The 115343-nt window shown below is 31.5% G+C and carries 92 protein-coding genes and 1 tRNA gene (2 of these 93 only partly in view); 35 read left to right on the top strand and 58 right to left on the bottom strand.

Annotated elements, in window-relative coordinates; genetic code table 11:
- Nucleotides 1–1270, top strand: the 3' portion of a protein-coding gene (locus V9L05_RS05760) for a two-component regulator propeller domain-containing protein (RefSeq protein ID WP_338814737.1). 2720 nt of this gene lie to the left of the window's left edge; the window shows 1270 of its 3990 coding nt (coding positions 2721–3990); its start codon lies beyond the left edge, outside the window; its stop codon occupies nt 1268–1270.
- Between the two features lie 151 nt (nt 1271–1421).
- Here V9L05_RS05760 and V9L05_RS05755 read toward each other — a convergent pair whose 3' ends face one another.
- The 4 genes from V9L05_RS05755 to V9L05_RS05740 all read right to left on the bottom strand — a co-directional run bounded on the left by V9L05_RS05755 (nt 1422) and on the right by V9L05_RS05740 (nt 4256).
- Nucleotides 1422–1628, bottom strand: a complete 207-nt coding sequence (locus tag V9L05_RS05755) for a hypothetical protein (protein ID WP_338814736.1) — start codon at nt 1626–1628, stop codon at nt 1422–1424.
- Nucleotides 1629–2131: 503 nt separating this feature from the next.
- A complete protein-coding gene (locus V9L05_RS05750) occupies nt 2132–2674 on the bottom strand; it encodes a CbrC family protein (protein WP_338814735.1) in 543 nt (180 codons plus the stop codon).
- A gap of 163 nt (nt 2675–2837) precedes the next feature.
- Nucleotides 2838–3113, bottom strand: coding sequence for a septum formation initiator family protein (locus tag V9L05_RS05745; protein WP_338789861.1), 276 nt, complete (start codon nt 3111–3113; stop codon nt 2838–2840).
- A 39-nt stretch (nt 3114–3152) separates the two neighbouring features.
- Entirely contained in the window at nt 3153–4256 is a 1104-nt protein-coding gene (locus V9L05_RS05740; protein WP_338814734.1) for a DUF3137 domain-containing protein, read from the bottom strand.
- A gap of 777 nt (nt 4257–5033) precedes the next feature.
- Here V9L05_RS05740 and V9L05_RS05735 point away from each other — a divergent pair.
- Entirely contained in the window at nt 5034–6302 is a 1269-nt protein-coding gene (locus V9L05_RS05735) for a response regulator (RefSeq protein WP_338789863.1), read from the top strand.
- A 72-nt stretch (nt 6303–6374) separates the two neighbouring features.
- Here V9L05_RS05735 and V9L05_RS05730 read toward each other — a convergent pair whose 3' ends face one another.
- Nucleotides 6375–6908, bottom strand: coding sequence for a hypothetical protein (locus tag V9L05_RS05730; protein ID WP_338814733.1), 534 nt, complete (start codon nt 6906–6908; stop codon nt 6375–6377).
- Between the two features lie 121 nt (nt 6909–7029).
- On the opposite strand from V9L05_RS05730, the gene V9L05_RS05725 reads away from it, so the two are divergent.
- The 4 genes from V9L05_RS05725 to V9L05_RS05710 all read left to right on the top strand — a co-directional run bounded on the left by V9L05_RS05725 (nt 7030) and on the right by V9L05_RS05710 (nt 11133).
- Nucleotides 7030–7935: a hypothetical protein gene (locus tag V9L05_RS05725; protein WP_338814732.1), complete on the top strand. Its 906-nt coding sequence runs from the start codon at nt 7030–7032 to the stop codon at nt 7933–7935.
- A 231-nt stretch (nt 7936–8166) separates the two neighbouring features.
- Nucleotides 8167–8346, top strand: coding sequence for a hypothetical protein (locus V9L05_RS05720; protein ID WP_338814731.1), 180 nt, complete (start codon nt 8167–8169; stop codon nt 8344–8346).
- A gap of 226 nt (nt 8347–8572) precedes the next feature.
- Nucleotides 8573–10111: a YifB family Mg chelatase-like AAA ATPase gene (locus tag V9L05_RS05715; RefSeq protein WP_338814730.1), complete on the top strand. Its 1539-nt coding sequence runs from the start codon at nt 8573–8575 to the stop codon at nt 10109–10111.
- A gap of 380 nt (nt 10112–10491) precedes the next feature.
- Complete coding sequence (locus V9L05_RS05710; protein ID WP_338789868.1) at nt 10492–11133, top strand: lysozyme; 642 nt, start codon at nt 10492–10494, stop codon at nt 11131–11133.
- 162 nt (nt 11134–11295) lie between these two features.
- Here the strand turns inward: V9L05_RS05710 and V9L05_RS05705 are convergent, their stop codons facing one another.
- The 4 genes from V9L05_RS05705 to gldJ all read right to left on the bottom strand — a co-directional run bounded on the left by V9L05_RS05705 (nt 11296) and on the right by gldJ (nt 15495).
- Nucleotides 11296–11991, bottom strand: a complete 696-nt coding sequence (locus tag V9L05_RS05705; RefSeq protein WP_338814729.1) for a DUF2490 domain-containing protein — start codon at nt 11989–11991, stop codon at nt 11296–11298.
- Between the two features lie 4 nt (nt 11992–11995).
- Entirely contained in the window at nt 11996–12559 is a 564-nt protein-coding gene (locus tag V9L05_RS05700) for a hypothetical protein (RefSeq protein ID WP_338814728.1), read from the bottom strand.
- 10 nt (nt 12560–12569) lie between these two features.
- Nucleotides 12570–14018 carry a hypothetical protein gene (locus V9L05_RS05695; RefSeq protein ID WP_338814727.1) on the bottom strand — a complete coding sequence of 483 codons (1449 nt, stop codon included), beginning with the start codon at nt 14016–14018 and terminating at the stop codon, nt 12570–12572.
- A gap of 241 nt (nt 14019–14259) precedes the next feature.
- Entirely contained in the window at nt 14260–15495 is a 1236-nt protein-coding gene (gene gldJ, locus V9L05_RS05690; protein WP_338789872.1) for a gliding motility lipoprotein GldJ, read from the bottom strand.
- 582 nt (nt 15496–16077) lie between these two features.
- Here gldJ and V9L05_RS05685 point away from each other — a divergent pair.
- The gene (locus V9L05_RS05685) at nt 16078–17598 is read left to right on the top strand and encodes a TolC family protein (protein WP_338814726.1); all 1521 of its coding nucleotides are present in this window, start codon (nt 16078–16080) and stop codon (nt 17596–17598) included.
- Here the strand turns inward: V9L05_RS05685 and V9L05_RS05680 are convergent.
- Nucleotides 17595–18845: a hypothetical protein gene (locus tag V9L05_RS05680; RefSeq protein ID WP_338814725.1), complete on the bottom strand. Its 1251-nt coding sequence runs from the start codon at nt 18843–18845 to the stop codon at nt 17595–17597. The genes V9L05_RS05685 and V9L05_RS05680 overlap by 4 nt on opposite strands.
- Before the next feature lie 261 nt (nt 18846–19106).
- Between V9L05_RS05680 and V9L05_RS05675 the strand changes: the two genes are divergently transcribed.
- Nucleotides 19107–20006, top strand: coding sequence for a UbiA family prenyltransferase (locus tag V9L05_RS05675; RefSeq protein ID WP_338814723.1), 900 nt, complete (start codon nt 19107–19109; stop codon nt 20004–20006).
- Nucleotides 20007–20056: 50 nt separating this feature from the next.
- Here the strand turns inward: V9L05_RS05675 and V9L05_RS05670 are convergent, their stop codons facing one another.
- Complete coding sequence (locus tag V9L05_RS05670; RefSeq protein ID WP_338789878.1) at nt 20057–21055, bottom strand: App1 family protein; 999 nt, start codon at nt 21053–21055, stop codon at nt 20057–20059.
- 87 nt (nt 21056–21142) lie between these two features.
- Here V9L05_RS05670 and V9L05_RS05665 point away from each other — a divergent pair, with 87 nt between their 5' ends.
- The 4 genes from V9L05_RS05665 (at nt 21143) to V9L05_RS05650 (ending at nt 24543) form a co-directional block, all read left to right on the top strand.
- A complete protein-coding gene (locus V9L05_RS05665; RefSeq protein WP_338814722.1) occupies nt 21143–22060 on the top strand; it encodes a diacylglycerol kinase family protein in 918 nt (305 codons plus the stop codon).
- A gap of 380 nt (nt 22061–22440) precedes the next feature.
- Nucleotides 22441–23751: a sigma-54 dependent transcriptional regulator gene (locus V9L05_RS05660; RefSeq protein ID WP_338814721.1), complete on the top strand. Its 1311-nt coding sequence runs from the start codon at nt 22441–22443 to the stop codon at nt 23749–23751.
- Between the two features lie 151 nt (nt 23752–23902).
- Nucleotides 23903–24430 (top strand): LPS assembly lipoprotein LptE, encoded by a 528-nt coding sequence (lptE, locus tag V9L05_RS05655; protein ID WP_338814720.1) that lies wholly within the window; start codon nt 23903–23905, stop codon nt 24428–24430.
- 41 nt (nt 24431–24471) lie between these two features.
- Nucleotides 24472–24543 (top strand) — tRNA-Arg (locus tag V9L05_RS05650).
- A 78-nt stretch (nt 24544–24621) separates the two neighbouring features.
- On the opposite strand, the gene V9L05_RS05645 is transcribed toward V9L05_RS05650, so the two are convergent.
- Entirely contained in the window at nt 24622–25383 is a 762-nt protein-coding gene (locus V9L05_RS05645; RefSeq protein ID WP_338789882.1) for a glucose 1-dehydrogenase, read from the bottom strand.
- 486 nt (nt 25384–25869) lie between these two features.
- Between V9L05_RS05645 and V9L05_RS05640 the strand changes: the two genes are divergently transcribed.
- Nucleotides 25870–26301 carry a hypothetical protein gene (locus V9L05_RS05640; protein ID WP_338814719.1) on the top strand — a complete coding sequence of 144 codons (432 nt, stop codon included), beginning with the start codon at nt 25870–25872 and terminating at the stop codon, nt 26299–26301.
- A 77-nt stretch (nt 26302–26378) separates the two neighbouring features.
- Here the strand turns inward: V9L05_RS05640 and V9L05_RS05635 are convergent, their stop codons facing one another.
- From V9L05_RS05635 to V9L05_RS05595, 9 genes are all read right to left on the bottom strand, one after another.
- Nucleotides 26379–27590: a PepSY-associated TM helix domain-containing protein gene (locus V9L05_RS05635; RefSeq protein WP_338814718.1), complete on the bottom strand. Its 1212-nt coding sequence runs from the start codon at nt 27588–27590 to the stop codon at nt 26379–26381.
- Nucleotides 27591–27671: 81 nt separating this feature from the next.
- A complete protein-coding gene (locus V9L05_RS05630; protein WP_338814717.1) occupies nt 27672–30023 on the bottom strand; it encodes a TonB-dependent receptor in 2352 nt (783 codons plus the stop codon).
- Between the two features lie 332 nt (nt 30024–30355).
- Nucleotides 30356–30694 carry a hypothetical protein gene (locus V9L05_RS05625; RefSeq protein ID WP_338789886.1) on the bottom strand — a complete coding sequence of 113 codons (339 nt, stop codon included), beginning with the start codon at nt 30692–30694 and terminating at the stop codon, nt 30356–30358.
- A gap of 107 nt (nt 30695–30801) precedes the next feature.
- Complete coding sequence (locus tag V9L05_RS05620; protein ID WP_338814716.1) at nt 30802–33939, bottom strand: efflux RND transporter permease subunit; 3138 nt, start codon at nt 33937–33939, stop codon at nt 30802–30804.
- Nucleotides 33940–33990: 51 nt separating this feature from the next.
- A complete protein-coding gene (locus V9L05_RS05615; protein ID WP_338814715.1) occupies nt 33991–35142 on the bottom strand; it encodes an efflux RND transporter periplasmic adaptor subunit in 1152 nt (383 codons plus the stop codon).
- 75 nt (nt 35143–35217) lie between these two features.
- Nucleotides 35218–36633 carry a TolC family protein gene (locus V9L05_RS05610; protein ID WP_338814714.1) on the bottom strand — a complete coding sequence of 472 codons (1416 nt, stop codon included), beginning with the start codon at nt 36631–36633 and terminating at the stop codon, nt 35218–35220.
- A 185-nt stretch (nt 36634–36818) separates the two neighbouring features.
- Nucleotides 36819–37334, bottom strand: coding sequence for a hypothetical protein (locus tag V9L05_RS05605; protein WP_338814713.1), 516 nt, complete (start codon nt 37332–37334; stop codon nt 36819–36821).
- A gap of 925 nt (nt 37335–38259) precedes the next feature.
- Entirely contained in the window at nt 38260–39252 is a 993-nt protein-coding gene (locus V9L05_RS05600; RefSeq protein WP_338789891.1) for an SDR family oxidoreductase, read from the bottom strand.
- Nucleotides 39253–39302: 50 nt separating this feature from the next.
- Nucleotides 39303–39818 (bottom strand): GAF domain-containing protein, encoded by a 516-nt coding sequence (locus V9L05_RS05595; RefSeq protein WP_338814712.1) that lies wholly within the window; start codon nt 39816–39818, stop codon nt 39303–39305.
- A 303-nt stretch (nt 39819–40121) separates the two neighbouring features.
- On the opposite strand from V9L05_RS05595, the gene serA reads away from it, so the two are divergent.
- Together serA and V9L05_RS05585 are read left to right on the top strand one after the other, a co-directional pair.
- Entirely contained in the window at nt 40122–42035 is a 1914-nt protein-coding gene (serA, locus tag V9L05_RS05590; protein WP_338814711.1) for a phosphoglycerate dehydrogenase, read from the top strand.
- A 361-nt stretch (nt 42036–42396) separates the two neighbouring features.
- Complete coding sequence (locus tag V9L05_RS05585; protein WP_338814710.1) at nt 42397–42825, top strand: hypothetical protein; 429 nt, start codon at nt 42397–42399, stop codon at nt 42823–42825.
- A gap of 87 nt (nt 42826–42912) precedes the next feature.
- Here V9L05_RS05585 and V9L05_RS05580 read toward each other — a convergent pair whose 3' ends face one another.
- The 17 genes from V9L05_RS05580 to V9L05_RS05500 form a co-directional block, all read right to left on the bottom strand.
- Nucleotides 42913–45033 (bottom strand): catalase, encoded by a 2121-nt coding sequence (locus V9L05_RS05580; protein ID WP_338814709.1) that lies wholly within the window; start codon nt 45031–45033, stop codon nt 42913–42915.
- Nucleotides 45034–45271: 238 nt separating this feature from the next.
- On the bottom strand, nt 45272–45682 hold the full coding sequence (locus V9L05_RS05575) for an OsmC family protein (protein WP_338814708.1): 411 nt from the start codon (nt 45680–45682) through the stop codon (nt 45272–45274).
- Nucleotides 45683–45854: 172 nt separating this feature from the next.
- Nucleotides 45855–47642 carry a hypothetical protein gene (locus tag V9L05_RS05570; protein WP_338814707.1) on the bottom strand — a complete coding sequence of 596 codons (1788 nt, stop codon included), beginning with the start codon at nt 47640–47642 and terminating at the stop codon, nt 45855–45857.
- 270 nt (nt 47643–47912) lie between these two features.
- On the bottom strand, nt 47913–49205 hold the full coding sequence (locus tag V9L05_RS05565; protein WP_338814706.1) for an outer membrane protein transport protein: 1293 nt from the start codon (nt 49203–49205) through the stop codon (nt 47913–47915).
- A gap of 354 nt (nt 49206–49559) precedes the next feature.
- Nucleotides 49560–50909 (bottom strand): adenosylmethionine decarboxylase, encoded by a 1350-nt coding sequence (gene speD, locus V9L05_RS05560; protein WP_338814705.1) that lies wholly within the window; start codon nt 50907–50909, stop codon nt 49560–49562.
- A gap of 340 nt (nt 50910–51249) precedes the next feature.
- A complete protein-coding gene (gene aat, locus V9L05_RS05555; protein ID WP_338789902.1) occupies nt 51250–51963 on the bottom strand; it encodes a leucyl/phenylalanyl-tRNA--protein transferase in 714 nt (237 codons plus the stop codon).
- Nucleotides 51964–52152: 189 nt separating this feature from the next.
- Nucleotides 52153–52536 (bottom strand): DUF3037 domain-containing protein, encoded by a 384-nt coding sequence (locus V9L05_RS05550; RefSeq protein WP_338789904.1) that lies wholly within the window; start codon nt 52534–52536, stop codon nt 52153–52155.
- Nucleotides 52526–53305 (bottom strand): HipA family kinase, encoded by a 780-nt coding sequence (locus V9L05_RS05545; protein WP_338814703.1) that lies wholly within the window; start codon nt 53303–53305, stop codon nt 52526–52528. Before V9L05_RS05545 ends, V9L05_RS05550 begins: the two co-directional genes overlap by 11 nt.
- 130 nt (nt 53306–53435) lie before the next feature.
- Nucleotides 53436–54044 carry a cytochrome c oxidase subunit 3 gene (locus V9L05_RS05540; protein ID WP_338789906.1) on the bottom strand — a complete coding sequence of 203 codons (609 nt, stop codon included), beginning with the start codon at nt 54042–54044 and terminating at the stop codon, nt 53436–53438.
- A 120-nt stretch (nt 54045–54164) separates the two neighbouring features.
- Entirely contained in the window at nt 54165–55112 is a 948-nt protein-coding gene (gene cyoE, locus V9L05_RS05535) for a heme o synthase (protein ID WP_338814702.1), read from the bottom strand.
- A gap of 80 nt (nt 55113–55192) precedes the next feature.
- The gene (locus V9L05_RS05530; RefSeq protein ID WP_338814700.1) at nt 55193–56179 is read right to left on the bottom strand and encodes a COX15/CtaA family protein; all 987 of its coding nucleotides are present in this window, start codon (nt 56177–56179) and stop codon (nt 55193–55195) included.
- Nucleotides 56180–56379: 200 nt separating this feature from the next.
- Complete coding sequence (locus V9L05_RS05525; RefSeq protein ID WP_338814699.1) at nt 56380–58341, bottom strand: DUF3857 domain-containing protein; 1962 nt, start codon at nt 58339–58341, stop codon at nt 56380–56382.
- 199 nt (nt 58342–58540) lie between these two features.
- The gene (locus V9L05_RS05520) at nt 58541–59029 is read right to left on the bottom strand and encodes a DUF4494 domain-containing protein (protein ID WP_338814698.1); all 489 of its coding nucleotides are present in this window, start codon (nt 59027–59029) and stop codon (nt 58541–58543) included.
- A 333-nt stretch (nt 59030–59362) separates the two neighbouring features.
- Nucleotides 59363–59845, bottom strand: coding sequence for a hypothetical protein (locus tag V9L05_RS05515; protein WP_338789911.1), 483 nt, complete (start codon nt 59843–59845; stop codon nt 59363–59365).
- A gap of 54 nt (nt 59846–59899) precedes the next feature.
- Nucleotides 59900–60319 (bottom strand): hypothetical protein, encoded by a 420-nt coding sequence (locus tag V9L05_RS05510; protein ID WP_338814697.1) that lies wholly within the window; start codon nt 60317–60319, stop codon nt 59900–59902.
- Between the two features lie 29 nt (nt 60320–60348).
- On the bottom strand, nt 60349–61260 hold the full coding sequence (locus V9L05_RS05505) for a response regulator (protein ID WP_338814696.1): 912 nt from the start codon (nt 61258–61260) through the stop codon (nt 60349–60351).
- 227 nt (nt 61261–61487) lie between these two features.
- Nucleotides 61488–65009, bottom strand: coding sequence for a two-component regulator propeller domain-containing protein (locus V9L05_RS05500; protein ID WP_338814695.1), 3522 nt, complete (start codon nt 65007–65009; stop codon nt 61488–61490).
- A gap of 241 nt (nt 65010–65250) precedes the next feature.
- On the opposite strand from V9L05_RS05500, the gene V9L05_RS05495 reads away from it, so the two are divergent.
- Nucleotides 65251–67695, top strand: coding sequence for a TonB-dependent receptor (locus V9L05_RS05495; RefSeq protein ID WP_338814694.1), 2445 nt, complete (start codon nt 65251–65253; stop codon nt 67693–67695).
- A gap of 85 nt (nt 67696–67780) precedes the next feature.
- Here the strand turns inward: V9L05_RS05495 and coaBC are convergent, their stop codons facing one another.
- Together coaBC and V9L05_RS05485 are read right to left on the bottom strand one after the other, a co-directional pair.
- On the bottom strand, nt 67781–69172 hold the full coding sequence (coaBC, locus tag V9L05_RS05490; RefSeq protein ID WP_338814693.1) for a bifunctional phosphopantothenoylcysteine decarboxylase/phosphopantothenate--cysteine ligase CoaBC: 1392 nt from the start codon (nt 69170–69172) through the stop codon (nt 67781–67783).
- A gap of 139 nt (nt 69173–69311) precedes the next feature.
- Nucleotides 69312–69713, bottom strand: a complete 402-nt coding sequence (locus V9L05_RS05485) for a hypothetical protein (RefSeq protein ID WP_338814692.1) — start codon at nt 69711–69713, stop codon at nt 69312–69314.
- Between the two features lie 152 nt (nt 69714–69865).
- Here V9L05_RS05485 and V9L05_RS05480 point away from each other — a divergent pair, with 152 nt between their 5' ends.
- The 8 genes from V9L05_RS05480 to V9L05_RS05445 all read left to right on the top strand — a co-directional run bounded on the left by V9L05_RS05480 (nt 69866) and on the right by V9L05_RS05445 (nt 76115).
- Nucleotides 69866–70195, top strand: coding sequence for a hypothetical protein (locus V9L05_RS05480; RefSeq protein ID WP_338814691.1), 330 nt, complete (start codon nt 69866–69868; stop codon nt 70193–70195).
- 128 nt (nt 70196–70323) lie between these two features.
- Entirely contained in the window at nt 70324–70872 is a 549-nt protein-coding gene (locus V9L05_RS05475) for an EF-hand domain-containing protein (RefSeq protein ID WP_338814690.1), read from the top strand.
- Between the two features lie 84 nt (nt 70873–70956).
- Entirely contained in the window at nt 70957–71757 is an 801-nt protein-coding gene (locus tag V9L05_RS05470) for an alpha/beta hydrolase (protein ID WP_338814689.1), read from the top strand.
- A gap of 62 nt (nt 71758–71819) precedes the next feature.
- A complete protein-coding gene (locus tag V9L05_RS05465) occupies nt 71820–73142 on the top strand; it encodes a glycosyltransferase N-terminal domain-containing protein (RefSeq protein WP_338814688.1) in 1323 nt (440 codons plus the stop codon).
- A 127-nt stretch (nt 73143–73269) separates the two neighbouring features.
- Nucleotides 73270–73554 carry a DUF4834 family protein gene (locus tag V9L05_RS05460; protein WP_338814687.1) on the top strand — a complete coding sequence of 95 codons (285 nt, stop codon included), beginning with the start codon at nt 73270–73272 and terminating at the stop codon, nt 73552–73554.
- A gap of 244 nt (nt 73555–73798) precedes the next feature.
- Complete coding sequence (locus V9L05_RS05455; RefSeq protein ID WP_338814686.1) at nt 73799–74854, top strand: DUF4419 domain-containing protein; 1056 nt, start codon at nt 73799–73801, stop codon at nt 74852–74854.
- A 37-nt stretch (nt 74855–74891) separates the two neighbouring features.
- On the top strand, nt 74892–75554 hold the full coding sequence (locus tag V9L05_RS05450) for a fatty acid desaturase (protein WP_338814685.1): 663 nt from the start codon (nt 74892–74894) through the stop codon (nt 75552–75554).
- A gap of 129 nt (nt 75555–75683) precedes the next feature.
- Entirely contained in the window at nt 75684–76115 is a 432-nt protein-coding gene (locus V9L05_RS05445) for a hypothetical protein (protein ID WP_338789929.1), read from the top strand.
- Between the two features lie 20 nt (nt 76116–76135).
- Here the strand turns inward: V9L05_RS05445 and V9L05_RS05440 are convergent, their stop codons facing one another.
- Nucleotides 76136–77296, bottom strand: a complete 1161-nt coding sequence (locus tag V9L05_RS05440) for a DNA topoisomerase IB (protein WP_338814684.1) — start codon at nt 77294–77296, stop codon at nt 76136–76138.
- Between the two features lie 333 nt (nt 77297–77629).
- Here V9L05_RS05440 and V9L05_RS05435 point away from each other — a divergent pair, with 333 nt between their 5' ends.
- Entirely contained in the window at nt 77630–79216 is a 1587-nt protein-coding gene (locus tag V9L05_RS05435) for a S8/S53 family peptidase (RefSeq protein ID WP_338814682.1), read from the top strand.
- A gap of 165 nt (nt 79217–79381) precedes the next feature.
- Here the strand turns inward: V9L05_RS05435 and V9L05_RS05430 are convergent, their stop codons facing one another.
- The 7 genes from V9L05_RS05430 to V9L05_RS05400 form a co-directional block, all read right to left on the bottom strand.
- The gene (locus V9L05_RS05430; RefSeq protein WP_338814681.1) at nt 79382–79729 is read right to left on the bottom strand and encodes a hypothetical protein; all 348 of its coding nucleotides are present in this window, start codon (nt 79727–79729) and stop codon (nt 79382–79384) included.
- 9 nt (nt 79730–79738) lie between these two features.
- Nucleotides 79739–79951 (bottom strand): hypothetical protein, encoded by a 213-nt coding sequence (locus V9L05_RS05425; RefSeq protein WP_338814680.1) that lies wholly within the window; start codon nt 79949–79951, stop codon nt 79739–79741.
- Between the two features lie 185 nt (nt 79952–80136).
- Nucleotides 80137–81417 carry a hypothetical protein gene (locus V9L05_RS05420; RefSeq protein ID WP_338814679.1) on the bottom strand — a complete coding sequence of 427 codons (1281 nt, stop codon included), beginning with the start codon at nt 81415–81417 and terminating at the stop codon, nt 80137–80139.
- Nucleotides 81418–81427: 10 nt separating this feature from the next.
- Nucleotides 81428–83554 carry a penicillin-binding protein gene (locus V9L05_RS05415; RefSeq protein ID WP_338814678.1) on the bottom strand — a complete coding sequence of 709 codons (2127 nt, stop codon included), beginning with the start codon at nt 83552–83554 and terminating at the stop codon, nt 81428–81430.
- 118 nt (nt 83555–83672) lie between these two features.
- A complete protein-coding gene (locus V9L05_RS05410) occupies nt 83673–84044 on the bottom strand; it encodes an FtsL-like putative cell division protein (RefSeq protein ID WP_338789937.1) in 372 nt (123 codons plus the stop codon).
- Between the two features lie 109 nt (nt 84045–84153).
- Complete coding sequence (locus V9L05_RS05405) at nt 84154–84648, bottom strand: hypothetical protein (RefSeq protein ID WP_338814677.1); 495 nt, start codon at nt 84646–84648, stop codon at nt 84154–84156.
- A 68-nt stretch (nt 84649–84716) separates the two neighbouring features.
- Nucleotides 84717–87419, bottom strand: a complete 2703-nt coding sequence (locus V9L05_RS05400) for a M1 family metallopeptidase (protein WP_338814676.1) — start codon at nt 87417–87419, stop codon at nt 84717–84719.
- Nucleotides 87420–87901: 482 nt separating this feature from the next.
- Between V9L05_RS05400 and V9L05_RS05395 the strand changes: the two genes are divergently transcribed.
- Complete coding sequence (locus V9L05_RS05395) at nt 87902–88858, top strand: hypothetical protein (protein WP_338814675.1); 957 nt, start codon at nt 87902–87904, stop codon at nt 88856–88858.
- Nucleotides 88859–89087: 229 nt separating this feature from the next.
- Nucleotides 89088–89585 carry a hypothetical protein gene (locus V9L05_RS05390; RefSeq protein WP_338814674.1) on the top strand — a complete coding sequence of 166 codons (498 nt, stop codon included), beginning with the start codon at nt 89088–89090 and terminating at the stop codon, nt 89583–89585.
- Between the two features lie 57 nt (nt 89586–89642).
- On the opposite strand, the gene V9L05_RS05385 is transcribed toward V9L05_RS05390, so the two are convergent.
- Entirely contained in the window at nt 89643–90326 is a 684-nt protein-coding gene (locus tag V9L05_RS05385) for a DNA alkylation repair protein (protein ID WP_338814673.1), read from the bottom strand.
- Between the two features lie 297 nt (nt 90327–90623).
- Between V9L05_RS05385 and V9L05_RS05380 the strand changes: the two genes are divergently transcribed.
- Nucleotides 90624–90923 carry a hypothetical protein gene (locus tag V9L05_RS05380; RefSeq protein ID WP_338789942.1) on the top strand — a complete coding sequence of 100 codons (300 nt, stop codon included), beginning with the start codon at nt 90624–90626 and terminating at the stop codon, nt 90921–90923.
- Between the two features lie 56 nt (nt 90924–90979).
- Here V9L05_RS05380 and nspC read toward each other — a convergent pair whose 3' ends face one another.
- The 3 genes from nspC to recN form a co-directional block, all read right to left on the bottom strand.
- Nucleotides 90980–92149: a carboxynorspermidine decarboxylase gene (gene nspC / locus V9L05_RS05375; RefSeq protein ID WP_338789943.1), complete on the bottom strand. Its 1170-nt coding sequence runs from the start codon at nt 92147–92149 to the stop codon at nt 90980–90982.
- A gap of 96 nt (nt 92150–92245) precedes the next feature.
- The gene (locus V9L05_RS05370; RefSeq protein ID WP_338814672.1) at nt 92246–92482 is read right to left on the bottom strand and encodes a hypothetical protein; all 237 of its coding nucleotides are present in this window, start codon (nt 92480–92482) and stop codon (nt 92246–92248) included.
- Nucleotides 92483–92805: 323 nt separating this feature from the next.
- Complete coding sequence (gene recN, locus V9L05_RS05365; protein ID WP_338814671.1) at nt 92806–94461, bottom strand: DNA repair protein RecN; 1656 nt, start codon at nt 94459–94461, stop codon at nt 92806–92808.
- 220 nt (nt 94462–94681) lie between these two features.
- On the opposite strand from recN, the gene V9L05_RS05360 reads away from it, so the two are divergent.
- Nucleotides 94682–96394 carry an iron ABC transporter permease gene (locus V9L05_RS05360; RefSeq protein ID WP_338814670.1) on the top strand — a complete coding sequence of 571 codons (1713 nt, stop codon included), beginning with the start codon at nt 94682–94684 and terminating at the stop codon, nt 96392–96394.
- A 126-nt stretch (nt 96395–96520) separates the two neighbouring features.
- Here V9L05_RS05360 and V9L05_RS05355 read toward each other — a convergent pair whose 3' ends face one another.
- Together V9L05_RS05355 and V9L05_RS05350 are read right to left on the bottom strand one after the other, a co-directional pair.
- The gene (locus tag V9L05_RS05355) at nt 96521–100276 is read right to left on the bottom strand and encodes a proprotein convertase P-domain-containing protein (RefSeq protein ID WP_338814669.1); all 3756 of its coding nucleotides are present in this window, start codon (nt 100274–100276) and stop codon (nt 96521–96523) included.
- A 921-nt stretch (nt 100277–101197) separates the two neighbouring features.
- On the bottom strand, nt 101198–104545 hold the full coding sequence (locus V9L05_RS05350; protein WP_338814668.1) for a T9SS type A sorting domain-containing protein: 3348 nt from the start codon (nt 104543–104545) through the stop codon (nt 101198–101200).
- A gap of 446 nt (nt 104546–104991) precedes the next feature.
- Between V9L05_RS05350 and murQ the strand changes: the two genes are divergently transcribed.
- Nucleotides 104992–105798, top strand: a complete 807-nt coding sequence (gene murQ, locus V9L05_RS05345; protein WP_338814667.1) for an N-acetylmuramic acid 6-phosphate etherase — start codon at nt 104992–104994, stop codon at nt 105796–105798.
- Here the strand turns inward: murQ and V9L05_RS05340 are convergent.
- Both V9L05_RS05340 and fsa read right to left on the bottom strand, forming a co-directional pair.
- Entirely contained in the window at nt 105795–106568 is a 774-nt protein-coding gene (locus tag V9L05_RS05340; protein ID WP_338814666.1) for a shikimate dehydrogenase, read from the bottom strand. The genes murQ and V9L05_RS05340 overlap by 4 nt on opposite strands.
- 94 nt (nt 106569–106662) lie before the next feature.
- Entirely contained in the window at nt 106663–107319 is a 657-nt protein-coding gene (gene fsa, locus V9L05_RS05335; protein WP_338789953.1) for a fructose-6-phosphate aldolase, read from the bottom strand.
- Between the two features lie 268 nt (nt 107320–107587).
- Between fsa and V9L05_RS05330 the strand changes: the two genes are divergently transcribed.
- The 4 genes from V9L05_RS05330 (at nt 107588) to V9L05_RS05315 (ending at nt 111016) form a co-directional block, all read left to right on the top strand.
- Nucleotides 107588–108013 carry a transcriptional repressor gene (locus tag V9L05_RS05330; protein ID WP_338789954.1) on the top strand — a complete coding sequence of 142 codons (426 nt, stop codon included), beginning with the start codon at nt 107588–107590 and terminating at the stop codon, nt 108011–108013.
- A 275-nt stretch (nt 108014–108288) separates the two neighbouring features.
- A complete protein-coding gene (locus V9L05_RS05325) occupies nt 108289–109071 on the top strand; it encodes a hypothetical protein (RefSeq protein ID WP_338814665.1) in 783 nt (260 codons plus the stop codon).
- 228 nt (nt 109072–109299) lie between these two features.
- Nucleotides 109300–109605 (top strand): DUF4286 family protein, encoded by a 306-nt coding sequence (locus V9L05_RS05320; protein WP_338814664.1) that lies wholly within the window; start codon nt 109300–109302, stop codon nt 109603–109605.
- Nucleotides 109606–109741: 136 nt separating this feature from the next.
- Complete coding sequence (locus V9L05_RS05315) at nt 109742–111016, top strand: DUF1015 domain-containing protein (protein ID WP_338789957.1); 1275 nt, start codon at nt 109742–109744, stop codon at nt 111014–111016.
- Nucleotides 111017–111102: 86 nt separating this feature from the next.
- Here the strand turns inward: V9L05_RS05315 and V9L05_RS05310 are convergent, their stop codons facing one another.
- Entirely contained in the window at nt 111103–111822 is a 720-nt protein-coding gene (locus V9L05_RS05310) for a hypothetical protein (RefSeq protein ID WP_338814663.1), read from the bottom strand.
- Nucleotides 111823–112220: 398 nt separating this feature from the next.
- Here V9L05_RS05310 and V9L05_RS05305 point away from each other — a divergent pair, with 398 nt between their 5' ends.
- Nucleotides 112221–115223, top strand: coding sequence for a glycoside hydrolase family 3 N-terminal domain-containing protein (locus V9L05_RS05305; protein WP_338814662.1), 3003 nt, complete (start codon nt 112221–112223; stop codon nt 115221–115223).
- Nucleotide 115224: 1 nt separating this feature from the next.
- Here V9L05_RS05305 and V9L05_RS05300 read toward each other — a convergent pair whose 3' ends face one another.
- A protein-coding gene (locus tag V9L05_RS05300) for a potassium channel family protein (RefSeq protein WP_338814661.1) crosses the window boundary here: on the bottom strand, nt 115225–115343 show its final stretch. The gene runs 895 nt beyond the window's last position; only the last 119 of its 1014 coding nucleotides appear in the window; its start codon lies off the right edge, out of view; the stop codon is at nt 115225–115227.

The raw sequence follows: 115343 nt of genomic DNA, 5'->3' as shown, positions 1-115343 counted from the left end.
GCACCACAAAGAAATTATTCAATCTGTTTATGATAATATTCAAAAAGTAATGCCTGCTGATGCGTTTGGAGTGGCTCTCTTTGATGAGGATGCAAACTGTCTTACTGTTTCTGGTTTTATTGAAAATGGAAATGTACTACCTTTTCATATTTTAGATTTGAATGATAAGAGTGAGTTGGCTGTCAAATCGTTTAGTGAGCAGCGTGAGATTATAATTCATAACGTTCAACAAGAATATCTGAAATACATGGAAGAAAAGCCCCATCCAGATTTTGGGAAAACTACTTCTTCAGTTGTTTATTTGCCTTTAGTTTTGGCAGAGCGAAAAATTGGTGTCATAACAGCTCAGAGTTATAAAGAAAATGCCTTTGATTCAGAACACTTATCTATTCTTAGAAATCTAGCTACCTATATCGTAATTGCTTTAGATAACTCACAAGCCTATACAAAAATAGAAGCTCAAAAACATGAAATAGATGAAAATAGGATTTCTCTTGAATCAAAGAATAAAGATATTACAGATAGTATCAATTATGCAAAACGAATTCAACACGCACTTTTACCACCTTTATCTATACTAAAAGATGCTTTTGAAGCTTTTGTTTTATTTTTGCCTCGTGATATTGTAAGTGGCGATTTTTATTGGTTTACAGAGAAAGAAGGTAAAACTATCGTTGCTGCCATTGACTGTACAGGACATGGCGTTCCAGGGGCATTTATGTCTATTATTGCTGAAACACATTTAGACAGAATTATTAACGTGATGGGTATTATGAGTCCTGCTCTTATTTTGGAAGAGTTAGATAAAGCTGTCCGAAACACATTACGTCAGAATGAAACGCAAAGCCGTGATGGAATGGATATGTCAATCTGTGTAATTGATAAAAATAATAATGAAGTAGTTTTTGGAGGAGCAAAAAATCCATTGATTTATATTCAAAATGGAAATGTAGAACAAGTAAAAGGAGATATTAGAGGAATTGGAGGCTATTCAAGAAAATATTTAAAGAAAACCCCAACTTTTAATGAACATGTTATTAAAGTAAATGACCCAACTTCTTTTTATATATTTTCTGATGGTTATCAAGACCAGTTTGGAGGAAAACACGATGAGAAGTTTATGAAAAAACGTTTCCGTCAAGTTTTGAGAGATATTCATGCAGAAGACATGGATGCTCAAAGACAACTTTTAGAGCGTGGTTTTATACGATGGAAAGGACAAAGACAACAAATCGACGATGTCCTTGTGATTGGTTTTAAGATGGGATAAAAATAAAGTGAGAAGTTAGATTTTAGAAGTCAGAAGTGTCACATATGTGTTTTACGAAATACAAAGTGGGACGCTTAAATACCGTAGGTTCGTAGTGTGAAACTATGAACGAGTAGAGGGAGTCGTGTTACATTTTGTAAGAATACTTGTTCTAGCTTCTTTCAGGTATTGTTATAATTAGGTTTCCTGCATCGTCAAAGAATGAATTATTTATCAAAATAATTTTTTTATCTAATGAAAAGCTCTGTAATATTTCAACAAAATCTTTTGTGAATTTCTTTATCTGTTCACTAGGATTCGTTATACCTTTTTCCTGCATTTCTTTCCTTGTTGTATAAATATCAAGATAATGTTTCACGTCAAGATTCTTCCTGTGTCAGTTTACTTAGTTTTATTTAATTTTCTTTTCGCCATAAAAAGTGAGGTCATATAAATCATTGACACGGCTAAGATTGTCACTAGTTGAATTAGTCCGTGAGGAAACCTTTGAATATAACCGAATGAGAAATCAAAATATAGTGCTTTAACATTGAGAGCTAGTATTAGACTATACCAAAGTGCCATTAATAAGAATGGACTTATTGCATAAAATACTTTTTTCCTAAATTCTGTTTTAAACGATAATTTATTCACTTTAAGAATAGGAAGAGTAAAAATCCATGTCTTAGTCGAATAACCAATTATTGACCAAATTAGGACTGATATATAGCTTTTAGATTGAAAATCTAGCAAATTCAATGTTATAGTTATCAGAATCAGATTTAGGGTAATCCCTAAAAGATTCATGGATAGATATGGTCTGTTTCTAATCATTTTAATTAAGCCCACCTGACGTAAAACCCTTGTTAGTAGTAGTATTTTTTAGATAAAGTCTATGTGCAATCTATGTTGTTCGCACTTTACACACTGAAACAAATATGCTCCTAAATCGCTATCTTTTGTTAATCTTCTTGTTATATATTTCGTCGGAATGCCCGAATTTTCAATATCGTCTTTAAGTTCGTTCAAAAAAGGTTCAATAGATTGGCTGTCTGCATACCCAATAAACGCACAAGGTTCATTGCAATGTGTCAGCCAAACTTCTTGTTGCCAAGAAAAGTAGCTTGGTGTTTTATTTGTTATTTCTAGTAATAACTCTTTAGCTATTGTTGGTTCAGGGTCATTTGGGTCTGGTGACACTCCTTCAATTCCACAATAGTCATTAAAATCTCCTTTATACTTTTCTGCCGTCTGTCCGTTTACAATACACCACGGACAAATATAATCAGGTTTGTCAATGCTGTAAAATGAACTTACGTACTTTAAGCTTCTTTGTTCGTTGCAAATTGAACATACTCCGTCAACTTCCTTAAATATATCAAGGTCATATGCGTTTGGGCTGTATTTAAATTTTGGCAATTCCATATTTGTCTATTTAAAATTTTGATCTGTCAATATTACTACTAACATATTTATAAACGAACTACGTTCAATTTTTAAAAAAGAACTATTGTTATCTATTTCAAAGCAAAATATAGAAAGTGGAATTGAGTTATTCTAATTTCTAAAATCTAATTTCTAACTTTATTTATTCTACCACATAAACATCTTCACCTTCTTTTGTCATAAGGTATTTTTCTCTTGCAATTTCTTCTAGGCTTTTAGAATCGTTTATCTGTGCTTTTTTTGTTTCTAAAAGGTCAATTTGTTTGCTGTAATATTCTTTTTCGGCTTGTAGCTCTTCTAATGTTTGGCGCATACGGATTTGATTTAAGACATCATTTCCATCTAAGAAAAACATCCATAATACAAAAGCTACAAAAAACCAAAAGTAAAAATTATTGATACGTTGAAAAAAAGTCATAATCTAAATAGTAATTTATTTTTTAATTGAAATAATTTCTTACTCTCCTCTCATCATAGCTGCAATTTCTTCATCTGTTAGTTCTAAATCTTGTGAAGACATAAAACCTAAGCTACCCATTCCTCCCATACTTTCCATTCCACCCCCAAAACTTTCTCTTCCCATACTACCTAATGTTTCTCGTCTTTTCATGTTATTTAGGGAAGCACCAATGTTTACTAAAAAATCCATTTCTTTGAATATTTCATAAGGCTTTTCTGGATTGGTAATGTTTGCAAGATACGTATTAAACTCAAACATTGGTTTGTCGTAACGAATGGCAACGTACATTTTTCTACCTTTAAATGAAAAATAAATAGGTTCTTCGATAGTTTGAGCAATTTCGACAGCTTTATCCATGAAATCTTCACTAATCATTTTTTTAGCTTTTTTTCCATCTTTTGCATAAGCTGTAAAATAATCATTAAACTCTGGATGTTCTACATCTACAAATTCTCCGTGCTGTTCGTTTGCTTTTTTCGTTTCATATCCTAATCTTCCAAAACTTCCCTGTGAAGCATCAGGAATAATGACCATATCTGGAAAGCTTTTACTGAGTGTCGAAACCATAAAAATACCATCAAAAATTATGTGCCATTGACTAGAATCATTACCTTTTATATCTTCACTTTGCTCTTCCCAAGCAGCTTTTACTTCTGAAAATTGAACTTGTACACCATCTTGATTTGTTGTTACCAAATCATCGCCACCATAAAAATCAGGTTCACGCTTAAATAGCTCACTATCTACAAAATCGCTATAGGAAACAAAGCCATCAGAGTTATAATCTCCTCTAGGAGCTACAAATTCTATTAACTTAGAATTGACTGTTTTTTTGTAACGTAACTGAATATCTCTTCTATCTGCTAGTTTTCGTACTTGCCAAATTGCTCCTGCAATCAGAAAAACAGATAAAAGAATGACAACCCAAATAGCTAACAACTCCATAACAATCAAAACAAAGAGAACTATCAAAATAGCTGCAAGAGCTATCACAATCCCGAATTGAAGAATATTACGCCAAGAAAGTTCTTTTTTGAGGTCTTCTAAATGAGGAAGTAAATCTTCATCAAAAAGAGCTTTAAATTCTGCAAAACTACGCATGAAGTTAATTACGAATTAAAAATTACGAATTACGATTTTTCTACCAAAAAAAAATAATTCAGATAATAAAGGTTATCACGGGTATTTTTGTATAATAGTCTTTCAGATTGTTGAATTTGATAAAATACTGTTTTTGATGCTTGGTACGCCGTTTCAAAAGTTTCACAATGTTTTTTGTATGTTCAACTATCTAGAGTTGAACGAAATGCTTCCTCAGAAGTGTGATTCAAGCAAATAAATCACGCTTCTGAGGAAGCGAAACATTCAGTTATGAGCAACTGAATGCACAACAAAATATAACAAAAATTTTAAAACAGTATACTTAAACTGAAAGTCTGAACTACATTAATACAAACCGTGATAAGGTTTAATAAAAATCAAGTAAATAAAGAGATGCGACTTTAAATTTTAAATTGTTTTTTACAAATAGATAATCATATTATCTGTACTGTTTTTCAGTTCGTAATTTTTAATTCGTAATTCGTAATCGTTCTCTTGTTTCTAAATTTACTAAATAATAATTGAATTTAAGTGATTATTGTTCCCTTTTGCTCTATTTTATTTTTGGTTTTATGAAGTTTACCGAGCAATTTAATTGCTTTATCGAGAGTTTTGTTTTGTTTGTGTCCTAAGTTTTGAGTATGTTTAGGGTAAACTAATTTTTTGCATTAAATTTGCCTAAGTCTTACTATACTATTCATTAAAAAGATAAGATAAAAGACCATTTTTATAAATCTGTCTGAAGAAAATATACATCCTTATAAAATAAACTACCCTATGCCGACAATATTAATGGTTGTAGATGACGAACCAGATGTGCAGCTTTTGATGAAACAAAAATTCAGAAAGCAACTTCGCAATCATGAATATGAGTTTATTTTTGCTGCCAATGGTACTGAAGCCCTTGACAAACTAAAAGATAATCCGAATATTGATGTTATTTTATGCGATGTAAATATGCCTGAAATGGACGGAATTACGCTGCTTTCAAAAACAAAAGTAGTGAATCCAACTGTTCAGACAGTTATCGTTTCGGCGTATGGAGATATGAGAAATATCAGAAGAGCAATGAATAATGGTGCATTTGATTTTGTAACAAAGCCAATTAATTTTAATGATTTGGGTGCAACAATTGCAAAGACAATAAAACATGTACAACGCCTAAAAGAATCTATCACAGAAAAAGAACAATTACACCAAAAATTAGAACGATATAGTAGAGATTTGGAGCAGACAATAGAGGAAAGAACAAATGAAATTACAGTTCAGAAAGAAATTATTGAAGCTAAAAATCAAAGTATCACAGAGAGTATCAATTATGCCAAGCGAATTCAAGATGCTGCTCTGCCTCGTGTAGAAGAAATTAAAGAATCAATTCCAGATTCATTTATTTATTTCAAACCTCGTGATATTGTAAGTGGCGATTTTTATTGGTTTTTAAAGGAAGGAAACAAAATTGTCGTAACGGCTGCCGATTGTACAGGACATGGAGTGCCAGGTGCATTTATGTCATTAATTGGAAATGATTTATTGAATGAAATTGTAAGTGCTAGAGGAGTCATAGAATCAGATAAAATATTAAACGAACTGCACGATAGCGTTAGAAAAGCATTACGACAAGAAGAAAATAAAAGTCGTGATGGAATGGATTTGGCTCTTTGTGTGATTGATTTAGAAAACAAAAAACTACAATTTTCAGGAGCAAAAAATCCTTTAGTCTATTTCAAAAATGGAGAAATGACTTTAATAAAAGGAGATAAATATCCAATTGGAGGTGTTCAGTTTCAATTAGATAGAAATTACACTCGTCATGAAGTAGATTTGAGTGAACCTATCATGTTGTATCTTTTTTCTGATGGTTATCAAGACCAGTTTGGAGGAGAAAAGTCAGAAAAATTTATGAGCAAAAACTTTAGAGCTCTCTTGAAAGAAATTCATGAAAAACCAGTCGAAGAGCAAAAACAAATCTTAGATGAGGAGTTTAAGACATGGAAAGGTGATCGTTCTCAAATTGACGATATTTTGGTAATGGGAATGCGTTTTTAGAAAAAATAATACAAACAAAAAAGCTATCAAAATAGAATTGATAGCTTTTTTCATGAAGTAAATTTATCAAATTTAACACCCACATTCTCCTATAAAACTTTCTTTTACACTTTTTCCTTCTTGATTGGTTACTTTTAAAGTTCCTGTGTAAAGAAAAGTTTCATCTCCATTTTGGCTTTCTCTTTCTGTCTCTGTTTCTAGCGTATAGTTTTGTGTTGCATTTTCACTTTTATAGGTGTTTTTATAATGTGTTTCTGTAACCATTTCAGAATTTGTTTGTACAAATTTTACCAACACGCCATCAATTTTCACAAAAGCTATTTTTTCATAGTTGTCCATATAGCTATATTTTTTTCCTCCTTTAAAATCAGCTTCATTTTTTGAAAAATAACAAGAACAACCATCTATTTCTGGTGGGAAATCGGAAAAAGTATCAATACTGAAAGCAGGTTCTTCTACTATTTCTTCTTTAATAATTTCCTCTCTTAATATAGAGGTTTCGGTAGTGGAGTCTACATCAGAGGTGGTTGTCTCTTTTTTTGAGTTACAAGCTGTAAATAATAGTATAGAAAAACAGAATAAGATTTTTTTTAATAAAGTATTCATAGGTATAAATAGTAAAAGCAAAAATAATTTTCAATGATATAATAACAAGATAAGAATTTATCAAAACTAAAAGCAAAATAATCTGTTTTTATGTTTTCACAAAGGAATCAAATTATCAACTATGAACTCAATTAGTATTTTAGGCTGTGGATGGCTTGGATTAGAAACAGCTAAATTTTGTATAGAAAAAAAACAAAAAGTAAATGGATCAACTACCTCTACAGAAAAAATAGAAATTTTAGAAAAAGAAGGAATAAAACCATTTCATTTGGAGTTGAATGAAGAAAAAATAAAATCAGCTAATTCTAATGACTTTTTTCAAGATTTTTTCGAAACAGATATTTGTTTAATAAACATACCACCACCAAGAGAAAATAAAGAATTCTATAAAACTCAAATGGAATTTATCAAAAATCATTTGTTAGAAAATAAAAAAGTAACTAAAAAAGTGATTTTTATTAGTTCTACGTCTATTTATAAAGACTCTACTTTTCCATTGTCTGTGTCGACAATAGAAGAATCTTTTGAAAATGATGTGCAAAATGTAGAGGAGGCAAATCGGAAAGATATTTTTGAAGCTGAAAATGTGTTTATAGAAGCCAGTAAAAAAACAGATTTAGAAGTCGTTATTTTACGAGCAGGTGGACTTATGGGAGGTAAAAGAGTGGCAGGAAAGTATTTTGCAGGTAAAAAGGACTTAAATACAGGTCATATTCCTGTAAATTTCATACATAGAAAGGATTTGATAAACATTATTTCTCTAGTTGCTGAAAAAATAAGTGAAGATAGGCTTTTTAACGACACAAACACTAACAGTTTTGAGGTATTCAATGCAGTCTGTCCGATTCATCCAATTCGTAAAAAAGTCTATGAAAAGAATGCAATAGAGTATAATTTTGAATCTCCTACATTTTCAAATGATGAACAAATGATTGATTATAAGATAATTAACTCAAAAAAAATACAAGAAAAGTTAGGATATGAATTTATCTATCCCAATCCGTTATATTTTCCAGTAGAAAGTTAAATTAAAGTTTTTTTGATAAATAAACTATTTAAAAGGTACTTCAAAATGATAAAATCTATTGTTATATAAAAGTCCTGTTTTTCGATAAAAGTCATTTAAAAACTTAACTTTGTGTTAATCTATATTTATTCATTCCCTTAAAGTGAATAAATAAAAACTCATAAAATTGTGAAATGATTTATATTCATTATAAAGCCATCTTCCAAAACTACTCACTAGACTAATTTTTTTATGAAACTCAAAAAACTAATTCTTTTACAGCTAACTCTTTTCTTAGGTCTGGCAATCATGGTTGCTTGTGAACGTAACGAAGAATGTGCTTTAAGTGCTGCACCGAAAGTTAAAAAAGATTCAAAAAAAATAGAAGTTTCTCATTATTCAGTTACTTCCACTACTCCAATTATTAAATAGCATTCAAACGCTACTAATCAGTTATTTAATTCTATATCCCCTTTTTAGTTATTAAAGAAATTTGATTTTGTAGCGTTTTGATTTTACTACAGCCTTATTCCGATTCTGTATTTTTAGATACAAGTCAGAATAAGGTTTTTTTATGCAACTTCATGTGTAGTATTTATTTTATTGTAATATTTTTTTGCCTAATTTGAGGGTCAATTATAAATAAACCTAGAACAAAATGATAGCTAAAACTTTTGGAGCATCCGTAGTTGGTGTAGAAGCAAATATTATAACAATAGAAGTAAATGTAATCAAAGGAACAAAAATAGTAATTGTTGGTCTTGCTGATAGTGCTGTCAAGGAAAGCGAACAGCGTGTAGAATCTGCTGTTAAGCAATTAGGTTTTCGTATTCCTCGTCAGAAAGTAGTTGTTAATCTTGCGCCTGCTGATGTTAGAAAAGAAGGTTCGGCTTATGATTTGCCAATTGCGTTAGGTCTTTTAGTTGCTTCTGACCAAATTACTGCTCCTAACTTTGATAAATATATTGTGTTGGGAGAACTTGCTCTTGATGGAAAATTGCGTCCTATTCGTGGCGTTCTCTCTATTGCAATTGAAGCTAGAAAGCAGGGTTTCAAAGGATTTGTTTTGCCTAAAGAAAATGCAAAAGAGGCAGCTATCGTAAATAACCTAGATATTATTCCTGTCGAAACATTAGAAGAAGCCGTCGGTTTTTTTGAAGACGAACTAAATATAGAACCATTAAAAATAGATACAAGAGAAATTTTTGCTCAACAAAAGAATGAGTACGAAGCTGATTTTGCAGACGTACAAGGACAAGAGAATATAAAACGTGCTTTAGAAATTGCAGCAGCAGGAGGACATAACGTAATTATGATTGGACCACCAGGTGCAGGAAAAACAATGCTTGCCAAACGCTTATCTTCTATTTTACCTCCTCTTACTTTATATGAAGCCTTAGAAACAACCAAAATTCATTCTGTTTCTGGACATTTAGGAGAAAATGCTGCCTTAGTAGCTACTCGTCCCTACCGTTCGCCTCATCATACAATTAGTGATGTTGCTTTGGTGGGTGGTGGTGGAAATCCTCAACCAGGAGAAATTTCACTTGCTCATAATGGCGTTTTGTTTTTAGATGAATTGCCTGAGTACAAACGCAGCGTTTTGGAAGTATTGCGTCAGCCTTTAGAAGATAGAAAAGTTATTATCTCAAGAGCTAAAGTCTCTGTAGAATTTCCTTGTAACTTCATGCTTATTGCCAGTATGAATCCGTGTCCATGTGGATATTATAATCATCCAGAAAAAGAATGTGTCTGTGGAACAGGCATTGTGCATCGATATTTGAACAAAATTAGTGGTCCTTTATTAGATAGAATTGATTTACATGTGGAGGTAACACCTGTTTCTTTTGATGAAATGACTGCAAATAGAAAGTCCGAAAGTAGTGAAGAAATACGAAATCGTGTTATCAAGGCAAGAAAAGTACAAGAAGAACGCTTTAAAATGATAGATTCTGTACATTCAAATGCTATGATGCCCTCTCAAATGGTAAAAAAGATTTGTAAGATAGATGAAACTAGCAAAATTCTTTTAAAAAATGCAATGGAAAGATTAGGACTTTCAGCAAGAGCTTATGATAGGATTTTGAAAGTAGCTAGAACAATTGCAGACCTTCAAGAGAGTCAAAATATACAGACTGCACACATTGCAGAGGCGATTCAGTTCAGAAGTTTAGATAGAAGTGACTGGGTTTCCTAATTTATAAAGTAAGTTTATAGGTGTTTTATGATTGTATTAAGTAAAGATTAAATCTAAAAAAACAACTGACCGTTGGTCAGTGTTTAAACTGTACGTGTAAAATTCAAAAAAGTTTGCATAAAAAGGACTTTTTTTTGAGTAATTTTTTAGTGTGTATGTAAGAATAAAGTGAAGATTGCAGTTTCAGAATAAAGTATAAATTACATTGGTTATATAGAGACCAGATTCTGCAAAAAGGTTTAAATACAGAATTTATTTTGGTAAAAAGGCTATTTTACTTTAGTGTCAAAAAGACAATACCCTGAAAAACAATTAGTTAGAATTTGGATAAGTGAATGATAAGGTCTTACCTTTGCACTCTTTCACCATCAAATCTAAATATGAGATATGTCAAAATAGTTACTTTATCAATTTTTGTTTTATTCATTACATCGTTTAATTCGTCTTATAACTCACCAGTCCTTCAACCGACTACTAGTTTTGAAGAAGATGAAAATGAAGAAATCACAGAGGATGAGATAAGCACCCATTACACATGGGATAGTCTTGTTACTCGCATCAAAAGTAGAGAAGGACTAATGTTAGAGCCTTATAATTGTGCAGCAGGTTATCTTACCATCGGCTATGGTCATTTGATCACCGAAAAAGATAGCGTACTTTTAGGAGGCATTACCGAGCAGCAAGCAGATTCTTTATTACGTAAAGATTTGAATTACTCTAAAAAATGGGTAAAAAGAAATCTAAAACTTAAAGGAACAAAATTAATAGCAATTACTAATTTTTGCTTTGCTTTCGGAACTTCCAAACTTTATCGTAGTACGTTGTATAAAAAAATACAAAATAAGGAAAAGATAAACGAGGAAATTTTGCGTTGGGTCAATATTAATGGTTCGCCAAACTCCAACTTGCAAGAAGAGCGTGAATTTGAATTATGGCTATATACAGCTAATGATAAGAAAACAAATTCAAATCAAAGTTTGAGTCAGAATAATATTTTGAAATCTGAAAGTCAGATGAATTAAATAATTCAAACTCAAAAATGCTCCACTAAAAACACACATTACTTCCAAAACCTATTCACTTTTTCACTATCCCATTTGATAGTTTAAAATAGGTTCTAATAATTTTAAAAGCCATTTATCACAAAGTTAGATACTTTAGTATAGATGGCTTTTTTGTGCTTTTCAGTAACTCAAATAATAATTTACAACCCACCAAAAATTATTATTGAGTAATTTGTTGCCCAATGAACTAATGCGATAATCTATCCCTATTTCTAATTTGTTTTTGGTTTTAAGCACATATCCAAGAAAAGGAATTAATCTGATTTCATTACTCCACTTTTTATTTTGTAGAGAAATGAGATACTCATTATTTAGCTTAAAATAAAACTCTTTTGAGTTAAGTTTATTTCCTTTTAAAGGCTTATCAAAGCCAAATCTGTAACGCCACCTAAACTCTACTTTTTGATTGGGTCTAAAAGTTTGATCAGTAGAAAAACGGTGTGCTAGGCTTAATGAATTATATTTTTTTGATATAATAAATTGTTGAAATAAACGATTGTGCTGTTCATTATTTCTAAATCTACTCAAATAACCTAGCGAAAAAGAAGTATTCAAGCCAAGTTTTCTATTAACTAGAATAGAAATATCAGTTAAAGTATATTTAAATTCTTTTTGAAAAGAAATGGAGTCAGAAAAGTATCCATTATAAGCAGAAAAACGAGATTGTGTATTTAAACTAACTTTGTATTTTGGATTTATTTTTTTTGTTAGAGTAAAAGAAGGAAGAATTCCGATTTTATAAGTAGATTGAGCTAAGGTGAAATTAACAAAACTAAAAAACAGCATTAAGATTAAAAACTTATTTATTATTGTCATTTTTTTAGTATTCTAAATGATCAGTATTTCTAAAATCAAATTGTTGTTCTTTTTCAATCTCTCCCTTTTCTGAGAATAGGTATTCATAGAATAAACTTTGAGCATTTTTTTTGCCTTTTAATACAATCTCATATTTGATAATTAGATTTTCTGTATTTTTTTTTAGCTTAAGTAACTCGGTTGAGTTTCCACTATATTGAATCTGAATTTTTTTGATTTTAAATTTTTCAAAATCAGTAGTCATTTTTTTGCAAATAGCATTTTGGATAGATAAAGGTATTTGTTGCCATTTTATTACTACTTCTATATCTTCTATATTTCCCAAAGTATCAAACTCTATACTGTACTTTTTTCCTTTTGATTTTGTCTTAGCTTCATATGTTTTTTTGTTAAAATCTTGTTCGACAAACCATTTTATTTTTGAAGAAAAATATAAAGAATCTACAAATTTTTGAGCAGGCAAAGGAGCATTCTCTTTTTTTATTCGTTTCTCTATTTCTATTTTAGATTGTGAATAGGAATGAAAAGGTAATAGAAGTAAAATAATCAGAACTGCTTTTTTTGTCATATTAATATTTTTAAATTGCACTCACTGGTTTTTCTATTTTTTCAATAATAGGTTTCTGATTTTGAATACCTTGATGTTGATTAATAATTCTTTGCATACGTTTCTGACGATACCATGTATCAAATTGCTTATAAACATAAGCTGTTAATGACATTGCACCAAAGAAAATAGCGACTGTAGTATTAAAAAATAATAAACTAGTGATGATAATAAAAAGGAAGAACAAAACGCCCATATTTCTAAGAAAACTCATATACGAAATCACAGGTTTTACTTCTTTTATAAGGTCAGCAGCTTGTAAGACGAGTTGAGAAATTTTACGATTTAAGACTAATAAACGCTTATCTAACAGTGTATTATGAGGTGATTGTAGTTTAAGTATATAAACTTCCTCTTCTTTATCGTTGTAAGAACGGGCAAGACGTACAGTATTATCAATCTGTTCGGCTGTTTTACTGAATTTTAATCGTGCTGCAATTACCATCAAGAAAAACAAAGCACATAAAACAGTTTGAAACATTATCAGAACTAGTAAATGTTCTGGGTCAGTGCTAAAGATATGATATTCTTCAAGTCTTTTAAATTCAAAGACAATCAAATCAAGCATAAATTCAACAATATTATACCCAAAACGACGCATACTAACATAGTTAAGTCTATCAGTATCAGAGGCAATAATCGTTAGAAAACCTGAAAAAGTAAGCGCACCAAACATAACACTTTCCAAAATATAGGCTTCTACTCGGTTCATGAGATTTCTAACTTCCCCTTCTATTTCCAAAATTTCTGTATCATTTGTATCTATGGGATTGTTGTCTACTTCATTTATTCTACTAGCATGTAAATCAGCTTCTAAAAGTTCTGACAAATTTTCCTTTCTACGACTAGCAGCACTAATGAGAGCCTGTACAGGACGAAATTCTGAATCAGGTACACTAAAATGAGAAATAAAGTATATCCAAATACCATATATAAATAATGAAATTGCACCTACAAAACCAATTAAATTAGCTCTATATCCATCAAAAACTATTTCATCGAAGGAAGCTGAAATAACCATATAGGTAAACGTAACTACAAAAAAGAAACGTAAGAGCATAGAGAAAGAAGAGCCTACAATCTCATAATTCCGTCTTTTATAAAGCAGTTCCCAAAATTGTTTCCAGATAAGTTCAATAGAGTCTGGAATAGAATATTGTGAATCATTATTAACACGAAATACGTATTCCCTCCAAAAAACAAAGCCTAATGTAAAAGCAACAATTACTAATTGTAAAGAGAAAAAGAAAATAAGATGTGAGCCTTTTACACTTTCTCCAAAAAGTAAACGATAGCTACCCAAAGAAATCCAACGAAGCAGATAGTCAAAAGTCAAGACTTTAAGTGATAAATCAACAATATGAATTTTGTCTTCTTGTGTTTGATTATTTATCAAATTATGGGGAGTAGAGATGGGCATTTTTTATAAGAATAATATAGGACTAAAATTATAATCTATTTTTTATTATAGTCTAGCTACAAAGTAAATACCGAGAGTTAATAATCAAACCTATAACAGTATTTTTTTCGTCAAATGAATTAATTTACTAGATTAAATAAATTCATATTTAGATTAAGGTTAATCAATTCTACATAAACACACAAAAAAAGCCTTCTACTTTTAAAGTAAAAGGCTTTCAATTTTTTTGAAATTCTATATTTTAGTTATCGCTATCAGCACGAATCATTGCACAACGGAAACCGATGTGAGAAGTAGAAGAATCTTCTTCAATATAACGACGAGTACCTGGAGATAACCAGTAAGCTACATCTTTCCAAGAACCACCTTTATAAACACGTACGTGATTATTAATAAGTGTTTCAAAGTTGGCAAAATCATAATCCTCAGATTTGTCTAAGAAGTCATTACGACGAATAGGGTTTAAGTCTGCGTTTGGCTCTCCACCAAAATCTTCAAATGAACCTGGACGGTAAATATCCCAAACCCATTCGTTTACGTTTCCTGCCATGTTATAAAGACCAAAGTCGTTTGGTGGATACGAATAAATCCAAGTAGTAATCATTGCACCATCATTCAATGCACCTGCAATACCTGCATAATCACCACGACCACGTTTGAAGTTAGCCAAAAATTGTCCCATTTGCTTTCCATAAGGATTACGAAGTGAGTGACCATCCCAAGGATAAAGACGAGCATAATCTTGTGCTTCATCTAAATATTGTGTTCCAATTAAGCCTTTAGCTGCATATTCCCATTCTGCCTCAGTAGGAAGACGGTAACCTGGTAAAACTACACCAGACTCTAATGGAATACGTTCACCATTTTTAGCTAATTCTTTTACATCTTTTTTGCCACTCTTCATAGCTAAGCCATTATTTACCATACTTGTACGCCAAAGTGAATAATCACTTGCTTGTTTCCAAGAAACACCCACAACTGGGAAGTAACGGAAACCTGGGTAACGTAAATAATGATCAACATAAGGATCGTTATAAGCTAATTCAGCAGACCAAACAGTTGTGTCAGGTAATGACTCTTCATAAGCTTGTTGAGAAGAATCTTGTAATAGATAGTGCATATACTCTAACCAGTGAATATTTGCAATTTCTGTTTCGTCCATATAAAAGGACTTAATAGTAACTGTATTCTCAATGTTATCAGAAGCAGTCATTTCTACATTCTCTTCGAAAGAACCCAAAATATGACGACCACCTTCAATAAACACGAGGTTAGGACCAGCAGGCTGTCCCTTAAATTTTTCTACTTTAAAGCCACCCTCTTCACCATTTGGTTTTTTCTTACCAAAGGCTACTCCTGTAGCTGTACTTTTTTTACCTGGGTCGGTACTTGTTGGTGGTTTTTTGTTACAACCTCCTAGCATTAATCCTAAAGCTAGGATAAATAATGCGCTGAACTGAAAACTCAATTTTGCCATAATGCGTGATATTATAATCTTTTTTTAATTGTATTGAATTTCTATAAAACCTTTTTCTGAAGCAGATTCAATAAAAAACAATAAATTGCTTAGTATTAGTATTTTCTAAATTGTTTTGGGAAAAGGATTATTAAAAAATAGCTACTTTCTTATAAACTAATTTTTGTAACCTAATTTTAACTTTCGTCATAATCTTGCAAATTTCAAGCAAGATTTTACTAAAACCTACTAAAACACTATGATAAAAGTTTAAAATAGTTTTTGAAAAGCTTTATTAGTAGAAGCTACAAATATACACAAAAACCATTTATATAATTTCCCTTACATCAATAATGCTTAAAATGCCATTTTATTGTGCTTATCAGACAAATTTATTCACAAATTTTAGAAAAAAAAGTTGAAATAAGAAATTCAAATCGTGATTTGAGAAACTAATTCTATTTTTAAGAAATTACAAATCATAAAATTCATATAAAAAAAGCTAATAGTAAAACTATCTTTGTAAATTTGTGTTACTACTTTTGCTTTTTGCTTATAATTCTATCAATTATTTACAAAAATATTTTACCTCATTTTCCTAAAATGAACCACTCAAACTACTTTTTTATAAAGTTACTTTTCATAACTTGTTTTTTAGGTTGCAGCCTATTTCCGTTTTCAGTTTTAAAGGCACAAGTACAAGATTCTATTCAGGTTGGAAATGTTATTCAAGACCCTTTACTTGAAATTGAAAATGTTGCCACTATTTCTGAGTTAGATATTGAAGATACACTTTCTTTGGCAGAAGTCTATGAAGTGATTTTTCAATATCATCCACTTATTCAGAAAGCAAAACTAATTCCTGCACTTGCTATGCAAGATATTAGAAAAGCAAGAGGTATGTTTGACCCAACTCTAATGGGTGAATGGACAGAAAAACAATACAAAGAAACTCAGTATTACCAAAAAATACATGCTGAAATAAAAGTACCTACTATTTTGGGTTTTGATTTGAAGGCTGGATATGAAAATAATTCGGGTAAATATTTGAGCAATGAATCAACTGTTCCCTCAGAAGGACTTTTTTATGCAGGAATTGAACTTCCCTTGCTTCGAAACCTAATTTTTGATGAGCGAAGAGCAACACTACGAAAAGCACAAGTTTTTGCAGAAATGGCTCAAGCCGATCAGCAAAAAGAAATCAATAAATTGTTTTTTAGTGTCGCAAAAGCCTATTGGGAATGGTATGCAGCGTATGAGAGTTTGAAGGTAGCAGAAGAGGGAATTGAAGTAGCTGAGTTTCGATTTGAAGGTGTCAAGGATGCTTTTGAGTACGGAAAATATCGTGCTATTGATACTACAGAAGCGTTAATGGAACTTCAAAAACGAAAAGTAGAACGACTGCAAGCTCTTGTAGATTTTGAAAAAACTCGCCTTGCTCTTTCGGGTAATATTTGGTCAGAAGAGGGAGAAGCACTATTTATAAAACCTACAATTGCACCTTCAAATATGGGAAGTCAGATAGAAAAGTTTGACCTTCAAAATATGTTGGCTATGGCTGCCGAATTTCATCCTGAATTATTGAAGCAAACTTTCAAACTCAATACACTTAAAATAGACAGAAAGTTATATCAATTTTCTTTGCTGCCCCAATTAGATTTATCGTATAAACCTATTCTTTATCCACGGAAAGCCGATAATTTGGCTCTTACAGAGGATTATAAATTTGGTCTGAAACTCTATGCCCCTTTATTTTTAAGGAAAGAAAGAGCTAGTTTTGCTATGGCAAAAATAAAGATTCGTCAGCAAGAGTTAGATTTGAATTTTACACAAAGGGATATTCAGATTGGTGTCGAACAGGCTTATATTCAAGTTAATCGTTTGGCACAAATGGTCGAATTACAAAAACGAAATGTTCAAAATTCCCTAATCATGCGTGATGGAGAACAAACACTTTTTCAGTTAGGAAGTAGCACTGTTTTTTTGATAAATTATAGAGAGCGTTATTATCTTGATGCCAAATTAAAGCTCATTCAATTAGAAATGAAATATGCAAAAGCAAAAGCAGAACTACTTTGGAATAGTGGGCAGAATGAATTTGTAGATTTGAGAAATCAAGATTAAAATCCACCTTTCTTCCTTTTGAATTTGCGTTTTTCTTTACGTTCTAGCTTTTTGAGTTCTCGTTTGCTCATGGCTGCTAAATCATCTAACCTTTTCTTGTGTTGGATGGCTTCTTCTAATGAAATATCTTCTTCTAAAGTATGAATTGTTCCTTTGGTTTGGATAGCAATATCCCAATATTCTGGGCGAATAGCATCAATTTCTTCTGTTCTGGCAATCAAAATATGAACAGGTATTTCAGATTCTGTAAGTTCTTCTAAAAGTTGTATATCACGCACACTCGCCATATTATCAGCAATCAAAACTAATGATTTTGCTTTTGGATAGTTTTTTTGTGCATAAATCAAGGCTTCAATGTCATTTTCAGGAAAATCGCCTCCTGTTCCTGCTGCTTTTGATTCTTCCATCATTTGCAAGGCTTCGTCAGTATTTCCTGTTTTGGTAGCATAAATTCCTCCTGTACTTCCTATTTTTTTTTCTTTATTAGGTGTATCATCGCCATCATTAAAAAAGACAAAATTTTGGATAGAAGAAGTATCACTTTGGGAATTTTTTTGATTGTGCCATAATAAAACAGGTGTCGCAAAGTGATACATACTTGCTGTCCAATCACAGACAACCACAACATCTTTCCAATCTTGACGGTCAAAAACTTGATAGGTAGAATTAGGTTTTGGTTTGCCTTCTTTTATAAAAGTAGCTTCTTCAGATTCATTATTATAAGCAAAGGTTGGAACTGGAATTTCAGGATTTGGAGTATTAGGAATGTTGGGAGTTTCAGGAACATCTTCTTTTTTGTTTTTTTGTTCCTCTTTCATTTTGTAGTAAACAACAAAACCGTGATATAATTCTTTTGCCTGTGAAGCTGTATTGACAACATGAGCCACAAACTCCCACTCAACATTAGTTTTAAACAATTGAGGAGCTGTTTTTTCAAGTTCTTCCAAACGAGCCAAATTAAGTTTTCGCTGTTGAATTTCTTGAAAATTATTTGTTTTTGGATACTTTGAATAGACAAGCTCTACACGATAAACCTCCACCTCATTAAGTAATTTTGAATGTGATGTATTGGTTACTGCAATTTTTCCAAAAGAAGTTGGGAATAAAAAAGTTCCTTCTACAGAAGTTGCTGGGTCATATTCTTGTGTTTCTCGTGTTTCTGCTTTCCCCATAATAAGACTTGCAGATTGGGCAAAAAGAGAAAGTGAGGTAAAAGCGAAAAGGAAAAAGAAAATTATTTTTTTCATAGATGAATATATAAACAGAACCTATCTTGCGTTTTTTTAGAAACCCTTAAGGTCTTAATAATAAGAGGAGTTTTATTTTAAAACGTCTTTATTTGCTATTCCTTATTAATAGAATAGAAATTTTAAAGTAATTATTTACAAAAATAAGCTATTCGAATGGTAAAAGACATAGTTAAAATAGAAAATCCTGCACATTTAATAGATTATAGAAAAAAAAGTACGTAATTCGTTAATTAGAAATCTAATCTTTAAACTCTATTTATGATTACTCGCTCTACTCTTCTTCATCTTCGCATTCCATTTTCTATTTTTTTGATGCCTGTTTTTTGTTTTGCAGCTAGTCAAGCTGTTCATTTAACGTGGCAAATGTATCTTATTGTGTTTGTGATTCTTCATATTTTTGTTTACCCTGCCAGTAATGGATTTAATAGTTTTTACGATAAAGATGAAGGAAGTATTGGAGGCTTGAAAAACCCACCTAAAGTAAATCAAGACTTGCTCACTACCTCACTTATTTTTGATATAATCGGACTTTTTTTTAGCTTCGTTTTTGTGAATTGGCAGTTTGCTTTACTTGTTTTTATTTATGGATTGATGTCTAAGGCATATAGCCATCCAAGTATTAGACTGAAAAAATATGCAATTGGTGGGTGGCTGACTGTCGGAATTTTTCAAGGTGCATGTACGTATTTGATGTGTGTACTTGCTTTTGAGAAGGATTTTTCAATGTCTTCTGATACTGCTTTTAATGGCTTTGAAATGTTTTTTCAAGAAAGACATCTTTTTGCTGCTGCTCTGATTTCTGTTTTGCTTTTGGGTTCGTATCCAATGACACAGATTTATCAGCATGAAGAAGATGCAAAACGAGGCGACAAAACAATTAGTTTGCTTTTAGGCATTCGTGGGACATTTATTTTTACTATTTTATTTTTTGGAATAGCAACCGTAGGTTTTTATTTTTATTTTTCTATGTATCAATATGAATTTTACTTTTGGCTTTTTCAGGCTTTCTTAGCTCCTGTGTTGCTTTATTTTGTTTATTGGACTTTTCTTTCGTGGAAAGACACTGAACAAGCTAATTTTCAAAGAACAATGCTTTTGAATGTTTTGTCGTCGTTAAGTATGATTGCTTATTTTACGGTTATTACTTTGATGGGATAAAATCATAAATAAATGCAATTTAAATATCTTGTGTGTTTCTAAAATTAGTTTTATACAATACCAATTTCTCTAGAATGTAACATGGCTTTTTCACTTTTGATAAAATAACACGTCTTTACATTCAGATTTTCCATATTCTGAAGAATTTTTTGTGTACTACTTTTTTGTTTCTTTTCAGTCTGACGAATATAAATTGCTTTTATACTTTGAGGAAAAGTCTTACAAATTTCCTCATAAATAGTAGGGTCTGCTTGAGAATCATCTCCTAAAAGAACAAAGCGAAGATGTGGATAAAACTCTATAATATCTTTTATTTTATCAAATTTATGATGATGTCCTCCTCTTCCTGTAAAAAGAAAATCTGAAAGATTAGTTTTGATGCTTTTTAGCTTAATGACAGCTTTAGGTAAATTTTGAATTTGGGTAAAACGTTCAATAAAATTATATAAATTCCACTCACTACTAGAAACATAAAAAAAAGTATTTGTTTCTCCTTTTTCTTGGTTGGCTTTACTAAGCAACTCATAATGTGATGTTACATCTTCAAATACTTTTCGGTCATTTACATTTCTCCATAACAAAACATATAATTTTTTTAATAAATTATTGGTATGAGAAATCAAAAAAGTATCATCAATGTCTGAAATAAAAGCTAACTTTCCATCATAAGGATGCAAAATTTCAGTAGTTCTTTTTATGCTTTTGCCTTCATGATTTAATTCTACTTCTATTTTATTCCAACCATTTTTAAAATGGTCATCAGAAAAATGGTTTAAAGGAATAGAAAAACGAAAATATCCATCTTTGAGCGTTTTGCTATGTATTTTTTTGTTATTATAATGAAGATACACATCTGCATTCGAAATGGTTTTTCTTCTGAAAGTACGAAGAACAGAATAAGCATGTTTGAATTTTGTTTTTTCACTCAACGGAACAGGCGATTTTTTGAAAACATGTCCAAAAACAACCAATAACTTGTCACTGGCATAGCCTCTATATAATTTTATATCAGCTTTTAGATTATCTTTTCTTATAATATTTGAACTCATAGAAGTTTTTTTAATTAATTTCTTTTCTGACATAACAAGCAAATCAAAATCTAGTTTGATATAAACAACTAAAACTCACATAAACCCATGAAAAATAAAAACGATAATTTCATTTTTTTAGTCATAAACCCTCTAGCAGGAGGAACAGATAAGAAAAATGAAAAGTATATAATAAAAGAATATATAGAAAACAAAGGATATAATTTTGTCTATTATGAAACAACAGGAAATAAAGAAGAACCTTCTGATGAGACAGAAATAAAAAAACTATATACTAAGTACAAACCTAAAAAAGTAGTAATTGGAGGAGGAGATGGAACAATCAAATTCGTTTTTGAAACACTTTTTAAAGAAGACATTATTTTTGGGATTTTACCAATGGGTTCTGCCAATGGATTAGCCAAGGATTTGGATTTGCCCAACGACTTAGAAACCTGTTTAGAAATTGCTCTACAAGATAATTTTAAAGAGGTGGATAGCATTTCAATCAACAAGATGAAGAGTTTTCATTTGAGCGATTTGGGACTCAATGCTGAACTTATTAAAAACTATCACGATAGCAAAATACATGGAAAACTAGGTTATTTTTTACAAATGTTTCCTACCATTTTAGAAAACAAAGACCCTTTCAATGCTACTATTTCTACTCCAGATACACAAATTGAAACGCAAGCAAAAGTAATTTTGATAGCCAATTCAAGTAAATATGGAACAGGTGTAGTTGTAAATCCACTAGGGAAAGTAGATGATGATGTCTTTGAAATTGTTATTTTTAGAAGTTTAGAACTGTCTCTTATATTGAAAATATTATTTGGTAATCTGCCTTTAGAAGATGATGCTATCGAAATTATAAGAACAAAAAAAGCACTTATTCAAACAGATTATCCAATTAGCTTTCAAATTGATGGGGAGTTTTGTGGAGAAGTAAAACAATTAGATATAGAGATGGAAAAACAGAAAATTAAAATTGCTACACCTAAATTAAATTCTACTCCACGTAAGTAGTCAGAAAAAATAAAAGACTAATTAGCAAGTGATTTGTAGTATGAAATACAAGGTGAGTATACTAAAAAATACTTCTTTTTATTATTATGAATAATTAAAATACAGTAATATATTATCCTGTAATTATCATAGTAATCCTAAAACCAATAACTCAGCGAAGCCAAATCACTCGCTAATTATTCTAATTATTCATTTTTTTAAGTCACAACTATTCACTAAACTCATTTTTAACTGACTTTTTGACATATTTTTTGAATAACAATTCAATTCTTTACGTATCTTTGAAGCATATTTGCAATTGTGTTATTATTATTTTACATAATTGATATTTTTTCAATAAGAAATAGTTTTTTCCTGCTAAAAACACGTAAACCTTGACTATGATAGATGTTCAGCCCATAAAATTACGTTTCGGAATTATTGGTCATTCTCCTTTGCTCAATCATGCCATAAAAGTCGCTGCACAAGTTGCCAATACAGATATGAGCGTTTTGATTACAGGCGAAAGTGGAACAGGAAAGGAGTCGTTTTCTAAAATCATTCATCAACTCAGTACACGCAAACATTCTACTTTTATTGCCATTAACTGTGGAGCAATTCCCGAAGGAACAATCAATTCTGAACTTTTTGGACACGAAAAAGGCTCTTTTACAGGGGCAGCAGGAACACGAAAAGGATATTTTGAAGAAGCTGACGGAGGAACAATTTTTTTAGATGAAATTGGAGAAATGCCTCTTGATACACAAGCAATGCTTTTGAGAGTTTTAGAAAATGGAGAGTTTATAAAAGTGGGTTCTTCAAAACCTCAAAAGACAGATGTTAGGGTGGTGGCAGCCACAAATGTACGCTTGGTTCAGGCTGTTGAAGAAGGAAAATTTAGAGAAGATTTATATTATCGTCTCAATACTGTTCCAATTTTTGTTCCTCCTCTAAGAGATAGAGAAGATGATGTGGAGCTTCTTTTTCGCAAGTTTGCAGGTGATTTTTCAGAGCGTTATCGTAGCAAACCAATTATTTTGGATGAAGATGCCAAACAAATTTTGCTTTCTTATCCCTTTCCTGGAAATGTTCGTCAGCTCAAAAATTTGGTAGAACAAATGTCTGTTTTAGAAGGTGATAATAGGAATATTGATGCAGAAATATTGAAAAATTATTTGCCAAAAAATGCTCCAAGAGCAAATACACTTCCAGCACTTTCGGGAAGTGAGCAAGCAAAAGATAACTTTTCAGAGCGAGATTTATTGTATAAAATATTGTTTGATATGCGTAGAGATGTGACCGAACTCAAACAACTCGTTTTGAATATTTTGGAAGGACAAGGAAGTGCAGGAATGTTGCAAAAATACGAACATCTTTTCGATGATGTAGCTAAGAATGGTGAACCTTATGCCGATAAAAATTCTAATTTGCCTTTGTATCTCAATCCGTCCAATCCAAATTCTGCTAATTATAATCATGTTGAAGATGAACAAGATGATGCTGCCATAGAATATGCTAAAGAAGTAGAAGATGACAACGAACCAGAGAAAGAACCAGAAGAGGAAACACTTTCTTTAGAGAAAAAAGAAAAAGAAATGATTATTAAGGCATTAGATAAAAATAATAATCGTAGAAAATATGCAGCACAAGATTTAGGAATTTCGGAGCGTACTTTATATAGAAAAATAAAACAATACGAACTGGATAAATAAACAATAGTTAATTGTGAGTTATTAATGGTTAATTGAATTTCTAGACTGAAATAAAATAGATAATTTTGTGTTTTAACAAGAGTAAACCTCATTAATAGTAAAGTATCAACACTGGTTACAAAATCAGAAAATAACGCTGAAATAAATAAAAATGATAAATAAATATATAAATAAAATTTTCCTTTTTAACTTGATTCTTCTTCTATCAAGCTGTACAGGTGCATCTCTTTTCAAACTAAATGGTGGAACAATTGATTATACCAAAATCAAAACGCTTTCTATCCAGCCAATTTTGAATGATGCAGGACAAGGACCTCCAACAATTACAATTAATGCAACTGAAAAATTGCGTGAATTTTATCTTCGAAATACCCGTCTAGGATTAGTTCAAGCTGGGGGAGATATGCAGATTGAAGGAAGAATTGTAGGTTATGAAGTTATTCCTGTTGCACCACAAGGAGGGTCGCAAGTTGCAACTATTCAGCGTTTGCAAATCAAAATGGAAGTGACTTATTATAATGCTGTTGAAGAAGACCAATCTTTTGATGATAAAGTGTATACACAATTTGAAGATTTTGAACAAAGTCAGACACTTTCACAGGTGGAAGAACAGTTAGTAGAAATTATTTTGGATAGAATTGTGTTTGACATTTTTAACGACACAGCAGGAAATTGGTAACAATTAATTACGAATTAAAAATTACGAATTGAACTAAAAATGGCTCTGTAGTACAATGGATAGTGCGTGAGCTTCCGACGCTCAAAATTTAGGTTCGATTCCTAACAGAGCTACTAAAAAAAACCGAATAAATTGTTTAAAACAATTTATTCGGTTTTTTTTATAATTCTTAAATCTTTTGTTTTTATATACTAGGTAAGCTGTAATTGTGTAAAGCCTCCATCAGCAATAATTTCTGTACCTAATATATAGGAAGCTTCATCAGATGCTAAAAATAAGGCTGCTTTAGCAATTTCTTCAGGCTGACCAATGCGTTTCATTGGATTTTGAGAAGCTAAAGATTGAATCATCTTTTGTACTTCATCTACTGAAAGTCCAGGCATATCCAAGATAGGAGTTTTTGTAATACCAGGACTAACCATATTAACACGAATTTTGCGTGGTAGCAATTCAGTGCTAAGTGTTCGGGCAAGCGAACGCAATCCAGCTTTACTAGCAGCATACGCACTCAATGAATGTTGTCCGATTTGATTAGATATAGAGCCTGTAAATACAATTGAACCTCCATCATTCATGTCTGGTAAAGCTGCCTGAATCAGGAAATAAGGTCCTTTAAGATTGATAGCCAAAACATCATCATATATTTCTTCGGTCATCTGATCGATAGGAGCTGCTTTAGCAATGCCCGAATTAATATACAATACATCTATTTTGCCAAAAGCTTTTACCGTTTCTTTTACAAGAGCTTGACGGTCAGCTGCTACTGAAATATCAGCTTTTATACTGCGTATCTTGTCGCCACCAAGTTCTTTACAAGCCTTTTCAAGCTTTTCTTGTGTACGACCACTAATCATAACTTTTGCTCCTTCAGCTAAAAGTAAACGAGCAGCAGCTAATCCAATACCGCTACCTCCACCTGTAACAATACAAACTTTATCTTGAAATCTTGACATAAATAGAATAGATTTTTTTTAGAATAAAAATTTACAGAGTGCAATATATAAAATATTCAATGCTTTACGAATAATAGGGCATTTTTTATTTTCTAGAATCTGTATAAATATCTCTAAGTAAATACAAGTAATTACTTCTAATTTTGAAAGATTTATTTTTTTCAAATAATCTATCTTTACCGACTTGAATAAATACAAAATATTATTCTGAGCTAAAGTTATATATACTCAAGTATCTAGGTGGTATTAGTAAATACTAATTTAGTAGAAAAACTATAAAAAACAATATGCATAATTTTAAGATAATCCCTACATAGGTGCTAAATACAAGCACTATAATTAGTTTATCGCAGGACAAATAACTAAATTTAGTTCTTAAACGTAAGCTATGAATAAGAATATTATCCTATTCTATTTCATTCTTCTGTAAGAGCAAATACTATTTCAATAATTCCTTAATTAAAAAATAATCTCATCCTATTTATCATGGAAATTTACAAAAGCGAATATCAAACTATTAATTTTGATGAATCTAAATCTATACTATCAAAATCTTGGACTCCAAAATCTGAAGAACTTGAGGAAGATAACTTTACTGCTGAAATAAATAAAATAGCAGAGTGTGCTGAAAAATACAATGCCAAATATTTCTTAGACGACACACGAGATTTTTCTTTCACTATTACGATAGAACTACAAAGCTGGGTAGATAATGAGGTTTTTCCTCGTTTTATAGCAGCAGGGCTTAAAAAATATGCTATTATCGTATCAAAAGAGTTTATTTCACAACTTTCTATTGAACAAACTATGGAAGGTCAAAAAGGAGCGCAGAGCTTTGAGGTACAGTACTTTGACAATACAGAGGAGGCGAAAAACTGGATTGAAAGTTCATTGTCTTCTGCTGCCACTGTTGCTTAGTTTGCATCAGTAAGTTATATATAGCCTGAATAGTTTGGTCTGACCAACTAACTCAAAAACTATTCAGGCTTATATAATTATTCAATTATTCTTAAACGTTTCTTTCTTTTTTTGTGCCTTTGCCACCAAATCATAAAACCTGTAACTGGCAAGGATGCACAAATAAGTGATACTAAAAAAGCTAAGATTTTTCCTCCTAGTCCTAAAATTGCACCTACATGAATATCATAGTTGGCTGCAATTACTTTTTCTCCAAAATTCTTTTCTTTGTGAGGACGATTATAAAGCATTTCACCTGAATTTTCATCAAAGAAAACTTCATTATTGATATAATAAACGCCTTTTTTCTGTTGAATATAAATTGAAAAAGCAGGGTGCGAATGTTCGTCTAAATGCTCATGCCCTAAGTCAATACTATATCCATAGGCTTCAGGATACAATTTTTCGACTTGTGTTGCTATTTTATCTGGAGTTATTTCTGTTCGTTCTGTTTTTGGAGAGGTTGTTTTGTATTCTGAAAAATCAGGATATTGTGTAAGTCCACCCGAAAAGACAAGATATATTAAGGCTCTAACAAAGAAAAAAGCGTAAAAAGAGCCTGTAATCGCAATTATGATTCCGACAAAAGAAGCATAAAATCCTAAAATATTATGCAAATCATAATTAAACTTTTTCCAATTCTTTAGATTTTTTTTAGGAAACCAAAAACGCTGTTTTCTAGCTTTTTTGTTTTTTGGCCACCAAATTATAATTCCTGAAATGAGCATTCCAATAAATAGCAAAGTAGTAATTCCGACTACCCAACTTCCAATAGGACGTGACAGTAATAAAGAAAAATGTATGCCTAAAACAACTCCGAAAAAACCATTTTTCTCATCATAAATGCCCAAAACTTCTCCTGTATAAGGATTAATATAGACAGACTTATAGATAATAAATTCATCAAAATAATTCCAAGTCGTTTCAGGATTTTTTTCGTAATAGTAAAATCTATAACTTTCATTTCTGTCAATTGGAATATTTACCCAGTGTACAGGATATTTTTCTTGTGTATATTCATTTACTTTTTTTTCTAGTATATGAATAGGTAATACTTGTTTTTTATCTATGTCAGGCTCATTATGAAACATAGCATCTTTTCGCAAAATGTCTTGAATTTCATCTTTAAATACATACAAACAACCTGTAACAGAGATAATAAAAATAATACTGCCAATACCCAAGCCAGCCCATAAATGAAATTTTCTTACCCACTGTTTGAATATTTTTTTTCTATTTGGTAATGTCATAATTATAGTCAAATTAGATAAACAACTAAACTATCCAAAGCACAAACTCTGGATAGTTTAGAAATATTAGGATAGAAAAGATTAAAATTTGTAGGCAAGAGCTAAACGCCAGTTTCTTGGAGCTTCAGCTTGATAATAGTAGAAAGTTCCATAAGGTGCGCCACTGTACAAATATTCATCAAGTACATTGTAGACATTGAGTGTAACTTGTACATCATCATTTCCCCAAAAAATACCTGCATCTACTTTTTTATAATCTCCAAGAGATTGTTGATTTGGAGTAGAAGCCCATCCCCATGTAGTTCTGTCAGCAAGTATAGTTGCACCTAAAGACAATCCTGCGCCTTTCAAAAATCCTGTTTGCTGTGTGTAAGCAATCCATGTATTTGCTGTATGTTTTGCATATCCTGGAACAAGGTCGCCTTCTTGTAGAGATTCTACATTTGATTTTGTAATTAGGTTTTCAGTTAAGGCATAATTTAAAGTAAGATTCAAACCTTTAATGATTTCTCCTCTCAAGTCAAATTCAATTCCTTTTGATTCTGATTCTCCTTTTATGATAGAATATTGTTCGGTTGGAGCATTGTTAGGATCACTTATCAACTCATTTTTCTTAGTAATTTGGTAAATAGATAAGGTAGTTGTCCATTTTTTATCAAACCAATCTCTTTTTACTCCTATCTCCAAATTATTTCCTGTAATAGGCTTAATTTTATCTCCATTTCTCAAAATGCCAGATTGAGGCACAAAACTTTGGTCATATAAAGCATAAACTGAAGTATGCTCATCAACTGAACCACTAAGTCCAATTCTTGGAGTCCATTGACTAGCTTTTTGCTCTGCACCACCATAACTTGATTGAGAAATATCTGTAAAACGAGTAGCCAAAGTAAGACGGATTTTATCGTCTAAAAATCCTAATTCATCTTGAAGATATATTCCTGAATATTGTAAATTAATTCTTCCATAAGGACTTGAACGGATTTCTAATGGTTGTGACAAATCAAAATCAGGATAACCATTTGTTACAGGTTGGTAGCTATCTGCTGTCATTGAAAAATAATTATCACCTGTTTCTAATTGATGCGACTGATTCCAGTCTGCCATATATTCTTTTGTTCCTACATCCAAAGCACCAACTAATTTATGACTAACACCACCTGTCATAACTTTACCGTTAACATAAACTTGTGCAAATTTCATGATATTACTAGATTCAAATAAGCTCACATTACGCTGAATCAAATCTTTTTGTACATAACCAGCCCACATACTTTGTCCGATTTGATAGCTATTTATATAGGTAGTTTGTGCTGTGATTTTCCAATCTTTTCTAAATTCGTGTTGGAAATTTACATTGAAAGTTTGGTCATCAACAAGACTTGGTTCAAGACCAGAATCTCCTAGAGTAGTTTCGGCAGGATATGTTGCATAGCCTTCTGTACTGAAAATATAAGATGCTCCAATGTTAGACATTTTTGCTTTCTGATAAATATATTCGGCAGTAAGTTTTGTTTTTGAATTGAAATCATAACGCAATGAAGGAGCAACAATATATCTGTCATTGTATTCATAATCTCTAAATGAGTTTTTATTTTGTCCCATTACATTGAGCCTTGCAGATAATTTGTTAGTAATTTTTGTATCTACATCAGCTTCAGCACGAAATAAATTATAACTACCTGTTGTAAAACGTACAGACCCATTAAAATCATCGCCTGTTGGTTTTTTGGTAACTATATTATAAATACCACTTGGTTCGCCACTTGACATCATAAAACCCGCAGGTCCTTTTACAAACTCTACTCGTTCTACATAGCTCATATCTTCCGTTAAAGGTCCCCAACTTGAAGTAATATTTACGCCATTGAAGAAAGCAGAAGCACGGCTACCTCTCATATTTACACGAGCATAAACATCGCCCCAATGCTCCAAACGCATTGTTCCACTCACATTACGCAACAAACCATCGCTCAGACTTAATACAATTTGATTATCTAAATCTTTTCTTTGGATGACTTGAATATTTTGAGGAAGTTTTTCAATTTCTGTTTGTAATCGCAATGAAGTAGAAACTTTTGACTTTGATTTTTCAGAAGATGCTCGTACTGATACTTCATTGAGATTGCCTGTAGATTCTTCAACAGTAAAATTTAAAGTTATCGTTTGATTAGCTTCTACTGAGATTATTTTTGAAATAGGTTTGATTGTAATCCCTGCAATTTTTAAAGTGTGATTGCCAGCTTCAACATTTTTAATTTCATAGAATCCGACAGCATTGGTAGTTGTTCCAATACTTGTGCCTTCTAAATAGATATTGACTGCTACGGCAGGTGTTCCATCATTAAGTTGGATAGTGCCGTTTATAGAGCTTTGTGCTAACAATACTGTATGTAGCAAAGCTGTGAATAGAAAGGTAAAAATAATTTTCATGACTTTGTTTTTATTTAGACTGGTTAAAAATAACAAAGCAAAAGTAGTAAATAATTCTATTCACACAAAAAAAACTATATTAATTTTACAATTTTTGTAGAATTGAAATGCCTAATGATTATTTTTTTTGTAAATGATTTTATAAAAGAAAAAAAGCAATTCAAATTATATTTGATTGCTTTTTTGATGGTAAGTAATGATTCTAAATAACTTAAGTTTTGGATTATAATTTTTCAGACTCTTATTTTAGTCTAAAACAACTCTTTTTTGCTTTTGCATAGATTAGAATCTATTTGAAACTTTCAAAAGTGTCTTGAGAGTTTGAATTCTTTTTAGTAACCCAGTAATTTTGTCTGAATGACATCTTGTAATTCTTGAATAGTAGTAATTTTTTCGGCTTCTTCATCATTGATAAAAATGGAAAAATAAGATTCTACTAAAAGAATAAGGTTGATGTGCATCAGAATATCAAAATCAAAATCTTCATAAAAATTTCTATGAGGCTGAATTCTTTCCTCTTCTATATTGAGGCTCAGTAATATCATTTTGACATAATGAGCAATTTTTGAAGAAGTCATGGTGAGTTTTTGCTCTTTTTGAGTAGATGAATTGCTAAAAAAATGATTTATAGCATTTTGATTAGACGGATTGAAATGAGGTTGAATATTCATAACTGCTTTAATTTTAGTATTAGAAATTGTATAAAAAGTATTCTCAAATTGAAAAATGCTTATCGTTTAAGAGGAAACTAGAATAAGGATTTGAGAATATTAAGAACTTATTTTGCCAGTTCTACATCTTGTACATCTTTATTTTTTGAGAAAAAACTGCTTGTTGCTTTCCATTTCTCAAAACGTTCTGCCATACTATCAGCTACTCGGTAGGCAATAGGGACAATTAAAAGTGTAAGAATCATAGAGCTAGTCAAACCTCCAATAAGTACCCAAGCAAGTCCGTTTTTCCATTCTGAACCTGCTCCACTTGCTATGGCAATAGGAATCATGGCAATTACCATCGCAATTGTTGTCATCAAAATTGGTCTAAAACGTTCCATTGTTCCTTCTATGACAGCTTGTGTGCTTTCCATTCCTTCTTTTTTAAGTTGATTTACAAAATCGACAATCAGAATAGCATTTTTTACAACCAAACCTACCAACATAATTATTCCCAAAATAGAGAATATACTGAGGTTTTGCATTGTTAAAGCCAAAGCGAGTAGTGCGCCAATGAGAGCCACAGGAATAGAAAACATAACTACAAATGGTTGAACCCAACTATCATAAAGAGCAACCATAATCAGATAAACAAGTAAAAGTGATGTAATCAAGGCAACCCCTAATGAACCAAATGCCTCAGACTGATTTTCCAAATCTCCTCCAAAACTCACTTCAATACCAGTAGGAATTTGAGTTTTTGCAAGAGCAGCTTGAATATCTGCTCCTACTGTTCCGACAGGTCTTCCAACTACTTGTGATTCGATATTGAGTGAAGGAATTTTGTCTTTTCTTTCTAAACGAGAAGGTCCCATACTCTGCTCTACTTCTGCAAATTGAGATAATTTGATTAGCTCGCCTTTGTCATTTAAAAAAGTAAGCTCTTTAATATCTTCTTGGTTTTGACGTTCGAAAGCATCTAATTGAACACGAATGTCATATTCATAACTATCTTCACTAAAACGAGTATCTGTATTTCCTGTAAACGCATTTTGCATAGTTGCACCCACTACATCCAATGACAACCCTAAAGAAGCCATTTTTTCACGGTCTATGTCTACAGCTATTTCAGGGCTACCACCTTCTACCGTTGGTTTTACTTCAGAAGTTCCAGCTACACCTTTTACGATCTCTTGTATTTTTTCACTCGTCTCCAACATCAAATTAAGGTCTGTTCCTTGTAATGTGATTTGAATTGGGGCTGCACTTGCTCCTCCAATCATTCCGACAGGTTCTGCTGTAAATTTTGCACCAGCAATAGTTTTTTGTAATTCAGTTTTAATAAAACGAGCATACTGTTCAGAATTCATTTCTCGTTTTTCTGATGAAACTAATTTTACGTTTAGTTCTGCCAAATATGCACTTGTAGCTCCTCCACTTCCTTTTCCTATGGTTGTAAAGACAGTAACTACTTCGTTATTTTGAGCTAAATAATTTTCTACTTTTTGAGTAACACTATTAGTTTGTTCGATAGGTGCATCTTTAGGAAGTTCTATATTGATAATAAATTCTCCATTATCTGATTCGGCTGCAAATTCAGCTCCTATAAATCCACCTATTACCAAGAAGAAAGAAGCAATAACCATTGAGAAAATTACAATAGACGTAATTATTTTATGTTTCAAAACATACACTAAAATAGACTCAAAACCTGATTTGATACCATTTATTAGGCTTTCAAACCAAATTAGAGGCTTGTCTAACCATTTTTCATTATTCAAGTGAGTAAGTTTGGAAAAACGAGAAGCCAAATAAGGCGTAAGTGTAAAAGAAACAAGTAAACTGATTAAAGTAGCTGCTACTACTACCAATGAGAATTGTCTTAAAATATCTGCTACAATTCCTGTAACCATACCAATCGGTAAGAAAACAACAATAATCACAAGCGTAATAGAAACGACAGACAAACCAATTTCTTTCCATGTATCTAAAGCGGCTTGCCAAGGTGACTTGCCTTTTTCCATGTGCATTTGGATATTTTCCAAAACTACAATGCTATCATCTACTAGAATACCAATTACCAAAGAAAGGGCTAATAAAGTCATCAGGTTGAGTGTAAAACCTGCCACAGCCATCACAGCAAATGTTGTAATTACAGAAACAGGAATAGCAACCATTACAATAATTGCATTTCGAATGCTATGCAAAAACAATAACATAATTACGGCAACTAAGACAATAGCAATTACTAAATCGTGAGTTACGGCATCGGCAGCTTCCATTGTAAAAATAGAAGAGTCAGAAGCAATAGTAAAATCTAAGTTGATACCTGCATATTGTTGTTTGAGTTCTTCTAATCTTTTTCTAACTTCTTTACTTACCTCTACTGTATTTCCATCAGATTGCTTTGAGATTTCAAGACCTAAAGATGTTTTTCTATTGATTCTTGAAATAGTAGAAGTTTCTTTTTTAGTATCATATACTTCGGCTACATCTTCCAAAAAAACATTTGTTCCATCAGCAAGTGTCGTTACGACTAACTTTCTGAGTTGAGGCAAACTTTTAATTTTTCCAGACAAACGAACCATAATATCTTGCTCATCATTTTTTACACTTCCTGTTGGAAAATCAAGATTGGCAGCCGAAATAGCATTCGTAACCTGTAACAATGAAAGATTATAGTAATTGAGTTTGTCACCATTTACATTGACATTAATTTCTCGTTCTTCTTTACCTACAATATTTACTTGAGCCACACCTTCAATTCTTGCCAAATCGGATGTGATTTTATTTTCAAATAAACTTGTAAACTCTACTTCATCCATATCAGAAGTTGCACCAATACGCATAATAGGAAGATCATCTAAAGAAAACTTACCAATACTTGGGTCTTTTACATCATCAGGAAGCGTTGAAGCAATGGCATCAATTTTTGATTGTGCATCTTGCATTGCTTTATCGATGTCTGTTCCATATTTGAATTCTACGGTAACAACAGAGTAACTTTCTTGTGAAAAAGAGTTTATGACATCTAAATTTTCTAATGTAGAAACAGCATTTTCTATTTCTTTAGTAACTGCTGTTTCTACTTCATTAGGAGAAGCTCCTGGATATTGCGTAGAAATAGAAAGTACAGGTGAATTAATTTCGGGCAAAAGTTCATAAGTAAGGGTTTGATACCCTTGAAGACCAAAAAAAACTAAAATGATAAAAAGCACCAAAATAAGTGATGGTCTTTTAACGGATAATTCTGTAATTGACATATATTTTTATAATTTAATGAGAGGTAGAAAAGTATTTTCTTAGCTAAGGTTTTATAAAGATTCAGGTGTTTTTGTAGTTTCTGATAAGTTGGAATTTTTATTTTCATCTTGATTCATAATAGTGATTGTTTTTCCATCACTAAGATTGATTTGTCCACTTATCACAACGGTTTCACCCATTTTTAATCCTTCTATTATTTCTACTTTATCACCTACTGTTTTTCCTATTTTTACTGTTTTGTAGCTTACTTGATTTTGTCCATTGACAGTATTTACTACATATATTTTTGGAGATTGTACACTTCCCACCACTGCTTTACGAGCTACAAAAAGTCCTGATTGATTTTGTGTATTATTTTTGTTTTGAGCATCTATGGCTACATTTCCATACATTCCAGGACGTAAAGGTGTTTTGTTAGGGTTTGGAAGTTCGATTTCTACTTCATATTTTCTACCTGCATCTGCTTGTACACTAATAAGTGTTACTGTACCTTTAAAGATATTGTCAGGATAAACATCTGTAGTTATTTCTACCGATTGTCCATTTTTGATTTTGACAATTTCTTTTTCTCCTACTTTTACAATCATTTTGAGTTTTTCTATATCTACAACAGTAGCAATTAGAGTTCCTGCTGAGGCAAAACTTCCTTCTTCTACTTTTACCTCTTTTATAATTCCTGCCATAGGCGAACGAGCCATAGAATATTTTAATTGTTGTTCAATTGCTGTAACATTTGCTTGAGCATTTTGATAGTTTAATTTAACTTCTTCATATTGTTGTTGGCTAATAGCACCTGCTTCTGTTAGCCTTTCATAACGCTCTACATCTTTTTTAGCTTTTGCTACTACTGCACGAACAGAAGTTAATTGAGCAAGAATATTTGTATCATCAATTTTGGCAACAAGTTGATTTTTACTTACTTGCTGACCTTCTCTGATGGCTAATTGTGTAATGCGTCCTTGTGCTTCTGCAATAATTTCTAGTTCTTTTCTAGCTTCAAAAGTTCCTGTGAAATTGATGTTTTTATCAAAAGAAATTTGTTCTACTTTATCAACACGAACAGGAATGTTAGTAATGACATCCTCTTGAACGGCTGCATTTGCATCAATAGTTTCTTTGTTGGATTTTAGGGTTAAAAACATCCAAACAGCAATGGCAATAACTAAAGAGAGGGCAATAATAGGAGTTGTGTACTTTTTCATTTTTGAAATAATATAATAGAATGAGATTTTTTATTTATAAAGATTGAGTAATTAATAATTGAATGATTTTATAGATTATTCATTACTACTTGTACTTGCATTTTGGATTAATTCAGCGAGCTGTCCACTAGATTTCATATAGTCTAATTCTGCCAAATTGAGTTGTAACAAAGAAGTTAAATATTGAGTTTGTGCTTCTTTAAGGCTTGTTTCGGCATCTAAAAGTTCTGTCAGAGGAGCTATTCCTTCCTGATAGGATAGGCGTGTAACATCATAGAGTTCTTCGGCAAGATTCATATTTTCCTTTTGTGTTTCTATGAGTGTTCTGTTTTGTTTGAGTGTTTGAGTGGCATTATCAAATTCCATTTGGATAGAATTGATTAAATTTTGTCTATCAAAACTGAGTTGATTTTGTGCTACTCGTACTTGTTCAGCCTTATGTTTCTTTTGAAAGCTATCAAAAATGGGAACGTTCAAACTAACTCCTACAATTCCTACCTTCGAACCTTGTATTTTATATTGTTCATCATTAGAAAATAATCGGTCAGTTTGTCCTTGCCATCCATAGCGAACAAAAGTAGAAAGAGAAGGAAAATAACCTGCATTTACATTCTCTAATTCTAAGGCTTTAATTTCTAGCTGTTTGTTGAGTAATTTTAGATCTGAATTCTGATTGAGAGAAAGCTCTTCCATTAATAAATAACCATTCTCTTCTTTTGTGCTGTCTTGTGTTTCTAGTAAAAGGTCAGTTTGAGGAGGAACACCCATATACATTTTCAAAAGATTGAGTTGTTGAATTTTTCCAATCTCAGTGCTTTGTTGTTCACTTAATAGATTTATGCGATTTACTTTTAGCTGGGTAACATCAATTTTTTTGATAAGACCTTCTTCCAATTGTACTTCTGCAATTTTGATAAGCTGGTCTATTCTATCAATATTTGCTTTCAAAACTCCTTTTTGTTTTTCAGTAATTTCAAGTTGCATATAAATTTGAGCTACATTATAAACTAAGTCTTCAGTCGTTTTGAAGGTATTTAATTTACTAAGTTCTTTAGTTGTTTGTGCTGCTTTTATACCTGTAAAATAAGATTTGCTAAAAAGAAGTTGTTGCAGTTCAATATTTCCACTCACCGTATTAGCTACACCAAATTTGACAGGAATAGTTGTTCCTGGTTGTCCAAACATTTCTCCAGGTAAAAGCTGTTGAGCTAGAGCAAAATTATAATTATAAGAGCCTGATCCAACAATTTTAGGCATTCCTTCTGTTTTTACTTCTTTGATTTGTGCATCGACTGAACGTTCACCTAGTTTTACACTTTTTAGATTTGGATTATTTTCTACAGCAAACTTTAAACATTCTTGTAAACTCATTGGCTTATCTAAAATTGCCTGTGTAGAACTGATTTCATTAGATTGAGAAAAGGCGTTCTGACTAGAAATAGAAAAGAATAAAAGAAAGTAAAATAGCGAGGATAAAAGATTTTTTTTCATAATAGATAAATGTGAAAGTTTTTATTTAGTTGTTTAGTTCTGTTTTTTGAGAACCTTTGTTTTAAAAAAAATAAAGTATAAGTTTTTATATAAAAGATATTTCTGTTTTGTGTAAATAGTTCTGAAAATTAAGAACCATTTTTGTTTTAAAAAAAGGAAAATTAAGTTTCCTTTTTAAATTTGTTTTATTTTCTGTTTTTCTCCCATTCTATGACAAACTCTTGTAAATGTTTATTGAGTTGTGAATGAAAATCAATAATTTCGGCTAGTTTTTCATTAAACTCTACATATCTATCATCAGAACGATTGCGTAATACTTTTTGATGTAGCTCTTTTAAGGTACTCACATATTGAAGTCGTTCTTTTGTATTTTCTAACCATCCTTCAACATTCACTTGAAAATAACGTTTTCTGTCACCACTAAAAGTAATATATTGAACCATTTTTCTATCTGTTAGAAATTTTAAAGCTGTACTAATAGCACTCTTACTAGCTTTTAGAAATTCTTGAATAGCATAAAAATCTTGATAAGGAGGTTCTGATAAAAGTAAAAAAGCAAACACACGTCCATGCATAGGTGTAAGTCCTAGATTTTCAAAGACAACACCCATTTCTTCTACCATTGTTTCTTTTTGTTGTAATTTTTGTGTTTTTACAGACTCTTGCTCAATCTCATTTTTATCTTGGTTGTTACTCTTCATGTTTTTATTTATTTTCGTGTCTTGATTACTCTTTGTAGATGATGATACAAATATAGTAAGTTTTTTTGGTTCTGCAAATTGAGAACTAAAATAGTTTACGAAAATATCTAAATTAAGTTGTTAGATTTTTGGGATAAAGAGTTAATTTTTATAAAACTACTTGTTGTCACTCTAAAAAAGGATAGTTTATGGATATTATATTCTATTTGTTTGGTTCTCTGACAATTTTTGCACCTCGCTAATTTTATCCGAATTACACCTTTTTAGTCAAAAGTTGCTGGTGTCACTACCATAGCCGTCAAGCTATTGTTTATCCTACCATTATCAACGTCTTGTTATCTTCGATAACTGACGATTGCTAAGGTAAAATAAACAAAATCAGCACTTTTCTCCCTTAGCAATCGTGTATTTTCGAAGAACTTTTAAGTCGGCGAAGCCAAAATGGACGTTGATAATGGGAGAAATAGAGTACAGTTTTCTTAACTTGACGGACATGGTGTCACTACCAACGACAGAAAGAACCTAAAGTAATTTTAGGACGAGATATATTTAATGCAAAAAAACCTCACTCAAAGAATGGAGGTTTTTTAACTATCTGCTTTGGTTCTTATAGAATATTTTATTGCTTTACTATAGGTTTTACCCAATTAAAAGTAATGTAAGTAGACATAGTTTTGGTATAAAGAGGATTAAGCGTAAGTAGTTTTAAAAAGTAAGTTGCAAGATTATCTGTACTTCATTGTAATACAAATTTACTGTTTTTGTAATTGGGCTTTATTAGTAAAATTACCTATTATTAAAAATAAGAGTAAACCCTAAAAACTCTGAGAAGTACATAAAAAAAACTTATCAATATTTTGATAAGTTTTTGTAAAGGAGAAAAATATCTTTTATGTATTGCACATACATTGGAAAAATAAGAAGTTTAATTTTTTATATCTTCCCAATACCAATCAATCGCTTCTGTAAGTCCTTTTTTGAAGGAATATTGAGGAGAATAACCAAGTAGTTTTTGAGCTTTTTCGATAGAAGCCAACGAATGAGGAATATCACCTTGACGATTATCTCCATAAATTGCTTCTATATTTGCAATTTCAGAATCATATTTACTGAGTAACGAACGCATTAGTTCGAACATCTCTTTTACTGTTGTTCGTTCTCCAAAAGCTACATTATAGACTTGATTTATAGCATCTGGATTTGTTGTTGTGGCAGCTAACTCATTGGCTTGTAAAACATTTTCTATATAGGTAAAATCTCTTGAAAAATCACCTTCCCCAAAGATAGTTGGCTGCTTATGTTCCATTAAAAGTCCAATAAACTTAGGAATAACGGCTGCATACGCACCATCAGGACGCTGTTTTCTACCAAAAACATTAAAATAACGCAGTCCGATAATCTCTAAACCATACAAATCTGAAAAGACATTTGCATAGAGTTCATTTACATATTTTGTAACTGCATAAGGCGAAAGTGGACGACCAATGTTTTCCTCTACTTTTGGAAGTGCTTTATGGTCGCCATAAGTAGAAGAACTGGCTGCATAAACAACACGTTTTATTCCTGCTTCTTTTGCAGCAACCAAAACATTTACAAAACCTGAAATATTTACATCGTTTGAAGTAATTGGGTCAGCAATAGAACGAGGAACAGAGCCTAAAGCAGCTTGGTGTAAAATCAGTTCTACATCAGCAACAGCTTTTTTACAGTCTTCTAAGTTTCGAATGTCGCCTTCAATGAGTGTGAAATTAGGATTTTCTAAAAGATGAGCGATGTTTTCTCTTCTTCCCATTGAAAAATCGTCTAAACAAACGACTTTGTTATCTTGAGCTAGAAATTTTTCACAGAGATTTGAGCCAATGAAACCTGCTCCTCCTGTAATGAGAATGCGTTTTGAAGTAAGTTTGTTATTTTCCAAAAAATATAAATTTAGAAGTTAGAATTCAGAAATTAGAAGTTAATTGTAATTTAGGAGTAAAGCAAACCTTCAATGACTTTCATTAATTCTTCTAAGTATTTTTGGTCTGTTTCATCAAAATCATTCACTTTATCGCTATCTACATCCAAGATGAGAGCTACATTTCCATCTTTTCCAAAAGCAGGAACGACAATTTCAGATTTTGAATCGGTACTACACGCAATATGTCCTTCAAATTTTTCTACATCTTCTACCAAAATTGTCGCTTTATCTTTCCAAGATTTTCCACAAACTCCTTTTCCATATTTTATGCGAGTACACGCCAAAGGACCTTGGAAAGGTGCAAGAATGAGAGTTTGTTTTTCAAAGTCAGTAGAATTATTTGTTTCTACACGATAGAATCCAACCCAAAAAAAGTCCATTCCATATTTTAAAGCTGCTGCAATATTGGCAAGATTTGCCGTAACGTCGCTTTCAACAGAAGTAAGAGCTTTGATTTGAGGAAGAAGTTCTTGGTATTTTTCAGCTTTGGTAGCCGTTTTTGAGATAGTTAATGTTTCTGCCATAATAAATTTAGAAGTTAGATTTAAGAAGTTAGAAGTAATTATAAATGATTTTATTGAACACAGAGTTACAGAGAATGCATAGAATGAGAATACATTTTTGAACCACAGAGTTAAGAGAGGTAAAAGAGAATGCTTTTTTATTTGTCTTTAGTTCTACTTTTTACAAACTTACGGATAATTTGAATGTTTCGTTTTGCTGTATTAAGAAACGATAATTTAATTTTTCATAACTTAGTAGCCAAACGCACACAAACAAAAAACGAAAGTCTAAAGAATCAAATTATCTTCATTTCTATTTAGTTTATGAATCCTACAAAAGACACTACAGAAAAGCAAAAATATTTTATCATAGATTTTGATAGCACTTTTACAAAAGTAGAAGCCATGGACGAACTCTGTCAAATAGCTTTGCAAAATCACCCAGAAAAAAAAGAGCGTCTTTCTCAAATCCAGTCTTTGACTGATCAAGCCATGGATGGAAATCTTTCTTTTAGAGAATCTTTACATAAAAGAATTGCGATTTTGGAAGCAAATAAAAGCCATTTGCCAGAACTTGTCGAAAAACTAAGCGAAAAAGTATCTGAATCTTTCAAGAGAAATCAGAATTTTTTCGATACCCATAAAGATACAATTCTGATTGTTTCTAGTGGCTTTAAAGATTTTATTGTTCCAATTGTTACCAAGTTTGGTATAAAATCAGAAAATATTTATGCTAACGAGTTTGAGTTTGATGAAGATGGAAAAATAAAAGGTTTTGATGCAAGCAATGTTTTGTCAGAAGATAATGGAAAAGTAAAGTTACTAAGAGAGCTAAATCTTCAAGGTGATATTTATGTGATTGGCGATGGTTATACCGATTATGAAATCAAAGAAGCAGGACTAGCTAACGAATTTTATGCTTTTACAGAAAATATAAAACGTGAAAAAGTAATTAGTAAAGCCGACCACGAAGCGCAAAATCTTGATGAGTTTTTATATGTAAACAAACTAGCTCGTAATATCTCGTATCCAAAAAATAGAATCAAGGTTTTACTTTTGGAAAATATCCATACTTCAGCAAAAGAAATGATGGAAAAAGAAGGCTATCAAGTAGAATTACTTTCAAGCGCACTCAACGAAGATGAATTAATCGAAAAAATTAAAGGGGTGTCTATTTTAGGTATTCGTTCTAAAACTAATCTGACTTCCAAAGTTATAGAGCATGCTGACCGACTTTTAGCTGTCGGAGCATTTTGTATTGGAACAAATCAAATTGACTTAGAAGCCTGTCAGGACAGAGGAATTGTAGTTTTTAATGCGCCTTATAGTAATACTAGAAGTGTGGTCGAACTTGCAATTGGAGAAATGATTATGCTTATGCGTGGTGTTCCGAAAAGTGTCATGGAAATGCACACAGGAAAATGGAATAAATCGGCAAATAATAGTTTCGAAATTAGAGGAAAAAAACTAGGTATTATTGGTTATGGAAATATTGGTTCACAACTTTCTGTTGTGGCTGAAGCCTTGGGAATGAAAGTCTATTTTTATGATATTGTGGATAAATTGGCGTTGGGAAATGCAACAATGTGCAACTCTTTAGAAGAACTTTTGAGTATTGCTGATGTTATTTCTTTACATGTAGATGGACGTGCCGAAAACTCAAATATTATTGGAAAAGAACAGTTTGATTTGATGAAAGAGGGTGTTGTCTTTATGAATTTGGCTCGTGGACAAGTTGTCGATATCCCTGCTTTGGTAGAAAATCTAAAGAGTGGAAAAATTTTGGGTGCAGGTGTTGATGTTTATCCAGAAGAACCTAAAAACAATCAAGAAGAATTTGTTTCAGAATTGCGTCAAATTCCAAATGTAATTCTTACGCCACACGTAGGAGGAAGTACAGTAGAGGCACAAGAAAATATTGCACTTTTTGTTCCTACTAAAATGATGGATTATATCAATGCAGGAAATACTTTTTCTAGTGTTAATTTTCCAGAGTTACAGCTTCCAAAACTTCAAAATGCTCATCGCTTGATGCACATTCATAGCAATGTACCTGGAATTTTGGCTAAAATAAATCAAATTTTCGCCAAAAATGAGGTAAATATTGTGGGACAATATCTCAAAACAAATGAGAAAATTGGTTATGTAATTACTGATGTCAATCAAAAATACAATGAAAAAGTAATCGAAGAACTTAAGAATATTGAAGATACTATTCGTTTTCGTATTTTGTATTGATATAATTTTATTACCAGAGCTTTTGAAAATATTTAAAAATACCACAAAAAACCTCATTCTCTTAATTGGAATGAGGTTTTTTGATTGATAGGAATTTCCTTTTTACTAACGCAAGATTGCTTCTTGTGTCTGTATATGTTTCCCTTTTTTTAAAGGAAAAGATAGTTTTACTAATTAATTTTATTATTCTAAAAAAAGTACATAAGTAAATATGTATAGATTTTAGCTACAACCTTTTTAATTGATATTAGTATAATACAATGTATAATAGCTTATTTAATAGCTATTTATCGTAATATTGGATTGTATCTATAAAATTAAATAATTAAAAAATTATATTTATCCTAAAAGCAAATGAATTATGAAAGTATACGAAAGTTCTTATCTTACTATTGAATATATACAAGAAGGAAATTACCAAGTTAATACTTGGCTTCCCAACTCTAAAACTCTTGATGAGGCTACTTTTAAGAAAGAAGTTTCAGAACAAACCAAAATAGCAGTAGAAAAAAGTACTTCTGCTTTTATAACTGATGCTAGTGATTTTTTATTTACCATTCATCCTGAAACACAAAAATGGGTAAATCAAACTATTTTTACAGACATGCGTGAAGTAGGAGTCAAAAAACTGGCACTTTTGTCAAGCAGTGATATAATTGCACAGTTAAGCATTGAACAACTAATTGATGAAGATACTCTAAAAGGTTTTGCAAGTGAGTTTTTTGATGATAAAGAGAAAGCAAGAGAATGGATTTTGAGTTCAGAAGAAGAATATTCATCTTCTACATAAATCTAAAAAATCCAACAAAATACAAATTCCTCATTCCCATCTAAGGAATGAGGAATTTGTATTACACTCAAAAATAATTTTAGTTTTCTAAACAGGAATATCTTTGACGATGGAAGAACGTTCCCAATTTCGATGATTTGCTATTGCTTCTATAAAATCTTTTGAATTAGCATTTACAAAGACTGCTTTATCATCTTTATGCTCTTTTACATAAGTATGATTGAGAAATTCTTCTCCTTCTCCTGTCACAGCTATTGCTTTACAATGCTTAAATGCTTCATTGACAAATTTTTTATACTTAGCCGTTTTCATTAACTGCTCAACAGATTTTTTTCCACTAGGTATAAATATAGCATCAAATAATACGCTTTCAGTTGTCATTATAGCAGCATCTACTTTATGCTCCATACCTTCATTACATGTAATTGAACCACCATGAGGAGCTATAATTTTGACTACGGCATTTTCTTTTTCTAATGCTTCTGACATTTTACCAAAACTCGCCATATCAAATCCATTAGCAGCTAAGACAGCTATTTGTCTAGTAGCTATACTTTTGGTTTTTATGTGGGTTTGGCTTAGTGCATCTGATTTTTCCAAATAGTTTTTCTTCTTTGTTGGTTGCTGACTTTCCACATCAGCATCTGCTCCTATTGCTTGATTAATAGGTCTTTCTATATCTTTTGGAATACTCATTCCCAAACCTTCTGCCACTTTATTAGCTAAACCTGTATCAATTTGTTCGATAAGCCAAAGCATTCTTTCTTGAATATGTGAATGTGTACATTTACCTAATTCGAAAGTATAGGCTTCTGCTACATGCTCTTTTTCCCACTCTTTTAAGCTGCGATAGAAAAGTGCAGGTTGTGAAAAATGATCAGAAAAACTTTCACTTCTACTTCTTACTTTTTTGGCATCTATACGCTCTTCAAACGAATCAAATCCTCCTTCAGCTATCTTTGCCAAATGTGGACATCCACCACTCAGACTGTTTGGAAAATAAGCTGTCTTTCCTTTTGGTATTCTGCCTTGCATGTGTCCATCACGTTGGTTATTATGTACTGGAACGATAGGCTGATTAATAGGAATCTGATGATGATTAACTGTACCCAAACGAGAAAGCTGTGTATCTCTATATGAAAACAATCGTCCTTGTAATAATGGGTCATTCGTAAAATCTAAACCAGGAATTATATGACCAGGCAAAAAAGCAACTTGTTCTGTTTCAGCAAAAAAATTGTCAGGGTTGCGATTAAGTGTCATTTTACCTATTTTCTGAACAGGTACTATTTCTTCAGGAATTAATTTAGTAGGATCAAGCAAATCAAAATCATATTTGTGTTCGTCTTCTTCTGGCACAATTTGAAAACCTAATTCCCATTCTGGAAACTGCCCAGCTTCAATAGCATCCCATAAATCTCGGCGATGGAAATCAGAGTCAGCACCATTAATTTTAACAGCTTCATCCCATGTTACAGAATGAACTCCTAATAGTGGTTTCCAGTGAAATTTTACAAAATGTGATTTTCCTTCTTGATTAATTAAACGGAAGGTGTGAATACCAAAGCCTTCCATCATTCTAAGACTACGAGGTATTCCTCGGTCGCTCATTACCCATATATGATTATGCAGTGTTTCAGTAGTCAAAGAAACAAAATCATAAAAAGTATCATGAGCTGAAGCAGCTTGAGGAATTTCTCTATCAGGCTCAGGCTTTACAGAATGAATCAAGTCTGGAAACTTCATAGCATCTTGAATGAAGAAAATCGGCATGTTGTTACCCACCAAATCCCAAGTTCCTTCTTCTGTATAAAATTTTACAGCAAAACCTCTCACATCACGAGCCAAATCAGGAGAACCTTTTGAACCTGCTACAGTAGAAAAACGAACAAATACAGGTGTTTTTCTTGATGTATCATTAAAAATGCCTGCTTTGGTATATTTCTCTTGACTTTCATATAACTCAAAATATCCATGCGCTGCACTTCCTCGGGCGTGAACAATGCGTTCTGGAATTCTTTCATGGTCAAAATGTGTTATTTTTTCTCGTAGCAAAAAATCTTCTAAAAGTGTAGCACCTCTTACTCCTGCTTTCAGAGAATTATTTGTGTCATTGACTTTTAACCCTTGATTGGTAGTCATAACTTTATTTTCAGGTTCTGTTTTATGCTGTTCTAAATCAGCCTGTTTTTTTGTTTTTTTGCTCATAATTGATTTTTAGATATTTTATAGGTTAAGAGTAACTGTCGTTAAATATGATAGTAGTTAAAACTCTATCTTTGTTTAATTCTTTATCAACATATAATTCTAAAAATAGTTATATAATTAAACAAAAAAATAAAAAAATCCTCATTCCCTTTTTTAATAAGAATGAGGATTTTTGTTGCCATTAATTTGTTATTCTATAATATAGCCTACAAAATAATGATGGAATATTTTATTAAGTTTAGTTGAGCGTATATTCTACACTAATTTTAGCATTTAAAACTTTTGAGATAGGACAATTTTGTTCAGCATCTTTTACTAACTCAGCAAATTTTTCTTCTGTAATTCCTTCTACTTTCGCTTTTAGTGTAAGATGCGAAGTAGTAATTGCACCATCTTCTAAAGCAATTTTACAATTAGTTTCTAAGTTTTGAGGAGTAAAACCTGCTTCTCCTAAGTTAAAACTTAATTTCATGGTAAAACAACCTGCATGTGCTGCTGCTATAAGTTCTTCAGGATTTGTTCCTGTTCCTTCTTCAAAACGACTCTTGAAAGAATACTGAGTTTCGTTTAGGGTTTTACTTTGTGTGGTAAGGTGTCCTTTTCCCTCTTTTCCACTTCCTTGCCATACGGCTGTTGAATGTCTTTTCATAATCTTTAAAATAAAATTGAGTTGATAAAATGATATTTGCTTGTTTTTAAAACTCTTTTCATTTTGAATTTGTTTCTGAAAATAAAAAACTCTAATCATCTTTTTGAGATAATTAGAGTTTTGAATTCAGAATAACACTTTATTTTTTACTAAAATAAAGTGTTAATTATGATTAAGGGAATGTTATTCCTTTATAATTATTAACATCAATCCAAGGAAGTTTAGAATTATATTTTGCATTAATTGCTTTAATAAACTCATTTCCTGCAAGTGCATAACCACGTTGTGTAAGGTGAATACCATCTAAGCTAAATGCACCACCCAATATAAATCTAGCGTCATAGTTTACACCTTGATATGTATAGCCACCTAGTACTTGATTGAAAAAGCCATTCATATCTACATAAGCGTACTTAGCACCAGCAGCAGCTTGAAGTACAGTATTATATTCTGCCACAGCAGCATCTACTTTTGCTTGCTCACTTGGGTCAAGTACAAAACGCTCTGGCAATAGTGGTGGTCTACCAGCAGCAGCCTCTGCACCAAGGTAATTACTAGCTGTGAGTAAAATCAAATCATCTGGTGTAGCTGGGCGTAAGCCAAGTGGAAACTCTGCCGAACGCTCTGTTGCAATAATGAAAGGATTAGCACCTACTGAAACTGTAAGATTAGCTAAAAGAGCATCTAGTTGGTTACTGAGTTGTGTTTCTATGATAGCTTGAACCGCTTCACTTTGCATTTGTTGATCTGTTTGAGATTCTATAAGAGCTTGGGTAGAAGGCAAAGCTAATTGTGTTTGTATTTCAGCTTCAATGCCTGCTTTTACTAGTTCACTATCCATTGCAGCATCTACTCTTGTAGTAATGTCTGCTTGCCCGTCAGCACTTGCAATATAAGCATCAGCAGCAGCTTCTGCTTGTGCTTGAGTTGCTCCTCCAGCAAGTTGCTGTTGAATAACTCCTGCACGCACTCCTGCTGTAACTTCTGTAGTTACATTTGCTCTAGCCCCTGCTACTACTGCAGGACGAATAATAGTTTCGATAGCTCCAGCTACTACTTGTGATCTAACCTCTGCACGCACACCAGCTTCTACAAGAGGTCTTACGCCTGCCGATGCATTAGCACGAAGTCCTGCATTGAGGGCTGTAACTAATGCTTCTTCCTCTGGCTCAAATTCAAAAGCATTATAAGCCACAGCCTTAAAATATGGCGCTCCTAAAATATTAGGAATATTGGCAATAGCTCCACCGCTAGCACCATCCAAACCTGCTACAATGCCATTGATAGCTTGCTCAAAAAGAGGTTTTGGGGTAATTTGGTCTCCACCTTGGTCTCCACCAGAAGTAGCATAACCTAATACATCGTTATTTCCAATCCAAAGTGTAAAGAAAGTAGGATTTTGTGCTGCTGCATCAGCTACTACACTTGCGTTGGCAGAAGTAGCAAAACGCACAAAGAAAGGGTTAGCCAATCCTGTACTCAAATTAGAAGGATTACCATACCCATCAAACAATAAATGAAAAGACCTTGCACCTGGTACTCCCAAGTTTTGATAAGGACCTCCAGCAGCTACTGAAGCAAAAACAGAAGGGTCATTTTGTGTTGGAGTTAACATAGGACGCCCTTTTTCATTAAAACCAGTAAGTTCAATTTTTCCAGTAGCTCCACCACTACCATTTCCTTCTGGAACTAAGGGTGTACTGAAAGACGCTGCTCCTCCTAATTTCTGCATACTCATAGCCATCATTTCAGGGTACGAGTTGATTTGTCCTTCACGATAAAGAGCCCCATCTGCATAACCTGATGTTAGTGAGTTTCCTAGAGCTACATAAGTAGTAAAATCTGCACTACCTGTTGTGAGTGTAGGCTCATCAATTTCTGGCTGACAAGCAAAGAGTCCCATTGTAGCAATCATTGCTACGCCTGTCCAGCGTGAGAAAAGTTTTTTGTATAATTTCATAATGAATATATGCTAATTTTTGTGTGTTTTGAAATAATATAAATTAACAGTAGTATAACAATTACGACCTGCTAAAGCAGCGAAGCTAATTAAAAATTACGAATTATGAATTTCAATATAATCTATTTTACTTGACAACTCATTAAAACGTATTTATTTAATTCAATGTTATCTCTAAATTGAATAATTTTAAAAAGTTATCTCTGATTTTTTTGATAATTGACTTTATACATTTATCACTAATCATTAATAACTAATCACTATTATTTTTTATTCAGAAGCCTTTGAAGAGCCACCAAATTTGTAAGAAAGACCAAGACCAAATACATTTGCACCTGCTTCGAAAGTTCCATCAATTCCACCAGAGTTTGGTGCTGCTACATTTTCACGTTCTGCTTTATCTACTAATAAATAATGAACATCAATAGTAAATCTTTCTCCAACTGTATAGCCAAGACCTAATGTATAACCAATTGTATTTGCATCTGGAGTTTCTGGAGTAATATAACCATCCTCTACTGCTGTTTGGTCGTAATAAATACCACCACGCAATGCAAGTGATTCGGTAGCCATATATTCTGCTCCAAATTTGAAGACAGAAGAATTTTTGTAATGACGGTCTGAAACTGTTTCTGTTGATCCTAATACTGGAGCATCATATTCAAATTTTAATTCTTGATAAGCATCCCAACCTGTCATATTCCATTCTAAAGCAAGTTGTAATTTTTCTATTGGCTTTATACCTACACCAACAGAAATTACAGAAGGCAAAGGAAGTGTAGCATCAAACTTTGTAGCTTGGAAAGCTGCTTGTATTGGACCTAATTGGGGAACTGTAAAATTAGCATCACCTTCTTCTACTGTTAAGTCAATCTTAGAACGATAACTGATACCTAATGAAACTTTATCACTTGCTTCATAGTATGCTCCAATGTTAAAGCCAATTGCAGGAGTTGCACTTCCTTCTAAAAGTACATTACTATCACCACCAGCTTGAGCTATAGGAAGGTTGCGCTCAAGAGAAACTGAACCTGTTGCAATATCAAGACCTACACCAATTCCAAATTTTTCAGATACTTTGTAACTTACTGTTGGTTGAATAACAAATGCTTTTAAGCTAAGCTCATTTAAAGAATAACGTCCAGACCACTCATTGCCCCAAGTTACTGTCGAACCAAAAGGAGTAACTACGCCTAAACCTACTGTAAGTTTTTCATTTACTTTGTAAATACCATACGCAAAGAAAGGTGGAGAAAGAGGAGAATCTGTTTCTTCTATTGTTGTACTATTAGCTCCTAAATATTGCACATTAGAACTTACAATATTTCCTCCCAACATAATAGAGCTATTTTGCTCCATTGCCATTGCACCAGGGTTGAAGAATAAACTTGGTGCTCCTGCTCTAAAACCTACTGCACAGTTACCCATTGCAGTTACTCGGCTACCTTGTAAAACTACTTGATAACCACTTGCCATAACATTAGAGCTTGAAAGCAGTACACCTGCACTTAACAGACCTGCTCCAATGATGCTTGTAGTTGCTTTTTTGAGAAATTTTTTCATAAAATTTTCACTGTTTGTGTGTGTGAATAAATAATTAATGAATTATTGATTTTTGTGATATATTCGATTAATAAAGCAAAAGAATAGTTTTTTCGGAAGTTTTCAAAACCTAATTTAGTCGTTTTTGTCATTTTGATAAAAAACAAAATGATTTTTTGCTAAAATACTAAATTATCTTGCTTATTTTTACCGAAAAGGTATAAAAAATTCGGCTAACATACTAATTTACGAAATAAATTTGCCTTTTATTTTATAAGATGTCTCAGTTTTTGCCTTTAATTTTAATGCAAAAGTAAAGTGAAATACTTTTTGAGAAATTAGACTAGGACAGAGGAACAGTAGAAAATTAATCTATCATAACAAATTTTTAATAAAGTTAGGCAGACAAAAAGCAGCACTATGAATTTCTTGATTGTAATAAAATAAATCTTTATAAAAGTCAGATGTAAAATCTTGATTTTGTTCTATAAAAATAGTTTGGTTTTTACTAGCACATGCAAATCCCCACATTCCAGTAGGTAAAGAAGCCACAGCACTCAAATAAGGAAGAACTGTTTTATTATTTTGATTAAATAAAAATGTGTCTTTTAAAGAATTAATGATACTCACAAAACGCTCTTGATGCCAACGGGGAGCATCACATTGGGTAGCCAAAACACCATTATCATCTAATAAATTATATAGCTTTTTGAAAAATAACTTATCTAAAATGGGTTCTTGAATAGTATCGGCTGCATCTACAATTATTATATCAAAAGTCTGTTTTTTATCATCCTTCGAATAACTATTTAAAAATTGATTTGCTTCTGAAAAAATAAGTTCTAGTTTTGGATTTTCTAAAGCACTAGCAAGGCTTTCAAAATGACTTTGCGCAGCTTGGGTAACTATTTCATCTTGCTCAATCATAACTACTTTTTCTACAAAATCATAACGCAAAACTTCTCTAGCTGTTCCTCCATCTCCACCTCCAATAATCAAAACTTTAATTCCTGCTTTTTTAGGTTCTGAACTGGAAATATTTTTTTTATAAAACGTAAAAGCAGGATGAACAAGCATTTCGTGATATGCAGCTTCATCTTTTTGAGTAGCCACCACCAAACCATCCAAAACGAGTGCTTTTCCGAAGGCGAAGGTGTCAAAAACCTCTACTTTCTGAAATGGACTTTGTTTTTTGAATAACGAATCGCCCTTATGTTTGAGTGATAAAGCTAGATTTTCGTCTCTTTCTGTAAACCAAATTTCTCTACTTATAGTATTTTCTTGATTTTTTGCATTAAAAACAGATTGTTTATTTTGAACACTAATATTACTGTTTTGAGAAATTGAGGAAGGTTTATAGTCATTTTTCTTTAAAAGTTCTAATTGCCCTCTTCTCATTTCTATTGTTGAACCATGGCTGGCTGAAAAAGCTTCTTTCAGGACATTATAGCATTTCCATGGATCTGTGCTTTCGCCACAAGTAAACAGGTCAATAGAAGCAAAACCCCACTCTGGCCACGTATGAATGGCTAAATGACTTTCCTGAATCACGACAACCCCAGAAACTCCGTACGGAGAAAAATGATGAAAGGTAAGATTAATAATGGTCGCACCTGCTTCTTGTGCTGCATTTTGCATAGCATTTTGTACATATATTACGTCATCTAATAATGAGGGTTTACAATCATAGAGTTCTACAATGACGTGTCTTCCTAGTGCATTCAATGGCTTTTTTCTTTAATTTACTTTGTTTCTGTTTTAGTTTTAGAAGTTATTTTAACTATCGTCGTGAGGGCACTGACAATGGCAGAATTATAAATTGAACAGGGTTTTAACCCTGTTTTACATGCAAAGCAAAGCAAAATAATTTATGTTACACTTCCCAAAGAATGTTCATAAAAAATTATGAGTGTGTTTGAGGAACATAATTCATAGCAATATCACGCTTCTGAGGAAGCGTTCCGTTCAGTTCTGAGGAATTGAACGCACGATTTTAAGCAGTTTTTATTTTTATGAACATACCTTAAATAACTTCTTAGACAAATATAATTAATCAAATCTGATTTTATGTAAAAATAAATTCGACAGAGTCGTCAAAACTACTTTCAAAACTTTCTTTATCAAACGGTTTTTCTTTTCCTTTTTCCAATCGTTGTATAAATTCTTTACGAGGAATCATATCAGCACCAAATCTAGATAAATGCTCAGTAAAAACCTGACAATCAATCATTTCAAATCCATTGTGTAATAAATTTTTTATCAAAACTATAAAGCCAACTTTTGAAGCATTATCTTCTAAGGCAAACATAGATTCTCCAAAAAAACATGTTCCTACAATTTCGCCATATAATCCTCCTACAAGTTTTTCATTTTTCCAAACTTCTACCGAATGCGCAAAACCTTCATGATGAAGGTTGATAAAAGCCTGTTGCATTTCAGGAGTAATCCAAGTTCCGTGTTGATTAGGACGATTTGCCATCTTACAGTGCTGTATTACTCTTTCAAAAGCTGTATTAATAGTAACTCTAAACTCTCTTTTTCTTAAAATAGGTCTAAGGCTTTTTGCAAATTTGAAGTTTTCTGGCAAGATAACAAAACGTGGATTAGGCGACCACCACAAAATAGGACTATATTCTGAATACCATGGAAAAATTCCGTTATTATAGGCTTTTTTAATTCGCTCTTCTGATAAATCTCCACCTACTGCTAAAAGTCCGTCCTCATCAGAATACTGAACAGGAGGAAAATCTAACGTATTAGGATTAAGACGGTAAGCCATAAGGAAGCGTAATTTTTAAATAAAAAATAACTTAATACTGTTCTATGAATATATTCACAAGCTAAAATTGAGGTTTTTTATATACAAAGTCAAGTTTAAATTATTTTGAGATAAAAAATAAAACGTGGAATTTTAAACTAACTTCAATTTTCCACAACTAATATTTAGCAGTATAATTTAGATAACATCTTATGACACATACTCTTTAAATATATCTTCTAATACTTCGTTGGGATTACTGCTTAATCCTGAGTAGGTTTTAGAACTTTGAATTATTGTACTTCTACTAGCTGTTAGCCATCCAAATCGTTCAGATAATTCTAATTGACCTATTTTCCCACTGGAAGAATTTCCTTGACACACTAATTTCCATGCTTTCAAATAATCATTTAATAGTTCTACTTCTATTTCACATGAAAATGCCTTTAATTTGTTCTCATTAATATTATATTTGATGTCTAAGAATTTTTTTCGTTTACAAAAAACGATGACCCCAACATTAAAAAATTCTTCTCGTTCTACTTTTGGAACAATTCGTAGGATGGCGTATTTGAATATAAATTTATCTTGCATCAGTGGCTTCTTTAACTAATAAATCAATATTAGTAAGTTTGGTGGTTATAAATTCGATGTAGGCATCTCTCATTTCTTTAGGAGACATAGTAATAGATTCGCTAGTTAGCCAATCTTCTGGAATAGCTGATACAATATCAATAATTTTCTCTTGACTTAAAGCGTGTTTAATTTCTATTGCAGCTTCGTTTAGCTTTGTAGCTTTCTTTAAAAGAACATGGTCTTTAATAAGAGGAAATGTCCTAGTCAAATGATTTCTCCAATTTTCCCAGTTGTGATGAAAATAAAAACTTGCTCCATTATCAATTATCCACAACTCATTATTCCAATGTAATAAATTAGTATTTTTATCTGTTCGGTCAATATTACTAATAATACTGTCTAACAAAACTACTTTAGAGGCAATAATTGGGTCTACATTATTTACAAGTGGGTCGTAAGTAATAGCAGAAGATAAAAACTGTAAGCCAAGATTTAAACCAACACTAAATTTGAGCAAATCTTGAATTTCTTCATCAGGTTGAGTCTTACTAAATGATTCATCAAGATTCATGAAGACCAATTCAGGAATTTTTAAACCAATTGCTCGTGCAAGTTCGCCACCAATAAATTCTGCAATTAACGCCATTTTTCCTTGTCCAGCACCTCTAAACTTTAGGACATATAAAAAATCGTCATCAGCTTTGACAATGGCAGGAAGTGAACCACCTTCTCGTAAAGGTTGTAAATATTGAATAACATCTACGGTTCGAATGTCTATTTTTTTCATACACACAAAAATAATCAAAATATAGATTGACAGCAATTTATATTTTATGTTAATCAAATTAATTAGACAAAAAAAGCAAGTTCATTTCTAAACTTGCTTTTCTATAAATATCTATTTTTTTGGAATAAATTTAATTCAATCCATCTTTAAAGAACATAAAGAAGAAGAATAAATAAACCCAAAGAAGGTCTAAGAAATGCCAAAAAGTCATGCACATAGCAATCGTATTAGTGTTTTTTGAATGCACATTTGATTGCATTGCTCTAATAAGTGTAATGGCAACAAAGACTAAACCAGCCACAATATGAAAAGCATGAAGTCCAGAAATAACATAGATAAAAGAACCAGCAGGATTACTTTTTTCTCCAGCAAAGAAAACACCTGCATCTACAAGCTGTCCCCAACCTTTTACTTGCATATATAAAAATACAAATCCTAAAGCAAGTGTAAGCCAAAGACCAATTTTAATTTGTCCGATTTCATTTTTCTTAGCAGCCAAATATGCCCAGTGCATTGTAATACTACTAAGCAAAATAACTCCTGTACTCCAGTAGAAAAGAGTAGGCAAATCGAAAACGAGCCATTCTTTCAAAATATCTCCCTGTCTTACGATATAACCCGAAGTAAGAGCAGCAAAAAGCATGATTATACTTACAATAAACAACCAAACATTAAATTTCTTTGGGTGCATTGTTGTTATTTCTTGCTCTTCTATGTATATATTTTTTGTAGTATCCATTTTCTAATTTTTATAGTTGATTTAGTATAGTTGATTTTAAGGTAGTTCAGACTTCCTAGTCTGAAAAAGAAATTCTATTACAGTGAATCCAACAGACTAGGAAGTCTGTTATATATTTTATTAAATTTTATCAAACAATAAAGCTAGTTGAACAATAGGCAAATAGAAAAATGAAGAAAACATCAGAAACAAAGCTGATTTGTTATCCCCTTTTTTGACCAAAAGCCACGCAGGAATCAAAAATAAAAGACCACAAACAAAGATGATTACTGCAGAAATTTTACCAGACATTCCATACACATAAGGCATAAGTCCGATTGGTAATAAGAACATGGTATAAGTCAAAATTTGGATAGAAGTACGTAAAGTTTTTCCACCACTAGGAAGCATCTTGAAGCCTGCTTTTACATAGTCGTCATTTCCAAGCCAAGCAATCGCCCAAAAATGAGGAAATTGCCATATAAATTGAATAGCAAAAAGAATGAGAGCAAACTGTGTAATTTCGCCAGTAGAAGCTACCCAACCAATAAGTGGAGGAAAAGCCCCTGGAAAAGCTCCAATAAAGACCGAAAGTGAAGAGATTCGTTTGGAAGGTGTATAAACAAAAGCATATAAAAAGAGCGAAAGCAAACCCAAAGCAGCCGTCAAAGAATTTACAAAGGTAACGAGTAAAGCCCCTCCAATAATTGCCAAAATAACAGCAAAGATAATTCCTTCTGTTTGAGAAATTATGCCTGTTGGAAGAGGACGAGTTTTGGTACGCTTCATATCTTTGTCATACTCTTTCTCTATCACTTGATTGAGCGTATTTGCAGAACCTGTAATAATAAAGCTACTAAAACAAAAGATAGCAAATTTTTTCCAGTCTGTAATCTGTTCTACTCCTAAAGCATAACCAATGGCAGAAGAAAAAACCACTAAAGCAGACAAACGAAACTTTAAGAGCGCAAAAAAGGCTTTTAGCTTTGAGGTTTCTGCATGAATAACATCTGTGTTATGTTTATCTATTGGAGTTTTTGGAAGGTCTAAGTTTATGTCCAAAGTGAGATCATCGGTTTCGGTAAGCATAATGTGTATTTTTTTGTTGCTTATTACTCGTATAGGACACGAGCAATGGTATATTTTTCTTTTTTCTTCAAATAATTTATTTATCCATTAATCATGTCCTCATGAGCGACATTTTTGCCAAAAAGAAAATCAAAATTAATAAATAAAATAAGCAGGATATGAATGCCCAATGCTACGGAAGCCAACAGCATGTGAACAGGTTGTAAGGGTTTTGGAATAGCAAAATAAGCCATAATAATTCCTGTGACTACTTCTATAACTAAGATAGAAAGAAGGCTTTTTCCAAATGTTGCAATACGTCCATTTTTATTGGCATTTTTCCAAATAGAGTAAATTAAAGCTACATGAAGAAGCAAAACTAAAATAGAAAAAGAACGATGTATATAAAATGTCATTCCTAGATTTTCTATCCATTCACTTCGCATATTTTCGCCTAGCATTTTGGAAATGTTATCAATATTTTCTCTTACTTGAGTTCCTAAAATAAGCTGAGCAAAAGCAACTCCTGCGCTCGCAAAAGCAATTAAATTTACCTTCGGAATATTATTTATTTTTTCAGTTTTCAAAACGCCATTATATGAACGAACAACTGTATAAATCAAAAGTCCTACAATAACAAGAGCCATTATCATGTGGATGGTTATCATTCCTTCATGTAAATCAGACGAAACTACTTTTGCTCCTAACCAACCTTGTATAAGCACTCCAATTAGAGCCAAAATAGAAAGAAGAGTAATAATTTTATCTTTTTTCCAAAATGAAACTGAAAGAACAGCCGTAATTAGAATAAAAAGACCAATAAGCGCACCCAAAAGGCGATTGATATATTCTATCCACGTATGAACAGCATTAAAATCTGCAATTTCACGTCCCTGAACAGCAAAAATAGTCTTGTAATCTTCTGGAAGTTCACTAATATCTGTTGGTGGAACATACTGCCCAAAACATTTGGGCCAATCTGGACAACCCATTCCTGAACCTGTACTACGCACAATTCCCCCTACCAAAATAAGTAGGTAAACAGCAATAATGGTAGTAATTCCGAATTTGCGATAAATAGCAGCCATATTTGTAAAAATCTGTGTTGTTAGTAAGTAGACCAACAACGGCTAATTTTTTAAGTTGTTGATAGTTAGTAAAATAAACGTTCAACAAGAAGGTTTTTGATTTGGCTGCAAAGATACGAAAATATACGATTTTTATGATGAAAAAAGTCTTTTTTAAGATAAAAAAGACTTTTTTGAAAATTAAACTCAAATCTAAAAAACTACTTCTTCTTCAAAATAATAACCTCACGATAGGCTTTATTTACTTCTTTTATCATTTTGTTCCAATCCTCAAAACTCTCATTATTCAATAGTAAATAATTTTTGTAGTAATTATGAGTAAATTTTATTTTGTTACCTTCTTTTTTGTATTCGATGTTATAACCAAATAAATCGTTATTGAAATCACTATTTTCTGGCAAATATTCTATTTCATATCCTTCAGGAATTTGTAAAAAAATGTCATTATTGGCTTTAAAAAGGTAGTCATTTTCAATAGGCGATTTTCTATCTTTTTCTATTTCATCATTACTAAAGGCTTTTTCCATATTCATATTAATATAAATTTCATCGCCTACAAACTTTGCATAATCTTCAATTCTGAAATCATATTCAATCTTTAGAGCTTCGTCTTTTTCGTTTAGATTATTGATTTTGTAATCATCTACAAAAAACTTATTATTTCCTTTTGTAAAATAACGATTCATATAGATTTTTTCATTTTCCTTCGAAAGTCCGTCTATATAATGTGTCATGTAGCCTTTTGGATAACCTTCTGCTGAATACTGACCTTTTCCAACTAAATTTTTATCTGAAATAGAAAGCGAAACAGATTTTTTTGAATAGTTCTTTTCTTTATCAATAATTGGAACTAATGCAACTTTATGCTTTTCTCTTCCCATTCCTAAAAGTGCTTCCTTTCCTTGTATCATCGAAGAAGGAAAACCAAAAGGAGAATAAGAGTCTGTCGCATCAAGAAAAATAAATTCGCCTTCTGTTGGTTGATAGGTCACAATCATGTGATTATCCACAATTGGAGTAGGAATTTCAGAGTATTTATAAGGTAAACTTCTTGAACCAATCCAAGTCAAATAAGTATTCTCAATTCCTGCCATATTGAGCATTTTATGGATGATAGAAGACATTCCCTTACAATCTCCATAACGTTTTGCATAGACAAAACTCGCCTCGCTAGGAATAAAACCTTGCATTCCATCCTCAAAAGCAATATACTTGATATTATCTTGAACCCAATAAAAAATATTTTTCACTTTCTCTTGTTCCTCTGTCACGCCTTTTGTAAGCTCTGTTACAGTTTTAAATAATTCTGCATCATCTTCTAAATTTACTTTACAAGACAAATTAGAATACCAATCATATAAATCAGCCACGCTTTTAGCTATTTTTTGAGTACGATTTGGATAATTTATTTGAGTTACATAATAGACAATATGAGGAGAAAAGTAATTTCTTCGTGGTGCATTATCTTCTGCTTTAAAATCTTTCAAGTTTTTTGCAGTCCACTCATAAATAACATAATTTCCTTTTTCAGTCTTATTAAAATCTAGTTTTATATCTTCTGTGTTGAATAATTTGTAATTAATCTCTATATTTTTATTGACTTTCAAAGTCAGTTTTGCTGATTTTATTGGAACATAACTATCCAAATAAAACGAACTCAAAAAACGTGGGTCTTTGATATTCTGTGTAATCGAAACCTGTGTGCGAGCCTGTGGAGAAACATTAGGCATGATAAAGTTTGTAGATTCCAAATCATCATAAAATATTCCAGAAGAAGACTCTTTTTCTTTTTTGAAATATTCTACTTTCATTTTTTTGTAGCGTTTTCCATTTGGAACAAGTGTAACTGCATCAATATTTTCAATTTTAGAAAAATAAGATTCATACGCTTTTTGAGAAGCTAATCCTGTTGCTCTGTCGGTCAGAAATAATAAATCTTCATATTCTGTGTGTAAAATGGAAACTGTATCGCCTTCAAAATCAATCGTTATTTCATCATTTTTCTCTAATAAAACACCCATTTTATCAGGAAATTCTTTTTTATATTGATTATAAATGTCTTCTGGACTTTGGCTAAAAGAAGTAGAAATGAAAGCCGAAAAGAAGAAAGCTAGAAATACAGTTTTGACTATAAAATTATTTTTAGGCATTAAAGTTATCATTATAGAATGGAGTAGATGATTTTTTATAAAATTAGCACATTTTTAATTTACGAATTTTTACCACAAAAGGATTTGAAGCAGAAATTTGTCTGTCAAAATAAATACCACAAAAAAAGCTGCAAATTTTACTTTTGCAGCTTTTTTATTCGAAAGCTAAAGCATTCGGTACGTTTTAATCATCCTAAAGTATAATCTACATTTAATCTTCTATCTCTTCAATTTCTGAAATAGGACGAAGATTTGGCGTAACTCTTTCTTCAGGTGACTTATAACGGAAAACTTCCACTAAAGGAGTTTTGATAATCTCAATGATTTCGTAAGGAACGAGCATCGACGAAAATTCTTTTGTAAGACGTGTATGAGCATCTAACAAGTCATCAGCAGCAATCAAAACTTGATTTTTTACTTCACGCTCTTTTCCTTTTGCTTCATCAATGGTTACATAACGGATTTTGCATTTGTAGTAATTATCAACATTTGGATAGGTAAAAACATCTACAAAGTTCATTCTGTTGGCTGCTGCCACCGAAAATTCTCCTCGCATCGAACGACCCACTTCTTCGTGCATACGTGCTTCTGCTTCTGTGAGTGTGGTTGCGTCAGTCAGATAATTATCTTTCATGCGCTTTACCGTTCCATCTTCTAATTCTTTTGTATAACTGACTTTGCAGAGAAACCAATAATTCATTTTTGTATGGGATTTATATTTTGTATTCTAATTTTTTCTGATTGATTCAGTTCTGAGGAACTGAACACACATATTTTTACCAAAAATACATATTTTTAGAGAAAAATGCCAATTCGATTAGCAGGTTTTGAAATATGTTGTTTTTTATTTGGGTTAAAGCAAAAATCAATTTTTAAAATTTTATTCTATCTTGGTATTAAAATAATAAACCTTATCATGATTTTTATTAAGGTAGTTCAGACTGGAAGTCTGAACATCAAAAACAGCATTTTATCAAATTCAACAGTCTTCCAGACTGTTATACAAAAATAACCATAACCTTTAATTAAGAATCTAACATAAATCATATTTGAATTTACTGAAATAAATACTTTTTTCTATGTTGGGATAATAAAAAGGTAATTCCTTTATTAACTTATTAATCAAATCTTTTAAACTCTTATGAAATGAAGTTTGTAAATAAATGTAAGTATGATTATGAGTTTTACAATATATTTTTTCATTATCTAAATAATATTCTATGCTAAAATCTCCTTGTTCATTTCCACAACACCACACTTTTTCTGATTTTTTACTTTTTAAATCTTTCCAAGCTACATAAGATTGATAACAGAAACTTAAAATACTTCCCTTGAAAAGTAAAGAATTTTCTTTATTTTCATTATCCCAAAAAAGAATTTTTGAATCGCCAAATCCATCTAAAAAATTAGAAAAACTGAACTTATTATGAAAATCTTCAAAACTTAAATCAGCAGTTTCAAGAGATTTTAATTCATTTAAAACTGATTTAATATTAATTATGTATTCTATTTCCATAATTGTAATATTTGCTTTTGTAGCAAAGTTAAGTTTATCTATTATAATGAATTCCTAAACCCTATCTTTGTCAGCTTTATTTTTATATTTTTCTAGTTCCAAATTTAGCTTCTCCATTTGATTCATCATAATATTAATAGTTTCACTTTGGTCAAAGTAAGGTAGAGTTTTTAGTCCAGAATCGCCCATGCCTAATTTATTATGAGAAATTTCGTGTTGAGTACCTACAATAGTATATTTTTTTTTGCCACAAGTAAATGTATAGACATTTTTTAGTTTTCCTTCTTTAAACGATAACTGTATAGTTTTTTTTTCAAAATGTGGAATTGTATTTATATACTCTACACCATAAATACGTATATCTCTGTTGATATATTCTTCTCCAACAAGAGTCATTTCTCTATATACTATTGCATCTCTAAAAGCTCTGTAATCTATTAAAGAGAGATTTTCAAATGTGGTTATTTCTTCCATTTTTTAAAAAGTATTTAATATTTATAATTCTAAAGACTAACTATCCAATCATTCAAAGAAATTCCTTCTTCAATATCTAGTTTTTTCTTTACTCTTGATTTGTAAGCCCTTACGCTTTGATAGTTGATATTTAAGATTCTAGCAATTTCTTTATCACTCATTCGAATATAAAGATAAGTCAAAAAACGCAATTCATGAGGTTTTAAATCTTGATAAACAGCCAGTTTTTGTACAAACTCAGGGTGATTTTGTTGCATTCGAAGCTGAAAATTTTCCCAGTCATGTTCAGTATCTATATTTTTTTTAAGTGTTTTTTTTATGTTTTCTAATTCACTCAAATAGCTAGAAAAATCTATGTATAAACTATTTTCCTTTTCCTCTTTTTGTAGTTGTTCTTTTCTTATTTTTTTTAAAAGCTCTCCAAACTGATTATCAATTTCTACCAAAATTTCATTTTGCCTTTGGACGTGTAAAATTTTTGCACTAAGTTCTTTATTCTTTTGCTCTTCAATGATTTTGAAAGATTCTTGTAACTTAATAGCAGAACGCACTCGTGCCACAAGTTCCATCTGAGCAATTGGTTTGCTAATAAAGTCTATAGCACCTTTTTCTAAAGCAAGTTTGAGGTTCTGAGATTCAATATACATTCCTGTTACCATTATAATAGGAACTTTACGTAATTTTCTATTCGATTGAAAAGCAGAAATAAGTTCTAAACCATTCATTTTGGGCATTTCCCAGTCAGTAATGAGTAAGTCAATTTCTGTTTTTTGAGCAATTTTGAAGGCTATTTCACCATTTGGTGCAAGTAGAATTTGATAATTAAAAGAAAGTCTATTTGTATCTTGACTTTCTTTAGCATCTTGTTCTAAATATTCAGTAATAAGTTTTAGATTTTCTTCAGTGTCGTCAGCGACTAGGATAGTATAAGTAGTAGTCAAAAGAGTAAGTTTTTAAATTCAAACCCTAAGAACACTAAAAAAATAAACTTACATTTTTAGTAATCTATAAAAACAGGGTTAAAACCCTGTCCAATTTATAATTCATAGCCTATTTTTGAAAAATATCCTTATAAAAAAATAGAAGGTAATTTTTTAATTGAACAGGGTTTTAACCCCGTTTAGTAATAAGTGAATTTAAAAAATGTAAATTTATTCATTTTATATTCCTAAGGCGTTATAGTTAAGTTTAATAATTTTTGATATTCATCTTCATCTACTCGGTAAAGAACTTCTTGAATTTCTTCTTTCCATTCTGAAATTTTTGTATTTTCATCATTTAGGGAATTCAAAATGCTTCGGATTTGAGTAGCTTGATAGACTTCTAAATTTTTTAATTCTTTGATAAAAGGTTGTAAATAATTGATTTCAGTTTCAGAGAATTGATACGAATTGCTGTTAGAAAATGTTTTGTTTTTGCTTTCATTTGATAGAAATTCTAATTTGTTTTCTTGATTGAACTTTAATATTTCTATCTCTAAAAGAGGAACAATAAAATGGAAACTTGTTTCAATATTTGGCACAGATTCTACCCAAATTGTTCTATCATTTTGTAGTGTGTTCTTAAATTCTTTTGTGTGAGCTTCCACAGCAAGTTTACAAAATGAAAGTCCCAAACCTGTAGAGGAAATACTTCCTACTTTTTGTGCATTAACTTGTGTGTATGAATCAAAAATAGTATCTAATTGATGTTTTTCTATTCCTAAACCAGTATCTGTAACAGTTATTTGAGCAAAATTAGATTGATTTTCTTTAATAGAAATTTTAATAAAAGAGCGTTTCGAACTATATTTAATTGCATTGGTAAGCAAATTTACAAGAACTCGCTCAATCAAATCTTTATCAACTTGTAGCCAAAAAATAGAATTTTCTTCATAAATAATTTGTATTTCTCTTTCCATCAAAAATACTTCAACTTCTTCAACAACATTATTTAAAATAGAATCAAAATTTGTTTTTTCCAAATGCAGTTGAAATTGTGGAGATTGTATTTTTTGTGAATCTAATAAAGCCATCAATAAATTCATCATTCTCTGACTCGCTTTTCTTATCGGAATGTTATTTTTTGCTTCATAAATGATTGTTCCCAAAGGATTTTTTAAATCATGAACGAGCATATTTGTTGTTTTTTCCTTAAAATGGTCTAGTTCTTTAAGTCTCTCGTTGGTAATCTGTAATTCTTCTGCTTGTAACTGAATTTCATGAGTTCTTTCTTCTACTTGATTTTCTAGGAAAATAGCTCTTTTTTTAGATTGTCTTACCTTTAATTTGTAATAAAAATAAACACTAGCCAAAAATATACAGATAAGTAAAGTTTGAAACCAAAGTGTTTGGTAAAAAGGAGGAATAATTTTTATCTTTAACTGAATGCCTTTTTCGTTCCAAATACCATGATTATTTGAACCTTTTATGTAAAGGGTATAATTTCCTGCTGCTAAATTGGTTAGGGTAAGTTCATTTTTTGTACCTAATTCGATCCATTCTTTTTGAATAGGTTCAATTTTGTAAGCATATTGATTCTTTCTACTTTGATAAAAACTCAGAGCAGCAAAATGAAAAGTAAGCATTTTAGCCTCTTCTTGTTCAAAAGAAATCTCTTGAAGCTCTGAAATAGGTGTATCAAAATTTATTTTTTTGCCTAGTTTTTCGAAACTGGTCAGATGAAGAGGAGGTACAAACTCATTTTTCTTCATTTTTTTTGGAAAAAAAGCATTTACCCCGTTTATTCCACCAAAAAACAACTCTCCTTCTTTACTCTTAAAATAAGAAAAGGTATTAAATTCATTGTCTTGCAAACCATCTTGTTTGTCAAAGTTGGTAAAGATTTTTGTCTTGGGATTAAACTTGAAAATTCCATGATTTGTGCTTCCCCACAAATTTTCTTCACTATCTTCTAAAATAGTATAAACAATATTATTGGGCAGTCCTTTTTTTTCGGTATAATGTTCTAAAAATTGTCTTTTTTTACTATCAAATTTATAAAAACCTGTTGTGGTGGCTATCCAAAAGATAGTTGGTTCGCTACTACTTTGAAGAATACATTTTACATAACAAACTGTATTTTCTTTGTTTTTATTTGGGTTGTAATAATCAATCGTTATTGTTTTGGCATTTTCTGAATTTAATTCATTTGAATAACCCAAAAAACCAATTCCTTTACTTTGAGAACCTACCCAAATCGCTTCATTTTTAGTCTTACATAAATGAGTAATATCTTTTAGATGAGGGTAAGAAATAATTTTTTTTGTACTTGGATTGAAATGATCTAAATTATATTGATTTGCTATCCATAAAGTCGAATCATTGAGAGGTAATATATCATTCAAAAGGGTGTTATCCATTCTATAACTTTCCAAAACCTCAAATTTTTCTTTATCTATTTTTCTAAGCCCTGAAGAAGTAGCAAACCAGAGAATATTTTTATGAGTAGAGTCTTCTTTAATTAAATGAACATAACTATTTATAAAAAGCGTCTTTTTGATAGAATCTCCCAAGAAAATATCAACTGTGTTTTTGTTGCTGTATGTGCCTATCCACATATCTTTAGTAACAGGGTCTTGATAAATAGCTCGTGTGCTAGGCTGGCTAAGTGCTTTTTCAGGTGTTTGATCATACTTATAGGTGCGAAAATTATTGATTGTATAATCTGCAAATAAAAATACTCCTGTTCCTTGTGTACAGACCCAGTAATTTTTTGATTTGTCTTTAAAAATCATTTCTACTGTATATCTATCTCGTCCTTTTGAGAAATGCTTCCAATAATACCACGCCTCAAATTTTTTGGTTTCTAAATCTACAAGGATAAGTCCTCCTGTATCTCCAAACCATATTTTTTTAGCCTTTTTTTCTGTAGTAAATTCATTGACTATTCCAGTAAAAGGATGAGTATATTTTGTGGATTTTGGTTTTTCTACATACACTGAATCTATTTTATAAACAGGATTATAAATTTCACTATAGGTATCGAAAAAGGATTCATCTTTATAAGAAGTCCAAATTTTTCCATTTTCATCTATGTATTGAAGATAATTAGGCGTTTTGATAATCTTCTCCCATTCTTTTTTCTGTTCATTCAATGAAAATAAATGATTGATATAGCTTATCTGTTTTGTTACAGCAACTAAAATAAATGTATTCTTTCCCTTAATTAATTTCTCTTCAATAAAGATAAAGTTTTGATTAGTATCCAAGTTGAAGGAATAATTTTGCCAGTTTTGAGTACTCGTTTCTTTCTTGAAAACACCTTTATCAGTTGCTACCCAAACATTTTTATTCTCATCAATAGAAACATAATTGACCAAATGTTTATCAAAGAAAGATACATTTTCAATCGTATCTTTTTGCGTATGTAGTTTGCTAAGTCCTGTAGTTGTTCCTATCCATAGTATATTTTTTTCGGCATCTTCTGCTAGGAAAGTAATATGATTGCTGTTAAGATGATATTTTGTTTCTGAATCTGATTTATAAATCTTGAAAGCATAACCATCATATTTATTTAGTCCTTCTTGTGTTCCAAGCCAAATAAATCCTTTTTGGTCTTGAATCATCATAGTTACAAAATTATTTGAAAGACCATTTTCTGTGGTGATATGTTGGTAAGCAAGGTCATAGTCTTGCGCCTGTATTTTTTGTGAAACACAAAAAATATAAAAAATTAGTATCCAAAAAAGAAATGGGCTAGACTTCCACATACCTATAATTTTCTCCAAAATCAACACAATATCAACTTTTATAATAACAAATTTACAAAATAGATTGCAGTATTTTTTATAAGACTTCCAACTTCTTGTTTTCCTAATAAATATTAACAAACTACTTCCTTTTCACAAAAAAACCTAAAGCCTTGCAACCTGAGTAATATCTTACTGTCTTTTTAAACTATTAGCTCAAATATTTCAATCTAACTACTTTTTAATTATTCAGAATCAAATTATGGGAAACTTACTTACCTCTTCTTTCAAATTGTCTTTATTAGTATTATTATTTTTATCTTCATTTTCTGCTTTTGCTCAAACTAATTCTCATTCTATCACAGGAACAGCAGAATCTGATAATGGAGAAGCAGTTTCGTTTGCAGCCGTCGGACTGATGAATGTTTCTGACTCTTCTCTTGCCAAAGCCTCTGTAGCTGATGCAGATGGGAACTTTAGATTTGTCGATGTCAGAAATGGAGATTATTTTGTCATTGTAACTAGTGTCGGTTATCAAAAATTTACTTCTAATACTATTTCAGTTACTGAAAATTCGTCTAAAGAAATTAATGTAAATAAATTTGTTATTCAAAGTAATAATGTACTGGATGCTGTTGAGATTACTGCTAAAAAACCAATGGTAGAAGTCTTGGCTGATAAAACTGTTTTTAATGTAGAGGGAACAATCGCTGCGTCTGGAAGCTCAGGTCTAGAAGTTTTGAGAAAAGCACCAGGAGTAATTTTGGATAATAATAATGGAATTATTGTAGAAGGAAAAAGTGGTATTCAGGTATATATTGATGGCAAACGCTCAGTTTTGCAAGGTGAGGATTTGACTAATTATCTCAACACTTTACAGGCTTCTGATATTGAAAGTATAGAAATTATTACTCAACCTTCTTCAAAATATGATGCAGCAGGAAGCGCAGGTATTTTGAATATTAAACTCAAAAAAAATAAAAACTTTGGAACAAATGGAACAGTAAGTTTAGGGTATTCAGTTTGGGACAATCAGCGTTATAATAGTTCGCTTTCATTGAATAATCGTACTAAAAAAACAAATACATTTCTTACTTATAGCAATCGTTTTGGAGAAACAGGACGTTTTCTTAATCTTTACAGAACACAAAACAACCTTATTTTTGATGCTCGTTCGGAAGGTATAATCGATGAAAGCAGCCATAATATAAAATTAGGTACAGATATTTTTGCAAGTAGCAAAAGTACATTTGGTGTTTTGCTCAATGGTAATTTTAGTAATATGGATTTTGATAACAAAACAAGAACTCCTATTAGCAGTCAAACAACAAAGGAGGTTTCTCAAGTTTTGGTAGCCGAAAGTTTGAATCGAAGAGATTTTTATAATCTACTTGGAAACCTAAACTATCGCTATGAAGACACCACAGGACATACTTTTAATGTAGATGTAGATTATGGACAGTACAAAAATGATGGAAAAACCTATCAACCAAATCTTTATTATGATGGAAATGAACAAACGTTGCTTTCTAGTTTGGTCTATGAAATGGTAATGCCTGTTACGATTGATATTTTTACTTTTAAGACAGACTATGAACAAAACTTCTTGAAAGGAAAATTGGGAATTGGAATCAAAACTTCAATGGTAAATACAGACAATACATTTGATTTTTATGACGAAACAGATGGAGTTAGAGTTTTAAATGAAAATAAGAGTAATAATTTTATTTATGAAGAAATTGTCAATGCAGCTTATTTCAATTATAATAGAAGATGGAAAAAAATGAATGTTCAATTTGGCTTACGTGCCGAACATACAAAATCAGACGGAAAACTCAATAGTACACAAGATGAAAACAACGAAAGAGTCAAACGAGATTATCTAAATCTTTTCCCTAGTGGAGGATTTACATATACTGCTAATAAAAATAACTCTTTTGGTTTGACATATAGCCGAAGAATAGAACGACCAAATTATCAAAACTTGAATCCGTTTGAACAGCAATTAGATGAACTGACTTTGAGAAAAGGAAATGCCTTTTTACAACCTCAATATACAGACAACATTAAATTTTCACATACTTACAAATACACATTAAATACATCTATAAGTTATAGTTATATTAATGATTTTTTTGGACAAGTAACAACCTCAAGAGACGAGCGTAGAAGTGTAATTCAAGAACAAAATATTGCAACACAAGAAACATGGAGTTTTAATTTGAGCTATCCTTTTGAAATAAATAAATGGTGGAATGCTTTTGTAAGTGTAAATGCTTATAACAGTTCATATAAAGGAAAGACAGATGAATTTGTTTCTATTTCTCAAAGTACGCTTAATTTCTATGGACAAAACTCATTTTCATTGCCAAAAGGCTATAAATTTGAAGTTTCGGGTTGGTACAATTCACCTTCTGTTTGGGGAGGAACGTATCAGACAAAAAGTTTGGGAGCTATGGATTTGGCTATTCAGAAGAGCTTTTTGGAAGACAAACTCTCTTTCAGAATGTCTATGAGTGATATATTTTTCAGTTCACCTTGGCGTGGAGATACGCAGTTTGGAGATGTCTTGATTCAAGGAGGAGGAGGCTGGGAAAGCCGTCAGATTAGAGTAAACTTGAGTTATAACTTTGGAAATAATCAAGTAAAATCGGCTCGCAAAAGAAAAACTGGTGCAGAAGATGAAAGTAATCGTGTTGGTGGATAATTAATTGCAAATAAACAATAATTGTAGAGACAAGGCTTGACTTGTCTCTACTTTTCTGTTTTTTAGATATGGTATTTTGGGCTTCTTAAAACTCCTCCTCCTTATTTATCTCAAATTTCTTGTGAGCAATCGGTTTTTTGATTTCTTCTTTTACTTCTTCCTCTATATTATCTAAAACAGGATTTTTCCTTAAATCTAGTTTTTCAATAATTGTATTCAGAATATCTTGTGCGACTTCTGTTTTAGATTTTAATTCAAAATCTGTTTTTCCTTTTGAATCAATAATACTGATTTTGTTGGTGTCGTGTCCAAAGCCTGCACCTTTTTCTTGCAAAGAATTAAGAATAATCATATCCAAATTTTTCTTTTTGAGTTTGGATTGAGCATTTTCTAATTCATTATTGGTTTCAAGTGCAAATCCTACCAAAAACTGACTGCTTTGTTTTTTTGCTCCAATAGTAGCTGCAATATCTGGATTTTTGGTAAGTTCGATTACCATTTTATCAATTCCTTCTTCTTTTTTTATTTTTTGAGTAGCAACTTCTAAAGGACGATAATCGGCAACGGCAGCAGCAAAAATAAAAATATCGGTTTCTTGAAAAGCTGTTTCGACAGCTAAAAGCATTTCATCAGCCGAACCAATTTTCACAACATTTACATCTTTTGGGTTCTCAAGCGTTGAGGTAGAAATAAGTGTAACTTCTGCACCTAATTTTTGTGCTTCTGCTGCAATAGCATAACCCATTTTTCCAGAAGAATGGTTGGTCAAGTAACGAACTGGGTCGATGGCTTCACGTGTTGCACCTGCTGTAAGGGTAATTTTTTTTCCTTGTAAAGGTAAATAAGGAGCTTCAATTTCTTTTATAACGGTTTCTTTTTCTTGATAATTTTCAAAGAACTCATTTAAGAAAGAAACAATATTCTCAGGTTCTTCTAGCCTTCCTTGTCCTATAAGTCCACTTGCAAGTTCGCCATGAGTGGCTTCAATCAAAATATTTCCATAGCTTTTTAGATATTCTAAATTTCTAAGTGTAGAAGGATGTTGATACATATCCAAATCCATGGCAGGGGCAACAAAAACAGGACAACGAGCTGATAAATACGTCGCAGAAAGCAAATTATCACAAAGTCCATTCGCTAGTTTTGCAATCGTATTTTCAGAAGCTGGAGCAATAATAAAAGCATCTGCCCAAAGTCCTAAATCAACATGATTATTCCAAACTCCTTCTTTGTTTTTTATAAAATCAATTAAAACAGGTTTTTTTGAAAGCGTAGCAAGGGTAAGAGGCGTAATAAAATCAGATGCCGATTTTGTCATAATGACCTGTACTTCACAGCCTTGTTTGACCAAAAGGCGCACCAAAAGAGCCGATTTATAAGCCGAAATACTTCCACAGACACCTAAGAGTATTTTTTTGTTTTGTAAATGATTGATAGAATTATCAACAGGATTTTTAGAGGTTGGAATAGTTGTCATATTGAAGTGTGTAGGTTAGTATAAAAAATGTCTGCCTTTAGAGTTACAACTGGTTCAAGCATCGATATTTGAGCCAGTTGTAATATTACAAAAATAGGCAAAAAAGAAACCTTTCCACAAATGGAAATTTATTATTCAGCTATGACAATAGCCATTTTTTTGCTTCCTCTTCATTAGTAAAATACTCAGTTTTAAAATATTTACCTACATTTTCATCCATCAGCAATTCTATAGACAATTGAGAAATAAATTCTTTACTTACTATATAAGCATATTTTAGAACTCCTGCTTTTACAAATTCAGCAAATATATTAGTTTCAATCCAGTCTTGCATGTCAGGTGCAATAGTAAAATCAAAATTTTGAGTATCAAAAAAGAAATACTTTGGTTGATACTTGTGGGCAAATTTGACTTGTAGGAGCAGTTCTTTTTGAAAGTCTTTCCATGACATATTTGTAGTGTCAATAAAATGAAACTCAAACATTGTGTCTGAGGCAATCCAATCAATTGTGTAGAAAGGTGAAGTGTATATTCTTTCCATAAGTGTTTTTTATTTTAATTAAGAATAGTTCAAAAATAAGTCAAAAAAGAACCTCAAACAAAAAATAAACGTTTAGCATTTATGTAGTGTACCTTTTAAGGTGCGAAAAAAATGTACCGAATGCTTTAGCTTTCGCAAAACTATAAAATATTATGGAAGATTACGAAATAGATTATTCAAAATATCCAAATTTAGAACAACTAGAAGACGAAGTAGAAAAATGTGCTTTGTGTGAGCGTCAGAAAAGACTTGGGTTTCATCATCTGATTCCTAAAAAAATGCACCGTAGAAAGAATTTTTTAAGGAAATTTGGAAAAGAAGAGATGAAAAAACGAGGAATCAGAGTATGCAGACAATGTCATTCTACTATTCATAAATTTTGGGATGAAAAAACACTAGGTGAAACCTATAATACTAAAGAAAAGCTAATGGAAACCGAAGAAATGCAGAAATTCGTAGCTTGGGTAAAAAAGGTGAAATAATTGATAGATTTAGAGTTGAAAATGGATAATTGAAGATATATTATTTTATCTTAGCTTTTGCTTAGTTTAAAGAATATCTGTAATTTTCATTATTCATTGTTAGTTATCCATTTTCAATTCAAATAATTATGCTTACTAATTTCCAAAAAAAGAAAATGACTCATTTATTTCATTTCTTTGATAGAAATGAAGATGGTTTTATCGAACCCAAAGAATTGGATCAAATTGTTGATAATTTGGCTATTTCGGAAGATGAAAATGAACAAGCACATCAAAAGCGTCTGCAACAAATGTTTCATCGTTTTTGGAAACAACTCATTGATGCAGCTGATGAAAATGGTGACGGCAAAATTAGTTTAGAGGAGTTTGTAGAAGTTCATGAAGTTTTGATTGCAGATTCGTCTTCCTATCAGCGTTATGTCTATCCTTTTATAGAAAGTTTGTTTCATTTGATAGATTTAGATAAAGATAAACGTTGGGATAAGAAAGAATTTACACACTTTTACAGCCTTTGCAAACAAAACCAAGAGTATGCTGAAGAAGCATTTTCAAAAATGGATGCAAATAATGATGGTTATCTTTCTCATTTAGAAGTTATTTTTTGTTTTAGAGAATTTTATCTTTCGAATGATAAAAATGCAACAGGAAATTATTTTTTTGGTAAAATGGAAGGATAAAGTAGTTCAGACATCTTGTCTGAACAAAAATAAAATGCTCATTTATACACACAGACTAGGAAGTCTGTGATACAAACAAAAACAATGAAATTAAAACTCCCAGACGGTCTTTCTATTTATTATGAACATCATTTTATAGATGATAGTAAGTACACACTTGTTTTTCTGAATGGTCTTTCTCAATCTACACTTTCTTGGTTTCCGATTGTGCAAGTTTTGAAAAATCAGTTTAATATCGTTTTGATAGACCAAATTTTTCAAGGACAGTCTGACCAAAAAGGTGAATACAGAAGTTTTGAACAGCATGCTGCTGATGTAAATCAAGTTTTAGAGAAAATAAATGCCAAACGAATTGTTCCTGTTGGAATTTCGTATGGTGGTGCTGTGGCTATGCGACTTTTGGTTAATTATCCTACAACTATTGAAAAAGCCGTTTTACTTTCTACCTTTGCAAACCGAACTCCTTATTTTGATTTTATAGGAACAAGTTGGAGACGTGCGCTTTTGTCGGGTGGTTATGAACTGATGCTTGATGTGATGTTGCCTGCTGTTTTGGGACAAGACTATTTTTTTAGTCCACTTATTCCAATTCAAGATATTCAGAATGCACGATTACTCAATAAAATTAGTTCAGATTCGTTGATGAAATTAATGGATGCTACTGAAAATAGTGGCGATTATAGAGAAGATTTAAAATCTGTAACTGTTCAAGTAAAAGTAATTCATGGTTCGCAAGATATTCTGACAACCCCTCAAATGGGACACAATATTGTAGATGCGCTTCCAAATGCAAGTTTTAAATTGTTATCTAAAAAAGGACATACACTTAATTTAGAGGCAATTCCAGAATTAATAACAGAAATTGAAAGTTTTTTGAAAGTATAAAGAATAAATTTAAACCTATAAGGTTTTTAAAAACCTTATAGGTTTGGAATAAAGAATTTCGAATGAAAAGTTGGCTTTATGATGCGTCTTTGTGGGGATATTGGCAGGGAATTAAAATAGCTGCTCCTTTCCACCAAAAAGCAAATTTGTTTAAAGAAGGACGGAAAAATTGGAAAACAGAACTGCAAGCAAAATTTAAAAAAATTAAGCAGCCTGTGGCGTGGTTTCATTGTGCTTCTTTGGGCGAGTTCGAACAAGGAAGACCTGTTATAGAAGCCTTCAAAGAAGAATATCCTCATTATAAAATTCTACTTACTTTCTTTTCTCCAAGTGGTTACGAAATTCGTAAAAACTACGATAAAGCTGATGTAATTATGTATCTGCCATTAGATACACAAAAAAATGCTGAGTTTTTTATTGAAACAGTAAAACCAAGAGTTGTCTTTTTTATAAAGTATGAATTTTGGCATCATTTCATTGAAGAAACTTGGAAACGTAAAATTCCTCTTTTTTCAGTTTCAACAATTTTTAGAGAAGACCAACATTTTTTTAAAGGAAATAACAAAGCAAAACAGGGAAAAGAAAGTGATTTTTCTGTGAAAATGTTAGAGCGTTTCACCCATTTTTTTGTACAAAATGAGCATTCAAAAAATTTATTGAACAGTATAAATATTTCAACTGTAAGCATTACAGGCGATACTCGTTTTGATAGAGTATCTCATATTGTGGCTCAAAGAAAAGAATTACCAATTTTAGAAAATTTTATTGGACAAAGTAAATTGCTTGTTGTGGGAAGTTCGTGGCAAGAAGATATTGAAGTTCTTGCTCCTGCATTTCAAAAATTTAGAGAAAGTAATAAAGATATAACAGAAGACAACACTAAAGTAAAACTAGCTATTGCATCCCATCAGATTGGAGAATCAGACCTTCGACAATTAGAAAAAGCATTTGATTATCTTAAAATAGAACGTTACTCAAAAGTAAATTTGAACGACAAAAAAAGTCTCCAAAATTTACAACAAGCTGACTTACTGCTCATCGATAATATCGGTCTTTTATCTTCCATTTATAGTTATGGCGATGTGGCATATATTGGTGGCGCATTCGGAAAAGGTTTGCATAATATTTTAGAAGCTGCAACTTTTGGAATGCCTATTATTTTTGGAAATAAAAACTATCAGAAGTTTCAAGAAGCGATTGATTTATTAGCTAAAAAAGGAGCTTTTTCGGTTTCAAATGAAAAAGAATTGGAAAGTTTATTAAAAAAACTTTTTAAAGACTATTATTTTAGAGAACAGATTAACGAAATCACACGAGAATACGTAATTCAGAATACAGGTGCAACTTCACAAATTATAGATTTTTGTAGAAAAATATTGAATTAGAAAAAAGAGTAATTCTCAAAACAAAACACTTATTTACAGATTTTTAATAGGATAGCTTTATAAACTTAATTACTTCATTGATATTTTTGTAATTCCATTTATCATTAATAATTAAACATTAATCATTATGTTACTGAAATTCCTTATCATTTCGGCTGTTATTCTTTATGTACTGTATGCCTTTTCTGGTAAAATAATGCAGTTTTTGGCTAAAATCTTATTACGAAAAGTTCAGAAACAAGCACAAAAACAGTACGAAACACAAAACGATATTCGTCCAGAAGGAGAAATTAGAGTCGAAACTCCTCCTTCAAAAAACATTCACTCCAATCAAGAAGGTAAAAAATATGACTTTGATAATATAGGAGAGTATGTGCAATTTGAAGAAGTGAAATCAGTAAACAGTAATTAATCAGTTACCAGTAAGTAGTAACCAGTTACCAGTTGAATTTCTCTGAAAATTATAATCAAAAAAGTATTTTAGCTACGCTGACTTTCAGTTGTATTAATCTGTATTCAAAATCCTATTAATCCTACAAGTTCTTTACAATCAGTTACAGTATTTTTCATTTTCAGTATTTAAAATTGTATTTGTATTTATCCTGCCTTTCATCATAAAAATCATATTAATCACTCGCTAATCAGTTACAGTATTTATGATCATCCAAAAAGCCTCCATTACCTTTGAAGTAGAAAAACTAAAACGAGCTATAAAACCCTTAAAAGAAACTTCTTTTGAGCAGATTAGTAAGCAGTTTTCAGAAGAAACGATTATTGGTTCTGCTGATGGAAAAGAGTTTGTCTATGCTGGAAAGTATTCTTTTTTGAGAGGAATGCAATTGGCTTATGCAGATCACCGTCCTTTTGTTTTGTCACCTGATATGATTTGGTTATTGATTTGTCAAGGTTTTTCGAAGCACGTAGAAGTAAATGCTGAAAAACTCCGTCATTTGTTTGTGGATTTTGAAAGAAAAAAGGAATTAGAAATTAGAAATGATAATTTATTAGAAATAGATAAGATAAAATTAAAAGCAGAATGGGAAAAGTCTATTGGTGAAATGAACGATGAAGTAGCCAAATACATAGGAGAAAATTTGATAAATAACCTTACAGCAGATTTTAGCACGACTTCACCAACTGAAAAAATTGTAAGTCAGATTACAGTTTTGAATACTTTTCAACCTTATTTTAATTATGATTTTTCTACTGTTTTATGTGGAATACCTCAAATTACTTTAGAAGGAACAATAGAAGATTGGCAAAAAGTAATTGATAAATCTAAAAAATTAATTATGTATGAATTAGATTGGTGGATAAGTGAACTCTTACCCATTCTTGAAGAAATAAAAGAAACTGCAAACGGAAAAATAGACAAGCAGTTTTGGATGAATATGTTCAAACAACATGCTCTTGATGAATACGGACAACCAAAAATTGTCAATGGTTGGATTACACGATTTTTTCCATACTTTCAAGATGGAAAAAGGAAAGATTTATTTGAAATAAGACTAGATGAGATTGGGCGTTTACCTCCTCAAATTGTCAATGTTAATTTTATTCATAGAATTACAGATTTTCCAACTTTCCAACAAAAGTCAGGTATGGAAATAAGAAGATTAGAGTTTTTGGCTGGTTTTTTTGGATTAGAACAAAATCCAACTGATTTATCTTTACGTCCTGTCATAGAATGGAGTATTATTCCAGAAAGGTAAGCATTAACGATTAAAAAAATATACAGAATCAACTAAAATGAATCAAAAAGGAACATATATCGGAATTACAGTCATTGCGCTTTGGCTTCTTAGTCTTAGTTTTCTGCTTGCGTTTTATGAAATAAACTGGTATAATCCTCTTACTTATCTGTTTTTTCTTATTCAAACTCATCTTTATACAGGAATTTTCATTACGGCACATGATGCGATGCACCACACCGTTTCGAAAAACACAAAAGTAAATAATATCATCGGAACGATTGCAACAGGACTTTTTGCCTTCAATTATTACCCAAGATTATTAAAAAAACACCATGAACATCATCGTTTTGTAGCAACAGACAAAGACCCAGACTTTCATCATGGAAACTTTTGGATTTGGTATTTTAATTTTGCCAAAAACTACATTACCATTATTCAGATTGTTTTGATGGCGATTACGTATAATGTTTTGAAACTCATTTTTCCGATAGAAAATGTTATTTTTTATTGGATGATTCCTTCTGTTGTGGCTACGTTTCAGCTTTTTTATTTTGGGACATATTTACCTCACAGACACGCACCTGACAACAAACACCATTCAAGAAGTCAGAAAAAAAATCACGTTTGGGCATTTATTTCGTGTTACTTTTTTGGTTATCACTACGAACATCACGACAGTCCGAATACGCCTTGGTGGAGATTATATCAAAAGAAATAAAGTTAGTTGAGAAAAAAAATCCATTAAAATCTTTTAAAAAATAATTTTCTCATATCTTATCCCAAAAAATAACCGTATCTTAACTATCACATTTTACTTCTTTACGTTTTCTAAAAAAATACTATAGTTATGGGTTTAAAAAAACAATTTTTCAAAGTTGCTTCTGCAATTACTGGAGGCATTTCTTCTTTTCTTAGTGTTGCGTTAGTATCTGAACTTATCGCTACAGGCGATATTGAGTTAATTATAGGTGTATTGAGTGCTGGAGGTGTTGCTACGGCTGCTAGTTTCAATACTGTTCGTCTTCATAAACAACAGAAAAAAGAACTTTTTCAGAAGAAACAATTAGATATTTTATACTTGGCTGTTCAACATAACGGACAACTCACACCAACACAAGTTGCACTACAAACCAACACACCGATTGATGAAACAAAAGAAATTTTGGATTCTCTTTCTGATGCTGGAGTAATGGAATTACAAGTTTCGCATAGAGGAAATTTAGTTTATACACTAATTGATGAAGTGTATTTGCAAGATTATATGGAGAAAATTGGATAAACATAAGAAGAGATTCAATTTTATAATAATTCCTCATATGTCTTCTGTGCTGCTTTTTCCAAAATAGCTAAAAGCTGTAACTCATATTTAGAATATTCATCTAAAAAACTAGAAAAAGACTTTCCAAATTCTGTTTTTTCTTTTCCTTTTTCCTCCAAGAATACTTCTGTTTGTTGTTCTATTTCTTCAGTAGATTTGTTTAAAACTTCACTCAAAACTGCTGGATGAATATAATAATTCCTACAAATTGAAACCGTATTTCCTAGTTTTTGAGCCACTTTTCTAACCAAAACAGTTTCTAGTTTTTTACGTGGATTGCGTTCTAATTCCTTTTTTGCTTCTTCAAAAAGCTCTAAAGTCAGGACACTTCCTCCCCAAGTACGGAAAGTTTTGGCAGTAAAATGATGTTTCATAGTTTTTTCTAAATATTCATTTACATCATGAGAATTGATTCTATGCCATTTTTTATCTGTGTCTTTATATCTAAAAAGTTCTTGTCCTGAGAGTGCAGCACATTCTTTTAGTTTTTTGATGAGCGATTTGTTTGAAAGACTTACTGTTCTTGTTTTGTTACTTTTAGCTTTGTAGCAAAGTGAAATTTTATTTCTTGCTTCTTCATCAATCTTTATATGTTTTCTGCGAAGAGTTGTCAGTCCGTATGTTTTATTTGAATTAAGGTAACGGTCGCTACCAATTCTGAGCAAACCTTCCTGCATAAGTTCGATAGCCAAAGCCACCACTTTTTCTTTTGTCCAACTTCTTTTACGAAGATCTTTTTTAATAGCTTTTCGCAGCGATGGAAGTGCGTACCCAAATTCTTGTAGCTTCAAAAACTTTGTTTTGTTTCTATATTCATTCCAGTCTGGATGGTAAATAGACTGTTTTCTGTTGCGTTCGTCTCTCCCAACAGCTTGAAGATGTCCATTCTTGTTTCTACAAATCCAAACCTGTTTCCATGCTGGAGGAATTCCTAATTTTTCTATTCTTTCTAATTTTTGTTTATTTTTTATAGGTTTTCCTCTTGTACTTAGATAAACAAATTTTTCTCCTTTCTTTTTGCGTGAATAGCCTTTTTCTGTGTCAGAAGAAGAGTATAAATGAGGAGGGTTTTTAGGATAAACATGATTTCCCACCACCATGATAGGAACATGATTTTGTTGAGAGCTAGAAGAAATAGGCATAAATAATAAAAAGTTTAAAAAGTGGATTTATTAAAAAATCTTGTGATTGAATAACTTACTTTTTAGGTAAAATGTTAGCCATAAGTAAAACATAAATTTATATTGAAATAACATAGAACAGAACCATTGAGATTAATTTATTAATCTCTTTTTTTGCATAAAAATAAGAATGAATACGTAGTTACAAGTATATTAAATTTGGATAAATTAAAAAAACTTAAAAAAATATTCGGCTTGCATCACTTTTTTTAAAATATATTTTTATATTTGCTCTTAGAATCAGTCAATTAACTTTTTTTGACTTAACACACAAATATAAATACCTTTTACAAAATGAAAACTTACCTTTTTAATTCGAAGTCGATTGTCCGACGTTATTCTCCTTTAGCTGTAGCAGCGTTTATGATGTTCTCTTGTCAGAATGAATCTGAAATTATTGTAGAACAAACCATTGAACATGCTACTATTGACCGTTCTGATTTAGATAATCACATTTGGCAAACTGTTAAAAAAGAAGGCTCTTTTGATTGGAACACACAGTCAGAACAAATTATTTGGAATGCTCTTTCTAAATCTGATGGAGTTTTGTCAGTAGGTTTTAAGCCTAAAAGTCAAAATAAAGATATTCGTACTATTATTGATAAAATAGATATTGCTACTGGCGAATGGAATGATGCTAAAAATTATGTTTTGGATATGATTTTTGAATCAGAAAGAAAATTAAATCCAGATTTGAAGCGTGAAGAATTAATTGCTTTTCAAGAAAATACACTTCCTGTATTGGATGTTGTTATCAAAAATCCGACTACATTAGCTCTTCTTCGTAAATCTGAATTTGTTCGTTATGCTGAACCAATGGGTTACGAACCAAACGTAAGTAAAGGTCAGCAGCTCAATAAAGAACTTTCTAGTAGTGGTTGTGGAGGAAGCAACCCAGAAAATGGATTAGTAAATGGAGTTGATTATACTACTTTCTCTCCAAATTCAAAGGCTTCTTGGAATCATCCTTTTCATAATGTTTCACAGGCTTGGAATACAGCTTCAGGAAGTGGAATTACAGCTATGATTATTGATACAGGTTCTAGTTTTGCACAAAATAATTATGGAAGTGGACTCAATCAAGGACTTTCACAAGGCAGAACAATAGAAAAATTAGTAACACTTCCTCGTGATACATTTTGGGGAATTCCGATTGGAAGTGCGGAAACTCCAGATGATGGATGTGGACACGGAACTGCAATGACAGGCGTTTTGGGTGGTTCTCGTGGTATAGATGGAAGTGCAGCAGGAATTGCTTACAATGCAAATTTGGTTACAGTTCGTGCAGCAGAAGATGTATTGATTGAAGGTTCTAGAGAATCAAAAGGTGTTTCTGATGCCTACGTAATTGCTGGTAATCGTTCAGATATTCGTGTTACGAGTATGTCTTTGGGCAGAATTACAAATAGTTCTCAAATTGCTGATGCTGTTCGTTATGCCTACAATAGAAATGTATTAATTTTCTGTGCTGCTGGAACTTCATTTGGTTGGTCTTCAGGTTGGTTTGGTGTTATTTTCCCTGCGACAATGAGCGAAACGGTAGCTGTAACAGGTGTAAAAGACAATATGCAACGTTGTGATGCATGTCATGACGGCTCGGCAGTTGATTTTGTAGTGGTAATGGAAAAGGCTTCAAATGGTCGTCATCCTCTTACGCTGGCTATGTCGGGTGATGTTCCTGCAACAGTTGGAGGTTCGTCTGTTGCAACGGCTCAAACGGCTGGAATGGCAACTTTAGTTTGGTCGGCAAACAAAAGTCTTACAAGAAATCAAGTACTTAACAAACTCAAAGTTTCGGCAAGTTATTATCCAAATCGTAACTCAAACTTCGGTTGGGGAAAAATTAATTTGCAAAATGCTTTGACTGCATCGGCAAACTAAGAAATAATTACGAATTAAAAATTACGAATTACGATTTTAATTTATTGTCAATTAATTAACAAGTTGAAAGTAGTCGTTTATTCAATTTTTATTCCTAAATATAGAATTTGTTAGTAGTTGAAACCTCCTCAAAAGATTGTTTATCTTTCTTTTGGGGAGATTTTTTTATTCTTCATCTAAAGAATTAATGATAGCCTTTATTTGTGCATTTGAAATAGAATCTGTTTCAGATTTATCGTAAATTGAAAGTAGAGTAATTAAAATTTCTATTTCCTCTTCTTCTATTTCTTCCAAATAGCTAATTATACGAAAACCTCCACTTTTACCTTTTCCTTTACTTTTGCAAGCAAGTCTAATTTTGTAGGCATTTTCTAAAATTTGAGTTCCTAGCTTTGGATTTTCTTTTAGTTCTTCAACTAATTCCCTGAGTTCTGATTTTAATGAAGCATATTTTTTCAAAAACTTCTTAGCTTCTCTTTTAAAATTCTCACTAATTACAATTTCAACCACCATAATTTAATTTTAAAACTCGTTTAGAAAATCATTCAAAGTTTGTAGTTTTTTTCCACTTTTACGAGCTGTTTTTACTTCTACCACAGCTTCTTTTATTCCTTGTAAAATCTCAATTTTTTTACGTAATTTTTGCATTTCTTCTTCAATCAAATTCCATTCGGCTATCGGAATTTGTACAGCTATTTTATTTCCTTCTGTATCAACTAAATAGGTAGTATTCATAAATTATAATTTTTAATGTTCTTCTAATTAACGCAAAAAATCTACTCTAAGTTTATTCCTCTTTATCTTTTAATTTAAGCAAACTCATTAAAGTTTGAAGATTGGTAGATGATTGTGTATTTTCTAATTTGCCTTTAATTGAAACCTACTGAAAAGAATACTTTATGGTTCTTTTGGGTAGGTTTTTATTTGCAATAACGAATATCAAAAGGAATAATTTCAAATTGTTCTCCATTCCATTTTAGAGTAGTTCGTTCCATAAATTTTCCTCCTCCTATTCTATTTTTATTTAGTTCAGTTTCTTCTTCTGACGAAATTGGATTTAATTTTCCATTTGGTAAATCAAAATAGGGAAAACGACTAATCCTAAGAGGCTTTGTATTAAAGGTAATTTCTTTTTTTTCTCTATCATAAGCAGGTAATATCCAATAAATTCTACTATATTTTGCAAAACTTCTTGAAGGTTTTCCTGCAATACATTCTTTACAGCGAATCATTTTTCCTTCACTTATTTCAAATCCTTGGACAACTACAAACCAACTATCTACTCCTCCTCCAATATAATCGTATATTACTACATACAAAGGATGTCCTTCTCTTTCAACTTTGAAAATTGTAATAGGTAAAGCCCAAAAATTTTCTTCGCTTGTTTCTAACTCTCCTTTTTCGTTTTGATATTCATGTTCAAATTTGAAAGTAGATATGTCTTCCGTAATAATAATATCTTCTGAAAAGCGATAAACTCCATAAGCTATTGCAGACCTATTATTCCAACCTTGATTATAACTAAAACTATAAATACGAAAATTTCCATCATCAGAAATAATAATTCCTTCTTTTTCTACATAGTGAGGCAAACCATACGCAAAACCATCAGGTTCTTTTAGTGCTTTCTTTAATAAACTACTTATCTGTCCAATAGAATCAACACGTTTATCATCAATCATGACAGGAAAAACATCAAGATAAGAAAGCAGTTTAGTTTCAATTTGCTTTAATTTTTCAGAAGGTTCTACTTCACTTTTAAAGTTGTTTTTTGCAATATCTTTATAATGAGCAGGAAAATATCTACCAAAATCTATTTTTGAAGTGTCGATAAGCATCTGTACAGCAGCTTTTCCTACTGCTGAATCTTTCTGGTAATTGCTTGATAGAAAAGCTATTGTTTTAAATTTTGGATTGTTCTCTACTCTACCTAAATCATACAATCCATAGAAAAGTTCTTCAATACGAGTAGTAGAATCAAGTAATTTACAATTTGCTAATTCTACATGAATTTGTGATAAACTATCTTTTTCTGTAACTGTATAAGCTGTTGAATTGTAGATTTTTTCTAGTACATCTTTAGCTCTATTCTGCATGTCTTTACTTTCTATTTCAGAAAGCCATTTTTGAACAGATTGTGGTTTTTCTTTACAAGAAATTATACAAAAAGAAACTAGAAATAGTATTGCTAATTTTTTCATTTCCCCAAAATCACTCCTTCAACTTCAAATAAATAGTTTTGCCTTTTGGTATGGCTATATTAGGGTTAAAAGATTGCGTAATTATTCTTCCTTTTCCTTCAAAGGCGACTTTCATTCCTAGATTTTCCAATAAATAAAGTGCATCACGAAGGCGCATTCCACGTACATCAGGAACAAGACTTGTAGCAGCTTGATTGTCTATCCACATAACCGTATCAGTTGCTACTTTAGTTTTTACCCATTGCTGAACCGTTTGGTTTTCTGTTTTGATTCCTAATTGAGAACATACCAAATCCAAATCTGGACGATAACCAGCACGAATATAAGGCAAACGCATGTGCAAACTATCCATTGCTGTTGGCTCAACTTCTGAAAGTGGTTTGTGTAAATAACGCTGATAAACAACATCTGAAACCTTACGAAAAACAGGGGCTGCAATTTCGGCAGCATAACGTTTGTCTGTTTTTGGGTCGTCAATAACTACAATACACGAATATTTTGGATTATCAGCAGGAAAATAACCAGCAAAAGAAGTATAATGATCTTCTGTATATTCTCCATTTCTGACTTTTTCGGCAGTTCCTGTTTTTCCTGCAATTTGATAGATTTTTGTATCAATTTTTTTAGCTGTTCCTCTTTCTACTGCTCCACGAAGCATGGTTTGTAAAATCTTGACAGTTTTTTCTGAAATAGTTTGTTGATTTAAAACTTTAGCTTCAAAACTAGTTAGTGTTTTTCCTGCTTGGCGTGTCTGGCTAACAATAATTGGCTCAACCATTACTCCATTATTTGCAATCATATTGTAAAAAGCAAGCGTTTGGAGAGGAGATAATTTGAGTTCGTAACCAATAGACATCCAAGGAAGTGTACTTCCACTCCACGAAGAATCGGAAGGCGATTTGATATAAGGTTGCGCTTCGCCAGCCATTTGAAAACCTAACGGACGATTAAGACCAAATTTTTTGAGATACTCAACGTATTTTTCAGGATTTTTACGAAAATATTTCCATACTAAAAGCGACATTCCAACATTAGAAGATTTTTCAAAAACTTCTTGAACACTCAGTTTTCCAAGTGCAGAAACATCACGCATAATGGCATCATCAAAATATTTATGAACACCATCGCCTGTCTGTACACTATCTGATAATGAAATAGGAATTTCTTCATCTTCAAAAAGAGCAGCCATAGACATCAACTTAAATGTCGATCCAGGTTCGGCAAGTCCCATATCTCCGACAGCATAATTATTGTTTTCTACATACGAACCATTTGAATTTATTCCTAAATTGACAAGGGCTTTTATTTGTCCAGTTGTTACTTCCATTAAAATAATAGAACCATAATCAGCTTTATACTGACGAAGGGCGTTTTGTAGAATTTGATGAACTGTATCTTGTAAATTTATATCAATCGTAGTCTGAATATCAATCCCAGGTTTGGGTCTGACTTGTGACATGTCATCGACAGGTTTCCAAAAACCACCTGCAATAAGTTCGTACAATGCTTCACCAGCAATTCCTTGTAATTCACTATTAAAACTATACTCTAAACCTCTACCATTCAAAGATTGGGTGGTGTCTTCTTCGGTTACAAAGCCAATAGTACGCCTAGCAAGCTCTCCAAAAGGCAAAAAACGTCTATCAGTTTGTTCATAAATAACGCCTCCTTTATTTCTTCCTTCTCTAAAAATAGGAAATTGAGATAGTTTTTTATAGTTTTCGTGATCAATTAATTCTTTACTAATTACATAATATTTCTTTTTGTTTTTACGATATTCTCTTAAAATATTTACGTAATAACTAGGTTCTTCTTCTTTATAAAATTTGGATAACAGAATTCCTAAAGAATCAATTCCACCTTCAAAAATGCTGCTATCTGCTACTGTTGGGTCGATAGCAACACGATAAAAAGGCAAAGAAGTAGCCAAAAGACTGCCATCATCTGCCAAAATGCTTCCTCTAGTCGGTTGTACATCACGCATCTCTACTCCTCTTGCTTTGCTGCTCCATTTTTCTCCCTCTACTATCTGAATGTTCATCATTTTATAAACAATCACAAGGGCAATCAATGCAACCACTAAAAAAGCGATTCGGACACGAGCGAGTATATATTTTCTTATTCCTGTTTTTGCCATATTTTTTTCGATTACGAAAAAATAATTACGAATTACGGATTACGAATTACGGCTACTAGACTTAAAACAGGAATAGTATTTTATCGTAATTCGTAATCTTTAATTCGTAATCGAAATTTCATTCTGATATTCTTACTAATGGTTTTTCTCTTTCTTTTAAGCCTAGTCGTTCGGCTTTTTTAGCTACTACTTGTCTTCTGCTATCATACACATAACGAGTTTGCAAAGCATGATAATCAATTTGATATTCTTCTACTTCTTGGCGAAGCTGTGTAACTTCTCTAACTACTCGTTCTGTATAATGACGATTTGCAATATAAATAATTCCGAAAAAAGAAACATATAAAACATAAGGCATAATTCGAAACAAAAAATCTTGGTCAACGGTAAAATCCCACTCAGCTAGATTTCTCCAAAAACCTCTTTTTGTAGGAATTTTGATTTCTTTTTCTTCCTCAATATGTTTGAATGTATTTTGAATTTTTGCCATAGATACAAATTTAGAATTAAGATTTTAGAAGTAATACAAATATAGATTTAGAAGTTAGGATTAGTGCTATTGGCTTTCAATTCTGACTTCTAAATTCTGACTTTTTACTTTATTTTTCCCCACATCCTTCAAACATTTGATTATCATACAAAAAGAAAGCGTGATAACTATAATCTTTGTCTGACATTCCATCCGAACACGGACATTCTTCGCCTTTTTTGACAACTAACTGAGCTGGCTTTCCATCTTGATCTTCTAAAAAATAAGTCATAAAATACTCTACTGGACGAGCAGTTGCTGCAATAGGTTCTTTATAAGCAAATAAAGTAGAGTCTATACCTGAATTAGAAAATAAAATACCACTTTTTCGAACTTCTAAACTCCAAAAAGGTTCAGTTCCAAAACTTTTGAATAAGACTTTATCTGTTCCTATTTTGATAGGTTCATTTTTAAGTTTTGTTCTTTCTGTTTTAATTTCTTGTTCATTCTCTTCTACATTTACTTCAGAATTTGTAAAAGAAACATCTGTATTTGATTGGCTGTTTGAAGGCGAATTGCAAGCAAAACAGATAAAGATTATAAATATAGGAATAATAAATTTCATAGTGTTTTAGATTAAATAAGTAAACTAGAAACCGTCAACGAGGTCAAGACCGTCGTTGAGGATAGAAATTAAAAACCAAGAGCTTGTTGGAATTCGGTTACTCTACGGTCTTTTTCTTGATTTCTGATGTCATCCATTTTTTGTTCGATTTCTAATTCTAATTTTAGCTCTTCTTCAAACGCATTTTTCAGAACAGTAAGCGATTGATACGCATCCTTACGAGTCTGAACATTGGAGTTTGTTTTGGCTTGATAGACCAAATACTCAATACCTTTTTTCTGAATATCTTTAGGCTGATTGATAAGATATTGGGTAAAATGATTTAAAAAATAACTCATTTCTGTTCCCGAAATTCTATCTGCATTTTTTACAAACCAATCATATTTTCCTTTAATTCCATACACAGAATAATATTCAGCAATCGCATAAACAATATGACGCTCTTCGATATTTTCGAATGGTTCGATTTTGTCTAAAGCCTCTACATTATAAACATTTATTAAAGAATAAATCGTATTACTAATTACAAAATAAGAAGAATCTTTTAGAGTTTGTTCCCAAAGTTTTGGAAAAGCTCCATATTGTGAAACAATATCAATAGCAGATGCACGAGTTAGGTTGTCTTTATCACTAAGAGCCATTTCTTTGAGTAAAGTTACGATTTCTGTAATCTTTTTCTCAACATCTTGAGCTTCTGGGTTTTCCAAGTTTTCAAGATTGTATTCTCCTAGTGAACGAATAGCTTGTGTTCTGTATGGTGCAAAGTCGTTATTTTTAGCTACTTCCATTAATAAATTGAAAGTTGTATCATTTTCTACTGAACCAGCCAAATTATACAAAGCAGATATTTTTGGAATATAATTTTCATAATTTTTTGCTATCAAACGCCATTCTTGCGCTGTTCTTTCCTCTTGATTTTTTTGAGCTAAAAGATAGCCAGAAGGGTCAAAGACAACTAATTCGGGTTTTTGAGTTTTGCTTTCTGTATTAAATTCAAAAATTTGTTCTGCTTTATCTAATGTAACTTTGTGTCGTGTAGATTTTCCATTTTCCCAAATATCAATTTCTAAAGGCAGACGATAAATAGGAGAGTAACGCAAATCTTGTGTTTGAGTAATAGTCATTTTGAGTGTTCCATCCTGATAGTTTTGGTCAATATTTAGTTCTGGATGACCAGCTTCCATAAACCACTGATTAAAAAACCATGTCAAATCTTGTCCTGTAACTTCTTCTACAATTAATCTCAAATTATCCAATTCAACAGCTTTAAAAACATTTGCTTTTACATACTTTTGAAGTGAAATTTTGAAAGCTTCCTCTCCAATATGATAACGTAACATATTCAAAACTACTGCCCCTTTTGCATAGGAATGAGAGTCAAACATATCATTTTCACTCGTATAGAAATAACGAATAATGGGTTCTCTTTTGGCTTGTGCTTCTCTAAGGTAACTTGATTTTTCATTGGCAATATTTTGGTCAGCTTCTTTTTTTCCTTTGCTGTGTTCTAACCAAAGATATTCTCCATAGTCTGCAAAAGATTCATTCATCGCTAAGTTTGCCCAAGATTCGGCAGTCATCAAATCTCCAAACCACTGATGAAAAAGTTCGTGAGAAATAATTCCTTCCCAGTCGTGGTCTTGAACCGAACGTTTATCTACCATAAGTCCTTCCATAAAAACGGAAGCACTTGTGTTTTCCATTGCTCCAGAAGTGTAATCCCGAACAATAATTTGAGCGTATTTTTCCCAAGGATAAGGATAGTCTAAGTAATTAGAATAAAATTCTATCATTTCAGGCGTTTTACCAAAAACATCTTTTGCATACGGTGCGTGCCATTTTTCGGTATAATAATACAAAGAAACGTCTTTCCATTTGTCTTCAATAATGGCAAATTCTCCTACTGCAACCATTGTTAAATAAGGCGCATGTGATTTTTCCATTTTCCAATAATCTGTACGTGTTCCATCTTCATTTTTTTGAGAAGAAACCAATCTTCCATTTGAAAGTGTCTGTAAAGAATCGGCTACTGTGATGAAAACTTCTTGTGTTCCTCTAAAATTTGGTGCTTCAAAAGTAGGAAACCACATGGAGTTATTTGAAGTTTCTCCTTGTGTCCAAATTTGTCTTGGTTTTCCTTTTGTTTTGCCTTCTGGATTAATAAAGAAAAAACCTTCTTCTTCAATATTTGAAAGCACACTATTTGTCCAAATCGCTTCATTTGGTTTGGCGATATAATTTATTTCTACTGTTATTTTTTCTTCTTTTGTATATTCTCTATCCAAACGAACAGTCAGCCATTTTCCATCATAATCCCAACGTAAAGGCTTTGTAGTTTCGTTTTTTGAGCTTCCAGCCAGTAGTTTTATAGATTCGATGGCTAATCCTTTTGCATCTAAATCAATTTTGTTTTGGTCATAAAAATGAGGCTGAACTGTCAGAGTAGCTGTTGAGTAAACCCATTGTCTTTCCCAATCTGGAGTGATGTTAAGTTTTGTATGAATTAAATCAAATTCTTTTGTTTTGGTAGCGTGATAACTTCCCTTTTTAGGCTTCCAAATTGGTTCTGGAATATCTTTTTTAAATTGATTTTCAGATTCTTCTATAGGAACAAGAAAATCATTTGCTGTATTTGTGGAGTCTTTTTTAGTAGAAGTATCTGTGGTAGATTGTGTAGGCTTACACGAAGACACAAAAAGCGAAGTAGAAACGAAAAAAAGAGCTGCAAAAAGTGTAGGCAGAATGGAAGAGAAACGTAGCGATTTATTCATACTGAAAAAAGATTTTTGTAAAATTTTATACAACTTACAAAAAAACTCAATTTTAATGAATAAAAAAAGGGAATTTTTTATTTCAAATATTTAATCCTTAGATATCACTAAAAATTTATACTTACCTACTTTTATTTTTTCGGTACTATCCTGTCAGAATATCCTATACATTAATAAGGAAAACAGAATGCCACCAAGCACTATTATTTTGAGAAAAACTCACTAGCGAGAACTATATTATTTAAATATAATGTAAAAAAAATTGAAGAGGTTAGTAAAGCAAGTAATATTTACCCAAAATTATATATATCTTATACATAAGGATTTACGAGTTGTTAAATTAATTTAGTTAAAATTTTAGCTTACTCATTTTAAAACCTACAGAAATAATTTATGAATAATTTTATATAATTATTTGTATATATTCTTTTTTCGATTACCTTTGTACTTTATTTATCTCTCAATTTAAATCATTAAATACAATGAAAAAGTTATTATTTTGTTTTTCTTTTGTTGCTTTATTATCTTCTTGTGATACTAAAGAAGTGATAATAAATCCTATTCAAAAAGAAATAGAAATATCAAAAAATAATGAACGATTAATTTTTTCTAACCAAGAAGAATTTAATTCTACACTTAATTTACTAAAAAATAAGACTGTAGAAGAATTACAAAAATGGAGCAAAAGTAAAGGAATTGAAAGTTTAATAAATGTAGAATTATCAGATAAATATGATAATTTTAATTTTCCAAATGTATTAAAAGCAATAATTAATGTAAACGGAGAATATCAAATTGGCAATTCAATAGCTTGGTATGACAATGGCTTCAAACATTTTGCTCAAAGTGAGGAAGAACTAAAGTACATCAAACAAAATCCTTCATTAAATACTGAAAAAGCTAAAGTTGAGTCGAAAATAGTCACGAAAAAGTCAGATAGTGAACTTCAACGAGTTGTTTTAGGAAGTAATACACTTGATGCTAGACATCAGAAAACATTTTTCCAAAATAATAATTCAGGTAGTGAAAGAAAGTATGTACATGAAGTAGTATGTTATACAGAATATCATAATGTTACAGATAGCTTTTTTGGATCTGGTTATTCTTCCTACTCTTCTGTATATGTAAGAGTAAAATTAGAATTTAAAACTAGAGGAAGATGGAAACCTGCTGGAGAAAAAAGAAATATTTCATATAGCTTATATGGAACATATACTTTAATTACAGACGGAGTTAATGTTATATCGGGTAATTTTAACCAAAATAGTGGTCGCTATAATGCTTCTGGTGACTTGCAAATTCCTATACAAAGTTTTGGTCAAGGATTTTCACATACTTTACCTATGTGGGAACTTGAAGTAAATGGAAGTATAGACCATAGTGTAGTAGGAGATGTAGCAAGTAATAGATGGATAAATTCAGGTCTGCCTCTTTGGTAGAAAATATCAGATGTGAAAAATAATCAATCACTTCTAGAAAACTAATAAAAAATGATTGCTCAAAAGGCAATCATTTTTTTGTTAATGTCAATGTTTCTCTTCTACTCAATTTTGTCATTTCAACAACGTAAAATAAAATTGCATTTTAAGAGTATTGAATTATAAATAAACACTATTATATTTGCAGTAAAATTCATTTCTATTTTACTTTTTATAACCTAAATCATTTATGTCATATCTTAAAGAATATAGCTCAATTAACAAAAAATATTTAATTGTATGTGTTTTAATCATTTTAAGCAGCTTACAAAGTTGTAAATCTGATGACGAAATTTGCACGAAAGATATTACAGATTCAACAAAAACTATTGAGGAGTTATATAACTGTAATACTACTTTTGAAACTTTGTCTCTAATTTCTAAAGAAGAGTCTTATACTATTATTACTACTAAAAGTGAGTATGATTCTAAAGTAGAAGGAGATTGTCATCCAGAAATAGATTTTACTACCTATAATTTATTAATAGGTTATTTAGGAAATGCTAAGAAAGTGACTTCTCTAGAAAACACTCTATACAGAGCTTGTGAGCCTAATACATATACTTTAGAGATAGATATAGAAGCTAAAGATGAAGAAGCTGAAAATCCTCTTTTTACGTATCATTTGTTAGTTCCTAAGAATGAGCAAATCGATGATCTATCAGTAGTTTTGTTGAATAATAAATAAAAAGGAACAATTTATATAGATAAGAAAAATGATTGCATGATGAAACTCTGAAGGCAATCATTTTTTTATTAATCTCAAAGCCTCTCTTCTACTCAAATTACTCAAGTCATTTGTTTGGGCAAAATTAACTACCCAATCAGGATTTGTTTTGCTGTATTCTCTCAAAATCCAACCAATGGCTTTATTGATAAAAAACTCCTTTGAACCTATCTTTGAATTTATTAAAGAATGAATCACAAAAGTAAGTAAGTTGGTATCTATTTTTTCTTTGTCTTTGAGTTGAAATAATAAAGCAGAACGTTGTAACCAAATATTTTCAGAAGCAATCCATCTTTTTATATAGGTATCTCTTTCTTTTGGGTATGTTTTGAAATAGGCACTGATGAGTTTTGGTGCAATAAAATCTACTGTATCCCACCATGAATTATGTGTAACCATAAACTCAAAAAGCTCTATATCTTTTTTATCAAGTTCTTTTGTGTATTTGAAGGCTAGTTCTTGTGCAAAATAATGATAATCTCGTTGTGGTTTTTGCCATAAAATTTTTACATAACTTTCTAAATCACTTTTTTTAGGTAAGAATTTTTTATTTAGAAAAGGCTTTGTGATTTCTCTTCTTTTGGGAGTTTTGATACCATAATACTCAAACTGATTTCGCATGTATGCTTTTTGCTCTAAGGCAATTTTAGAATTTGCATTTTCTTCAAATTCAGTTTGTAAGGTTTGTATAAATATATTCATGTTGAAAAACACTTTAACTGCTTGATTATTAGTTAGTTTTTGCTTAATTGTGATTATTGCTATTCGTAAGAGTATTCAATTTTTATGAGTCTACTACAAAAAAATAAAAAGTGTTTGTAAGAAAATTTGAAAATAAAGTTTAAATAATAAAAAAATAATAGTACCTTTGTGAACTCAAAGAGAAAAATATTTTCTCTACTGTATAAAAACTCATATATTTATTGAGTTTTCACACAAAAAAACTTATAGAGCTATTATCAGATAATAGCATATTTATTTACTTCTTATATAAAAACGATGAAATTAATTAAAGATTTTTCTAGAATTGCTTTAGTAGCTGCATTAGCTTGTTCATTTGCTCTTACTTCTTGTAAAAAAGATGATGAAGATGAAAAGCCTAGTTGTGAGGAAATAAAAGCACAACTAACAAGTGCAGAAACTGCTTATGATAATGATACTTCAGACTCTAAGGAGATATGTAATACTTACTTAACAGCTTTGAAAGCAAGTGCTAATTCTGATTGTTACACAGCTGAAGAAAAACAACTACTTCAACTTGAAATAGCCCTTTTTGATGGATTTGGTGGGTGTCAATAATCACTTTAATACAAAAAAGATACTCTAAATTTGGAGTATCTTTTTTGTTTAATATATTAAGACAACTTATTCTTAAACATTTCATAACCAATTTCTCTGACTAACTGAAATTGATTGCTTTCCTTCCAAATTCCAATACTCGGATGTGGAACGCCATTAAAAGTAGAAGTTTTGACCATTGTGTAATGAATCATATCATCAAACACAATTTTATCATTGATTTTCAATTCATTTTCAAAAGCATAGTCTCCCATTCCGATAAAATCTCCAGCTAAACAAGTAGAGCCTCCAAAACGATAAACGTGTTTTCCTTCACTCTTCGAACTTGTCGTAGCATCTTCCGAATCCCAAATTTTAGGTTTGTAAGGCATTTCCAAACAGTCAGGCATGTGAGCTGTAAAAGAAACATCTAAAATTGCTACATTAATTCCTCTGCTATCAATAATATCTTGAACAGAAGCTACCAAATAACCTGTTTGCCAGCCGACAGCTTCTCCTGGTTCTAGGATAACTTGAACATTATATTTTTCTTTTATTCTATTCAAAAGTTTTACTAAAAGCTCTACATCATAATCTTTTCTTGTGATATGATGTCCACCTCCCATATTTAGCCATTTTGCTTGGTGCAAAAGATGCCCAAATTTTTCTTCTACATGGATAAGTGTGCGTTCAAGTGTGTCAGAACCTTGCTCACAAAGTGTATGAAAGTGCAGTCCTTCAATTCCTTCTGGAAGACTTTCTCCTATTTTATCAAAGGTAAGTCCGAAGCGAGACCCTGGCACACAAGGGTTATACAAATCGGTTTCTACTTCGGAGTATTCTGGATTGATGCGCAAACCTGCTGATATTTTTTTGCCTGTTTTAGCTTCATTTTGATTTAATTTACCCTTAAAACGTTCATACTGCGAAAGTGAATTGAAACTAATATGATTTACATACGTCATAATTTCATCAAATTCTTTTTCTGTATAAGCAGGTGCGTAGGCGTGAACTTCTTGTCCAAATTCTTCAAAAGCCAAACGAGCCTCATAAAGCGAACTAGACGTACAACCATGCAAATATTGGCGCACCAAAGGAAAAGTACTAAACATCGAAAAGCCTTTCAAAGCACAAATAATATGCGCTCCTGTGCGTTTTTGGACACTATCCAAAATTTCTAAATTTCTGCGAAGAAGACGTTCTTCCAAAACAAAACAAGGCGAAGGAATTTGAGAAATATCTATCATTATAGTTATACATTTTAAAATTGTCTGACACTTATGAAAGCGTCTGACAATGCTAGATTTTATTTTTTCTGTAAAGTTAGTTTTATTTGAAATAGTTTAAAAAGAAATCCCTATTTCTTTCAATTCAACTTTTAAATTCTCATAATAAAGTGGTTTTTCATTTAGACCATAAAAGATATTATCAGATTCTATTATCCATATGTGCAAATAATGTCCATTTTTAAACTCTAACTTACAACCACTTTGAATTAATCCATTGTCATATTCTGTTGAAAGTAATTCAATAAAACATTTTCTAATCTCTCCTAATTCTAACAATTTTTTACTACTCAAATATTCTTTTATCTTCCACCTATATCTGTTGTCTTCAAAATCAGTTTCAAAATTACTTTTGTTTATAAATCCACCTAATTGAATATGTAAAGATTTTGCATCTTGGTTACAGTCAAAAGTTAATTCTTGTCCATTACTAAACTCAAGTTTTAATGTACCTAATGACTCTTTATCTAATTTACCTTCAGAAAAATATTGTTCTTGAAAAGCAGATTCAATTTTTAAACCAATGTAAGGATTGTAAATAACTTAAGTTTCTTGTATATATTTCTTGGTTCATTTGAGGTTATGTTTTAAAACAGACTAGGAAGTCTGTTATACAGTTACTTCACCTGCAAAAGCTCTTTTGCACTATTATATGTACTCGTACTTGGCGTAGAACCTCCAATCATTTGAGCAATTTCTTTCACTCGCTCATCGTTTGATAGTTTTTTGATTCTTGAAACAGTACGGTCTGCCGAGTTATCTTTATAAATAAAGTAATGTGTACTTCCTTGAGAAGCAACTTGTGGCAAATGACTAATAATTAAAACTTGGTGTGTTTTGGACATATCTTGAATGATTTTACCCATTTTAAGGGCAATTTCTCCAGAAATACCTGTATCAATTTCATCAAAAACGAGTGTAGGAAGTGAAATGTGTTTTGCCAAACGATACTTTATACACAACATCAAACGAGAAAATTCTCCACCAGAAGCTACATCTTTCAAGGGTTGTGGTGAAATTCCCTTATTTGCAGAAAACCAAAATTCTACCAAATCAGCACCTGAAGGACTAAGAGCAATCGGTGTAATTTCGATTTGAAAACGAGCATTTGGCATTCCTAATTCACCTAAAAGATAATTTATTTGGTTTTGTGTATCTTCTACCACAGATCTTCTTTGTTCTGTAAGTTGGTTTGCTAAGTCTGTCAAGTAGGATTTACTTCTTAAAATATCCTCTTTTAAGTCTTTCAAGTCATCATCAAAATTCTCTACTTTTCTTACTTTATCAGCAATTTCATCACGAATAATTATCAATTCTTCACTACTCTGAACATTGTGCTTGTTTTCCAAATGATACAATGCACTCAAAATCTGTTTCACAATTCCTGCCGTTTCTTCATCCGTTACTAACTCTCCAGATTCGCTTTCAATCTCTTTCGAAATATCTTGAATTTCTATCATTGCACTATTCAAACGTTCGTACAGTGCATTGAAAGAAGACGAAAATGAACTTGTTTTTGAAAGCGCATGAACAGCTTCTCTCAAAATATTTTCAGCCGAATATTCTTCATCAGACAGAGAATTGAAGGCAATAGACATTTGAGTTCTGATAAAATCTACATTTTCAAGACGTTCTAATTCTTGCTCTAGTTCTTCTTTATCGATTTTCTCTAAATCTGCTTTTTCTAATTCTTCCAAAAGGTGCATATTATAATCGTACTCTTTTCGAAGACGAATTTCTTCATTTTTTAGCTCTTCATATTTCTTTATAATTTTTCTATACTGTTTAAACTCTTGTCCATACATCTCTAAAAGAGTTTTTGTATTGGCATATAAATCCAAAACATCTCTTTGATAATCATTCGAAAAAAGCTGCATGGTATCGTGCTGGGCGTGAATGTCCATCAAACGAACAGCAATTCTTTTGAGAGAATCCAAGGGAACAGGCATATCATTAATAAAAGCTCTTGAACGACCGTTTGGTGCAATTTGCCTACGGATAATACATGTTGTATCATATTCAATATCTTCTTTCTCAAAAACTTTTTTAAGATTATAGTTTGCAATATCAAAAGTTCCCTCAATGACACATTTGCCATCAGGATTGAGAAGAACTTTTGTATCAGCTCGGTTTCCTGCCAAAAGCCCTAATGCACCACGCAAAATAGACTTTCCTGCACCTGTCTCGCCCGTAATGACGTTGAGGTGAGAATCTGGCTGGATTTCTAAATGCTCTATGAGCGCATAATTATCGATAAGCAAATGTTTAAGCATACTATTTTTTATCGTTTATGAGAACGGTTTTGGAAAGTTTCTTTATTGATTTATTCAAGCATTTTGCTTGAAGTCTATTTTCTATGACGAAAATACAAAATTTTGAATTCAATTTATTAAAAAAAGTAAAGAAGTTTAGAATGCTTCATAATAGTTCTTTATCTTTGCAAGATAAATTATTCTGCTCACAAAATTAGCAAAAAGTATTGAATTTTATCGAATGCAAAAAATAAAATCGATTTTTTCCTCTTCTTTGTCTTACTTTTTAGTAATTGCTCTACTTTTAGTGTGGAGTATGCCAATTTTATATCTTTTTACGGCATTTGATGGAGAAAGTAGTACAGCGTGGAAACATATTTCTGAAAATCTTTTATTGGATTATACATTAGGCTCTTTCAAAATGCTTTTTGGTGTGAGTTTGGGAGTGCTTTTTTTCGGTGTTCCTACAGCTTGGCTTGTTTCTACAACTCATTTTTTTGGACGTAAATTTTTTGAGTGGGCGTTAGTTTTGCCTCTTGCTATTCCTGCTTACATTTTAGCTTATACGTATGCTGCAACACTTTCTTATACAGGTGGAGTTGGTATTTTTCTGAGAGAAATGGGTTTGCCTTCTGTTTCGATTATGTCTGATTTTGGGGGGATTTTTATTTTAGCTTTGGCTTTATACCCTTATGTTTATGCAGTAACCAAAACAGCTTTTTCAAATCAATTAGGTAGTGTTTGGGAGGCTTCAAAAATGCTTGGCAAATCTTCTTTCTATACTTTTTTTAAAATTGTTTTGCCACTTGCTCGTCCGTTTATTTTTGGAGGACTTTTTCTTGTCACGATGGAGGTTTTGAATGAATACGGAACATTTAAATATTACGGAATTCAGACTTTTACAACAGGGATTTTTAGTGCTTGGGCAAAATTTGGAGATGTAAAAGCTGCTCTGCGATTAGCTTTGTGTCTTTTAGGTGTTATTGTCTTTTTAGTGATTTTAGAGAAAAATCAGCGTGGCAGAATGGCTTTTTCAGATGATAAAAATACAGCACAAATGCCACGAAAAAAATTGAATCTGTATCAACAAATTTTAGCATTCAGTTTTTGTAGTCTTATTTTTTGTTTCGCTTTTGGATTTCCTGTTTTACAACTTCTTTTTTGGACTTTTAAAGAATTTCAAGACAAAGGAATCAGTGAAGTTTTGAATCAAGAAATTTATGACCTTGCTTCTCATACAGTGACTTTAGCTTTTTTGAGTGCATTTGTTGTAGTTGTTGTGGCTATTTTATTAGGACTTTTTCAAAAACGAATTAGTAGTTTGAGTGTCGTCGGTGGGGACACCGACAACGGCAAAAAGAAAATAAATTTAGCCTTCATAAAAAACTATCCATTTTCATTACTCTTTCAAAAATCTATCAGTCGGATTGCTACAATGGGTTATGCTGTTCCAGGGGCTGTGATTGCTGTGGGGGTGTTGGGTGTTTTCCTTTGGGTTGATAAAAAATTGTATTCGTTTGTACTTTCAACTTTTGATATAAAAATTGGTTTATTTATTTCTGGAACTGTTATTTCTTTGATTTATGCGTATTCTGTGCGTTTTTTGTCAGTGGGTTTTCAGCCTATTGAAAGTCAGCTTTTAAAAATTGGAGATTCATTAGAATCAGCATCAAGAATGTTAGGCAAAAATTCTACACAAACATTTTTTAAGATAACTTTACCACTTCTTCGCCCTGCCATGCTAACAGCTTTACTCTTGGTTTTTGTTGATGTGAGTAAAGAATTACCTTTAACACTTATTTTACGACCTTTCAATTATGATACCTTAGCCACCAAAGCATACGAACTTGCAGACCAAGAATTTGTTGCTCAATCGGCTTTACCTGCCTTGTTGATTATCTTGATAAGTCTTTTACCTGCTATTTTGCTTTCTCAAATAAGTAAAAAGAAATAGTTGATTTATTGTTATTGTCGCTACATTAAAACACCAACAACGGCAAGAGAAAAAAATAACTGGTTCAAGCAAAGATGCTTAAACCAGTTACAGTAATCTCTGCTCACACTAAAGCGTAAGCTACATTTACATTTTGACAACTTTAAAAGTTTTCTGTATTGTATTAGTTCTTAATTGTATCAAATAACTACCTCTAGCTAAATTTTGTAGATTATTAAATTCTATTTTCTGACTTCCTTTTTGGAAAGACTGAGAAATAGTTTTGATGCTTCTTCCTGCCATATCTGTTAAAATAATCTCTACGGTTTCTTGTCTCTCTAAGTTAAAATCAAGTGTTAGAATATCTGTAAACGGATTTGGATAAGCTATAAAATCAGCTTGATTTCCAGAACCATTTATACTCCAATTTACCTTTCTAATATCAGAATAAGAGAAGATACCATCAGTATCAATTTGTTTCAAACGATAATAGGCTTCTCTGTTTTCTATTCCTACATTTTTATCAACAAATGAATAAGTATTTTTAGTATTATCTCTTCCAATAGGATTTTTTACGTTGCCAATTCTTTCAAAATTGTCTCCTGTAAATGAGCGTTCAATTTCAAAATAATCGTGGTTTAGCTCTCCTATTGTTGTCCAGTCCAAAATAGCATCATTTTCCATTGGTTTAGCATCAAAAGACAAGAGTGTAAGTGGCAAAATGGTAAATTCATCATCTGCGCCAAGTGTAAATGGACTGAAATTAGTTATTGTTCCTAGACTTAAAACACCTTGATAAGGCGTAGCGATAAGTCCACCATTGAAATGATCTCTCCAAATAGAACCATCCCATCGCAATACTTTCAAATCATTCTCTTCTCCGACAGTACAACTACGAATTTCATCATAACTTAGTGTAACAACGACATTCGAATTTCCATTTGTCCTGTCTAAAATCCAATACTCACATTGTCCAACATGATGAATTGTTGCTTCCTTAGAAAAAGGATCAAAAGGAGTAACTTGTTTGGTGTATTGTGCTGTAAAATGATGGTTTATGTTTGAAGGAGCAGAAATTCCAATTGGTGCGCCCCAACCTGCATTACCTACAGGAAAATTGAAAGCATCATTTCCTATTTTGCGTACTTTCATATCTGCATGACTTGCATTAATAGCAATTGTTGAAGTAGCATTATCTACAAATATAAGTTTATGGTCATTGTCTGCTCTGAAAACTCCATTTGTCCAAGTGGCAGCATTTAATATATTGATGTCAGTATTTTGAGTACGAACTCCTGCACCTGTATTGAGCATCAATAAATTATGATAGTAGAGAGTTGAACTAAGAGGAAAACTAACAAGTTGCGAAGTTGTAATATGTAAAGTAGCCGACATTATACGTCCTACATTTCCTCCAATTAAATCATATACCCTTATTGTCCAATTTCCTGACGGATTTTCATTATTAAACGAAGCTAAAGATTGATTAGGTATATATGTTCCATTTATACTAGGTACACCTGCACCACATTGATTTTGAACAAAGTCTGCTGCTTGATCATCAAATGTAACTCTGATACTATTTCCAGTACAACTACCTGTACCATTTAAAGGATTAGCAAGTAAGTCTCTGAATGTACCAGTAGGACTAATGAGACGTACATATAAATCACCTATACGAGTATGATCGATTTCAATATCTAGATTGACATCAGAAATTAAATTTGCAGTAGCAGGAATATTTATAATATGAGGAACACCTGTTGTATTATTATTATCAGGAATTGCAAGACCAGCATAAGCAGTAGTTGTAATATTTAGATTAACATTTCTGAATGCTCCTACATCAGCTCCTACACGGTCAGAAATATTGAGAATCCAATCTCCAGAAGGATTTTGTCCATCAAAAGCACTTAACGCTTGTGAGGGACGACGAGTACCTGTAATAGCAGTAGGATTGGTACATTGTGATTGTACAGTACTTCCTGCTGCATCAGAAAGCGTTACATCAATATTATTTCTACTACAAGCTCCAGTTCCAAGTGTAACTCTATTTATTAGAGTTATAGTTGTTCCTTGTGGACTTGTTAGAGTAACAATCAAATCACCTACATAAGTATGATCAATATCCAAATCAACTGTCATATCTGTAATAGTACCAAAAGTAGTAGGAACTGTAATAGCTCTATTTATACCAGCAGCATTATTATCTGGGATACTGACATCTGTAGTATTGTTATAGGTATTTGTAGCAGCAGGTGTAGCTAGAGCAGCATCATTATTATAAGAATTAGATACTGTTGTAATTCCTTGTCCAGTACTTGTTCCTGTGTGATTTATAAGCTGTTGTGCATTTCCATCGAAACGCATAGTAGATATATTTGAATTATATACTCCTGCATTTGTAAAATTACCTGCTAATCTAAATAATCCTGTATTTCCATTTAATGTAGCTGTATTGGCATTTTGCAAGTTTCCTTGTACGATAAGTGTTCCATTTCCAATATTAACAGTTGCACCTACTGTATTGATTAGATTCCCTTCAATTATTAATGTTCCTCCATTGGTATTAATTGTACCTTTATTAGTAACATCTCCTTGTACTCTAAGTGTTTGTCCTGTATTAAAATTAAGAATGCTTCCTGTTTCTACTAATAATGTTCTACATATATTGCTAACACTAGGCGTATTTACATCTACTGTATGAGGTACAATACAACCAATGATTACATCACTTGAAGCAACAGGTACAGCATTGGTAGTCCAAGTAGAAGCTGTATTCCAAACTCCATTTGTTCTAGAATAAACAGCATTAGCTGAAGCAGGCAATGTAGTAATAACAACAGTTCCTGTTGTAGATAAAGCACTTAGTTTTCCTTCTGTAACAGCATATACTTGATAATAGTAAGTAGTAGAAGGAGTAAGTCCTGTAATAGTAGTGCTGGTAGTATTGGCAGGTAATTGTCTATCAAAAGTATAATTTATACCATCTAAAGAGCGATAAAGAACAATTCCTACTTCATTTGTGGCATTATCTGTCCAATTTAAAATAAAAGAGCTATTAGAAAGACAACTTGCTTGCAAATCTATTTCTTGTCCTATTACAGTAGCAGGATTAAAAATATATCTTCTACGACTTGTATTATTATTACTATTGAGTTGTGTAATTGTACCATTTGGATAAGTATTATTTGTTGCTGTGGTACTGGCTGTATGATTAGCAATATCTACAGACAAAAAATCATTTCCAACTCCATCTATATATCCTATTCCTATATTTCCAGCTGTAATACTACCAGTAGTACCCTTAGTCATTGTTCCGTATAAAAAAGTAATTTGTCCACTATCTGTACTTACCGTTGGTCTTGAGGTTTCTTTAATTTGCATCTCAAAACTTGAATTAGAAGCTCCACTATTATAGCTTATTCGCATATTATTACATTGAACAACCATTATTCTATTAGGAGCTGTTCCTATAACTTTATATCTAACTTCTCCTGTTTGCCAATCTCCATCATCTAAAACCCCACCTATTGTACTACTAGCTCCAAAAGGAGATAAACGAGCATTATCAGGTATATTATATGTATTTCCTTCTGAAAGTATAGGAATATTACCAAAACGAAGAATGCCATTTGTATTAATACTAAAGGATGTAAAGCGTTCACCCATAAACCAAACCTCAAAAGGAATAGTAACTATAGAACCCACAGGTACGTTTCCAAAACCGTCATTAAAAGTAGTATGGTTTTGTCCTGTTCCAATAATAGTAGCCCATCCTGTTCCTGTGGTCAGGCTTCCTGTTGTATTGGTACTGAAAGTGTAATTAGCTGCATTTTGTGCTTTTATTCCCCACGAAAAGAAAAAAAACATCAAAAAGAATATGGTAATAATTTTTTTCATAATTTTGTTCTGATTAATATTCAAGTCCATTATTTTCAAGAAATCATTTATATTGCAAATTTAGGTTTATTAATTAACAGTTAAATTAAATTCATAAAAATCTTTATATTGTTATATTTTTTATGTGTAAGAGACAAGCAATAAAAAATTTCACAAAAATACACATATTATTTTGTTTTTTTAGCTAAAAATTTTATTAATTATGCTTTTTAATAATTTAACAAAACTTTGTTTTGATTTCTTTTATTTATCTAGTTTTATGTTTTGCAAAATGTTAATTATATTTTATTGTTAGTTAAATAATTGATAATCAGTCAGAGTATCTATTTTAATGTTTTATAAAAATATTGCTTTACAGAATAATTTTAAGATACAATTTATAAAACAAAATTCAAATAATCCTATTTCTAATCAAAAAAATATTAATGCTTGCTACTGTAATCTAATTCTAATTATTCTGACTTAGAAAAAATGTCTATCAAAGAACTTCTTTTTAACACAAAAAGAAAGTTAAAAATTATTTTTGCTATAAAATAAATAATGCTAGGGTTAGACAAGTTAATAATATGTCAAATTATAAGCCGAATATAAAAAAGCAGTCTGACTTTTTGTGTTTGTGCAGCAATAGCAGTAATAAGTGTGTATTTGTAGATTATTAACTATTTATAAAAAGTATTATATATGTAGCTCAGATTGAGTATTTCAGAGTCCCTAGGCTGAATAAGCAGCATTTTTTATTCAAAAAACTATTTTTTACAGATTGGCAAGTCTGTGATATACAAATTGAGTTATTTAATCAATTTTATTTTTTTTTATAAAAATAGCTATACTAACCTTTTTTAGAATTGACAGATAGTATAGCTAATTTTGTTTATCAAGTTAATCCTCAAAACTACTCATTTGTAGCTAATCTAACTATAGTTACATTTTGACAACTTTAAAAGTTTTCTGTAAAGTAGAAGTTCTTAACTGTATCAAATAACTGCCTTTAGCTAGGTTTTGCAGATTAGTAAATTCTATTTTCTGATTTCCCTTATTAAAGGTTTGAGAAATAGTTTTGATAATTTTTCCTGTCATATCCATTAAAATTATTTCGGCATTTTCTTGCTCAATTAGATTTAACTCAAGTATTAAATTATCTGTGAATGGATTTGGATAAGCAATAAAGTTAGCTTGATGATGAGAACCATTTATACTCCAATTTGCTTTCTTGACATCTGAGTAAGAGAAAGTACCATCTGTATTAATTTTTTTTAAGCGATAATAAGCTTCTCTATTTTTCATTCCCACATCTTTATCAATAAATGAGTATGTACTTTGTTGATCATCTCTTTTATCAGGGTTTTTGATACTTCCAATTTTCTTGAAACTATCGCTATCTAAAGAGCGTTCAATCTCAAAATGCTCTTGATTGTTTTTTCCTGTAGTTTTCCAATCTAAGATAGCATCATTCTCAAATGATTTAGCATCAAAAGATAATAAAGTAAGTGGTAAAATGGTAAATTCATCATCTGCGCCAAGTGTAAACGGACTGAAATTATTCACTGTTCCTGCACTCAAAACACCTTGATAAGGAGTAGCAATAAGTCCACCATTGAAGTGATCTCTCCAAATAGAACCATCCCATCGTACCACTTTTAAATTATTTTCTTCTCCAACCGTACAACTACGAATCTCATCATAACTTAGCGTAACAACTACATTCGAATTTCCATTTGTTCTATCTAAAATCCAATATTCACATTGTCCAACATGATGAATCGTTGGCTCTTTTGAAAAAGGATCAAAAGGAGTAACTTGTCTTACATAATTAGCTGTAAAATGGTCAGTTGTATTGGTAGGAGCTGTAATTCCAATTGGTGCGCCCCAACCATCATTACCTACTGGAAAATGAAAAACGTCATTTCCTATTTTACGTACTTTCATATCTGCATGACTAGCATTGATTGCAATAGTTGAAGTAGAATTGTCAGGAAAGATAATTTTGTGGTCATTGTCTGCTCTGAAAACTCCATTTGTCCAAGTGGCATTATTATTTACTACAATATCTGTATTTTGTGTTCTAACTCCTATATTAGTGTTTAGCATAATCAAATTATAGAATTGTAATCCTATTGGGGGAGGAATATTAGACTGATTAAGTGTAAGAGAAGTAGTATTTAACTGTCCAGAATCTCCGAAATTATCATCAATGATATACAAAGACCAAGTTCCTGTATATGTTCCTGCATATCCATTCCAGTTTTCTATAGGTCTAAAACTTCCTGTTATAGGTTGTGCATAGCCATCTGGAGGCGTGTTAGTGGCACTCATAGTGAAAATAACATTTTCATAATCATTTCCAAACCATCCCATATCAGCAGCTATTGTAAATACTGTATTGTCAGGACTTACTAGATATATCTCAATATCATCATTATAACTATGGTCTAAATCTATAAATAGATTATTTATTCCTGTATAATTCCCTGTCGGAACGTTAAATGTTACGGCTCTAATATCATCTGGGTCATAGCCTGTTAAATCTCCTATATCAGTATCTGTTGCTATGCCAAAACCACCACCACCACCAGTGCCTGATGGAGGAATGGAGAGAGGTAAAGTATTTGAAGTAGGGAAAGTAGCTGTAGGTGGAATAGTATAAGTACTTGTACCTGTGTGATTTATTAGTTGTTCACTATTTCCATCAAAACGTAGAGTCGAACTATTAGGATTAAATGCTCCTGCATTGGTAAAGTTTCCTGCTAAGTTAAATTCTCCTGTATTTCCATTAAGTACAGCTGTTGAAGCATTTTGGAAATTTCCTTGAACGATAAGTGTTCCATTTCCAATGTTAACAGTTGCACCTACTGTATTAATTAAATTTCCTTCAATGATTAATGTTCCTCCATTTGTATTGATTGTGCCTTTATTGGTAACATCACCTTTTACTGTAAGGGTTTGTCCTACATTAAAATTAAGGATACTTCCTGTTTCTATTAATAGAGTTTTACAGATATTACTAACAGCAGGAGTATTTACAGGTACTACATGTGGGTCAATACAACCAATGATTACATCGTCAGTAGCTATAGGAACAGTATTGGTAGTCCAAGTAGAAGCTGTGTTCCAAACTCCATCCATTTTAGAGTAAACAGCATTCGCTGAAATTGGTAGTGTACTAACTATTACTGTTCCCGAAACTGAATTTAAAACACTCAATTTTCCTTCTGTGACGGCATAAACCTGATAATAATAAGTAGTAGAGGGAGTGAGTCCTGCAATAGTAGCACTTGTTGTATTAGCTGGTAATTGTCTGTCAAAAGTATAAGTTACTCCTCCATCAGTAGAACGATAAAGAACAATTCCAACTTCATTTGTGGCATTGTCTGTCCAGTTTAAAATAAAAGAGTTGCTAGAAAGACAGCTTGCGTTTACATCTGTTTCATCACCTATTACTGCGGGAGGGTTGTAATTGTAGAAACGGCGACTCCCATTACTATTGCTATTTAGAGATGTTATAGTCGTTGGAGCTGCACCAAAACCATTACAAGATTCTAGGGTAGGTCCATAGGAACGGTTAGCTCCAGCCACATTAGGATGATTGTCAGTATTAATATACACTACTTGTGTATTAGAATCACCATATCCAATTCCTGTCCAAGAAGTAGTAAAAGGATCAGTATTGACTCCACAAATAGCTGTAGGAGCATGTGATTGTATAAACATTCTACCATATACTACTTTCACTACTCCTCCATTGATATTTGTTGGAGGTGAAGCCGTTTCGTAAATATGTGCTTGAAAGCGAGAAGTTCCTGTATTTGCACTAGCACTTCCTTCCATTCTTAGATTCACCCAATCAACGACTAGTATTCTATTAGGAGCTGATCCAATTATTTTATATCTGACCTGACCATTATTTTCTGTACGCCATCTATCAGCAGTAACTTCGATAGAAGCTCCAAAAACACAGACTCTAGCATTTGCTGGTATGCCTGGACTATTTGCACCACCAACTATTTGATTAGTACCAAAACGTATCACTCCTCCTGTATTGGCTGAAAAAGTAGTAAACCGTTCTCCCATAAACCAAACTTCAAAGCCTATATTCGTAACTGCTGAGGCAACATTAAGTTGATTTGAACCAATAATTTGAGTCCATCCCCCTCCATCGATTAGATTTTCATTTGAACCTGCTGTAATGACATAGTTCTGAACATTCTGAGCTTTTAATCTAAAAAAAATAAGTAAAAGCATAAAAAAAAGTATTGTGGATTTTTTTTTCATAATTTTGTTGTGTAAGTAAAGTAAGATAATTTTTTAATTAAAAGTATTAAGTGTTATAACAGAAAGTATAGTTAGCTTAATTAATTATAATTTGATTATGGGAGATAATCATTTTAAGTGACAAGAAATCTTAAATAACAAGTAATATCACAAAACAATATCACATAGCTAAGCATTTGACTTTAACCTAAAATTTAAAATTAAGAGAAATAAAACTTTTTTATTTTTTTCTGCTTTTCGTTTAGATTATGAACAGATTTAAGTGACATTATACGTGTAAAAAAGCATATAAAACACATGGTATAATTAATTAGTTGTGATAATTAAATACATTAATTTTTGCAGTAAATTGCTGTATATTAGGTGTTTAATGTAATTTATATTATTTAACACACGAAAATTTTTTAGTCAGGGTTATAAATAATTACATGAATAAATATTAAAATATGTTAAAAAAGAATACCACCGAATCAAACTCTAATTATTCTGATTTAGATAAAATGTCTGTTAAGGAATTACTTCATTCCATAAATAACGAAGACCAGAAAGTTGCTTTTGCTATAAAAGATGTCATTAGTAATATAGAAATGTTTGTTGTAGAGATTGTCAAGCAAATGAAAAAAGGAGGACGACTTTTTTACATTGGTGCAGGAACAAGTGGGCGTTTGGGAATTGTTGATGCTTCTGAATGCCCTCCTACTTTTGGTGTTTCACATGATTTAGTAGTCGGGCTTATTGCTGGTGGAGATTCTGCTATCAGAAAAGCTGTAGAGTTTGCCGAAGATGACAAAGAGCAAGCATGGAAAGATTTAGCAAAATATAATCCTTGTAAAAATGATACACTTATCGGAATTGCAGCTTCTGGAAGAACACCTTATGTAATTGGTGGATTAGAACAAGCAAATAAAAATGGACTTCTGACAGGTTGTATTGTTTGTAATACAGACTCTCAAGTAGCAAAAGTAAGTCAGTTTCCTATTGAAGTAATTGTGGGAGCTGAATTTGTAACAGGAAGCACACGCATGAAAGCAGGAACTGCCCAAAAACTAGTTTTGAATATGATTTCTACTTCTGTAATGATACAGTTAGGAAGAGTAAAAGGCAATAAAATGGTAGATATGCAGCTTTCTAACCAAAAACTCATCGAAAGAGGGACTCGCTTTTTGGTAGAAGAACTTGATATTTCAGAAGAAGAAGCCAAGAAACTATTATTAGAACATGGCAGTGTAAGAGAGGTTTTAAATCAGTTTTAAATGCCCCAAATATCAGCAGCAGCTTCTGCCTGTCCGTGTAGCATTTCCAAACCATTGATGATTTTTGCACCTTTATTTTTACCTTTTGTCAAAAAAGCTGTTTCTTCTGGGTTATAAACTAAATCGTATAAGAAATAATTTGCATCAATTTTTGAATAATTTTCTTCAGACAAAGGAGGAAAATCATCAATATTGGGATACATTCCTAAAGGTGTTGTATTGATGATTAATTTATAATTTGTAATATCAATTTCTGAATAAGGTAGAGTTTGATAAGTAAAGTTATCTTGAATTTGATTGATAGACGAAGAAACAAAATCAAATTTTATATTCAAATCTTCTAAAGCAATTTTTACGGCTTGTGCTGCCCCACCAGTTCCCAAAATCAAAGCTGTTTCTTTAAAACCAGTTTTAGATTTTTGATATAAAAACTTTTCTAAACTACTTTTAAAACCAATATAATCTGTATTGTAGCCTATTTTTGTTCCATCTTTTTCTATTTTAATAGTATTTACAGCTTCAATTCGTTGAGCAACTGGGTCAAGTTTATCTAAAAAAGGAATAATTGATTTTTTGTAAGGAATGGTTACATTCAATCCTTTTAAAATAGGATTTTCTCTAATTAAATTTTCAAATTCTTCTATTTTATCCAGTTCAAAAAGCTCATACATATAGCCTTCTTTTGGAGAAAGATTAAGTTTTTGAAATTTTTCTGTGAAATATTTCTTAGAAAAAGAATGAGAAAGTTTTTTGCCAATGAGTCCAAACATAGTTTTTAGTGATTAATTTTTAGTGATAAGTGATTAGTTAGAAATGCTGTCTTTCAACTAATCACTAACCATTAATCACTTATCACTAATTATTTTACATATTTAATTTCTTAGCATCTTCTAAAAATGTAGCTAATCCTTTATCTGTCAGAGGATGATTGAGAAGACTCATAATTACGTTGGAAGGACATGTAACTACATCTGCTCCTACTTCTGCACACTGAATAAGGTGTACAGTATGACGAACTGAAGCAGCCAAAATTTCTGTATGGAAGCCATAATTTCCAAAAATATCTACTAATTGCTCTATTAAAGCCATTCCATCAGAGCCAACATCATCCAAACGACCAATAAAAGGAGAAACATAAGTCGCACCTGCTTTAGCTGCCAAAATTGCTTGACCTGCTGAAAAAATAAGTGTGCAATTTGTACGAATACCCTTATCTGAAAAATATTTGATCGCACGAATACCTTCTTTTATCATCGGAACTTTAACGACAATTTTAGAATCAATTTCAGCAAGTTCTTCACCTTCTCTGATAATGTCTTTATACTCTGTACCAATAACTTCTGCACTTACATTGTCATCTACAATATCACAAATCGCTTTGTAATGACTAAAAATAGCATCTTTTCCAGTAATTCCGACCTTTGCCATGAGAGAAGGATTGGTTGTTACTCCGTCCAAAATTCCTAATTCTTGGCATTCTTTGATGTCTTGAAGATTGGCTGTATCTACGAAAAATTTCATGTTGTTTTCTTAAAAATGGTAAAGTGTTTTAATTATCTTGTTCAATTTATATCAAAAACTAAATTTAATTCATTTCGTTTCATACTATATAAAATTGACTCACAAGATTATCTTGCAAAGATGCGTTTTTTCTCTCAAAAAGCCTTTTTTTTATCACAAGAAAAATAAATTTGCTTTACGTATTTTTGTGGTGTAACTATTTCTTATACTACTATTTTATATGTTGATATTTCCCAATATCTAAATTCCAATATCTAATTACTATATTATGCACAATTTCCCCTTACCCACTGAATTTCTAAAAAAACATGACCTTCGCAAAACACCTTGTCGAATGGCTATTTTAGAATCATTTTTAAATGCTCAAACAGCTCTTTCACATCAAAATATTGAAGAACTTGTAGGAGAAGAATTTGACAGAGTTACTATTTATAGAACACTAACTGCTTTTGAGGAAAAAGGCATTTTACATAAAGTACCTGATATGTCTGGACAAGCAAAATATGCTCTCTGTGAGAGTAATTGTCAGGAGCATCAACACAAAGAAAATCACGTCCATTTTAAGTGTCAGAAGTGTGAACACGTATATTGTCTGTCCCAAATCCAACTCCCTAATTTACACCTTCCAAAAGGATATAAAGTAGAAGAAGCCGAATTTCTATTGAGTGGAACGTGTGAGAAGTGTAATTTTTAGATGAGAAATCAACAAAAATAACTATAAGTAATTTTCTTGTAAACACATTGTTAAAAGGTGTGGATTCTTTTTTATTTCGGTAAAGTTTTAATTTGTTTCGACAAACGTATTCTTTTTTACGGTAAAATGTAAATTTTTTATTATCTTTAAGTAGTTTGATATACTACTGGGTGAGTAATCTCGTTAGTAAGATAAATGGTTTGAACAAAGTAAATCATAAAAAATATTCAGACTAAAGAAAATTCAGAAAAAGAATCTTTTAAAGAAACCTAACCATGAAACAATTTTTTACTTATACATTTTACGCTAAGAAAATATTTCGATTTCTGTTATTTCTTCTTATTTTGTTAGTGGCAATGCCTATCATTGAAACACCAAAAGTTGAAGCACAGACAACTAAGACAGGAAATTTTTTTACTAGACGTTTCAAGAGAAAAAATAAATTTCGAAGAAAATCTAAAAATAGCACTGCTTTTCAGCGCAAACCTTTTAGCTGTGATGACATAGGCAAAACCAAAGTAGAACAAATAAAAGTATCCAAAAAACAGCTTCGTAGATGGGAAGAAGAGCGTTTGGTAAAAGCCGAACAACAAAAATTGAAAGAACAAAGACAAGCAAAAAATAATACAAAAACCCAAGAAGAAAATATGGTGTTGTCTGCTTCTTCAAAAAATAATATAGAAGAAATAGCTACTCAGAAAAGCAATACACTAAAAAAAGAAACAGAAACTAAAAAAGAAAAAACAGAAGAAGAAAAAAAAGAGAGTATAGAAACAGTAGGTTGGTATTCTTCTGAAAAACCTGATGTACCAAAAATCTCACCTATTAGAATCAATCAAAAAAATGAAGTTATAGGTCAAAAAAATAAAGAAGAATTAGAAATTGCTGCCAAATATTCAAGATTAGGTTATACTATCACTTTGGAAAGTAATAATCAAAAACAACTAGAAATAGTCAAACAATATTTACTTTCTATTAGCGCAGAAGAAGAAACTATCAAAATAAAACCTTCTGAAACAGCAAATCAGAATGAAGTAAATATAAAAATTGAAAAATAAATTTACTCTTTAGTTTACCAGTTTATTACATAAATATCCTTTTATTTCTATGAAGAGAAATAAAAGGATATTTTTTTAAAGTATTTTTGAGTATGTAAATCATTTTGTTTTACACAAAAAAGCATTGCTTTTTTATGGAACAAATAAGTTGAGAAATAAGTATCTTTGTTTTTTATTGAATTTATTCTGATTTTTCAGAAATACTAACAGATAACGAATTTTTTTGAGATGATTTTATATAATGTTACCGTAAATGTTGAAGATTCCATTCATGATAATTGGATTAAATGGATGAAAGAAACACACATTCCAGATGTTATGAATACAGGCATGTTTGAAGAACATAAAGTATTGAAATTATTATCCCAACTCCCAGAAGAGGAAGGAACAACTTATGCTATTCAATATTTTTGTAAGTCTTTAGAAGATTTGGAACACTATCAGCAAAATTTTGCACCCAAATTGCAAGAAGACCATTTAAAAAGATACGGAAATAAAGTTATTGCTTTTCGTACTATTTTAGAAATTGTTTGAGAAAAACTAGAAAACTAGAATTGTAGAATGAAAATAATTCTCATATTATTTTCTAATTCGCTTGCTAAATTTCCAGTTTTTATCTCCCTCATTCCTGTTTTCTAAATCTTATTTCTTAATTCCCAATCCCTATAACATGGCAGAAATCCGTCCTTTTCGTGCTTGGAGATATAACTCTTCACTTACTAATCAAATTCAAGAATTTACTTCTCCCCTATTTGATGTTGTTTCGCAAAAACAAAGAGATAAATTATATCAAAATCCATTAAATAGTATTCATTTGTCTGTCCCTTTGGGAGAAAATCCAGCAGATGATGCCAGAAAAACACTTACAAAATGGATAGAAGACGGAACAATTCAGCAAGATGAAAAGCCTACAATTTATGTTTACTATCAATATTTTGCTCTTCCTTCACGTATTTCAAAGAAAAAAGAGTATTGTAGAAAGGGTTTTGTTACCATGATAAAAGCGTATGATTGGAATGAAAATATTATTTTAAGACATGAGAATACGATTCCTGCTGCTGTAAATGATAGAATAGAATTATTAGAAAAAACGGGACTAAATGTTAGTCCAACTCACGGATTATATGGCGATAGTAAGTTTGAGTTAGAAAAATATATGGATGAAGCTATCAAGAATCCAATTTATGAAACAGAAGATTATCAAGGTGTAAGAGAAGTTTTTGCTAAGATAGATGAGCCTGAAATTGTAGAAAAATTTGTTCAAAAGGTGAAAGATAAAAAAATAATTTTAGCAGACGGACACCATCGTTACGAAAGTTCAATGGTTTATCGTCAGACGTGTAAAGAAAATAATCCCAATCATACAGGTGACGAATTGTATAATTTTCATTTGATGTATTTGACCAATTCAAACTCAAATGACCTTCGTATTTTGCCTACACACCGTTTATTAACAGATTTAGAAATAAGTGAAGAGCAGATTTTAGAAAAACTAAAAGAAGATTTTATTATCAAACCAGTAGAAAATGCCTCTGATTTGAATGAAATGATTTGGGGTAAAAAGTGGGCATTCGGACTTATCTTCTTAGAAAATGCCTATAAAATTCGTCTAAAACCAGAAAAATGGGAAACTTTAGCTTGGAAATTTCCAGATTCTGTCAAAAATCTTGATCTTACTGTACTTCATTATTTTTTTATAGAAAAAATAATTGGAATAAAAGGAAAAGATCAACGCAAGAGTACAAACATTGAATTTGAAAGAAATTTCACAGACTGTGTAACCAAAGTCATAAAAGGAGAAGCTGATTTAGCTCTCATTACAAATGCTGTTACGATGCCAGAAGTAAAAGAAGTTTGTAAGACAGGCTTTACAATGCCACAAAAATCAACTTATTTCTATCCAAAAGCAATTTGTGGGTTTTGCTTCGCTAGTGTAGAAGACTAGAAAAAGCTAGATACAAAAAACGTCATTCTATTTTCAAATAAAATGACGTTTTGTATTTTCTTTAACTAAAAAGTTACTGATTAAGATTATTCATTGGCATCTACTTTATAAGTAGTTTCAATATTTCCATCTGCCATAATTTCATACATTCTACCTTCAGTTTTCGCTTCTACCATCTTTCCATCTTTATCTTCATATTCCAAACAAGTAAATTTATTTTCTTCATTTAATTGACATACTTGTTTACGTGCTTGTTGCTTTCCATTGTTTCCAGCTGTGATATTGTAATGAACGTTTTGGTGGTCAATAGGATTACCATATTCATCAAAAGTAACTATTTTGGCATACTCATAAATGTTTCCATCTTTTGCATAAAACACTAAAGCATGGATTCCTTTTGGTGTTCCGTCCAATTTACCAATCAAATATAATTCTGCATTGGGTTCTTCTGGAGTTACAAAAATATGCTCTCCATTCTGATTTACAATATCAAAATATTTAGTAAACATTTCAGTAGTTACTTCCATTGGAGTCATTTTATCAGCACTCTCAATTCGCATGGGTGCATCTATTTTTGCTACTTTATTATTTACAAAATAATCAAAGTCGTACGAAACACGACCATACGTATAAAGTCGGTCTGCTCGTGTATCTAATGAAGGATCATAAACATTATCAGCATCTACTGTAACAACAGCATCAACATCTTTATAAGGATTTTCATTGCGTTGTGCATCTGCATCAAAAGAAATTCCACAGAATAAAACAGAGGCAACGGCTAACGAAGAAAAAATTGTAGTTTTCATAATAAAAAATTAAGGTTAAAAAATAATTTATTTATTGTATTTTGAATGAATAAAGAATACCTAATTTGTATTTGATACAATAATAAATTTGTAATAATTCTATCTTATTAACCTTTCAAATAACTCAATGTTTTAAAAAATATAGATTTGTGAGTTTTATTAAAAAAAGCGAAGTCTGGCTAATAGTTGGTTTTCCTTACAAGATAATTTAATTCAGATTTACTGTTTCAATTTTTAATAGATTTGCCTACTTTTATTTCGGAATAATTATTGAATTATTCTTATTCCTTAGTTTTCTCTGTTTTTTCGTATTTCCTCTCTATTTTCAACCAGTAATTACTTATTTCCCTTACTTTTTTTGGGAAATGATAAGTGATACCATAAATAAAATAATAATAATGATTAAAAATAATTTTAAAGCCAAAATTTCTATCCTCACAGGAATTATATTTTCGTTTTTGATAACGCCTATTTTGGCTCAAAATATTACAAGCGCACAAATTATAGCAAAAGCTGTAGCAGAAGAAAAACAAAGGATTGATAATTTAAAATGGGAAAAACGAGAAAAATGGGTCAATCAAAAACTTTCTAATTTAGATTTAGAACAAAAAATAGCTCAACTTTTCATGATTGCAGCCTATTCGAATAGAGATGAAAGTCATTATAAAGAAATTGATAATTTTATTACAAAATATAAAATTGGAGGCTTAATATTTTTTCAGGGAACACCTTCCAAGCAAGCCCAGCTAACCAATCGTTATCAAGCAAAAGCAAATATTCCTCTTCTTATCGCAATGGATGCAGAATGGGGACTAGGAATGCGACTAAAAAATACAATTAGTTATCCTCGTCAGATGGTTTTGGGAGCAATGAATGATTCTCTTGCCGTTTATGATTTAGGAAAAGAAGTAGCTCGCCAATGTTTGCGTTTGGGGGTTCATGTCAATTTTGCGCCAGTTATTGATGTCAATAGTAATCCAAAAAATCCTGTTATTGGTACTCGTTCGTTTGGAGAAAATAAATATAGAGTGGCAGAATATGGAATTGCTTACACCAACGGCATGCAAGATGGTGGACTTATCGCAACAGCCAAACATTTTCCTGGACACGGTGACACAGATTCGGATTCACATTACACACTTCCACAGCTCAAACACGACAAAAAACGATTATCCGAACTTGAGTTATATCCCTTCAAACGTCTTTTTGCTGATTCAGTATTGTCTGTTATGGTGGCTCATTTGAATGTTCCTGCGTATGATAGCACAGAAAATATTCCTACCACGCTTTCAAAAAATGTAGTTACAGATTTATTGAAAGATGAACTCGGTTTTGATGGATTAATTTTTACAGATGCCATGAATATGAAAGGCTTGTCTTCTAACTTTACGCCAGATGAAGGAAATGTACAAGCTATTTTGGCAGGAAATGATGTATTACTTTATCCAGCAAGTATTCCAAAAGGAATTGCACTTATCAAAAAAGCAGTAGAAGAAGGAAAAATTTCTGAAACTGAAATTGAAGAGCGAGTAAAAAAAGTATTGAGAGTAAAATATTTTGTTGGCTTAAATGACTTCAAACCTATAGAATTGAAGGGTTTAGATACTGATTTGAATAATGCAAAAGCAAATATATTGAATGAAAAATTGCATCAAAAGGCTGTTACGATTGTCAGAAATGAAAACAATCTGATTCCTTTTCAAAAGTTAGATACACTTTCTTTTGGTTCGGTTGTAATTAATGAAAAAGAAGGAAATGCGTTTCAAAAAATGCTTTCTAATTATGCGCCTTTTGAGCATGTTGTTATTTCGTCTGTTTCTACTTCTGCTTTTTCTGCTGCTAAATCTAAATTATCAAACAAAAAAGTAATTATTGTAGGTGTTTTTGGAGTCAATCAATATTCTGTAAGTAATACTTTTGGAATTTCGGCAGCTACACAAAATTTTGTAAAAGAATTACAAGATTTAGGAAAAAATGTTGTGGTTGTAGATTTTGGTCATGCTTATAGTTTAGAAAAATTTGAAGACCAAAAACATTTGGTAGCTGCCTACATAGAAAATGATATTATGCAAAAAGCTGTCCCACAGGTTCTTTTTGGTGCAGTCCAAACACAAGGACGTGTACCTGTTTCGGCAGGAGAAAAAATCAAAGAAGGTGATGGATTTACTACAAAATCATTAGGACGATTGAGATATTCAGATTATCCAGAAGGAACAGGAATGAACTCTAAATACCTCAATGAACGTATTGATTGGTTGGCAGGTGAAGCCATAAAATATAGAGCAACTCCAGGGTGTCAAGTAATTATTATAAAAGATACAACTGTTATTTTTCAAAAATCGTATGGTCATTTTAAGTATGATAAAAAACAGAAAGTAGAAAATGAATCTATCTATGATTTGGCTTCCCTGACTAAAATCGTAGCTACCGTTCCTGCCATGATGCAGCTCGTAAATGAGAAAAAAATTGATTTAGATGTTCCTATTTCTACCTATTTGACAGAGTTAAAAGATTCTGAAAAAGGAGATGTTACAGCTCGTCAGCTTTTGATGCACAGAGGAGGTTATCATGGAAATATGCCTGGTTGGTTCGAAACTTTTTCAAATGAAACTAATTACAATAAATTTTATAGTAATCATTGTGATCAAGAATATTGTGAAGAAATTGCGCCTAATCTCTATGCAAAAGCAGGAATAAAAGACAGTATTTGGAACTGGGTAGTAGAATCACCTATGCGAAACAAACGTGCTGATGGTTCGTATAGTTATCGTTATAGTGATAGAGGTTTTTATATGCTCAATCAGCTTGTGGCTCGTGTTTCAGGCACTTCTTTAGATTATTTCGTTGAAAATAGTTTTTACAATTCGCTAGGACTTTCAACAGCTAGTTATCATCCTCTTCGCAAACATGACAAAAATAATATTGTACCTAGTTCGATAGATAATATTTTCAGAAAAGATGAAGTTCGTGGAATTGTTCATGATTACTCTACAGCTATTTTGGGTGGGGTAAGTGGACACGCAGGGACGTTTGCCAATGCAAATGATATTGGTATTTTGATGCAAACTTTTCTTCAAGGTGGAAATTATGGAGGAGTTCAGTATTTTGATAAAGAAGTAGTAGATGAGTTTACAGCAAGACAAATTACAGGGGGAAGAAGAGCATTAGGGTTTGATATGTCTGTAAAAGGAAGTAAAATTCCTGCAACACTTTACGCTTCTGAAAATACTTTTGGGCATACAGGTTTTACAGGAACAGCAGCTTGGGCAGATGCAGACAAAGGAATCATTTTTATATTTTTAGCAAACCGAACTTACCCAGATGAAACCAATAGAAAATTAGTTACTAAAGGAATTCGTACACGTATGTTGGAAGTTGTTTTTCAATCGGTTATGGAGTGATTTAATCATACAATCTACTTTTTTCATCATCTAAATCATAAATATCTGTCCAGATCCAGCCTGAACTAGCTAAAAGAGAATCCATATTTTCTAATTTGATATTTTCTAACTGAATTGTAG

This window comes from Bernardetia sp. Wsw4-3y2 (assembly GCF_037126295.1).
GTDB lineage: Bacteria > Bacteroidota > Bacteroidia > Cytophagales > Bernardetiaceae > Bernardetia.
The sequence above is the reverse complement of the archived record's forward strand: the minus strand, read 5'-3'. Positions and strand labels throughout refer to the sequence as shown.

What these genes read in the sequence shown, in the direction of transcription:
- V9L05_RS05305 (WP_338814662.1), top strand. Translation starts at nt 112,221, where the DNA reads ATGATTAAAAATAATTTTAAAGCCAAAATTTCTATCCTCACAGGAATT.
- V9L05_RS05620 (WP_338814716.1), bottom strand. Translation starts at nt 33,939, where the DNA reads ATGTCAATTACAGAATTATCCGTTAAAAGACCATCACTTATTTTGGTG.
- gldJ (WP_338789872.1), bottom strand. Translation starts at nt 15,495, where the DNA reads ATGGCAAAATTGAGTTTTCAGTTCAGCGCATTATTTATCCTAGCTTTA.
- V9L05_RS05410 (WP_338789937.1), bottom strand. Translation starts at nt 84,044, where the DNA reads ATGGCAAAAATTCAAAATACATTCAAACATATTGAGGAAGAAAAAGAA.
- V9L05_RS05640 (WP_338814719.1), top strand. Translation starts at nt 25,870, where the DNA reads ATGGAAATTTACAAAAGCGAATATCAAACTATTAATTTTGATGAATCT.
- V9L05_RS05750 (WP_338814735.1), bottom strand. Translation starts at nt 2,674, where the DNA reads ATGGAATTGCCAAAATTTAAATACAGCCCAAACGCATATGACCTTGAT.
- V9L05_RS05310 (WP_338814663.1), bottom strand. Translation starts at nt 111,822, where the DNA reads ATGAAAACTACAATTTTTTCTTCGTTAGCCGTTGCCTCTGTTTTATTC.
- coaBC (WP_338814693.1), bottom strand. Translation starts at nt 69,172, where the DNA reads ATGACAACTATTCCAACCTCTAAAAATCCTGTTGATAATTCTATCAAT.
- V9L05_RS05695 (WP_338814727.1), bottom strand. Translation starts at nt 14,018, where the DNA reads ATGCCCATCTCTACTCCCCATAATTTGATAAATAATCAAACACAAGAA.
- V9L05_RS05445 (WP_338789929.1), top strand. Translation starts at nt 75,684, where the DNA reads ATGGGTTTAAAAAAACAATTTTTCAAAGTTGCTTCTGCAATTACTGGA.
- V9L05_RS05625 (WP_338789886.1), bottom strand. Translation starts at nt 30,694, where the DNA reads ATGAATATTCAACCTCATTTCAATCCGTCTAATCAAAATGCTATAAAT.
- V9L05_RS05450 (WP_338814685.1), top strand. Translation starts at nt 74,892, where the DNA reads ATGAATCAAAAAGGAACATATATCGGAATTACAGTCATTGCGCTTTGG.
- V9L05_RS05470 (WP_338814689.1), top strand. Translation starts at nt 70,957, where the DNA reads ATGAAATTAAAACTCCCAGACGGTCTTTCTATTTATTATGAACATCAT.
- V9L05_RS05400 (WP_338814676.1), bottom strand. Translation starts at nt 87,419, where the DNA reads ATGAATAAATCGCTACGTTTCTCTTCCATTCTGCCTACACTTTTTGCA.
- V9L05_RS05680 (WP_338814725.1), bottom strand. Translation starts at nt 18,845, where the DNA reads ATGAAAAAAATAATTTTCTTTTTCCTTTTCGCTTTTACCTCACTTTCT.
- V9L05_RS05735 (WP_338789863.1), top strand. Translation starts at nt 5,034, where the DNA reads ATGCCGACAATATTAATGGTTGTAGATGACGAACCAGATGTGCAGCTT.
- V9L05_RS05435 (WP_338814682.1), top strand. Translation starts at nt 77,630, where the DNA reads ATGAAAACTTACCTTTTTAATTCGAAGTCGATTGTCCGACGTTATTCT.
- murQ (WP_338814667.1), top strand. Translation starts at nt 104,992, where the DNA reads ATGTTAAAAAAGAATACCACCGAATCAAACTCTAATTATTCTGATTTA.
- V9L05_RS05745 (WP_338789861.1), bottom strand. Translation starts at nt 3,113, where the DNA reads ATGACTTTTTTTCAACGTATCAATAATTTTTACTTTTGGTTTTTTGTA.
- aat (WP_338789902.1), bottom strand. Translation starts at nt 51,963, where the DNA reads ATGGCTTACCGTCTTAATCCTAATACGTTAGATTTTCCTCCTGTTCAG.
- V9L05_RS05390 (WP_338814674.1), top strand. Translation starts at nt 89,088, where the DNA reads ATGTCATATCTTAAAGAATATAGCTCAATTAACAAAAAATATTTAATT.
- V9L05_RS05730 (WP_338814733.1), bottom strand. Translation starts at nt 6,908, where the DNA reads ATGAATACTTTATTAAAAAAAATCTTATTCTGTTTTTCTATACTATTA.
- V9L05_RS05340 (WP_338814666.1), bottom strand. Translation starts at nt 106,568, where the DNA reads ATGTTTGGACTCATTGGCAAAAAACTTTCTCATTCTTTTTCTAAGAAA.
- V9L05_RS05485 (WP_338814692.1), bottom strand. Translation starts at nt 69,713, where the DNA reads ATGGAAAGAATATACACTTCACCTTTCTACACAATTGATTGGATTGCC.
- fsa (WP_338789953.1), bottom strand. Translation starts at nt 107,319, where the DNA reads ATGAAATTTTTCGTAGATACAGCCAATCTTCAAGACATCAAAGAATGC.
- V9L05_RS05515 (WP_338789911.1), bottom strand. Translation starts at nt 59,845, where the DNA reads ATGGAAATAGAATACATAATTAATATTAAATCAGTTTTAAATGAATTA.
- V9L05_RS05520 (WP_338814698.1), bottom strand. Translation starts at nt 59,029, where the DNA reads ATGAATTATTGGTTTCTCTGCAAAGTCAGTTATACAAAAGAATTAGAA.
- lptE (WP_338814720.1), top strand. Translation starts at nt 23,903, where the DNA reads ATGATAAATAAATATATAAATAAAATTTTCCTTTTTAACTTGATTCTT.
- V9L05_RS05325 (WP_338814665.1), top strand. Translation starts at nt 108,289, where the DNA reads ATGAAACAATTTTTTACTTATACATTTTACGCTAAGAAAATATTTCGA.
- V9L05_RS05500 (WP_338814695.1), bottom strand. Translation starts at nt 65,009, where the DNA reads ATGTGGAAGTCTAGCCCATTTCTTTTTTGGATACTAATTTTTTATATT.
- V9L05_RS05430 (WP_338814681.1), bottom strand. Translation starts at nt 79,729, where the DNA reads ATGGTGGTTGAAATTGTAATTAGTGAGAATTTTAAAAGAGAAGCTAAG.
- V9L05_RS05740 (WP_338814734.1), bottom strand. Translation starts at nt 4,256, where the DNA reads ATGCGTAGTTTTGCAGAATTTAAAGCTCTTTTTGATGAAGATTTACTT.
- V9L05_RS05415 (WP_338814678.1), bottom strand. Translation starts at nt 83,554, where the DNA reads ATGGCAAAAACAGGAATAAGAAAATATATACTCGCTCGTGTCCGAATC.
- V9L05_RS05330 (WP_338789954.1), top strand. Translation starts at nt 107,588, where the DNA reads ATGCACAATTTCCCCTTACCCACTGAATTTCTAAAAAAACATGACCTT.
- V9L05_RS05710 (WP_338789868.1), top strand. Translation starts at nt 10,492, where the DNA reads ATGAGATATGTCAAAATAGTTACTTTATCAATTTTTGTTTTATTCATT.
- recN (WP_338814671.1), bottom strand. Translation starts at nt 94,461, where the DNA reads ATGCTTAAACATTTGCTTATCGATAATTATGCGCTCATAGAGCATTTA.
- V9L05_RS05635 (WP_338814718.1), bottom strand. Translation starts at nt 27,590, where the DNA reads ATGACATTACCAAATAGAAAAAAAATATTCAAACAGTGGGTAAGAAAA.
- V9L05_RS05665 (WP_338814722.1), top strand. Translation starts at nt 21,143, where the DNA reads ATGAAAAATAAAAACGATAATTTCATTTTTTTAGTCATAAACCCTCTA.
- V9L05_RS05525 (WP_338814699.1), bottom strand. Translation starts at nt 58,341, where the DNA reads ATGATAACTTTAATGCCTAAAAATAATTTTATAGTCAAAACTGTATTT.
- V9L05_RS05700 (WP_338814728.1), bottom strand. Translation starts at nt 12,559, where the DNA reads ATGACAAAAAAAGCAGTTCTGATTATTTTACTTCTATTACCTTTTCAT.
- V9L05_RS05580 (WP_338814709.1), bottom strand. Translation starts at nt 45,033, where the DNA reads ATGAGCAAAAAAACAAAAAAACAGGCTGATTTAGAACAGCATAAAACA.
- V9L05_RS05395 (WP_338814675.1), top strand. Translation starts at nt 87,902, where the DNA reads ATGAAAAAGTTATTATTTTGTTTTTCTTTTGTTGCTTTATTATCTTCT.
- V9L05_RS05725 (WP_338814732.1), top strand. Translation starts at nt 7,030, where the DNA reads ATGAACTCAATTAGTATTTTAGGCTGTGGATGGCTTGGATTAGAAACA.
- V9L05_RS05610 (WP_338814714.1), bottom strand. Translation starts at nt 36,633, where the DNA reads ATGAAAAAAAATCTTTTATCCTCGCTATTTTACTTTCTTTTATTCTTT.
- V9L05_RS05630 (WP_338814717.1), bottom strand. Translation starts at nt 30,023, where the DNA reads ATGAAAATTATTTTTACCTTTCTATTCACAGCTTTGCTACATACAGTA.
- V9L05_RS05315 (WP_338789957.1), top strand. Translation starts at nt 109,742, where the DNA reads ATGGCAGAAATCCGTCCTTTTCGTGCTTGGAGATATAACTCTTCACTT.
- V9L05_RS05480 (WP_338814691.1), top strand. Translation starts at nt 69,866, where the DNA reads ATGGAAGATTACGAAATAGATTATTCAAAATATCCAAATTTAGAACAA.
- V9L05_RS05540 (WP_338789906.1), bottom strand. Translation starts at nt 54,044, where the DNA reads ATGGATACTACAAAAAATATATACATAGAAGAGCAAGAAATAACAACA.
- V9L05_RS05545 (WP_338814703.1), bottom strand. Translation starts at nt 53,305, where the DNA reads ATGAAAAAAATAGACATTCGAACCGTAGATGTTATTCAATATTTACAA.
- V9L05_RS05565 (WP_338814706.1), bottom strand. Translation starts at nt 49,205, where the DNA reads ATGAAAAAATTTCTCAAAAAAGCAACTACAAGCATCATTGGAGCAGGT.
- V9L05_RS05460 (WP_338814687.1), top strand. Translation starts at nt 73,270, where the DNA reads ATGTTACTGAAATTCCTTATCATTTCGGCTGTTATTCTTTATGTACTG.
- V9L05_RS05405 (WP_338814677.1), bottom strand. Translation starts at nt 84,648, where the DNA reads ATGAAATTTATTATTCCTATATTTATAATCTTTATCTGTTTTGCTTGC.
- V9L05_RS05495 (WP_338814694.1), top strand. Translation starts at nt 65,251, where the DNA reads ATGGGAAACTTACTTACCTCTTCTTTCAAATTGTCTTTATTAGTATTA.
- V9L05_RS05385 (WP_338814673.1), bottom strand. Translation starts at nt 90,326, where the DNA reads ATGAATATATTTATACAAACCTTACAAACTGAATTTGAAGAAAATGCA.
- V9L05_RS05455 (WP_338814686.1), top strand. Translation starts at nt 73,799, where the DNA reads ATGATCATCCAAAAAGCCTCCATTACCTTTGAAGTAGAAAAACTAAAA.
- V9L05_RS05670 (WP_338789878.1), bottom strand. Translation starts at nt 21,055, where the DNA reads ATGAGTTCAAATATTATAAGAAAAGATAATCTAAAAGCTGATATAAAA.
- V9L05_RS05550 (WP_338789904.1), bottom strand. Translation starts at nt 52,536, where the DNA reads ATGCAAGATAAATTTATATTCAAATACGCCATCCTACGAATTGTTCCA.
- V9L05_RS05615 (WP_338814715.1), bottom strand. Translation starts at nt 35,142, where the DNA reads ATGAAAAAGTACACAACTCCTATTATTGCCCTCTCTTTAGTTATTGCC.
- V9L05_RS05585 (WP_338814710.1), top strand. Translation starts at nt 42,397, where the DNA reads ATGAAAGTATACGAAAGTTCTTATCTTACTATTGAATATATACAAGAA.
- V9L05_RS05570 (WP_338814707.1), bottom strand. Translation starts at nt 47,642, where the DNA reads ATGAAATTATACAAAAAACTTTTCTCACGCTGGACAGGCGTAGCAATG.
- V9L05_RS05360 (WP_338814670.1), top strand. Translation starts at nt 94,682, where the DNA reads ATGCAAAAAATAAAATCGATTTTTTCCTCTTCTTTGTCTTACTTTTTA.
- V9L05_RS05380 (WP_338789942.1), top strand. Translation starts at nt 90,624, where the DNA reads ATGAAATTAATTAAAGATTTTTCTAGAATTGCTTTAGTAGCTGCATTA.
- V9L05_RS05685 (WP_338814726.1), top strand. Translation starts at nt 16,078, where the DNA reads ATGAACCACTCAAACTACTTTTTTATAAAGTTACTTTTCATAACTTGT.
- V9L05_RS05475 (WP_338814690.1), top strand. Translation starts at nt 70,324, where the DNA reads ATGCTTACTAATTTCCAAAAAAAGAAAATGACTCATTTATTTCATTTC.
- V9L05_RS05720 (WP_338814731.1), top strand. Translation starts at nt 8,167, where the DNA reads ATGAAACTCAAAAAACTAATTCTTTTACAGCTAACTCTTTTCTTAGGT.
- V9L05_RS05510 (WP_338814697.1), bottom strand. Translation starts at nt 60,319, where the DNA reads ATGGAAGAAATAACCACATTTGAAAATCTCTCTTTAATAGATTACAGA.
- V9L05_RS05425 (WP_338814680.1), bottom strand. Translation starts at nt 79,951, where the DNA reads ATGAATACTACCTATTTAGTTGATACAGAAGGAAATAAAATAGCTGTA.
- V9L05_RS05530 (WP_338814700.1), bottom strand. Translation starts at nt 56,179, where the DNA reads ATGGCTGCTATTTATCGCAAATTCGGAATTACTACCATTATTGCTGTT.
- V9L05_RS05420 (WP_338814679.1), bottom strand. Translation starts at nt 81,417, where the DNA reads ATGAAAAAATTAGCAATACTATTTCTAGTTTCTTTTTGTATAATTTCT.
- cyoE (WP_338814702.1), bottom strand. Translation starts at nt 55,112, where the DNA reads ATGCTTACCGAAACCGATGATCTCACTTTGGACATAAACTTAGACCTT.
- V9L05_RS05595 (WP_338814712.1), bottom strand. Translation starts at nt 39,818, where the DNA reads ATGGCAGAAACATTAACTATCTCAAAAACGGCTACCAAAGCTGAAAAA.
- V9L05_RS05440 (WP_338814684.1), bottom strand. Translation starts at nt 77,296, where the DNA reads ATGCCTATTTCTTCTAGCTCTCAACAAAATCATGTTCCTATCATGGTG.
- V9L05_RS05645 (WP_338789882.1), bottom strand. Translation starts at nt 25,383, where the DNA reads ATGTCAAGATTTCAAGATAAAGTTTGTATTGTTACAGGTGGAGGTAGC.
- V9L05_RS05675 (WP_338814723.1), top strand. Translation starts at nt 19,107, where the DNA reads ATGATTACTCGCTCTACTCTTCTTCATCTTCGCATTCCATTTTCTATT.
- V9L05_RS05660 (WP_338814721.1), top strand. Translation starts at nt 22,441, where the DNA reads ATGATAGATGTTCAGCCCATAAAATTACGTTTCGGAATTATTGGTCAT.
- V9L05_RS05705 (WP_338814729.1), bottom strand. Translation starts at nt 11,991, where the DNA reads ATGACAATAATAAATAAGTTTTTAATCTTAATGCTGTTTTTTAGTTTT.
- V9L05_RS05465 (WP_338814688.1), top strand. Translation starts at nt 71,820, where the DNA reads ATGAAAAGTTGGCTTTATGATGCGTCTTTGTGGGGATATTGGCAGGGA.
- V9L05_RS05605 (WP_338814713.1), bottom strand. Translation starts at nt 37,334, where the DNA reads ATGAAGAGTAACAACCAAGATAAAAATGAGATTGAGCAAGAGTCTGTA.
- V9L05_RS05575 (WP_338814708.1), bottom strand. Translation starts at nt 45,682, where the DNA reads ATGAAAAGACATTCAACAGCCGTATGGCAAGGAAGTGGAAAAGAGGGA.
- serA (WP_338814711.1), top strand. Translation starts at nt 40,122, where the DNA reads ATGAATCCTACAAAAGACACTACAGAAAAGCAAAAATATTTTATCATA.
- V9L05_RS05320 (WP_338814664.1), top strand. Translation starts at nt 109,300, where the DNA reads ATGATTTTATATAATGTTACCGTAAATGTTGAAGATTCCATTCATGAT.
- V9L05_RS05715 (WP_338814730.1), top strand. Translation starts at nt 8,573, where the DNA reads ATGATAGCTAAAACTTTTGGAGCATCCGTAGTTGGTGTAGAAGCAAAT.
- V9L05_RS05355 (WP_338814669.1), bottom strand. Translation starts at nt 100,276, where the DNA reads ATGAAAAAAATTATTACCATATTCTTTTTGATGTTTTTTTTCTTTTCG.
- V9L05_RS05350 (WP_338814668.1), bottom strand. Translation starts at nt 104,545, where the DNA reads ATGAAAAAAAAATCCACAATACTTTTTTTTATGCTTTTACTTATTTTT.
- nspC (WP_338789943.1), bottom strand. Translation starts at nt 92,149, where the DNA reads ATGATAGATATTTCTCAAATTCCTTCGCCTTGTTTTGTTTTGGAAGAA.